Origin of the sequence: Paenarthrobacter sp. AR 02 (genome assembly GCF_021538675.1) — a bacterium.
GTDB lineage: Bacteria > Actinomycetota > Actinomycetes > Actinomycetales > Micrococcaceae > Arthrobacter.
This window is the reverse complement of the sequence record NZ_JAJUKH010000001.1, coordinates 339,812-455,154: the sequence shown is the minus strand read 5'-3', so window position 1 is coordinate 455,154 and position 115,343 is coordinate 339,812. Positions and strand designations below refer to the sequence as shown.

The 115,343-nt window shown below is 61.9% G+C and carries 93 protein-coding genes (2 of these 93 running past the window's edge); 57 read left to right on the top strand and 36 right to left on the bottom strand.

Features of this window, described 5'->3' with window-relative positions; translation table 11 throughout:
* Positions 1-1,137 carry the 3' portion of a dynamin family protein gene (locus LRQ04_RS02110; protein WP_235517346.1) on the top strand. It extends 729 nt beyond the left edge of the window, so only the last 1,137 of its 1,866 coding nucleotides appear in the window; its start codon lies beyond the left edge, outside the window; the stop codon is at positions 1,135-1,137.
* Positions 1,134-2,609 (top strand): dynamin family protein, encoded by a 1,476-nt coding sequence (locus LRQ04_RS02105; protein ID WP_235517345.1) that lies wholly within the window; start codon positions 1,134-1,136, stop codon positions 2,607-2,609. The genes LRQ04_RS02110 and LRQ04_RS02105 overlap by 4 nt, the downstream gene beginning before the upstream one ends.
* Here the strand turns inward: LRQ04_RS02105 and LRQ04_RS02100 are convergent.
* A complete protein-coding gene (locus LRQ04_RS02100; protein ID WP_235517344.1) occupies positions 2,590-3,192 on the bottom strand; it encodes a hypothetical protein in 603 nt (200 codons plus the stop codon). The two genes, LRQ04_RS02105 and LRQ04_RS02100, sit on opposite strands and share 20 nt — an antisense overlap.
* 6 nt (positions 3,193-3,198) lie before the next feature.
* On the bottom strand, positions 3,199-3,639 hold the full coding sequence (locus tag LRQ04_RS02095) for a PLD nuclease N-terminal domain-containing protein (RefSeq protein WP_235517343.1): 441 nt from the start codon (positions 3,637-3,639) through the stop codon (positions 3,199-3,201).
* 87 nt (positions 3,640-3,726) lie between these two features.
* Here LRQ04_RS02095 and LRQ04_RS02090 point away from each other — a divergent pair, with 87 nt between their 5' ends.
* Positions 3,727-4,038 (top strand): DUF4229 domain-containing protein, encoded by a 312-nt coding sequence (locus tag LRQ04_RS02090; protein ID WP_235517342.1) that lies wholly within the window; start codon positions 3,727-3,729, stop codon positions 4,036-4,038.
* 61 nt (positions 4,039-4,099) lie between these two features.
* Here the strand turns inward: LRQ04_RS02090 and LRQ04_RS02085 are convergent, their stop codons facing one another.
* The 5 genes from LRQ04_RS02085 to LRQ04_RS02065 all read right to left on the bottom strand — a co-directional run bounded on the left by LRQ04_RS02085 (position 4,100) and on the right by LRQ04_RS02065 (position 9,220).
* Positions 4,100-4,978, bottom strand: coding sequence for a 1,4-dihydroxy-2-naphthoate polyprenyltransferase (locus LRQ04_RS02085; protein WP_235517341.1), 879 nt, complete (start codon positions 4,976-4,978; stop codon positions 4,100-4,102).
* 61 nt (positions 4,979-5,039) lie between these two features.
* The gene (locus LRQ04_RS02080; RefSeq protein WP_235517340.1) at positions 5,040-6,179 is read right to left on the bottom strand and encodes an AMP-binding protein; all 1,140 of its coding nucleotides are present in this window, start codon (positions 6,177-6,179) and stop codon (positions 5,040-5,042) included.
* A gap of 9 nt (positions 6,180-6,188) precedes the next feature.
* A complete protein-coding gene (locus tag LRQ04_RS02075; protein ID WP_235517339.1) occupies positions 6,189-7,139 on the bottom strand; it encodes a 1,4-dihydroxy-2-naphthoyl-CoA synthase in 951 nt (316 codons plus the stop codon).
* Positions 7,140-7,184: 45 nt separating this feature from the next.
* Positions 7,185-7,913: a CPBP family intramembrane glutamic endopeptidase gene (locus LRQ04_RS02070; protein WP_235517338.1), complete on the bottom strand. Its 729-nt coding sequence runs from the start codon at positions 7,911-7,913 to the stop codon at positions 7,185-7,187.
* A gap of 56 nt (positions 7,914-7,969) precedes the next feature.
* Positions 7,970-9,220: an Nramp family divalent metal transporter gene (locus tag LRQ04_RS02065; protein ID WP_235517337.1), complete on the bottom strand. Its 1,251-nt coding sequence runs from the start codon at positions 9,218-9,220 to the stop codon at positions 7,970-7,972.
* A gap of 234 nt (positions 9,221-9,454) precedes the next feature.
* Between LRQ04_RS02065 and LRQ04_RS02060 the strand changes: the two genes are divergently transcribed.
* Both LRQ04_RS02060 and LRQ04_RS02055 read left to right on the top strand, forming a co-directional pair.
* Entirely contained in the window at positions 9,455-11,146 is a 1,692-nt protein-coding gene (locus tag LRQ04_RS02060) for an ABC-F family ATP-binding cassette domain-containing protein (protein ID WP_235517336.1), read from the top strand.
* Positions 11,147-11,349: 203 nt separating this feature from the next.
* On the top strand, positions 11,350-12,813 hold the full coding sequence (locus tag LRQ04_RS02055; RefSeq protein ID WP_235517335.1) for an amino acid permease: 1,464 nt from the start codon (positions 11,350-11,352) through the stop codon (positions 12,811-12,813).
* A 92-nt stretch (positions 12,814-12,905) separates the two neighbouring features.
* Here the strand turns inward: LRQ04_RS02055 and LRQ04_RS02050 are convergent, their stop codons facing one another.
* A complete protein-coding gene (locus LRQ04_RS02050) occupies positions 12,906-13,631 on the bottom strand; it encodes a dienelactone hydrolase family protein (RefSeq protein ID WP_235517334.1) in 726 nt (241 codons plus the stop codon).
* 220 nt (positions 13,632-13,851) lie between these two features.
* Here LRQ04_RS02050 and LRQ04_RS02045 point away from each other — a divergent pair, with 220 nt between their 5' ends.
* The 10 genes from LRQ04_RS02045 (at position 13,852) to paaZ (ending at position 25,714) form a co-directional block, all read left to right on the top strand.
* A complete protein-coding gene (locus tag LRQ04_RS02045) occupies positions 13,852-14,508 on the top strand; it encodes a pentapeptide repeat-containing protein (RefSeq protein WP_235517333.1) in 657 nt (218 codons plus the stop codon).
* A gap of 119 nt (positions 14,509-14,627) precedes the next feature.
* The gene (locus tag LRQ04_RS02040) at positions 14,628-15,854 is read left to right on the top strand and encodes an acetyl-CoA C-acyltransferase (protein ID WP_235517332.1); all 1,227 of its coding nucleotides are present in this window, start codon (positions 14,628-14,630) and stop codon (positions 15,852-15,854) included.
* Positions 15,854-16,657 carry an enoyl-CoA hydratase/isomerase family protein gene (locus LRQ04_RS02035; protein WP_235517331.1) on the top strand — a complete coding sequence of 268 codons (804 nt, stop codon included), beginning with the start codon at positions 15,854-15,856 and terminating at the stop codon, positions 16,655-16,657. Before LRQ04_RS02040 ends, LRQ04_RS02035 begins: the two co-directional genes overlap by 1 nt.
* Positions 16,654-17,517, top strand: coding sequence for a 3-hydroxyacyl-CoA dehydrogenase family protein (locus tag LRQ04_RS02030; RefSeq protein ID WP_235517330.1), 864 nt, complete (start codon positions 16,654-16,656; stop codon positions 17,515-17,517). The genes LRQ04_RS02035 and LRQ04_RS02030 overlap by 4 nt, the downstream gene beginning before the upstream one ends.
* Before the next feature lie 26 nt (positions 17,518-17,543).
* The gene (locus LRQ04_RS02025; protein WP_235517329.1) at positions 17,544-18,146 is read left to right on the top strand and encodes a GNAT family N-acetyltransferase; all 603 of its coding nucleotides are present in this window, start codon (positions 17,544-17,546) and stop codon (positions 18,144-18,146) included.
* Positions 18,147-18,305: 159 nt separating this feature from the next.
* Positions 18,306-19,223 carry an SGNH/GDSL hydrolase family protein gene (locus LRQ04_RS02020; RefSeq protein WP_235517328.1) on the top strand — a complete coding sequence of 306 codons (918 nt, stop codon included), beginning with the start codon at positions 18,306-18,308 and terminating at the stop codon, positions 19,221-19,223.
* A 55-nt stretch (positions 19,224-19,278) separates the two neighbouring features.
* A complete protein-coding gene (locus LRQ04_RS02015) occupies positions 19,279-20,004 on the top strand; it encodes a tyrosine-protein phosphatase (protein WP_235517327.1) in 726 nt (241 codons plus the stop codon).
* The gene (locus tag LRQ04_RS02010; RefSeq protein ID WP_235517326.1) at positions 20,001-21,014 is read left to right on the top strand and encodes a glycosyltransferase family 2 protein; all 1,014 of its coding nucleotides are present in this window, start codon (positions 20,001-20,003) and stop codon (positions 21,012-21,014) included. The genes LRQ04_RS02015 and LRQ04_RS02010 overlap by 4 nt, the downstream gene beginning before the upstream one ends.
* Positions 21,015-21,207: 193 nt before the next feature.
* Positions 21,208-23,406, top strand: coding sequence for an S-layer homology domain-containing protein (locus LRQ04_RS02005; RefSeq protein ID WP_235517325.1), 2,199 nt, complete (start codon positions 21,208-21,210; stop codon positions 23,404-23,406).
* Between the two features lie 208 nt (positions 23,407-23,614).
* Positions 23,615-25,714, top strand: a complete 2,100-nt coding sequence (paaZ, locus tag LRQ04_RS02000; protein ID WP_235517324.1) for a phenylacetic acid degradation bifunctional protein PaaZ — start codon at positions 23,615-23,617, stop codon at positions 25,712-25,714.
* 803 nt (positions 25,715-26,517) lie between these two features.
* On the opposite strand, the gene LRQ04_RS01995 is transcribed toward paaZ, so the two are convergent.
* From LRQ04_RS01995 to LRQ04_RS01985, 3 genes are read right to left on the bottom strand one after another with little or no spacing between them, the layout of a single operon-like run.
* Positions 26,518-27,120: a TetR/AcrR family transcriptional regulator gene (locus LRQ04_RS01995; RefSeq protein WP_235517323.1), complete on the bottom strand. Its 603-nt coding sequence runs from the start codon at positions 27,118-27,120 to the stop codon at positions 26,518-26,520.
* A 37-nt stretch (positions 27,121-27,157) separates the two neighbouring features.
* Positions 27,158-28,507 carry a phenylacetate--CoA ligase PaaK gene (paaK, locus tag LRQ04_RS01990; protein ID WP_235517322.1) on the bottom strand — a complete coding sequence of 450 codons (1,350 nt, stop codon included), beginning with the start codon at positions 28,505-28,507 and terminating at the stop codon, positions 27,158-27,160.
* 7 nt (positions 28,508-28,514) lie between these two features.
* The gene (locus LRQ04_RS01985; protein ID WP_235517321.1) at positions 28,515-28,991 is read right to left on the bottom strand and encodes a hotdog fold thioesterase; all 477 of its coding nucleotides are present in this window, start codon (positions 28,989-28,991) and stop codon (positions 28,515-28,517) included.
* A gap of 108 nt (positions 28,992-29,099) precedes the next feature.
* Between LRQ04_RS01985 and LRQ04_RS01980 the strand changes: the two genes are divergently transcribed.
* Entirely contained in the window at positions 29,100-29,696 is a 597-nt protein-coding gene (locus tag LRQ04_RS01980) for a GNAT family N-acetyltransferase (RefSeq protein WP_235517320.1), read from the top strand.
* Here LRQ04_RS01980 and LRQ04_RS01975 read toward each other — a convergent pair.
* Entirely contained in the window at positions 29,693-31,249 is a 1,557-nt protein-coding gene (locus tag LRQ04_RS01975) for a bifunctional diguanylate cyclase/phosphodiesterase (RefSeq protein WP_235517319.1), read from the bottom strand. The genes LRQ04_RS01980 and LRQ04_RS01975 overlap by 4 nt on opposite strands.
* Before the next feature lie 2 nt (positions 31,250-31,251).
* Positions 31,252-32,304 carry a CDC27 family protein gene (locus LRQ04_RS01970; RefSeq protein WP_235517318.1) on the bottom strand — a complete coding sequence of 351 codons (1,053 nt, stop codon included), beginning with the start codon at positions 32,302-32,304 and terminating at the stop codon, positions 31,252-31,254.
* A 107-nt stretch (positions 32,305-32,411) separates the two neighbouring features.
* Here LRQ04_RS01970 and LRQ04_RS01965 point away from each other — a divergent pair, with 107 nt between their 5' ends.
* Positions 32,412-32,582: a hypothetical protein gene (locus tag LRQ04_RS01965; protein WP_235517317.1), complete on the top strand. Its 171-nt coding sequence runs from the start codon at positions 32,412-32,414 to the stop codon at positions 32,580-32,582.
* 149 nt (positions 32,583-32,731) lie between these two features.
* Here LRQ04_RS01965 and LRQ04_RS01960 read toward each other — a convergent pair whose 3' ends face one another.
* The gene (locus LRQ04_RS01960; protein ID WP_235517316.1) at positions 32,732-34,372 is read right to left on the bottom strand and encodes an ATP-binding protein; all 1,641 of its coding nucleotides are present in this window, start codon (positions 34,370-34,372) and stop codon (positions 32,732-32,734) included.
* A gap of 218 nt (positions 34,373-34,590) precedes the next feature.
* Between LRQ04_RS01960 and LRQ04_RS01955 the strand changes: the two genes are divergently transcribed.
* Positions 34,591-34,974, top strand: a complete 384-nt coding sequence (locus LRQ04_RS01955) for an STAS/SEC14 domain-containing protein (protein ID WP_235517315.1) — start codon at positions 34,591-34,593, stop codon at positions 34,972-34,974.
* Between the two features lie 19 nt (positions 34,975-34,993).
* Entirely contained in the window at positions 34,994-35,803 is an 810-nt protein-coding gene (locus tag LRQ04_RS01950; RefSeq protein WP_235517314.1) for a class I SAM-dependent methyltransferase, read from the top strand.
* Between the two features lie 6 nt (positions 35,804-35,809).
* Here the strand turns inward: LRQ04_RS01950 and LRQ04_RS01945 are convergent, their stop codons facing one another.
* A complete protein-coding gene (locus tag LRQ04_RS01945) occupies positions 35,810-38,059 on the bottom strand; it encodes a S9 family peptidase (RefSeq protein ID WP_235517313.1) in 2,250 nt (749 codons plus the stop codon).
* A 299-nt stretch (positions 38,060-38,358) separates the two neighbouring features.
* On the opposite strand from LRQ04_RS01945, the gene LRQ04_RS01940 reads away from it, so the two are divergent.
* Genes LRQ04_RS01940 through LRQ04_RS01920 form a run of 5 tightly spaced genes read left to right on the top strand, consistent with a single transcriptional unit; the run spans position 38,359 to position 44,871 of the window.
* The gene (locus LRQ04_RS01940) at positions 38,359-39,066 is read left to right on the top strand and encodes a glycosyltransferase (RefSeq protein ID WP_235517312.1); all 708 of its coding nucleotides are present in this window, start codon (positions 38,359-38,361) and stop codon (positions 39,064-39,066) included.
* A complete protein-coding gene (locus LRQ04_RS01935) occupies positions 39,063-40,505 on the top strand; it encodes a glycosyltransferase family 4 protein (RefSeq protein ID WP_235517311.1) in 1,443 nt (480 codons plus the stop codon). Before LRQ04_RS01940 ends, LRQ04_RS01935 begins: the two co-directional genes overlap by 4 nt.
* Before the next feature lie 47 nt (positions 40,506-40,552).
* Complete coding sequence (locus tag LRQ04_RS01930; protein WP_235517310.1) at positions 40,553-42,916, top strand: lipopolysaccharide biosynthesis protein; 2,364 nt, start codon at positions 40,553-40,555, stop codon at positions 42,914-42,916.
* A complete protein-coding gene (locus LRQ04_RS01925; protein WP_235517309.1) occupies positions 42,913-44,061 on the top strand; it encodes a glycosyltransferase family 4 protein in 1,149 nt (382 codons plus the stop codon). Before LRQ04_RS01930 ends, LRQ04_RS01925 begins: the two co-directional genes overlap by 4 nt.
* Complete coding sequence (locus LRQ04_RS01920; protein WP_235517308.1) at positions 44,062-44,871, top strand: PIG-L deacetylase family protein; 810 nt, start codon at positions 44,062-44,064, stop codon at positions 44,869-44,871.
* On the opposite strand, the gene LRQ04_RS01915 is transcribed toward LRQ04_RS01920, so the two are convergent.
* From LRQ04_RS01915 to LRQ04_RS01905, 3 genes are all read right to left on the bottom strand, one after another.
* Positions 44,855-45,781, bottom strand: a complete 927-nt coding sequence (locus LRQ04_RS01915) for a diguanylate cyclase (protein WP_235517307.1) — start codon at positions 45,779-45,781, stop codon at positions 44,855-44,857. The two genes, LRQ04_RS01920 and LRQ04_RS01915, sit on opposite strands and share 17 nt — an antisense overlap.
* The gene (locus LRQ04_RS01910; protein ID WP_235517306.1) at positions 45,778-49,071 is read right to left on the bottom strand and encodes a response regulator; all 3,294 of its coding nucleotides are present in this window, start codon (positions 49,069-49,071) and stop codon (positions 45,778-45,780) included. Before LRQ04_RS01910 ends, LRQ04_RS01915 begins: the two co-directional genes overlap by 4 nt.
* Positions 49,072-49,320: 249 nt before the next feature.
* Positions 49,321-50,976 carry an alkaline phosphatase gene (locus LRQ04_RS01905; RefSeq protein WP_235517305.1) on the bottom strand — a complete coding sequence of 552 codons (1,656 nt, stop codon included), beginning with the start codon at positions 50,974-50,976 and terminating at the stop codon, positions 49,321-49,323.
* A gap of 114 nt (positions 50,977-51,090) precedes the next feature.
* Between LRQ04_RS01905 and paaA the strand changes: the two genes are divergently transcribed.
* The 6 genes from paaA to LRQ04_RS01875 are packed head-to-tail and all read left to right on the top strand — an operon-like array spanning position 51,091 to position 55,936.
* On the top strand, positions 51,091-52,086 hold the full coding sequence (gene paaA, locus LRQ04_RS01900) for a 1,2-phenylacetyl-CoA epoxidase subunit PaaA (RefSeq protein ID WP_235517304.1): 996 nt from the start codon (positions 51,091-51,093) through the stop codon (positions 52,084-52,086).
* Positions 52,086-52,463, top strand: coding sequence for a 1,2-phenylacetyl-CoA epoxidase subunit PaaB (gene paaB, locus LRQ04_RS01895; protein ID WP_235517303.1), 378 nt, complete (start codon positions 52,086-52,088; stop codon positions 52,461-52,463). The genes paaA and paaB overlap by 1 nt, the downstream gene beginning before the upstream one ends.
* Positions 52,460-53,380: a 1,2-phenylacetyl-CoA epoxidase subunit PaaC gene (gene paaC / locus LRQ04_RS01890; protein ID WP_235517302.1), complete on the top strand. Its 921-nt coding sequence runs from the start codon at positions 52,460-52,462 to the stop codon at positions 53,378-53,380. Before paaB ends, paaC begins: the two co-directional genes overlap by 4 nt.
* A 14-nt stretch (positions 53,381-53,394) precedes the next feature.
* Positions 53,395-53,931: a 1,2-phenylacetyl-CoA epoxidase subunit PaaD gene (paaD, locus tag LRQ04_RS01885; RefSeq protein ID WP_305082595.1), complete on the top strand. Its 537-nt coding sequence runs from the start codon at positions 53,395-53,397 to the stop codon at positions 53,929-53,931.
* Positions 53,932-53,941: 10 nt separating this feature from the next.
* Positions 53,942-55,147 (top strand): 1,2-phenylacetyl-CoA epoxidase subunit PaaE, encoded by a 1,206-nt coding sequence (gene paaE, locus LRQ04_RS01880; RefSeq protein ID WP_235517300.1) that lies wholly within the window; start codon positions 53,942-53,944, stop codon positions 55,145-55,147.
* A gap of 9 nt (positions 55,148-55,156) precedes the next feature.
* Entirely contained in the window at positions 55,157-55,936 is a 780-nt protein-coding gene (locus tag LRQ04_RS01875; RefSeq protein WP_235517299.1) for an enoyl-CoA hydratase/isomerase family protein, read from the top strand.
* On the opposite strand, the gene LRQ04_RS01870 is transcribed toward LRQ04_RS01875, so the two are convergent.
* On the bottom strand, positions 55,926-57,515 hold the full coding sequence (locus LRQ04_RS01870; RefSeq protein WP_235517298.1) for a PQQ-binding-like beta-propeller repeat protein: 1,590 nt from the start codon (positions 57,513-57,515) through the stop codon (positions 55,926-55,928). The genes LRQ04_RS01875 and LRQ04_RS01870 overlap by 11 nt on opposite strands.
* A gap of 127 nt (positions 57,516-57,642) precedes the next feature.
* On the opposite strand from LRQ04_RS01870, the gene LRQ04_RS01865 reads away from it, so the two are divergent.
* Positions 57,643-59,106, top strand: a complete 1,464-nt coding sequence (locus LRQ04_RS01865; protein WP_235517297.1) for a YdiU family protein — start codon at positions 57,643-57,645, stop codon at positions 59,104-59,106.
* Positions 59,107-59,158: 52 nt separating this feature from the next.
* Here the strand turns inward: LRQ04_RS01865 and LRQ04_RS01860 are convergent, their stop codons facing one another.
* The 5 genes from LRQ04_RS01860 to LRQ04_RS01840 all read right to left on the bottom strand — a co-directional run bounded on the left by LRQ04_RS01860 (position 59,159) and on the right by LRQ04_RS01840 (position 62,783).
* Entirely contained in the window at positions 59,159-59,338 is a 180-nt protein-coding gene (locus LRQ04_RS01860) for a hypothetical protein (RefSeq protein WP_235517296.1), read from the bottom strand.
* A 144-nt stretch (positions 59,339-59,482) separates the two neighbouring features.
* Complete coding sequence (locus LRQ04_RS01855; RefSeq protein ID WP_235517295.1) at positions 59,483-59,899, bottom strand: MarR family winged helix-turn-helix transcriptional regulator; 417 nt, start codon at positions 59,897-59,899, stop codon at positions 59,483-59,485.
* A 78-nt stretch (positions 59,900-59,977) separates the two neighbouring features.
* The gene (locus LRQ04_RS01850; protein WP_235517294.1) at positions 59,978-60,505 is read right to left on the bottom strand and encodes a hypothetical protein; all 528 of its coding nucleotides are present in this window, start codon (positions 60,503-60,505) and stop codon (positions 59,978-59,980) included.
* A gap of 94 nt (positions 60,506-60,599) precedes the next feature.
* Positions 60,600-61,181, bottom strand: coding sequence for a DUF1349 domain-containing protein (locus tag LRQ04_RS01845; RefSeq protein WP_235517293.1), 582 nt, complete (start codon positions 61,179-61,181; stop codon positions 60,600-60,602).
* 78 nt (positions 61,182-61,259) lie between these two features.
* On the bottom strand, positions 61,260-62,783 hold the full coding sequence (locus LRQ04_RS01840; RefSeq protein WP_235517292.1) for an S-layer homology domain-containing protein: 1,524 nt from the start codon (positions 62,781-62,783) through the stop codon (positions 61,260-61,262).
* Positions 62,784-62,920: 137 nt separating this feature from the next.
* Here LRQ04_RS01840 and LRQ04_RS01835 point away from each other — a divergent pair, with 137 nt between their 5' ends.
* Complete coding sequence (locus LRQ04_RS01835) at positions 62,921-63,721, top strand: alpha/beta fold hydrolase (RefSeq protein WP_235517291.1); 801 nt, start codon at positions 62,921-62,923, stop codon at positions 63,719-63,721.
* A gap of 86 nt (positions 63,722-63,807) precedes the next feature.
* Here the strand turns inward: LRQ04_RS01835 and LRQ04_RS01830 are convergent, their stop codons facing one another.
* Entirely contained in the window at positions 63,808-64,884 is a 1,077-nt protein-coding gene (locus LRQ04_RS01830; protein WP_235517290.1) for an LCP family protein, read from the bottom strand.
* 97 nt (positions 64,885-64,981) lie between these two features.
* Entirely contained in the window at positions 64,982-66,727 is a 1,746-nt protein-coding gene (locus tag LRQ04_RS01825; protein WP_235517289.1) for a hypothetical protein, read from the bottom strand.
* 619 nt (positions 66,728-67,346) lie between these two features.
* Between LRQ04_RS01825 and LRQ04_RS01820 the strand changes: the two genes are divergently transcribed.
* The 11 genes from LRQ04_RS01820 (at position 67,347) to LRQ04_RS01770 (ending at position 81,897) form a co-directional block, all read left to right on the top strand.
* Positions 67,347-67,646: a hypothetical protein gene (locus LRQ04_RS01820; protein WP_235517288.1), complete on the top strand. Its 300-nt coding sequence runs from the start codon at positions 67,347-67,349 to the stop codon at positions 67,644-67,646.
* A gap of 65 nt (positions 67,647-67,711) precedes the next feature.
* Positions 67,712-68,926, top strand: coding sequence for a glycosyltransferase family 4 protein (locus LRQ04_RS01815; protein ID WP_235517287.1), 1,215 nt, complete (start codon positions 67,712-67,714; stop codon positions 68,924-68,926).
* Complete coding sequence (locus tag LRQ04_RS01810; protein WP_235517286.1) at positions 68,923-70,674, top strand: glycosyltransferase family 4 protein; 1,752 nt, start codon at positions 68,923-68,925, stop codon at positions 70,672-70,674. The genes LRQ04_RS01815 and LRQ04_RS01810 overlap by 4 nt, the downstream gene beginning before the upstream one ends.
* A complete protein-coding gene (locus LRQ04_RS01805) occupies positions 70,674-71,561 on the top strand; it encodes an ABC transporter permease (protein WP_235517285.1) in 888 nt (295 codons plus the stop codon). The genes LRQ04_RS01810 and LRQ04_RS01805 overlap by 1 nt, the downstream gene beginning before the upstream one ends.
* Complete coding sequence (locus tag LRQ04_RS01800) at positions 71,548-72,438, top strand: ABC transporter ATP-binding protein (protein WP_235517284.1); 891 nt, start codon at positions 71,548-71,550, stop codon at positions 72,436-72,438. Before LRQ04_RS01805 ends, LRQ04_RS01800 begins: the two co-directional genes overlap by 14 nt.
* A gap of 128 nt (positions 72,439-72,566) precedes the next feature.
* Positions 72,567-74,333 carry a glycosyltransferase gene (locus LRQ04_RS01795; protein ID WP_235517283.1) on the top strand — a complete coding sequence of 589 codons (1,767 nt, stop codon included), beginning with the start codon at positions 72,567-72,569 and terminating at the stop codon, positions 74,331-74,333.
* Between the two features lie 36 nt (positions 74,334-74,369).
* Complete coding sequence (gene wecC / locus LRQ04_RS01790) at positions 74,370-75,650, top strand: UDP-N-acetyl-D-mannosamine dehydrogenase (RefSeq protein ID WP_235517282.1); 1,281 nt, start codon at positions 74,370-74,372, stop codon at positions 75,648-75,650.
* Positions 75,651-75,711: 61 nt separating this feature from the next.
* Positions 75,712-76,608, top strand: coding sequence for a hypothetical protein (locus tag LRQ04_RS01785; RefSeq protein ID WP_235517281.1), 897 nt, complete (start codon positions 75,712-75,714; stop codon positions 76,606-76,608).
* 706 nt (positions 76,609-77,314) lie between these two features.
* On the top strand, positions 77,315-77,680 hold the full coding sequence (locus tag LRQ04_RS01780) for a hypothetical protein (protein WP_235517280.1): 366 nt from the start codon (positions 77,315-77,317) through the stop codon (positions 77,678-77,680).
* Between the two features lie 5 nt (positions 77,681-77,685).
* Positions 77,686-79,338: a glycosyltransferase gene (locus LRQ04_RS01775; RefSeq protein WP_235518617.1), complete on the top strand. Its 1,653-nt coding sequence runs from the start codon at positions 77,686-77,688 to the stop codon at positions 79,336-79,338.
* A gap of 327 nt (positions 79,339-79,665) precedes the next feature.
* Entirely contained in the window at positions 79,666-81,897 is a 2,232-nt protein-coding gene (locus tag LRQ04_RS01770; protein ID WP_235517279.1) for a hypothetical protein, read from the top strand.
* Between the two features lie 49 nt (positions 81,898-81,946).
* Here LRQ04_RS01770 and LRQ04_RS01765 read toward each other — a convergent pair whose 3' ends face one another.
* The 5 genes from LRQ04_RS01765 to LRQ04_RS01745 all read right to left on the bottom strand — a co-directional run bounded on the left by LRQ04_RS01765 (position 81,947) and on the right by LRQ04_RS01745 (position 86,426).
* Entirely contained in the window at positions 81,947-83,596 is a 1,650-nt protein-coding gene (locus tag LRQ04_RS01765; protein WP_235517278.1) for a hypothetical protein, read from the bottom strand.
* A gap of 161 nt (positions 83,597-83,757) precedes the next feature.
* Positions 83,758-84,900, bottom strand: coding sequence for a non-hydrolyzing UDP-N-acetylglucosamine 2-epimerase (gene wecB, locus LRQ04_RS01760; protein ID WP_255773680.1), 1,143 nt, complete (start codon positions 84,898-84,900; stop codon positions 83,758-83,760).
* A gap of 116 nt (positions 84,901-85,016) precedes the next feature.
* Entirely contained in the window at positions 85,017-85,268 is a 252-nt protein-coding gene (locus tag LRQ04_RS01755) for a hypothetical protein (protein ID WP_235517277.1), read from the bottom strand.
* A 61-nt stretch (positions 85,269-85,329) separates the two neighbouring features.
* Entirely contained in the window at positions 85,330-85,902 is a 573-nt protein-coding gene (locus tag LRQ04_RS01750; protein ID WP_235517276.1) for a YdcF family protein, read from the bottom strand.
* 59 nt (positions 85,903-85,961) lie between these two features.
* Positions 85,962-86,426, bottom strand: a complete 465-nt coding sequence (locus LRQ04_RS01745; RefSeq protein WP_235517275.1) for an Lrp/AsnC family transcriptional regulator — start codon at positions 86,424-86,426, stop codon at positions 85,962-85,964.
* Positions 86,427-86,596: 170 nt separating this feature from the next.
* Between LRQ04_RS01745 and pdhA the strand changes: the two genes are divergently transcribed.
* From pdhA to LRQ04_RS01730, 3 genes are read left to right on the top strand one after another with little or no spacing between them, the layout of a single operon-like run.
* Positions 86,597-87,790 carry a pyruvate dehydrogenase (acetyl-transferring) E1 component subunit alpha gene (gene pdhA, locus LRQ04_RS01740; RefSeq protein WP_235517274.1) on the top strand — a complete coding sequence of 398 codons (1,194 nt, stop codon included), beginning with the start codon at positions 86,597-86,599 and terminating at the stop codon, positions 87,788-87,790.
* Complete coding sequence (locus LRQ04_RS01735) at positions 87,787-88,869, top strand: alpha-ketoacid dehydrogenase subunit beta (RefSeq protein WP_235517273.1); 1,083 nt, start codon at positions 87,787-87,789, stop codon at positions 88,867-88,869. The genes pdhA and LRQ04_RS01735 overlap by 4 nt, the downstream gene beginning before the upstream one ends.
* 2 nt (positions 88,870-88,871) lie before the next feature.
* On the top strand, positions 88,872-90,314 hold the full coding sequence (locus LRQ04_RS01730; protein ID WP_235517272.1) for a dihydrolipoamide acetyltransferase family protein: 1,443 nt from the start codon (positions 88,872-88,874) through the stop codon (positions 90,312-90,314).
* 47 nt (positions 90,315-90,361) lie between these two features.
* On the opposite strand, the gene LRQ04_RS01725 is transcribed toward LRQ04_RS01730, so the two are convergent.
* Positions 90,362-91,093 (bottom strand): DUF6270 domain-containing protein, encoded by a 732-nt coding sequence (locus tag LRQ04_RS01725; protein ID WP_255773679.1) that lies wholly within the window; start codon positions 91,091-91,093, stop codon positions 90,362-90,364.
* Between the two features lie 284 nt (positions 91,094-91,377).
* On the opposite strand from LRQ04_RS01725, the gene LRQ04_RS01720 reads away from it, so the two are divergent.
* The 4 genes from LRQ04_RS01720 (at position 91,378) to LRQ04_RS01705 (ending at position 98,233) form a co-directional block, all read left to right on the top strand.
* On the top strand, positions 91,378-92,214 hold the full coding sequence (locus LRQ04_RS01720; protein ID WP_235517270.1) for a hypothetical protein: 837 nt from the start codon (positions 91,378-91,380) through the stop codon (positions 92,212-92,214).
* Positions 92,215-92,579: 365 nt separating this feature from the next.
* Entirely contained in the window at positions 92,580-95,537 is a 2,958-nt protein-coding gene (locus tag LRQ04_RS01715; RefSeq protein WP_255773866.1) for an Ig domain-containing protein, read from the top strand.
* Between the two features lie 152 nt (positions 95,538-95,689).
* Positions 95,690-97,243: a polysaccharide pyruvyl transferase family protein gene (locus LRQ04_RS01710; RefSeq protein ID WP_235517268.1), complete on the top strand. Its 1,554-nt coding sequence runs from the start codon at positions 95,690-95,692 to the stop codon at positions 97,241-97,243.
* 117 nt (positions 97,244-97,360) lie between these two features.
* On the top strand, positions 97,361-98,233 hold the full coding sequence (locus tag LRQ04_RS01705) for an MBL fold metallo-hydrolase (RefSeq protein ID WP_235517267.1): 873 nt from the start codon (positions 97,361-97,363) through the stop codon (positions 98,231-98,233).
* 113 nt (positions 98,234-98,346) lie between these two features.
* Here LRQ04_RS01705 and LRQ04_RS01700 read toward each other — a convergent pair whose 3' ends face one another.
* A complete protein-coding gene (locus LRQ04_RS01700) occupies positions 98,347-99,609 on the bottom strand; it encodes a choice-of-anchor P family protein (RefSeq protein WP_235517266.1) in 1,263 nt (420 codons plus the stop codon).
* 1,434 nt (positions 99,610-101,043) lie between these two features.
* On the opposite strand from LRQ04_RS01700, the gene LRQ04_RS01695 reads away from it, so the two are divergent.
* The 3 genes from LRQ04_RS01695 to LRQ04_RS01685 all read left to right on the top strand — a co-directional run bounded on the left by LRQ04_RS01695 (position 101,044) and on the right by LRQ04_RS01685 (position 107,211).
* Positions 101,044-102,789 (top strand): cell wall anchor protein, encoded by a 1,746-nt coding sequence (locus LRQ04_RS01695; protein ID WP_235517265.1) that lies wholly within the window; start codon positions 101,044-101,046, stop codon positions 102,787-102,789.
* A gap of 154 nt (positions 102,790-102,943) precedes the next feature.
* Positions 102,944-104,161 carry an MFS transporter gene (locus LRQ04_RS01690; RefSeq protein WP_235517264.1) on the top strand — a complete coding sequence of 406 codons (1,218 nt, stop codon included), beginning with the start codon at positions 102,944-102,946 and terminating at the stop codon, positions 104,159-104,161.
* 284 nt (positions 104,162-104,445) lie between these two features.
* A complete protein-coding gene (locus LRQ04_RS01685) occupies positions 104,446-107,211 on the top strand; it encodes a S8 family serine peptidase (protein ID WP_235517263.1) in 2,766 nt (921 codons plus the stop codon).
* A gap of 80 nt (positions 107,212-107,291) precedes the next feature.
* Here the strand turns inward: LRQ04_RS01685 and LRQ04_RS01680 are convergent, their stop codons facing one another.
* Positions 107,292-108,641, bottom strand: coding sequence for an acyltransferase (locus LRQ04_RS01680; RefSeq protein WP_235517262.1), 1,350 nt, complete (start codon positions 108,639-108,641; stop codon positions 107,292-107,294).
* 116 nt (positions 108,642-108,757) lie between these two features.
* On the bottom strand, positions 108,758-109,669 hold the full coding sequence (locus LRQ04_RS01675; RefSeq protein WP_255773675.1) for a phosphatase PAP2 family protein: 912 nt from the start codon (positions 109,667-109,669) through the stop codon (positions 108,758-108,760).
* Between the two features lie 155 nt (positions 109,670-109,824).
* Here LRQ04_RS01675 and LRQ04_RS01670 point away from each other — a divergent pair, with 155 nt between their 5' ends.
* From LRQ04_RS01670 to LRQ04_RS01655, 4 genes are read left to right on the top strand one after another with little or no spacing between them, the layout of a single operon-like run.
* The gene (locus tag LRQ04_RS01670; RefSeq protein WP_235517260.1) at positions 109,825-111,243 is read left to right on the top strand and encodes a sugar ABC transporter substrate-binding protein; all 1,419 of its coding nucleotides are present in this window, start codon (positions 109,825-109,827) and stop codon (positions 111,241-111,243) included.
* Positions 111,240-112,202 (top strand): carbohydrate ABC transporter permease, encoded by a 963-nt coding sequence (locus tag LRQ04_RS01665; protein WP_235517259.1) that lies wholly within the window; start codon positions 111,240-111,242, stop codon positions 112,200-112,202. The genes LRQ04_RS01670 and LRQ04_RS01665 overlap by 4 nt, the downstream gene beginning before the upstream one ends.
* An 8-nt stretch (positions 112,203-112,210) precedes the next feature.
* A complete protein-coding gene (locus LRQ04_RS01660; RefSeq protein ID WP_235517258.1) occupies positions 112,211-113,083 on the top strand; it encodes a carbohydrate ABC transporter permease in 873 nt (290 codons plus the stop codon).
* A gap of 28 nt (positions 113,084-113,111) precedes the next feature.
* On the top strand, positions 113,112-114,494 hold the full coding sequence (locus tag LRQ04_RS01655; RefSeq protein WP_235517257.1) for a glycoside hydrolase family 32 protein: 1,383 nt from the start codon (positions 113,112-113,114) through the stop codon (positions 114,492-114,494).
* A gap of 100 nt (positions 114,495-114,594) precedes the next feature.
* Here the strand turns inward: LRQ04_RS01655 and LRQ04_RS01650 are convergent, their stop codons facing one another.
* Positions 114,595-115,343, bottom strand: the 3' portion of a protein-coding gene (locus tag LRQ04_RS01650) for a LacI family DNA-binding transcriptional regulator (RefSeq protein WP_235517256.1). Its footprint extends 304 nt past the window's final position; 749 of the gene's 1,053 nt are visible here — the last part of the coding sequence; the start codon falls outside the window, past its right edge — the gene reads right to left on this strand; it ends in the stop codon at positions 114,595-114,597.

The window sequence follows — 115,343 nt, the reverse complement described above, 5'->3', positions numbered from 1 at the left end:
GTCTCCTCCGAACTGCGGTTGCAGGCGGCCAGGCTCCAGGACACAGAACTCAACGACGAATCAGGGTTCCCGGCGCTGATCTCGCACCTTCGCACCAACATTGTGGGCGAGGCTGCCAGGCTGCAACGCCGATCCGTAGCACACGACGTCCTTTCCGTCACCGAACACCTGAGGCTTGCGCTGCAATCGGAGCTGGGTGCCCTGGAGAATCCCGAAGGCACACCGCACATGATTGCCGGTCTGAAGGCGGCGAAGGAGGACGCCGACGCCCTCCGTAAACGATCGGCCCGGTGGCAGATCACCCTCAACGACGGGATTGGAGACCTCATCGCGGACATGGAGTACGACCTGAAGGACAGACTCCGCCGGATCCAACGCGAAGCCGAAACCGCCATCGACCAAGGGGACCCCGGGCCGGCATGGGAGCAGTTCACCTCGTGGTTGGAACAAAGCACGGCCGCCGCAGTTTCGGACACCTTCGTGTGGACCAACGAAAGGGCACAATGGCTGGCTCGCCAGGTGGCCGTGCACTTCTCCGAAGACGAGGTGGCGCTGCCGACGTTGCAGGTTTCAGATACGGGAGGTGTGCTGGACCCGGTGGCGGACATCCAACAGATGGAAGACGGCCGCATGGGGGCGGTCCAGAAGATCCTGATCGGGATGCGGGGGTCCTATGGGGGAGTCCTGATGTTCGGGTTGCTGACAGGGCTGTTCGGCCTCGCGCTGATCAATCCGCTATCCGTGGGTGCGGGCCTCATGCTGGGCCGGAAGGCCTACCGCGAAGAACAGGAAGCCCGGCTGAAACGGCGCCAGGCCGAAGCCAAGATGCTTGTCCGCAAGCAGGTGGACGACGTCGTCTTCCAGGTAGGAAAGCAGCTGAAGGACAGGCTGCGGATGGTCCAGCGGGCCACCCGCGACCACTTCACTGACATCGCTGAAGAGCATCACCGTTCCCTCACTGAATCTGTTGCCGCCGCCCAAAAAGCTGCGGCCACCTACGCCGTGGAACGTGACATGCGGATCAAGGAGATCCGGAACCAACTCAGGGTGGTCGATGCCCTCAGCTCAGGCGCCCGGCAGTTGCTGGACAGAAGTCCGGATCCCCAGCCGACACCGTCCACGGTCCCCGCGGGATGATTCCGTCCGGTATTGCTGGAGCGACGGAGCTGCTGGGGCTGGCCCGTGGGGCTTTCCACGACGACGCCGATGCGCTCGCCGTGCTGGATGAGCTGGATGCCAGACTTGCCGGGCCACTTCGTATTGCCGTGGCCGGGATGGTCAAAGCCGGCAAATCAACCCTCCTCAACGCGATCATCGGCGAAGAAATAGCGCCCACCGATGCAGGGGAGTGCACCCGCATTGTCACGTGGTACCGCTTCGGACACACCCCACGGATCACCCTTTACCCCCTCACAGGTGAGCCCAAAGGACTCCCGGTCACACGGGTGGACGGTCGGCTGGTCTTTACCCTGGGTGAGGTCCGGCCCGAGGAAGTGGAACGGCTGGTGGTGGACTGGCCGGCAGCCAGCCTGCGTGATCTCACCCTGATAGATACGCCCGGGATTGCCTCCCTGTCCCAGGAGGTGTCCGCCCGGTCCACGGCGTTTCTGCTGCCCGAGGACTCGCCGGCGGCCGCTGACGCTGTCATCTACCTCATGCGGCACCTGCACGCCTCCGATGTGAGGTTCCTTGAGTCATTCAAAGACACTGCGGCCGGACAGTCGGGAACGGTCAACGCCTTGGCCGTGCTCTCCCGGGCCGATGAAATCGGTGCCGGGAGGATCGATTCGTTGATCTCCGCGGCCGTGATCGCCGAGAGGTACAGCAAGGACCAAAACCTCAGGCCCCTGGCTTTGGGAGTGGTCCCAGTGGCAGGCCTTCTGGCACAAAGCTCCAGGACCATGCGCCAATCAGATGTCGAGGCCCTGCAATTGTTGGCAAGCATGGACAGGAATTCAAGGGAAAGGCTCATGCTGTCCGTGGACCGTTTCATCCGCAGCGACGGCCCCGGGCAACTCGACCCGGAAACGAAGTCCTCCCTGGTGAGCAGGTTCGGCTTGTTCGGCATCCGGCTCGGTGTGGCCCTCATCCGTGGCGGGACCAACAACCCCACCGACCTTGCCCATGAATTGGCACGCCGCAGCGGCCTTGGCCAACTGCTCGACACCGTCGAGCACCTCTTCCAAACGCGGGCCGAGGCACTGAAGGCGCGTGCCGCCGTCGTGGGTGTGGAAGCCTTGGTAAGAGGGGCGCCGAAGGAACGCGCCGCACCAGTGGAAGCAGCGTTGGAGAGGCTTCAGGCCGGTGCCCACGAGTTCCGGGAGTTGAAGCTCCTGGCGGACTTGAGGACGGGCGGGGTGGGCCTGGGACCCTCAGCGTCGGCCGAAGCGGAACGGCTGGTGGGCGGGCGAGGCAGCAGCCCTGCGCTGCGGCTTGGCCTTGCCCGGGACGCGGATGACCGCCTTATCAGCGAAACTGCAAGGGACAGCCTTCAGCGCTGGCGGCTGGCTGCGGAGAACCCCTTGACCGAACCGCGCGCGGTGGAGGCTTGCCGCGTCGTGATGCGCAGCTGTGAGGGGATGATGGCTCCTACTGCCGCCGTTCGCTGAGCAGCCAGGATGTGGTGGACGGAAGGAACAGCAGGATCAGGCCCGCCGCCGCCAAGACAAACTGCGCAGCCAGCAGCAGTGTTGCCAGGACACCTTCAGAGCCTGGTGCCACCACGAAGTCCCGGGTGATGACTGTGACGATGGCGTGGAGGAGGACCACCGGAGCCAGTGCCCATCGCGCCCACAGCCGGCGTTTGAAGAGGACGGCCAAGAGTACTGCCTCCATGGCCATGACCAGCGCCAGCATGGCGAGGCTCCCAAGAAATACGACGGCGGTGGCACCGTCAACCGCTTTCGCGTCACCGTCAGGAACCATGGTCCCTATGACGCCCTTTAGGCGTTCAAAATGCGAATCCCGAGCCAGGAAGCCAGTCACCACAACACCAAGTCCGGCCAGGAAGCTTGCCACCCACAGCGAACGGGAGACCGTTGCAAACGTGGGTGGTTTGGTGGCTGAGGCTATCGGCGGCGCGCTGGACAGGGTGATCCCGGGGCGGGGTGGAGGCGCGGGTTCGGCTTTTGGCCCGCTGGCTGATGGTGTGGGGGAGGGTGACTGCCGTGAACCATCAGCTTGCTGGGCCATGTTCGCCTACTTCAGCTCGTCGGTATCATGCGGATCCGGCTCGCCGTGCTTGGCCTCGCCGGCGGTGAAACCTGGTTTCGCGCCCTTGTTCTTGCCGTCGGGGGGATTCTCTCCGGCTTTGCGCTCCCTGGCTTCCAGTTCAGCCTTGAGCTTTTTCAGTCGCTCATCTTCGGCTTGGTTCCGGCGGCGCGCTTCCAGGTTTCGAAGGAACTCGGGGTCGTCGTCAGGGGCAGTGGGCTGGCGGCGGACAGGCTGCGCGGCCTGCCTGCCGTAGGGGCGTCCGAAGATGAACCAGAGGATCGCGCCCAGCAATGGCAGGAGGATCATCACAATGATCCACGCGGTTTTGGAAATGCCGCGGGTCTGGTGGCGGTCCGTGCGGATGACATCCACCAGGGCATAGACGAAGATGACCAGGACTACGACGACACCTATAACGCGGGGCATGCATCAAGTCTAGTCTCCGCAAGGCATTCACCGGATGCCCACTTTTGGCCGTGATCAGAGTGCAACCATCCGGGCGGCTAAACTTGGATGGTGGCTTTCCTGAAGTATTCCCTCATCCGTCTGGCGCTGTTCGCGCCGTTGTTCGTGCTGTTCGTCTTTTTGGGGGTGGGCTGGTTCCTGGCGGTCATCTTTGCCGGACTGATTGCCTTCGCCATCAGCTACCTGTTCTTCCAGAAGCAGCGTGACGCTGCTACGGCGTCCATGCACGAACGTTTCTCCGGACGGGCCAAGCCCATCCGGACCGCCGGGGAGGTCGAAGATGCTGCGGCCGAGGACGGACTCGTGGAGCAGAACCCGGACATCGCCGTCAACAACGACAAGCGCCCCGGCACCAAATAGGCGTCTCTAAACAGCTAACGCCCCTAAAACCGCGTTTTAGGGGCGTTAGTTGTATGAAAACTCAGATGCGGGTCAGGATCAGGCCCAACGAGAAGAGCAGGCTGTAACCCAGGTTGATCAGGCCGGTCTGCTTGAGCACCGGGATGAGGCTCTTACGCTTCTTGCCGTTGATCATCAGCCAGGCCGGCATGAGGCAGGCGGGGATCAGCAACAACACGATCAGCATCCATGGCTTGGTGGGTGCGAGGACTACCACCAGGAGGATGGCGACACCCAGCATCAGGACGTAGCTCTCGCGTGCGTGCCTGTCTCCCAGCCGAACAGCCAGGGTTCTCTTGCCCGCTACCGTATCCGTGGGAATGTCCCTGACGTTGTTGGCCATCAGGAGGGCGCAGGCGATCAGGCCGGTCCCTATCGCGCCGATCACGGCAGCCAGGCTCACTTGCCCGGCCTGCGTGTACGTGGTGCCAAGGGTGGCAACCAGTCCGAAGAAGACGAACACGAACACGTCGCCCAGACCCATGTAGCCGTAGGGGTTCTTGCCGCCGGTGTAGCCCCACGCCGCCAGGACGCAGCCGATGCCTACCAGGATCAGCCACCAGGACTGCGTGATGATTACCAGGATCAGGCCACACACCATCGCCAAGCCGAAAAGGCCGAACGCGGCCCACTTCACTTGCTCGGGTTTGGCCGCGCCCGAACCAACCAGCCTCAGCGGGCCAACGCGGTCCTCGTCCGTGCCCCGGATGCCGTCGGAGTAGTCATTGGCGTAGTTGACGCCAACTTGAAGCAGCAGGGCAACGAGCGCCGCCAGGATCGCGTTCGGCAGCCGGAACGAATGGAGCTCGTACGCCGCTGCCGAACCGATGAGGACGGGCGCGATGGCCGCGGGCAGTGTGCGGAGCCGGGCTCCTTGAATCCATTGTGCAGCTGTCGCCACGTGTAGTACCTCGTGTATTTCGCGGTTGATCGTTCGTCAGGGGTGTGGGGTAAGAACGTGTCTATTGTCCCTGATGCAGGTTGGAAAGCAGTTCAATCATGGCCATGCGGTCCGGTTTTCCGTTCGGAAGCATGGGCAAATCCTTATCAGCAAACACTGTCTTGGGGGCCAGGACGCCCAGTGCTTCCTCGCGACGGGCGGTGAATCCCTTCACACCCTCGGGCGAAGGATCAGCCACGGCAACGTACGCCGCCACGGCTTGCCCCCACTCGCGCGAAGGGACGCCGGCCACAAAAGCCGCGTTCACGCCGTCGAGCGCTTCGAGCTTGCTTTGGATGTATGAAGCGGAGGCTTTGATCCCGCCGGTGATGATGACGTCGTCGGCGCGGCCCAGCACGGTGAGTTTGCCGTCGTCGGCCAGTTCTCCGAGATCGCCCGTGACGTACCAGCGGACCCCGTCCTCTTCGAAGAACGCTGCTTTGGAGGCGCGGGCGGCGTCCAGGTAGCCGGCCGCCACCGTGGCGCCACCGAGGAGGATGCGGCCTTCCAGCTCGCCCTCACCGATGCGGACCTCGACGCCGTCCAGCGGCTCGCCGTCGTAAACGCACCCGCCGCAGGTCTCGGCCGAGCCGTACGTGGTGACGACCGAGAGCCCCTTGTCCCGCGCAGCACAAAGCAGCTCAGCCGACGCCGGTGCACCGCCCAGGAGAATCGCGTTGAAGCGGCGCAGCACGGCCAGGGTCTCCGGCGCGGGGGAGTCCAGGAGCCGTTGCAGCTGGGTGGGCACCAAGGAGGTGAAGCGGATTTTGTCCGTGAGTTCCCCGGCTGCGGCAGTGAAGGCCTCGGGCGTGAAACCGTTCGACTGGTCCATCACCCACGGACGCGTCCCGGCATAGAGGGAACGCACCAGGACCTGGACGCCCGCCACGTACTGCAGGGGAAGGGCCAGCAGCCATTGACCTTCGCCGCGAAGCGCCATCGCCGTGGATACGGAGGAAGCTGCGAGGGCGTCAATCGTCAGGACCGTTGCCTTGGGCGCGCCGGTGGAACCGGAAGTCCGGACCACCACGGCTGCGTCCTCGATGCCGGTCTCAACCGGGACTGCGGCCAAGCCGCCGTCTTCCTGGGTGACGATTTCGACGGCGGGACCCTCACCGTGCAGGGCAGCGGCGAGTGCTTTGAGTACGGGATCGATGTCCACGGGCCGGTCCTAGAAGTAGTAGGGGAAGTTGGACCAGTCCGGGTCGCGTTTCTGGAGGAAAGCTTCCTTGCCCTCAACGGCCTCGTCCGTCATATAGGCGAGCCGGGTAGCCTCGCCGGCGAAGACCTGCTGCCCGGCAAGGCCATCGTCGGCCAGGTTGAACGCAAACTTGAGCATACGGATGGCCTGGGGGGACTGGCGCGCGATGTCGGCGGCGTATTCCAAGGCGACTTCTTCAAGCCTTTCGTGGTCCACGGCCTCGTTAACGGCGCCCATGCGGACCATGTCGTCCGCGGAATATTCGCGGGCCAGGAAGAAGATCTCCCTCGCAGCCTTCTGCCCGATCTGGCGCGCCAGCAACGCGGAGCCGTATCCGGCGTCGAAACTTCCCACCGTGGCGTCGGTCTGCTTGAATTTGCCGTGCTCTCGGGAGGCGATGGTGAGGTCGCTGACCACGTGCAGGGAGTGGCCGCCGCCGGCTGCCCAACCATTGACGACGGCGATAACCACCTTGGGCATGGTCCGCATCAGCCGCTGGACTTCGAGGATATGGAGCCGGCCGGCGCGGGCGGGGTCTATGGTTTCCTGCGTTTCACCGTCTGCGTACCGGTAGCCGTCGCGGCCCCGGATGCGCTGGTCGCCGCCGGAACAGAACGAGTGGCCGCCGTCCTTTTCGGAAGGCCCGTTGCCGGTGAGAAGGACCGTGGCCACGTCAGGTGTCATGCGGGCGTGGTCCATGGCCCGATAGAGCTCGTCCACGGTGCCGGGACGGAACGCATTGCGGACTTCGGGGCGGTTGAAGGCGATCCGGACCGTGGGGAGGTCCTTGGACGTGCCGTCCGTCGAACGCTCAACCTGCCGGTGGTAAGTCATGTCTTTGAAGTCATCGAAGCCGGATACTGTGCGCCAGCGTGAGGGGTCGAAGACGTCGGAAACCTTGGCAGGGAGTTGGTTGTTCACAGTCCGAGTCTAGTAATGGCGTCAGCTGATGCAGAACTCGTGGACTTATGTTGGGAGCAATTCGGGTGGGACGGCGTAGATAAGGACCACGGCCATGAGGTTCTTGGCTGCATGGACAAAGTAGGAAAACATCAGGTTCTTTCCGGTCCACACATAAACCGCCACCAGCACCACCGCCATGCCCAGGTAGGGAGCGAGCGCGGAAAGCACCAGTCCTTCCCTGCCAATCACGTGGATGGAAGCGAACACCAGCACGGAGATGATGCAACAGACCCAGATGTTCACGTACCCGGACAATTTGCCGATCAGCAGGTGCCTGAACAGGTATTCCTCAACAAAGGGGCCAAGCAACACCAGCAGCGGAACCATGAGCCATGCCGGCACATGCTGCAGCAGGCCCTGGATGCCCAGCTGGTTCTCCGAGGTTGCGGCGGTTCCAAACGCTGCGACCAGGATCGCTGTCAGGATGAGCATCACCACGATGGCCAGCGGGACCATCCCCAACGTGAACCACGGCCGGGTGCCAAGAATCCTGAGGTCGCGTCCGGCTACCCGCCAAGCGGACGCTATCGCGAATATTCCGACGCCGGCATAAAAGAGTGCGTTGACGGCGTAGGATGCGGTGGCCGGGTCGTGGAACAGCTGAAGCATCAGCCGTTCGACGGTCTCGCCGGAAACCGTGAAGTAGATGGTGAATCCCAGGTACGCGGCCACGGCCAAGGCATCGAGTGCGGTAAAGCGGTACAAACGTGCCTTGCTGGTGACGGTGCCCATAGGACCAGACTAGCTTTGCCGTTTGGCGATTTTCATCCCGCATGGCGGGTATGGCCTCAGGATTGGCCGCCAAGGGTCAGGGCGATAAGTACGCAGTTCAGCCCGACAATCAGGGTGGCACTGGTCCAGCCGGCAATTTTCAGGGGAAGGGTGTCCGCGTGGATTCCCATCACCTCACGCTTGCCGGTCAAACGGATCAAGGGGATCAGGGCGAAGGGTATTCCGAAGCTGAGCAGCACCTGGCTGAGGACCAATGCGAGTGTCGGTTCAACCCCGGCTCCCAGGATGACCAAGGCGGGAACCAGGGTAATGACCCGGCGGGTCAGCAGTGGGATCTTTACCTTCAGCAGCCCACCCATGATGGTTGCACCGGCATAGCAGCCCACGGATGTCGACGCCAGCCCCGAGGCCAGCAGCCCGATGGCGAACACGACTCCAATGGTGGGACCCAAGGCCGCTGTAACAGCGGCGTGGGCTCCGGCGATGGTGTCGGTTCCCTCGATCCCGCGAAGGCTGGAGGCCGCCAGCAGCAACATGGAGATGTTGACGATGCCGGCGAGCAGCAAAGCGCCAACGACGTCCACCCGGGTGGTCCGGATCAGCCGGGTCCGGACCAGGGGGTCTTTGGAGAAGCCATGCCGGTCCCGGGCAAGGGCGGAGTGAAGGTAGATCGCGTGGGGCATCACGGTGGCGCCCAACATGCTTGCAGCGAGGAGTACGGTGTCCGGGCCTTCGAACCGCGGAAGCAAGCCGCCCAACGCTTCGCCGGCATCGGGCGGATTCACGAACAACCCCGAGACGAATCCGACGGCAATGATTCCCAGGAGAACCAGGATGGCGTACTCAAAGGAGCGTTGTCCCCGCCTCGACTGCAGGGCCAGCAGCAGCATGGATGCGACGCCGACGATCACTCCGCCCGCCAGCAGGGGCAGCCCGAACAGCAGGTTGAGGGCCACGGCGCCGCCGATCACCTCGGCCATGTCGGTAGCTCCGGCAACGATCTCGGCCTGCGCCCAGTAAAGGCGCCGGCGTTTTGTGCCCAGCCGTTGTCCCAGGATTTCAGGAAGGCTCAGTCCCGTGGCCAGGCCGAGCTTGGCGGACTGGTATTGCACCAGGACGGCCATGGCGTTGGCGGCCACCAGGACCCAGACCAGCAAGTATCCGTACTTGGCGCCCGCAGTGAGGTTCGCGGCCACATTTCCTGGGTCCACGTAAGCGATGGCAGCCACGAAAGCGGGGCCCAGCAGCAGCAGGCGGGACCAGACCTTGGCAGGCGTGACGCGTGTTTGCAGGGTTGGTGCAGCCATGGTGGTCCTCATCGTTGGGGGTGCTCTGATAACGAGGATAACCGAAAGTTAGGCATACCGAAAAGTATTATTTAGGCCACCCGTTGACGCCTCTCGGGCCACCCGCGGCTTGACTCGACGCGGTACGCCCGGCAGGCTGGAGCGATGAAGTCTTGAGCGCAGCCCCCACTTTCGGCTGCATCCCAGTGCCCACATGGCTGTCTGCCAACCGCTGCGGACTTGCGAGGATCCCTCTTGACTGACCACCTTTACCTTTCCGGCGTTTCCCACAGCTATGGGGACCGCAAACTTTTCAACGATGCCCACCTCGTGATTCATCACGGAGAGCACGTCGCAATCGTGGGCGAGAACGGCGCAGGCAAGTCCACGCTCCTGCGCCTTCTCTCCGGCGTCGAGGCGCCCGACGACGGCTCTGCCGGTTTGGCAGGTGACTCCGGCTACCGCGTGGGTTACCTCGCGCAAACCCACGGCTTCCCCGAGTCCTTGACCGTGGGGGAGGTCATCGATGCTTCCCTTGGTGCCCTCCGCGACCTCGAAGATCGCATCGCGGAGCTTGAGCGCGACCTCGCCGACGCCGATCCCGATGCCTTGGAACTCTACGGAAGCCTGCAGACGGAGTACCAGCTCCGCGAAGGGTACGCGGCCGAGTCGCGGGTGGAAGCAGCGCTGGACAAGCTGGGGCTGGGAGGCTTGGCCCGCCGTCGAACGCTTGGATCGTTGTCAGGAGGCGAGCAGGAGCGGGTTGCCCTGGCCTGCCTCCTGGCCGATCCGGCCGAGGCCCTGCTGCTGGATGAACCCACCAACCACCTGGATGCCGAGGGAACCAGCTGGCTCGAATCGCGGCTGGCCGCACATCGCGGAACCGTGGTGGTGGTGTCCCACGACCGTGTCCTTCTGCGCAAAGTGGCCACCACCATTGTGGAAGTGGACGCTGAGCGCCGCTCTGTGAACCGCTACGGCAATGGGTACGACGGGTACCTCCGCGAAAAGGCGGCCGAACGCGCCCGTTGGGTTCAGCAGTATGAGGGCTGGCTCGACGCCATGGCAGCGGAGCGCCTTCAGGCTGCCACCGTGGCCGATGGCATGGGTTATGGCCGGAAGCGCGACAACGACAAGATGGCTTTCGGCTTCAAGACTGGAACCTGGCAGAGTGCTGCTGCCAGCAAGGTCCGAAACGCGCAGGAGCGGCTCCGCCGGCTGGAAGAGAATCCCGTGGACCGCCCGCCCGTGCCCCTGACCCTGGCGGCGCCCCTGATGACCTCCGGTCCAGCGGCCGTAGAGGCGTCCGAACCGGCCGTGAAAGCCAGCGGAGTCAGCGTCCCGGGGCGTCTGCAGCCCACTGATTTCTCCGTGGAGAAGGGCCAAAAGGTGTTGATCACCGGCCCTAACGGCGCCGGGAAATCCACCCTGCTCTCAGTCCTGGTGGGTGACCTGGAGCCGGCCACGGGTGCTGTGGCCATCAATGGCTCCGTGGGGTACCTGCAGCAGGAAATCCATGTGCCGGCGAGGCCCGGCTTGCGGCTGCTGCCTGCGTTCGCCGCTGGGTTGGGCGGAAACATCGACGAACATGCCGAGGGCCTCCTCCGGTTGGGCCTGTTCCGTCCCGCGGAGTTCCACGTGCCTGTCGGCAGTTTGTCCGCGGGGCAACAACGGCGGCTCGCCCTCGCCCGGCTCCTGCTGGGCGGCTACGGGACCATGATCGTGGACGAGCCCACCAACCACCTGGCACCAGCGCTCGTGGAGCAACTCGAGGCCGCGCTCGCTGCCTTCGCCGGTACTGTGCTGATCGTCAGCCATGACCGGGCGTTGGGGGAGTGGTTCGACGCCTCAGCCAGGGCCTCAGCAAGCGCCACAGCCGGAGCCTCCACTTCAGCCGGAGCCGGCAGCTGGGTGCGCCGCCGGATGGCGGACGGCGCACTGCACTAGCCATGCGTTGTTGCCTGCGTCACGGGCATTCCGGTTAATCCCGTAAGATAGACGGGTTGCGCGAAGCTTCGGCGTTCTGCGTTCTTTGTCACACTTCGGGATCCCTAAAGCGGGAAACCCCGAATTATGTGTGCCAAACCCGCCTGTGTTCCGGCACTGGGCGAAAACACCTACAGCAACACCCCGACCCACAAGGAACAGCTGTGCCGCAAAGTACTCCCACAGATCTCAAGAACTCCCCGGCCTCATCCGGTGCCACGGGTTCGACCCTCAGTGCTGAGGGTTACCAGAAGAGCCTGAGCCGCCGCCACGTCACCATGATCGCCATGGGTGGCGCCATCGGCGTCGGCCTCTTCATGGGCGCCGGTGGCCGCCTGGCCTCCACGGGCCCGGCCCTGATTTTCTCCTACGCCATTGCAGGCGTCATCGCTTACCTGCTGATGCGCGCCCTTGGCGAACTCATCATGTACCGCCAGACCTCGGGCTCCTTCGTGAGCTACGCCGGTGAGATGTTCGGCAAGAAGGGCGCCTACCTTTCCGGATGGATGTACTTCATCAACTGGGCCATGACCGGCATCGCCGAGCTCATCGCGATCGGCCTCTACTTCCAGTTCTTCTTCCCGAACGTACCCATCGAAATGTCCGCCATTGCAGCGCTGGTGCTGCTGGTGGCCGTGAACCTGTTCAGCGTCAAAGCCTTCGGTGAGTTCGAATTCTGGGCATCCTGCCTCAAGGTCGCGGCCATCGTGATCTTCCTGGCTGTGGGCACGTTCATGGTTGTCACCAACGCCAAGGTGGGCGAGGGGCACGCGTCTGTTGCAAACCTGTTCCATGCGGACGGCGGCATGTTCCCCAAGGGCGGCCTGGTGATGATCCTGGTCCTCAACGCCGTGATCTTCGCTTACAACGCCATCGAGCTGGTCGGCATTACCGCTGGCGAGATGGAAAACCCGGAACGCGAAGTCCCCAAGGCGATCCGCGCCGTCGTGATCCGCATTGTGGTCTTCTACGTCGGTTCGGTGACGCTGCTCGCGATGCTGCTCCCGTCCGACCAGTACGTGGCCGGCACCTCGCCGTTTGTTACCGTATTCGGGCAGATGGGCCTGGGCTGGATGGGCGATGTCATGAACATGATCGTCATCACCGCTGCCCTGTCGTCCTGCAATTCGGGCCTGTACTCGATCGGCCGAATTTTCCGCACCATGGCAAACAACGGCCACGCACCGCAGTGGCTCACCCGGATGTCCGCGCGCCACGTGCCGTACGCAGCCATCCTGGCCATCGGCGCCGTTTACCTCGTGGGCATTCTGCTCAACATCTGGCTGGGTGGCTCCCATGCATTCGACCTCGCCCTGAACACCGCATCCATCGGCGTGATCTTCACCTGGGGTTCAATCTTTGCCAGCCAGATCGCCCTGCGGAAGAAGCGCGGAAAGGTCTCCAGCCTGCCGATGCCCGGTTCGCCGTGGACCAGCTGGTTGGGCCTCGTGGCCCTGCTGGCCATTACCGTGCTGATCGGTTTTGACTCCATGACCAACAAGGAGACCGGCGAGGTCTTCCTGCTGGGCCTGTGGACCCTGGCAACCATTCCTTTCTTCGCCCTGATCCTTTGGCTGGGCTGGCAGAAGGTCAAGAACAACGAGCCCAAGAGCGAGCTCTTCAGCTAACGGTTCTACAGAACGCACGACGGCGGGTGCCGCCTTGGGTGACCAGTTCACCCCAGGCGGCGCCCGCCGTCGTTTTTGCTTCCGTTGCCGGTTCAGTCCGTCAGGTGCTTGGCGAAATGGTCCTCGATACGGCGCCACGCTTCCGGGGCGGAGGCAGGATCGGGTTTGATGCCCATGACCCGCATCAGTGGACGGAGCACTTTCGGGCCAATGGGGGCGTCGTTCATGAAGGCGTGGCCCGCCGTCGGAAATTCCTTGACGTCGTGCTCAATGCGCAGGCTGGTGAGGCCCGCCTCCAATTTCGCTGCCGCTCCGGGCAAGGTCCGGTCCTTGCCGCCGTAATTCGCGACCATCGGGCAGGAGCCTTCGAGGGCGCTGTGCAGGTCCCGGGGCAATTGGCCGTAGTTCACGGACGCGGCATTAAAACCGTCGTTGGCGGCCAGCAGCGCGAACGCACCGCCCATGCAGAAGCCAATGACGCCCACCTTCCCCGTGCACTTGCCGTCCGCCCGCAACCAGGCTTTGGCGGTGGAGATGTCGGTGAAGGCCCGGCCTTCGCCCGCGAGCATGGCGCGCATGGTGGCCACCAGGCAGCGCCGGGGGCCGCCGTCACTGTATAGGTCCACTGCCAACGTCAGGTAGCCCGCCTCTGCGAGCCGGTCTGCGTTGCGACGCATCACATCATCCAGTCCGAAGGCCTCGTGGATCATCACCACTCCCGGGAACGGTCCAACGCCGTCGGGCTCGGCCAAGTAGCCCTGCAACGCGGAGGAACCTCCGGACGCCTGGCTCGTTGCGCTCAAATCGATAGTGACCATGGGGGCCTTTCGCTGTGCGTGCAGCGCCATGGAGTGCGCCGACTCAAGTCAGTTTTCGCCATCGGAACCGTTCAGGCAAGGACCGGCCGTCGGTCTTTGTCGGCAGCCGGGGATAGGCTCGAGGCATGGAACTATCCACCACATTGACGCAGCACATCACCGCCGGACCAACGAGGGTTTGGCCCGAACTGTCCCTGATCACCACGCGGGAAACCCTCTGATGCCGGTGGCCAAGGTTGCAGCCCCCAAAATTTCCCCAGTGCGGTTGGACGAACTTCGTGATGACGACGCCCCGGACTTCCAGCGGGGTGAAAGGTACGACGGCGTCCGCCTCACCCGCGTATCTGCGGAGGGAGAGGAACTGAGCGGCGCAGATTTCATCGAGTGCGAGTTCAACAGCGTGTCCTTCAACGAGGCCCAACTGCGCGGCGCCACGTTCAGGGAGTGCGTCCTGGCCGAACCCTACGCACCGGTCTTCATGGCTGCCCGGACATCGTGGCAGGACGTGGAGATCAGCAACCCCCGGTGGGGATCAGCCGAACTTTACGAAGGCAACTGGCGTTCGGTCCGCATCGACGGCGGCAAGCTTGATTACGTGAACCTCCGGGGCTCCAAACTCATGGATGTTCAGATCTCCGACTGCATCATCAACGAGCTTGACCTCGGTGGATGCACCGGGACACGGCTGGCGTTGAAGAACTGCACCATCGGCACCTTGGATGTCACCGGTGCCAAGCTGAAGGACGTGGATCTGCGGACTTCCGAGTTCCGCGGAGTCAACGGCCTGGCCGGTCTGGCCGGCGTCGTGATTGATGACTACCAACTGAGCTTGCTGGCGCCGCTCTTGGCTGGGCACGTGGGGATCCGGGTGGTCTGAATCGGGGTTGGGCCGGTCTTCATCTGTTGACCGTCCAGCCGGTCCGTGTAATCTTTATAGAACGAACGGTCGGTAGATTATTCTCGACCGGTCCCTTTCACTTCGCGAAGGATGTTCTCATGGTCGAGGCTTTTCTTGTTGGTGGCGCCCGTACGCCTGTAGGTCGCTACGGTGGGGCGCTGTCCTCTGTCCGTCCCGACGACCTCGCAGCATTGGTGGTCCTGGAAGCAGTGGCGCGTGCCGGCGTCGATCCTGACACCATTGACGAGGTGATTCTCGGTAACGCCAACGGCGCCGGTGAAGAAAACCGCAACGTCGCACGCATGGCGACCATCCTGGCCGGACTTCCCCTCCACATCCCGGGCATCACAGTGAACCGGCTGTGCGCTTCCGGGCTGAGCGCCATCATCATGGCCGGCCAGATGATCAAATCCGGTGCCGCGGACATCGTGGTGGCCGGTGGCGTCGAGTCCATGAGCCGTGCGCCCTGGGTCCAGGAAAAGCCGACGACGGCTTTCGCCAAGCCGGGCCAGATCTTCGACACCTCGATCGGCTGGCGTTTCACCAACCCGCGCTTCACCAAGGGCGAGCTCTCCCGCGACGGCAAGATGACCTACTCCATGCCGGAAACGGCCGAGGAAGTGGCCCGTGTGGACAACATCTCCCGTGAGGACGCCGACGCTTTCGCGGTCCGCTCGCACGAACGGGCATTGGCCGCCATTGCCGGGGGCCGGTTCAAGGACGAAATCGTTCCGGTCACCGTCAAGACGCGGAAATCCGAGACAGTCGTGGATATGGACGAAGGCCCCCGGCTGGGCACCACCATGGATGTCCTTGCCGGGCTTCGTCCCGTGGTCCCCGGCGGCTCCGTGGTCACGGCCGGCAACTCCTCCACCCTGAACGACGGCGCCTCCGCCATCATCGTCGCCTCTGAAGAAGCCATCAAAAAGTTCGGCCTGACGCCGCGTGCCCGCATTGTGGATGACGCGTCAGCGGGCTGCGAACCGGAGATCATGGGAATCGGCCCGGTGCCGGCAACCCAAAAGATCCTGGCACGCACGGGCCTCACCGTGGACAAGCTCGGTGCCGTGGAACTCAACGAGGCTTTCGCTACGCAGTCCCTGGCCAGCATGCGCCGTCTCGGATTGAACCCGGATATCGTGAACAACGACGGCGGTGCCATCAGTTTGGGACACCCGCTGGGTTCCAGCGGCTCGCGGATTGCCATCACCCTGTTGGGCCGGATGGAGCGCGAACTCGCTTCCACAACCGGACCGAAGCTGGGCCTGGCGACCATGTGCATCGGCGTCGGGCAAGGAACTGCGATGCTGCTGGAAGGCGTGTAATGGCACTGAACCCGGAAGATTTCTCCACCCTCCTTATCGAGGAGCGCGAAGACCGGCTCACCGTCCTGTTGAACCGGCCCGAGGTCCGCAACGCCATCGACCAGCAGATGGTCGATGAGCTCCACCTCGTTTGCGCCGAGCTGGAACGGAGCCCGAAGGTCCTGATCATCGCCGGCACGGACGGCGTCTTCGCCTCGGGTGCTGACATCGGCCAGCTGCGCGAACGCCGCCGAGACGATGCCCTCCAAGGAATCAACTCCACGATTTTCGCCCGCATCGCCAAACTTCCCATGCCCGTCATCGCGGCATTGGACGGGTATTGCCTGGGCGGGGGCGCCGAACTCGCCTACGCCGCGGACTTCCGGATCGGCACTCCAAGCATCCGGATCGGAAACCCGGAGACGGGTCTGGGGATCCTGGCTGCGGCCGGCGCCACCTGGCGGCTCAAGGAACTCGTGGGTGAACCAAAGGCCAAAGAGATTCTCCTGGCCGGTGCGGTCCTGCGGGCAGAGGAAGCCCTGCGGATCAACCTCATCACCGCCATCGTCGAGGCACCTGAGCTCATGGACGCGGCCCACACCCTTGCTGACAAGATCGGTCGTCAGGACCCCTTGGCCGTGCGGATCACCAAGTCCGTATTCCATGCCCCGGCTGAAGCCCACCCGTTGATCGACACCCTCGCCCAGGGCATCCTCTTCGAGTCCCAGGCCAAGTTCGACCGGATGCAGGCGTTCCTCGACAAAAAATCGGCCAAAGCTTCGCAAGACACAGACGCTCCCACGCAGGACAGGACCCAGAAATGACCGACCTTACCGCCCTACCGCACGTTGTTGGAGTCCTGGGCGGCGGCCGCATGGGTGCCGGGATCGCACACGCCTTCCTGACCAAGGGCGCCACAGTGATCGTCGTTGAGCGTGACCATGAGGCTGCCGCCGGAGCCCAGGGCCGGGTGGCGGAGGCCGTGGCCAAGTCCGCCGCCCGCGGCACCCTGGAGGGGACGCCCGAGGAAGCATTGGCACGCTTCAGCACCTCCACTGACTACGCTTCCTTCGTCCACTGTGGGCTTGTGGTGGAAGCAGTCCCGGAGGACTACGAACTCAAGGTCGGCGCCCTTAAGGCTGTGGAGGAGCACTTGTCCGCGGACGCATTCCTGGCCTCCAACACTTCCTCGCTGTCCGTCTCCGGCCTCGCAAACGAGCTTCGTCGGCCCACCCATTTTGTGGGGCTCCACTTCTTCAATCCCGTGCCCGCATCAACCCTGATTGAAGTGGTGCTGGGCGAAAAGACGTCTCCCGAACTGGCTGTTGCGGCGAAAAGCTGGACCGAGGCACTCGGCAAGACCGCCGTCGTCGTCAATGACGCTCCAGGCTTCGCATCCTCCCGCTTGGGTGTGGCGATTGCGCTGGAGGCGATGCGCATGGTGGAGGAGGGCGTGGCGTCGGCGGAGGACATCGATGCCGCCATGGTTCTTGGCTACAAACACCCCACGGGACCGCTGAAGACCACTGACATTGTGGGGCTGGATGTCCGCCTGGGCATTGCCGAGTACTTGCATTCAACGCTGGGCGATCGCTTCGCGCCGCCGCAGATCCTCCGTGACAAGGTGGCGCGTGGCGAGCTGGGGCGCAAGTCAGGCAAGGGCTTCTTCGACTGGAAAGACTAGTGCGCAGGGCCGGTTAGGCTAGCCGGGTGACTTCAATTGAACCCATCACCCTGACCGGAAACTTCGTGACGCTGGAACCTCTGGGCCAGGAACACCATGACGGGCTGGTGGATGCTGCCCGCGACGGCGAACTGTGGAAGCTCTGGTACACCTCGGTTCCGGCTCCGGAGGGTATGGCCGCCGAGATTGATCGGCGCCTGGACCTGCAGGCAAAGGGTTCCATGCTGCCGTTCGCCACGCGCTCAAACGCCACGGGCAGGCTCATCGGCATGACCACGTACATGAACATCGACGCCGTGACACCCCGTGTCGAGATCGGCTCCACGTGGAACGCGGTGTCGGCGCACGGCACAGGAACCAATCCGGATTCCAAGCTGCTGCTCCTGCGGCACGCCTTCGAAACGCTGGGTTGCCCGGCCGTGGAGTTCCGCACGCACTGGCTGAACCAGCAATCCCGCGAGGCGATCGCCCGGCTCGGCGCAAAGCAGGACGGCGTGCTCCGGAACCACTCGCGCAGCGCAGATGGAGCGCTCCGCGACACCGTGGTGTTCTCCATCCTGGAGCACGAATGGCCCGCCGTGCGGAATGGTCTGGAGTTCCGCTTGGCCAAGTACCGCGCCGAGGGGTGAGCTTTCGGCACTATGCGCACGCAAGGTCTTTTCCCTCCGCAGCCGCAGGCGTAATCTAGCCAACACATTGCCCCGGTGCGCGGCCGACTGGTGGGCGAGCCGTGACTTCCGCGCATGCGGAACCGGAGCCCCAACGAGCGGTAAAAAAGGGGATTCACCATGGCAACTCATCAAGCACGACGGCGGCGCCCGGCTTTTGCGGGCGGTCTCGCCATCCTGGCTCTTTGTCTGGGTTTCACGGCCAGCCCGGCCACGGCGGCCGCGCCGCCGCTGCCCGACTATGTGGCACTCGGAGATTCGTACACGGCCGGAACGGGTGCGGGGGATTTATACGCGCCGACCCCGCCGGGGTGCTGGCAAAGCAAGGGCGGCTACGTCGATCTGGTTGCAGCCACCGGACAGGTAACCTTGCTGGCCAATCTTGCGTGCCATGGAGCTTTGCTTGTTCCGGGCGGCCCTTTCTATAACGGTGCCCCGTCGGTGGTTCAACAGATTCTCAGCAGGACCGGCAGATCTGCGCTGGCCAAGGCAGAATTGGTGAGCATCACTGCGGGTGCCATCGACGCCGGGAGCCTGCTCGCCCTGCGCGACTGCGCCAGCCCCGATACGGCCACATGTGCCGCCACTGTGGCGGGAATCCGCGCCAAGCTGCCGGCGATCACTCTTGGGCTCGCGGGAACATACGCGTTGCTCCGGGCTTCCGCGCCGCAGGCAGCCATTGCAGTCATGGGATATCCGAGGCTTTTCGATCCGACCCGAGGCCCCCTGGTTCTCCCTGGCGTCACTGTGGTCCCGGTGGAAAACCAGGTCCAGGTGAATTCCGCTGTTGATGCCCTGAATAAGGCGATCGCCGATGCCGTCAAGCTCAGCCGGACCAAGGCGGTTTTTGTTGATGTGACCCAGCGGTTCCTTGGTCACGCAGTGAATTCGCCGGAACCGTGGATCGTGCTGGCGCCCCCGGTGCCTCCGTCGACCCTGCTTCCGGATGCCAACTTCCACCCGAACGCTGCCGGACACCAGGCTTACGCCGCCGCCCTGCTCTCATCGGTGGTCCCGGCGCAGCCCGTCAATCCGTAGCCTTGGGCTCGCCGGGGGTAGCACCTCCGGCGAGCCAATGTGCTTAGCTGGCTCTATGGATTCAGCTCACGAAAGCGTGCACTGGGACGGAGTTGTCAACGCGTGGCGGATCGCCGGTGACGTTTACAGGATGGGCCGCCATGAGTGGGTCACCGAAGCAGGTTGGCAGCAGATGTTCGACGACGGCGTCCGCACCGTGATTGACCTGCGCGCCGATCGTGAACGGACCTCGCGCGACACCGATCCCCAGGTGCCCGAGGACGTGAAGGCGCGTATCGCCGTCGTCCATTGCCCCACGGAAGATCCGGACCATAGCCGCTTCAGCGAGCTGTTCGGCCCGTATCTCAAGGATCCCGAACAGTACGCCGACTACCTCCGGCTCTTCGCCGAAAAGGTGGCCGCGGTGTTCAAAGCCATCGCGGCGTCGCCTGGCAAAGTGGTGGTCCATTGCTCGGCGGGACGCGATCGCAGCGGCGTGATCGCCCTGATGCTGCAGCGACTGGCCGGCTACACCGACGAGGAAATCATCAGCGGTTATGAGCTCGCGGCCCGTGGTATCAACGAGCGTCATCGCACGCACGGGGCCCCACATGCGCACGACCCCTACCTCTCGGAGGCCGAACTCGAAGCGACGTTGACGCGTCGGCGGGCCAGCCTGAGGGCGTTCCTTAAGAGGCTCGATGCTCCCGGCTTCCTGGCAGCCAACGGCGTGTCCCCATCCGAACTGGCCACAGTACGGGCCAAGCTGGCAGCAACCGACGCTGCTACCATGCAGAGTTGACTGATCTCCCAACTGGATGGACCCGCATGACTACCGGCGCCCGCGTCACCATCGTGACGCGAACCAAGAACCGACCCACCTTCCTGGCACGCGCTTTGGACGACATCTTTGGCCAGACTTTCCGGGACTTCGAGCTGGTGATAGTCAACGACGGCGGCGACCCGGCCGACGTCGATCACCTCACCTCCCAGCGGAGCGAGGCTGAGCGGAACCGCATCACCACTTTGCACCACGCCGAATCCGTGGGCATGGAAGCGGCGTCGAACGCCGGCGTGAAAGCAGGCACGGGGGAGTTCGTGGTGATCCACGACGACGACGATTTCTGGGCGCCCGACTTCCTGGCCCGCACGGTGGCCTACCTCGATGATCCCGCGCACGCCGCCGAAAGCGGGGTTATGGTGCGGACGGAAATCGTCATCGAGGAGCTTGTGAACGGCAGGATTGAGCCCATCCGACGTGAGATTTTCTGGGCCAACATGCGCCAAATAACGCTCGCGGACATGCTCAAGATCAACCGCGCTGTCCCGATTTCGTTCCTGTACCGTCGCAGCCTGCACGACGCCGTGGGCTATTACAACGAAAACCTGCCGGTGGTGGGTGACTGGGAGTTCCACTTGCGCGTCCTGAGCCACTCGCGGGTGGGATTCCTCGACGGCGAACCCCTCGCCTTCTGGTCACAGCGCCCCGAGTCCGCGGGCCATGATGGGAACAGCATTTTCGCCAAAGCAGCGGAGCATGCCCGCTACGATGCCCTGGTACGTGACGAGCACCTTCGCGAAGAGGTCGCCCAAAACGGCCTTGGCACCATGCTCTATCTGACCCGGGTCCTTGCCGAGCAGGAGGAACTCATCGTTGCCCAGCAGCGGCGGCTGGATGAGACCACAGCCAAGCTGGATCACATCCTTGACCGCCTCGACGCCCTGAACCAGACGGTGGTGACACGGACAAGCGTGGGGGAGTTCCTGAAGAAGCCCATGCTGCTTGCCAAGAGGCTCGGCGGCCGGGCCTAAACGCTCTCTCACGTTCCGGCCGTTTCGGGCCGACGCTCTCTCACTTTCCGGCCGTTTCGGGCGGACGCTCTCTCACGTTCCGGCCGTCACATGTGCCCCCACTATCGACCCCTCCAGCGCAACCCCTTATGATCAGCGAAGGGCCGCTAATCGAAGCGGCCCTTCGCACGCTCAAAAGAATATTGGGGGACCCTTGAAGGGTAAATCGCGCGGCCGTTATCGGCTCGCTCTGACACTATTGGCGGCTCTGTTCCTCGGAGCCCTTCCTGCCGGACTCGCATCCCCGGCAGTTGCCGCAGCCACGGGAAGTATCTCGGGGACGGTCACGGTGCCCGCTGGGGTAGACGCGACCAAAATCATGGTCGCCACATTGGCCGGGCCCACCCAAAAGAACGTATGGGCCGATGCTGAGGGGAAGTTCCTGCTCCCCGCGCTGGAGGCAGGCCAGTACAACCTGCAATTTGTAGACACCGCCGCCCCGATGCAGTTGCTTCCCACTTTCTATGGGAACCGGGACAGAGAGCAGTCGACTGTCGTTACCGTGACCGCGGGTTCTGCTATCACCGGCATCAACCAGACGATGACCATGGGAGGAACGATAGCAGGGGAGGTGTCCGTCCCCGCCGGCGTAAACCCAGCGGGCGTCACCGTTATAGCTGAAGGGCCCGGCGGAACCAATTCAGGTGCCGTCAACAACGACGGAACATATGTGGTGAGGGGCCTGGGCACAGGCGGTCACAAGGTTTCCTTTTTCCACTACGGGCAGCCGTCACCTGTACTGAGCACCTACTACCCGGGTGCTTCACGCGACGGGGCCACCTTGGTTCCCGTTACCGAGGGTGCCGGCGTGACCGGCATCAACCAAGTAATGCAGCCAGCAGCCATGATTTCGGGGCAAGTCTCCGTTCCCATGGGGAGTTCCTATGACGGACAGGTCACGGTCGAAGCTGGTCCTGACTTCACCAAGAACAACTTTGTCAGCACAGCATTCATCGGTGCGGACGGAAGATATACCGTTGGCGGGCTTCCAGCTGGAAAGTACAAGCTCCATTTCCGCACCAACAACCAGAAATGGGCAAACATGTGGCACGGTGCGTTCGCCGTTGCCGACAAGTCTCCTTGGGTGTCGGTCGCGGCTGGGCAACAACTCACCGGCGTTACGGATTCCGCGGTCGCTGCTGCGAGCGTCTCAGGTTCCGTCTCGGGTCAGCCAGCTCCGGGACCGACCATGAGCGGCTCGGGCATGAGCATCACCGCAGTCATGCAGGACGGGACCGTGGCAGCGTCGACGGTGATGGAGACTTCCCAGACCACCTACTCCATTCGGAATCTGTTGCCGGGTTCATACAGGATCCAGTTCAACCGCGACCCTGACTTCGTTTCCTCATACGAGGCTCAGTCGTACAAGGACCTTCCTGAATCCAGCGGTACTGCGGGCGCTACATTGGTGACGGCGCAGGCCGGACAAGCCGTATCAAACATCAACGCGACGGTACGTGCGGGCGGCACATTCACAGGCAAGGTACTGGACTCCCAAGGCCGTCCCTTGGCGAACGCGCGGATCAACGTTTATACCAAGGATGGCTCGTTGGTCACTCGTTTTGACTACTCAATGGCTGATGGGACGTTCAAGGTTACGGGTCTGACGACGGGTCTGTATTTTGTCTCTGCTGAGGAGGGTGCGGAGTCGGGCCCGATTTTCTCTGGCAATGTGACCAATGCGGCTAACGCGCGTTCGATCTCTACTGTCGTCGGGCAGAACACCGATATTGGTACTTTGAGTTATGCCACGGCAACGGAAGGGAAGCAGGGTTTCGACGACGTTCCGCTGGGCGCGCAGTTCCAGGACGAGATTCAGTGGTTGGCTGATAAAGGTATTTCCACGGGTTGGCAGGCGGGCGATGGGTCCAGGACGTATCAGCCTCTGACCCCGGTGAACCGTGACGCGATGGCTGCGTTCATGTACCGCTTGTCGGGGAAGCCTGCTTTCACGGCGCCTGCTGTGTCGCCGTTCAAGGACCTGCCCGTGGGTGCGCAGTTCTTCAAGGAGATCACGTGGCTCGCGGACAAGGGCATCTCCACGGGTTGGGAAGAGGCTGACAAGTCGAAGACATACAGGCCCTTGCAGCCGGTGAACCGCGACGCGATGGCGGCGTTCATGTATCGGTTGGCCGGGGAGCCGGAGTTCACGGCACCCAAGGTTTCACCGTTCGTCGACCTGCCTACCACGGCCCAGTTTTACAAGGAGATCACGTGGCTTGCGGCGCAGGGAATTTCCACAGGCTGGGCTGAGGCGGGAAACACCAAGTCGTTCCGTCCGTTGCAGCCGGTGAACAGGGATGCGATGGCGGCATTCATGTTCCGCTACAACACCAAGTTCGGCTCCATCTAGCCGCATAGGCATGACCAAGGAGGGCCGGTTCCGCGAGCAGTGGAGCCGGCCCTTCGCCGTACCCAGGCGTCGCTGAAAGAAAATTCCTGCTGTACTCTGCCGGGCATTCATGTACCCTGTATATATTACCGAACGGCCGGTCAGTAATGTTGGCACCAGTCAGCAATGACCGTGCCGCTTTCATGTGCCTTGGAAGGACCCGTCGACGATGACCACTACAGCAGTCGCCCCGGAAACCACAGCCGTTGCAACCGTCCCCAGCTACGTCCAGGATGCCTGGTGGACCCCGGCGCCCGACGCGAAGAAAGTCCCCGTCCGCGATGCCAGCACAGGTGAAGTCCTGGCCAACGTGAGCACCGACGGGCTGGACCTGGCCGCCGTCGTACATTTCGGCCGAACCACTGGCCAAACTGAACTCGGGAAGCTGACTTTCCACCAGCGCGCGCTCAAGCTCAAAGAGCTTGCCATGTACCTCAACGGGCGCCGCGAGGAACTGTACGCCTCGTCGCTGCAGTCCGGCGCCACCAAGATCGACAACATGATCGACATCGACGGCGGCATTGGCGTCCTCTTCACGTTCGGTTCCAAGGGCCGGCGCGAGCTGCCCAACTCGCAGGTGATCGTGGACGGCCCCATGGAGACGCTCTCCAAGGACGGTTCGTTCGTGGCCGAGCACATCTACACACGCATTCCTGGCGTGGCCGTGCAGATCAACGCCTTCAACTTCCCGGTCTGGGGCATGTTGGAGAAGTTCGCGCCGTCGTTCCTGGCCGGTGTGCCCACCATCGTCAAGCCTGCGACTCCCACCGGGTATGTGGCTGAGGCTGCTGTACGGGCCATCATCGAATCCGGCATCCTGCCCGCCGGTGCGCTCCAGCTGATTTCAGGTTCGGCCCGCACGCTCCTGGACGAACTCGACTACCGCGACCTCGTCTCTTTCACGGGTTCTGCGTCCACGGCCAAGTCGCTAAAGTCCCACCCGAACGTGGTTCAGGGCGGCGTCCGTTTCACGTCCGAAACCGACTCGCTCAACGCTGCCATCCTCGGCCCTGACGCCGTGCCCGGAACTCCGGAATTTGAGGCTTTCATCAAAGCCGTCGTTACCGAGATGACCGTCAAGGCGGGTCAGAAGTGCACCGCGATCCGCCGCATCATCGTTCCGCAGGCCCTGACCGCTGACGTAGCTGCCGCCGTCGGCACCCGCATCAACGAACGCGTAGTGGTCGGCGACCCTCGCGCGGAAGGCGTCACCATGGGCGCGCTGGCGTCACTTGATCAGCTCGCCGATGTTCGCGCTGCTGTTCAGTCAATGCTCGACGCCGGTGGGGAACTCGCGTACGGATCTCTCGATTCGCCGTCGGTCACCTCGGTTGGGGGCGCCGTGGGAGTTGTGGAAGACGGCGCTTTCATGTCTCCGGTCCTCCTGAGATGGGCCGACGCGGAAGCTGAGGAAGTGCACTCGCTTGAAGCCTTCGGGCCGGTTTCATCGGTGATCGGCTACTCGGACCTGCCCGATGCGATCCGCCTGGCTGCCAAGGGATCGGGCTCGCTGGTGGCATCGGTATGCACCAACGATCCCGCTGTGGCGCAGGAGCTGGTGCTGGGAATTGCTGCCCACCACGGCCGCGTGCACATGCTCAACCGCGAAGACGCGCGCTCTTCCACAGGCCACGGTTCGCCCGTGCCGCACCTGGTTCACGGTGGACCGGGCCGCGCCGGCGGTGGCGAGGAACTGGGTGGCATCCGCTCGGTCCTGCACCACATGCAGCGCACTGCACTCCAGGGGTCGCCCAACATGCTCACGGCCGTTACGGGTGTGTGGCACACGGGGGCCGACCGCAACTTCACCGTGGAAACTGAAAGCGAGCACCCGTTCCGGAAGTCGTTGGCGTCCCTCCGCATTGGAGATGCGGTGCGCTCGGAGCTGCGCGAGGTCAAGCTGGAAGACATCACCGCTTTCGCGAACTCCACGGGCGACACCTTCTACGCCCACACAAACCAGGAAGCCGCCGAGGCGAACCCCTTCTTCCCGGGCATCGTGGCCCACGGCTACCTGCTGCTGAGCTGGGCTGCAGGGCTGTTCGTCGAGCCCGCGCCGGGTCCCGTCCTAGCCAACTACGGGCTGGAGAACCTGCGCTTCATCACGCCGGTTGCTGCCGGGGACTCGATCCGTGTGACCCTCACGGCCAAGAAGATCACCCCTCGCGAGACCGACGAGTACGGCGAGGTGGCCTGGGATGCCGTGCTGACCAACCAGAACGACGAAATAGTGGCGACCTACGACGTCCTCACCCTCGTGGAGAAGTAACCCTCCCTCACATCCCGGCGTGTTGAGGGCAAACGCTCCAGCACCTAACCAAAACGCTTCCACGCCTGAGTGCGCGGAAGCGTTTTGGTTTTAAAGCGGAAGGGCACGACGACGTCACTCGGCTACCGCCGTCGGGCGCTTGAAGGGGGTGGGATGTGAGTGAGGGTTGGCCGGAGGCCGTCCTGACCGCTGTGGAGAAGCAACGCTCTCTCACATTCCGCCGTGTTGAGGGCAAACGCTCCTGCACAACGACCGCAGCCAGCCGCCGTCGTCGGGCGCCGTGGGGGTGGGACGTGCGTGAGGGTTAGCCGGAGGCCGTCCTGACCGCTGAGGAGAAGCAACGCTCTCTCACATTCCGCCGTGTTGAGGGCAAACGCTCGTGCACGACGACGGCAGCCAGCCGCCATCGTCGGGCACCAAGGGGGTGGGACGTGCGTGAGGGTTGGCCGGAAGGGGGTGGGATGTGAGTGAGGGTTGGCCGGAAGGGGGTGGGATGTGAGTGAGGGTTGGCCGGAAGGGGGTGGGATGTGAGTGAGGGTTGGCCGGAGGCCGTCCTGACCGCTGTGGATAAGCAACGCTCTCTCACATTCCGCCGTGTTGAGGGCAAACGCTCCTGCACAACGACCGCAGCCAGCCGCCGTCGTCGGGCGCCGTGGGGGTGGGTTGTGAGTGAGGGTTGGCCGGACGGGGGTGGGTTGTGAGTGAGGGTTGGCCGGACGGGGGTGGGTTGTGAGTGAGGGTTGGCTGGAAGGGATGGGTTGTGAGCGAGGGTTGGCCGGAAGGGGGTGGGATGTGAGTGAGGGTCAGGAGGCCGTGTGGAGGCCCTCGAAGGCCATGGTGATCAGGTCGTCCGCGAGCTTCTCCGGGGACAGCGAGCCGCCGGGCTTGTACCACTCCACGATCGAGTTGATGGTGCCGAACAAGAGCCTGGTCACAGTGCGGGGATCGATGTCCTGCCGAAGCGAGCCGTCTTCGCGGGCAGCGGAGATCAGGGCAGCCACTTTGTGGTCGAAGGCACGCCGGCGTTCCAAAGCGTCCCGTTCGATCTCCGTGTTGCCCCGCAGGCGCAGCAGCAAGGTAACGAAGGGCAGCCGGTCCACCAGCACGGCGATGGTCTGCCGCAGCACAAACTCCAGCCGAGCGTCGGCAGGCCCTGACGTGGCAGAAGGCTCCTCAAGGATCGCCTCCAGCCCGCCCAGTGCGTGGTCCAGGGCGAGCTTCAGCAGATCGCCCTTGGACGGCACGTGGTGGTAGATGGCGGACTTCGATATCCCGAGGTTTTCAGCCAGGATGCCCATGGACGTTGCGTCGTAGCCGTGCCGGTTGAAGACGTCGACGGCGATGCGGAGCACCGACTGCTGGTCGTAGCCGGGCCGTCCGCGCTTGGTGGTGGTCTCAGTAGGCATGCTGGCATTTTCTCACGATCTCCGCCAACGAAGCGGATTAGCCCTTGGGACGCAGGTCGTAGATGCGGCGCAGCTTGCCGTTGGATCGCTCCAGGGAACCGGGCTCTACAACGTCCACCACGCAAGACGAGCCGATGTGGATCTTGATCTGCTCACGCAAGGTGCGGGCCGCCGTCGTACTGGCCTCGGCGGTGACGGACTCGCGGCGCTCAATGCGGACCGTGAGCGAGTCCATGCGCTTGCCTTCGGGCCGGGTGATTTCCAGCTGGAAGTGTGGGCTCAGCTCGGGGATGCGCAGGGCGATTTCCTCGATCTGCGACGGGAAGAGGTTCACGCCACGGAGGATGATCATGTCGTCGCTGCGGCCGGTGATGCGGCCCATGCGCCGGTGTGCGGGTCGGGCCGTGCCGGGGAGGAGGCGGGTGAGGTCCTTGGTGCGGTACCGGATGATCGGCAGGGCTTCCTTGGTGAGCGAGGTGAATACCAACTCGCCCGGTTCGCCATCCCCAAGCACGCGCGTGTGGTCGAACGGATCGATGATTTCGGGGCGGAAGTGGTCCTCCCAGATGTGGCAGCCGTCCTGTGTTTCGACGGCTTCGCCTGCGACGCCGGGGCCCATGACCTCGGAGAGGCCGTAGATGTCGGAGGCTTTGATGTTCATGGTGACTTCGAGCTCGTGCCGCATCTCTTCGGTCCACGGCTCGGCACCCAACACTGCGTACTTGAGCGAGGTGGAGGTGGGGTCGATGCCCTGGTGCGCCATGGCGTCGGCGATGGTCAGCAGGTAGGTGGGGGTGGCGAGGATCGCGTCCGGCTTGAAGTCCTGGATGAGCTGGATCTGGCGTTCGGTTTGGCCTCCGGACATGGGGATGACCGTGCAGCCGAGGGCTTCAGCGCCAGCGTGTGCGCCCAGGCCGCCGGTGAACAGGCCGTAGCCGTAGGCGTTGTGGACCTTCATGCCCGGGCGTACGCCGGAGGCGCGGAAGGACCGTGCCACCAAAGTTGCCCAGTTGGCGAGGTCGTTTTTGGTGTAACCGACCACTGTGGGGCGCCCGGTGGTACCGGAGCTGGCGTGGATACGTGCGATCTGGTCCTGGGGGACCGCGAACATCCCGAAGGGGTATTCCAGGCGCAGGTCTTCCTTGGTGGTGTAGGGGAACTTGCCCAGGTCGCTTAGCTCGCGGAGGTCCGAGGGGTGCACTCCGGCTTCGTCGAACTTGCGCTTGTACAGCGGCACGCGATCGTAGGCGTACGCCACGGTGTGCTGGAGGCGGGTGAGCTGGAGGGCTTCGAGTTCGTCGCGGGAGATGGTTTCTTCACGGTCCAGCACGGGGGCGCTGGCTTTGGAGGCGGGAACGTCTGGTGCTGCCACGGTGTTCTGCGTCATGGTTTTCCTACTTCTTGGAGATGGTGCGGCTGCGGCCACGGAACTCTGCAATGAGTTCACCGGGCTCGGAATCGGTGGCGGCGCCGGGCTCGGCGTCAGCGGAGGGGGCGGCCGCGTAGATCTGGATGTCGTACAGGCCGCTTCGGCCGGTACTCGCGCGGCGGTTTGCGACGGCGGTGATCACCTGGCCTTGGAACGCCGGCTTGATGAAGTTGATGTCGACGCCGGATGCCACCGTGATGGTGGCGGCTTCCTCGGGCGTGGGGTTGGCCGGGTTGCAGGCCAGTGCGAAGGCTGTGTCGCCGAAGGCGAAGATCATTCCGCCGTGGGCCATGCCGAAGCCGTTGAGCATTTCCTGGCGGAGGTGCATGCGGATGGTGGCGTGGCCGTCGTCGACCTTGAGCACCTCGATGCCCATCCACTCGGACGCGTAGTCGTTCGTCAGGATGTGGTGCGATGCACCGGAGAGGGTTGTTTCAACCATGCGTCATTGCCTCCAGCTTTATTTACCGAATGTTCATTAGGTAATCCCAGATCGCGCCGGGTGTCAAGACTGGACCACTATTCGCCCGCGACTAGTAGCCTCATGTTCATGCCCGATATTGAGCTCCCCATCGTCACCGACCGACTCATTCTGCGCCGCTTCGAGGCCGAGGACCTTGAGCGCTTCCACGGCTATCAGTCCCTTCCCGGGACGGCACGCTTCCTTCTGCGCAGCGAGTTGTCCAAAACACGGGCCATGGAGGTCTTGGGTCGCTATGCAAATTTCGAGTTCACTCAGGAAGGTGACTGGATTTGCCTGGCCATTGAGCGCAAAGACCAGCCCGGACTGATGGGCGAGGTAGTGCTGAAATGGCTTGAGGGCACCGGACAGGGTGAGCTGGGCTGGATCCTGCACCCGGAAGCCCGCGGCCAGGGAATCGCTACAGAAGCCGCCCGAGCCGTCATGGAACTTGCCTTCGAGCAGTTGTCCTTCCATCGCCTCGACGCCAAGCTGGATGCGCTCAACACCGGTTCCGCGGCTATCTGCAAACGCCTGGGCATGCGGCTCGAAGCGACCCTGGTGGACAACTGGCACTACAAGGGCCAATGGGCCACCGAGCAGATCTACGCGATCCTGGACACCGAGTGGCGGGACCGGAAGCGCCAGGTTACAGCGGGCGGTGAGGCGCCGACGTCGGGCGTTTAGTCAGCGGTGACGGGCCACGTCTTGTGGTGCTTCAGCTGCTCCGTCAGCTGCTCCCCGGGCAGCGGCCGGCTGAAGTAGTAACCCTGGCCGCTGGTGCATCCGATGCCCAGGAGGTACTGGGCCTGCTCGGCTGTCTCGATGCCTTCCCACACCGCGTTCAGCCCACAGGCACGGATGAGTTGCAGGACGGCAGCGAGCAGGGCCGGTTGCGAGGGGTCGCTGCCCAGGGCGGAGAGCAGGGTCCGGTCCACTTTGACGGTGTCGACGGGCAGCCGGCGCAGATAGCTGATGGACGAGTAGCCAGTGCCGAAGTCATCGATCTCCAGTCCAACGCCAAGGCGTCGCAGGCTGTTGAGCGTGTAGCGGTCCAGGTCGTTGCCCAGGATGACGGCGCTCTCGGTCAGTTCCAGGACCAGCAGCGATGGGTCCAGGTTCGCGGACGCCAGTGCTTCCCTGACATCCTCGACAAACTCGAGCCGCTGCAGGTCGGCGGCGGAAACGTTGATGCGCATGCTGAAGTCATGGCCCGACGTCAAGGGGTCGCTGCGCCACTGCTTTAACTGCTCGACGGCGGTGCGGAGCACCCAACCGCCCAAATCGGAGATCATGCCCGTTTCCTCGGCAATCGGAATGAACTCGTCCGGCATGATCAAACCGCGGGTGGGGTGATTCCAGCGGACCAAAGCTTCCACACCTTCGATTTCCCGGGTGTCCAAACGGATGATCGGCTGGTAGTAGAGCACCAGTTGCGAACCCGCGATGGCCTCTTTGAGCTCGCCCACCAGCTGGTTCCGCATTTGCCGGGAATGAAGCATGGCCGGTTCAAAGACCTTGAGCTTGCCGCGTCCGTCCGCCTTGGACTCGTACATGGCAATGTCCGCTTCCATCATCAGCTCTTCGGCGCCGTGGCCAGGGTCAGCCATCCGCAGGCCCATGCTGGCCCCACAGCGCAGATGCTGGCCTTCGATTTCCATGGCCCCCACAACGGACGCGAGGATGCGGTTGCCGATTGACGCCGCTTCGGCAGGGGTGACGTCCGGAAGCATGACGGCAAATTCGTCGCCGCCCATACGGGCCACCATGTCCTGCTCGCGGACCGCCCCGCTGATCCTGGCGGCTAAAGTTTCGAGGACTTTGTCCCCGATGGTGTGTCCCAAAGTGTCGTTGATCGACTTGAACCCGTCCATGTCCAGGAGGAGGATGGCTGGCCGCTTGCTGCCCTTCTGTCCGGCCGCCTGGGCCTCGGCCAGTGCGTTGGCAAAGGCTGAACGGTTATTCAGGCCCGTCAGGGGATCGGTCATGGCCATGTGGCGCATCGCCAGGTGTGCTTCGTTGAGCTGTTGCGTCCGGGCGTTGACCCGCTGCTCCAGTTCTTCGTAGATGATCTGGAGGTCCTCCGCCAGTAGGTTGGTGCCCATGATCACGGCATCGATCTCATCGCGGGCGTCGGAGACCTCGATCCTGGTGTTCAGGTCTCCAGCTGCCAACCGCACGATACCGTCCAGCAGCAATCCCAGGCGAGGATCCTCGGTGGAGAAATTTCCTTCGGACATGCTCACCCCTCGTGCGGCTGGCCTCGTTGCTCATCGTCATGCCGCAGATGTTCGCGGACGGCAGCACTCCGTTCGGGCAAGGCGGCGCGGTCGAACAGTGTGGCTGCTTCGTCAAAGTTAGCAAGCGCTTCATCCCGCCGGCCCAATTCGAGCAGCGCCCGCGCAAGGAGGAAGTGCGCTTCCGCTGACGTTTGGGTGGCCAGAATGGAAGACCGGGCGCATAGCGGTTCAAGGATGGCTGCGGCCTCCTGCATGTCCCCGCCCAGGAAATGCCAGTGGGCCCGGACCAGGGACATTTCCAAGTGGTCCCTTTCCGAGCCACCCACAATGTCAGTGGCGAGCTCGGCCCTCTCAATGCAGCGGAGGGTAGCGGCGTCGCTGAGTTTCGCTTGGAGTCGCATTTCGGCAGATGCCCTGTTGAAGCGTGCCCAGAGGTCAACATCCTTTGACGGCGACAGCAGCTCAGCCGCAAGGTCGTGGTAGCGGCCGCCGTCGCTGACGCGATCCGCAAGGAAGGCAACGTTGCCTATCACCCAGTAGCCCTTGCCCGCGGTGTCCTCGTCCACATCTTCCGTCAGCAGGGTTTCCATGGCCAAACACTCCCGCCAGGCGTCGTCAAGCAGGCGGCTTTCGGCCAAGGCAGCGATCAGGGCGCGTTGGGCAAGGATCTGGACGTAGAGCAGGTCGTTGTCCCGGGCGGCAAGTTTCGCTGCATCAGCGGCCATGGTGGCCGCCGCCGCCAACCGGCCCAGCCCTTGGAGGGCGACGGCAACCATGGTCCCGGCCTTCGCGCCAAGCTCTGCGGAAGTGGCAGTGAGGGGGTGGTCGTTGAGTTCGGAAGCCAGGGCAAGGAATTCCTGGATGCGGCCTTGGTCGCGGAGGCACTCGGCCTGCAGGTAGCGCATGTTCCACCATGCTTCTTCGTCGCCGGCCGCCGTGGCCAAGGTCGCGGCTTCACCCGCCAGGCGAGCGGCTTCGTCGAAGTCCCGTTCCTTCCATTTGTTGCGCGCTGAAAGCCCGGCTACGACGTGGACGGCGAGCTGCGGACTTTGCATAAGCCCATTATCCATGTCATTACAGGCGAAAAGCTCGTATAGTTTGCCCCGTGACTTTATTCAAGTCACACACGACAAATTCGCATCAGTACGAAAGGGCATAGCGGATGAAAAAATTTGCGGCAACCCTGCTCATGGCGGCGGTTCTGGCAGTAACGGGATTCGCTGCTCCAGCCAATGCCGACTCTTCGCAGGACAGCTCGGCGATCGGATGGTGGCCCAACAGCGTCACCAGCACCAAGACGAACACCACAAGCATCGGTTGGTGGCCAAACTAAACATTGGGGGAGCGCCTCTCAAGGCCATATGACATAAATTGATGCCCTGGGCCGCTGCCCGGGGCATCAGTTTTGTTTCGCCGGATGTCGAGCATTAGTGACGGCGGGACAAATCTCCGCAGGCCCGCATGACAGCGATGTCATACAGATTAAGGCCCTCCAACGGGCAGCTCCACGGACACCGTCGTTCCGGAGCCCAGCGTCGAATCCAACAGGAGCCGGCCCATGTGGCGGCTGATGATGTCGTGGGCAATGGCCAGTCCCAGGCCGCTGCCAGGGACTGCGGCGGAGGTGGCGTTGGACGCCCGATAGAAGCGCGTGAAGATGTGCGGGAGGTCGTGCTCGGGGATGCCCAGGCCGGTGTCGGCGATCCGCACAGTGGCCGCCCTCGCGCCGTTATCGGAGGCCGATACCGAGCTGGTGATGCCCACCCGGCCGCCCTCGGGGGTGAACTTGATGGCGTTGGCAACGATGTTCGTGAAGACCTGCTCCAGCTTTGCTTCGTCGGCCGTCACTTCAATGTCTTCCCCTGCCTCAGTGAATGAGAGGGAAACATGCCGGGACTCGGCAAGCGGCCGCAGCGTTGCCACCACAACTTGGAGCAGCTTGGCGATGTCCACAGGCTTGAGGTCCAGGTTGCTGCCGTCCTGCATGGACACGGTCAGCATGTCCTCGATAAGCCGGCGGAGGCGGTCAGAGTTCCGGCCAATGACGCCCAGCATCTTGGAAATGCCTTCCGGAACCGGGCCGCCGGAACCGTCCTGGATCATGTCCAGATACGCGGTGATGGAGGTCAACGGTGTCCGCAGCTCATGGTTCACCGTGGCCAGGAAATCTGTTTTGGCTTTGTCCAGTTGCCGGAGCTGGTGCAGCACGCGCTGCTGGGCACTGATGAGGTGGCCTTGGATGAGGCCATGTGCCACGTTCCCGGCCACGTGCTGCATCAGCGCGATCTCTGGACGGGTCCAGTCGTGTTCCTCCTGCACTGTGCACAGCAGGATGATTCCCAGGGCTGTTGCGCCTTCGCCAACAGGCAGAAGCACGGTGGAGATCGGGTGCAGCTCCCCGGACCATTCCCGCAAGGCCCCGGCGATTGCTGATTCGGGATCTTTCCTGTGGTCCGAGACCGCAAGGACGTCCGCTTCGGCCCACAGCTTGTTGGCTGCTTCGGCGATGGTTTCTTCGCTGTCTCCAAGCCTCGTGGGAAGGGGGGACACACCCGGACCGTTCCATTGTGCGCGGATGTTGGGGACGCGTTCGTCCCGGAACGTTGCGAACCAGACGTGGTCCACACCCAAGGCCTTGCCAAAGCCCTGGACCACGTGGTCGGCGATCAGTTGCGGATCGTTGGTTTCCCGTATCGCCGATGACACGTTCCGGAGGCTCTCGCGGAGCGCCTCGATCTCCCCGCGGGAGCGTTCGCGTTCCCGTGACCGGCTGATCAGGGTCCTGACGCGGTGTACCAGTTCCCCACCCCGCACCGGTGCCAGGACGTAGTCCGCCATCCGCAGGGACTCGAGGTTAGCGACGTCCAACGATTCGTTGGCGTTCAGGAGCAGCAGCACCGGTATCCCCGGATTGCGCAGGCCCCGGACCAAACCGCTCCCGGCCACGATCACGGAGGGGCTATGGCGTTGGAGCTCGAGGGACACGGCGGCGCTGTCCGAAGCAGTAATTACCTCGAAGCCGGCTGTGGCGAGCGCAGCCTGGGAGGCAGCCAGTCGGTCCCCATCCGTATCCGCCACCAAGGCGGACGGAGAATCCTGTACATCGGCAACGGTCTCGCCCACGGAGCCCCTTCCGTTCCAACGTTCTTCCCACGGTATTTCCCGATTTGGCAACACCCTACCAGCGGCATTGGGGCTCGCGGCTTCCCGGCGTGAAATGCTCCGGATGAGTCGTGGAAGACACTCTTTACATTGACCACGGGATTCGTCAGCCTTGAGGAAGCCAAACCGGGGTGACCATGTCAGTTCCGGCACGGGCGCCGGACCGCAAGAGGAGCACAGTGGATCAACACGCAACATCGAAAGACCACCAGCAGGTGTCGTTCAAACTTGAACTCGAAGAGCAGGGAATCCTGCGCCTCACCTGGCCCCGCGGTGCCAGGATCCAGGAATCGGATGCCCAGCGGGCCATGGACCGGGTCAATGAGTTGTGTGGCGAAGACCACCATCCCATGATTGTGGACATGGCGACAACGGACGACGTCAGCCGCGGCGCCAGATCGGTGTTCGCCAAGCCTTGCCAAGCCAACCGCATCGCTCTCTGGGGTGCGTCTCCGGTGGACAGGGTGATCGCCAATTTCTTTCTCGGCATCATGAAGCCTCCGTGCCCCACAAAGTTCTTTACCTCCGAAACAGAGGCCTTGGAGTGGCTGGTGGAGGCTTAGCGCCACCTATATTTGAAAGATGTTCTCGGCCCTAAGAAAGTACCTGCTCATTCCACGCCTCATCAGGCTCTCGTCCGGTGCCCCCAAGGACCCGCTGACGGCGTGGGACCGGTACTGGGGGGATATCCGCTCCACAGGTGCCACCGGTGACGTCCTGTGGGACTCGGGCAGCGACCACGAACTCAACGCCTACCTGCCCAAAGTGACACAGTTGGACCAGAACCTGCCTGTTGTGGACGTTGGGTGCGGCAACGGCAGTTTCACCCGTCTCCTTGCCCGCCACTTTCCCATCGCTGTTGGACTTGATTACTCCGCGAACGCCGTTGAGCGCGCACGGCAGGAATCGAAGGACATCACGACGGCGTCGTTCGCGGTCTGCGACGTGACGGCACCGGACGCTGCGGCTACTGTGGCGGCGGCCCTGTCCGAGGCAGGCTGGTCCGGCGATGCGAATGTGTTCATCCGCGGTGTCCTGCACGTGTTGGACAGCGACGGCCGTGCCGCCCTTGCAGCGAACCTGCTGCCCGTCGTCGGGACCCGGGGCGGGGTTTTCCTTGCCGAGACCAATTTTCCGGGGACTCCGGTGGACTATGTGAGCCACCTCGGAGCCACACGGAAATCCATCCCCGGACCGCTTGAGTGGGCGATTAGAGGTCTGCCGATGCCAGGTCGCTTCGGTGCAAGGCAACGCGCAAAAGCCTTCCCGACGGCGGACTGGAACCTGGTTGAAGAAGGCGCAGCGAATATCGAGACGCGCCCGCTCAGCAACCCCTCCGACCCCGACGTGATCCCGGGATACTTCGCACTGCTGCGGGCCCGCCTGGCATGAAAACATCTACTTGAGGCCGGCCCCCGGGAGAAGCTCCGTGGCACCCACCGAATCCGCGACGAACGCGTAGTCCCATGCCCGTTCGCGCCACTGCACGTACCGGCCGGATGCTCCGCCGTGGCCGCCGTCCATCTCGATCTTCATGACGATGGGCTCGGACCCGGTGGAAGCATGACGCAGTGCCTGCACCCACTTCGCTGGTTCGACGTAAAGCACCCGGGTGTCATTGAAGGACGTCACGGCAGCGATCTTGGGATAGGCAACGGCCCCCACATTCTCGTAGGGAGTGTAGGACTTCATATAGGCGTAGGCCTCGGGGTCCGTGATCGGGTTGCCCCATTCCTCCCATTCCAAGGCGGACAGCGGAAGCTCAGGGTCCAGGATGGTGGTCAGGGCGTCCACGAAGGGCACCTGGGCCACTACCGCTGCGTACTTTTCGGGGGCCATATTGGCGATGGCGCCCATGAGGAGGCCGCCGGCCGAGCCGCCCATGGCTGCTATGCGTGAGGGGTCAACCCAGCCTGACCCGGCAAGCCAATCAGTCGCGGCGATGAAGTCGGTGAACGTGTTCTTCTTGCTGAGCTTCTTGCCGTCCTCATACCAGAGGCGTCCCAGCTCGCCGCCGCCGCGGATGTGGGCGATGACCATGACGATGCCGCGATCCAGGAGTGACAAGCGGGCCACGCCGAAGCCAGGATCCATGCTCATCTCATAGGATCCGTAGCCGTACACCAGGCCGGCCGCCGTGCCGTCCTGCGGAACCGAAGCGTGACGCAGCACCGAGAGCGGGACCCGGGTGCCGTCGTCGGCCGTTGCCCATTCGCGGGTGGCGACGTAATCGGTGGACACATAGCCACCGAGGACCGGGCTTTCCTTGCGGAGCAGCAATTGACCGGCGGGCAATCCGGGCGTGGGCAGGACGAAGTCGTACACACGCGAGGGCGTGAAGTAGGAGGTGTAGCCCATGCGAATCACGGGGGCTTCGTAGTCCGAGCCGGAAACGCCCGCGGTGTACAGCTCCTCATCGAAAGCAGGCTCCACGGGGTCGCCCTGCGCCGGCGTACCGAGCCCTGCAAGCGGCAGCACCTGCACCCGTTCGATGGTGTCCTTGCGGATGGACAGCACCAGGTGCGTGGACGTTACGCCCGCGCCGTTGACGCGCACCTGCTCGGAATGCTCGACGACGGTCCGCCAGTCCTGCTGCTCAACTGGCTTGTCGAGCTCAGCAGGGTCCACCAGGCTCACCATGGAGTTGATGGCGTCCTTGTCGTGGGTTACCAGGAGGGTCTCGCGGCCATCGAGCAGGAATGGCTCTGCCTCGTAAAGAATATGTTCGTCACGGGAGATGACAGTGCTGAGGCCGGCCTCGTAGTCATCGAAGCGGAGCAGCCTTGTTTCGCTGAACTCGGAGCAGCCAATGCTGAGCACCAGGTGGCGACGGTCGGAGGCGAGGTCGAAACCGAGCCACATGGCGACGTCGTCCTCCTGGTAAAGCACCTCATCCTCGGCAACCGGAGTACCCAGGACGTGCGCTTTCACCTGGTACGGACGCCAGGCGTCATCCACCACTGTGTAGAACAGTCGGGTTCCGTCAGGGGAGAAAGCCACTCCGTAAAAGATGTTCTCGATGACGTCCGGAAGGAGCTCACCGGTGCGGAGATCCTTGATCCGAAGGGTGAAGCGTTCGTCACCGGCGTTGTCCACGGCATACGCGTAGAGATTTCCGTCCACGGTGACAGCGGCGCCACCGACGCTGAAGAACGGCTTGCCCTCGGCTTCAATGTTGCCGTCAAGGAGGATTTCCTCGCCCGGGAGCTCCACTCCGGCCTCCACTGCCGGGGGAGTCCAGTCCGCGATGGGGTCGCCCGAGTTGCTGGCCCGGACGCGACACTGGATGCTGTACTCCTTGCCCTCCACCGAGCGGCTGTAGTACCACCAGCCGTCTTTCCTGCTGGGCACTGACAGGTCTGTCTCCTGAGTGCGGCCCTTGATCTCACCAAACATGGCTTCGCGCAACGGTTCCTGGTGCGCAGTGACGGCTTCCTGGTAGGCGTTTTCAGCCTTGAGGTGTTCCACCACCTCTGCCGATTCCTTGTCCCTCAGCCACTCATAGTTGTCCACGAAGACATCGCCGTGATGCTCGCGGCGAGTGGGCACCCGCTTGGCGACAGGTGGCCCGAGAGGGGTTTCCGGGGCAGTAGTTTCCGGTGCGGAGTTTTCCGGGGCGGCCGAAGGAACGGGAGATGCGTGGCTCATGTGGCAACTCTATAGACGGCCTCCGACAACCAACCAGCAATTTCGCTCAGAGCGCCCGGATGCGTTCGAAGCGAGGTTGGATTCGCGGTAGGGGCGGGTCCACCACGTGGACGGCAAACCGGGATTGGCGTCATGACTTGCAGGGTTACGCCACTCCATATATTGCGGGCATGTTTTCGTACCCGCTACCTGGATATTTGGAGGCTCAGATGGTTCCGCTGCAATCCCACAGTATGCACATCGGAAGGAGAGGAGGTCTCCAAGCGCGTCGACATTCAGAGACTTGGCGGCGCTCCCGCGTGGATCTCGAGGTTATCATCCCGGCTTACAACGAGGCCGCCAGAATTCCAGGCACCCTCCGGCAGACGGCCGATTTCCTGGCTACCCAGCCCTGGTCATCACGCATCGTGGTGGTGGACAACGGCAGCGTTGATGAAACGGCTGCGGTTGTCCGCAGGATCTCCCGTGAGAAAGGGGGCATGGTACCCATCTCCGTGGTGGGTTGTTCGCGCCGCGGCAAGGGAGCGGCAGTCCGCCGCGGTCTCCTCAGCGGAACGTCCAGGTTCACAGGCTTCTTTGACGCCGATCTGGCCACTCCCCTGGAAACGCTCACTGAAACCATGTCCCATCTGTCCAACGGGGCAGCAGCCGTCATCGCATCCCGCCATGCTCCTGGCTCCACCTTTGTGCGTCCCCAGCACATCGGTCGCCGGATGGGCGGCACGGCATTCCGGGTCCTGACCCGGTCCAAGGTCAAGGGCATCCAGGACACCCAGTGCGGCTTCAAATTTTTTGAACGCGATGCCCTGACAGCTGCCATGGTGCAGTGCCGGAGCACCGGGTTCGCCTTTGATGTCGAGCTCCTTCTTCGGCTCCAGGACAACGACGCCAGCATTATCGAACTGCCGGTGGCGTGGACCGATGGTGCGGAGTCTACGTTCCGCCCTTTCCAGGACGGAGTTGCCAGCTTTGCCTCGGTGCTTCAACTCCAGAAAGCAACACCATGACCTTTGCTCTACCCGACCTGAACTCTCCTTCCCGGCTGGCGGGGAAGCATCTGCTTGTCCTCAACTGGCGCGACATCAAGCACTCACAGGCTGGTGGCGCGGAGCAATACATGCATGAAATCTCCAAGAGATGGGTGCAGCACGGAGTACAGGTCACCTGGTTCACGGGACGCGACGCCGGTCAGTCGGCGGAGGACCTCATTGACGGCATCCGCATTCTGCGCGGAGGCGGAACCCTCTCCATTTATGCGCATTCGGCAATGCGGCTTCTGCGGACCAGTGGGCAGTTTGATGCCGTAGTGGATTGCCAGAACGGAATTCCGTTCTTCTCGCCTTTGTTCCTGCGGCGGGATATTCCGATCATCCAGCTGATCCACCATGTCCATCAGGAACAGTTCCGGACCAAGTTCTCTCCACCCATGGCCGCGGTGGGCCGGTTCCTGGAAAGCTCAGGGGCCAAGTCCGTGTACGGGCAGCGCTCCATCGTGGCGGTCTCTGCCTCCACGCGGTTGGAACTTCGCAAGCTAGGGTTCACCGGACCGATCCACGTGGTGCCCAACGGCACCATTGATAGCCCGCACGAGGTTTCCGCCCGCGCGCTCAGGCCCACCATCGCCGTCGTCAGCCGCTTGGTTCCGCACAAACGGCTGGACCTGCTGCTGGGACAATTCGCAGTGGCCGCAAGGAGCATCCCCAAACTGCGGATGGACATCGTCGGCGACGGCCCGGAACGGGCACGCCTGCAGCAGTTGGCCATGGACCTGGGGCTGGACCATGCGGTGACGTTCCACGGGTACCAGCCCAACGACGTCCGTGACGAACTGCTGGGCAGGGCCTGGCTTACTGCCTCCACCTCGGCCTCGGAGGGCTGGGGATGCTCAGTCATCGAGGCCGCAGCGTGGGGCGTGCCCTGCCTGGGCTTGCGCGTACCCGGTATTAGGGACTCCGTGCTGGACGGCAGGACCGGATGGTTGGCCGATACCCCCAAAGAGTTTGGGGCGGCCTTGGTCGAGGCGTTGTCGGCCCTGGCCGAGCCTGACGCAGCCAGGGACGTTTCCGTGGAATGCAAGGAATGGGCGAGCTGCTTCACCTGGGACCGCAGCACCAGGCTCCTCACCGGTGTCCTGCTGGAGGAGGAAAAGGCACGACGCGAGGGCGGGGACCTGCGCTCCTCGCACTCGGATCTTTCCACGCTGGTTCGTTTCGAACTGCCGGAGGGGGCGGACCTCAGGGCTGTCCTAAGGGCAACAGACGAAGTAGCGCTGACGGACGACGGCCATATTTCGGTCATGATGAAAGGCCGTGACGAGTTCGAGGCCTTCGCTGCCCTGAAACAGATTGGCGTGGAGACCGTTGAACTCCGTCCGGCAGGACCCAACACCTTGCTTGCGGGTCCCGGGAGTTCCTTTGCTCCCGTCGATGCCGTAGATGGCCAGTAGCGGGCGGTCCCTACGTGGAGGTGTACCTGGAAAGACCAGTCACTGGCGTGCCCACCAGGCCAAGGGCCGAACGCCGGGACAAAGCGCCCGCTGAGGACGTAAAGATCGCGGAGAACAGCGGCTTCCTTGCGGTCTCGGCGGGGATCGTGGGGGTGGTGAGCTATGCCTGCACCCTTGTCATGGCGAACATGCTGGGGACGGCGGATTACACACTGTTCGCCGCGGCCGCGATGATTCTGGGTGTGGTGGGAATCGTCGCCAATGCGCTGGTCCCGCTGCCCTTGTCGCATGTGGTCGCGGTCCATCCCGAAGGTTCCCGGGAACGGCAGGACGGAGTAGCTTTCTCGGTCTTCGTCTCCTTCCTGGCAGGCCTGCTGGCGGCAATCGTCACCGGGACAGTGACCCTGGCGCTGGCAACGCCTGCGCTGGCGGCCGCAGTGGCTTTGGCTGCCTTGGCAATCTTCATTGTCAATGCGCCCGCCGGATGGTTGCAGGGCGAGCTCCGCTTCAGGTGGTACGCAGCGTCCACCATAGGTGAGGTAGTCCTCAGGCTGCTCTTCAGCCTTCTGGTGATCGTGATGGCGTGGGGTGCCGGGGGAGCAGTCCTGGGCTTCGTCGTGGCGTGTTTCGCGCCCTTGGTGGTGCCACGGTCGTTCTACCGGGACCTCCGTTGGAGGCCACGAGTGCTCCTCGACAAATGGAGATGGGCCGAAACCAGCGATATCGCTTCCGTACTGTGCGTCGTGTCGGTGCTGGTGGGAGTCGATGTCGTGGTGGTGGGGTTCCTGGACAACGGCTCTGCCGCGGCTGCGGGGTTTCAGGCGCTGGCCACCATCGCCAAGGGTCCTGTCTACGTGGCGGCTGGAACGGCTTTGGTGGCATTTCCCCTGTTGCGCACCCCCGGCGCCAGGACAGAGGAGGTGCTGCGTGCATCTTTTGCCTCCTTCGGGCAGCTCGTGGTTGTCGCTTTCGCCATCATCGCCACGGCACCGCCCGTCATGGCGGGCATCATAGTTCCACCGAAATACCACGGTTCCCTCCAGCTGCTGCCGTGGCTTGCCGCCTCGGGCCTTGGCTATGCAGTCCTGATGGTCCTGTCCACCATCCTCCTGGCCATGCGTGCCTATCGCCGTTGCCAGTTGGGATTGGCATGTTCGTGCCTCCTGGTGGTGGGCGGACTATGGGCCGGATGGCAGTTGGATGCAGTCACCGGCCTGGCCGTGGGCTCAGCGGTGGGGGCGGTCCTGTCAGGGGTGGTTTTGGTGGTTTTGGCGTGGCCCGTGCTGACGGAAGCCCGCCCCGCGAAGGGTGCCGGACAGTTCATACTGCTGGCGGCCGGCCTGATCGTCGTCCTGGCAGTTGCTTCCTGGCTGCAGCCCCTGCTGTGGCTCGTCCTGGCCGGAATCAGCGGGGTCGCGGTCCTGGCACACCAACGAAACCTTTTGCCCCACAAGAACGACTTCAGGGTGGCCCGGCGTCGTCCGGCCGGTGACCATACCGGTACCTCCGGTCGCCGCTCCACGGTGAAAACACGGCCCACGTGGGCTGCCCGGGCGCTCGCAGGCAACCTGACCGCATTTATCGTGGTGGTTGCCGCAGCGTTCGGGCTCACGTTCAGGTTTGGCGAGGGCATGGAAGCGGCGTTCCAATTTCGCTGGCTGGACGCTGTGATGGGCGCTGTGGGGGTGGGGCTGTGTTTCCTGGTAGCACGCAGGCTGTCGTCAACTGCTGCCGCGTGGCTGGCCGCCGTGGTGGTGATCGTCGAACCGTTGCTCTTGCGCATCGGAAACCCGACATTCCTTGAGGCGTCAGGGATGGTGGCGGCACTCGCGGCGCCTTTGCTCCTCACAGGTCCCGGGGCTGGTGTCCCGGCCGGGTGGCAGTCTTTCCTGAAGCCGGCGGGGGCCGGGGTCTTATTGGGCTATTGCGCCATCAGCCTGGACGTGTCCTTCATCTGGGTCGTGGCCCCCGTGATCGTAGCAACGGTGTGGAAGAGGACCCTTTCGTGGCGCCAGGCCGTGATGGTCACAGGTTTCGCGGTGGTGCTGTACGCGGATTACGTCATGGTGGCGGCCACCCACGGCTACGCCACAGGCCACGGGTTCCAAGGAGTGCCGCGGATTGCCAAAGCGGTGATCGGACTCAGCGGCACGGGGCACGCCCTGCTGGTGTGGTGCGCTTTGGCAGGCGTTGTTTTGTGTTTCAGCGGCCACGCTGGACGGCGTCTCCTCGGATTGGGTGGCCTGGCGTTGGGGGCATCGGGCGCCTGGTCCGCACTGCTGGGAACGCTCACTGAACAGTTCGTGTACGCAGTTGCGGTGGCTGGTGCAATCTGCGGGGCAGTGATGGTGGTGGAGCTTGCTGCGCGGTTCTCCACGGCCAGCAAGGTCTACAGAACGGAAAGGCAATGATGAGGGTTCTGCATCTGGGTTTTGAGGACCCGCAAATGCCCGGCGCGGGTGGGGGTTCCGTCCGTACCCACGAGATCAACCGCCGCCTTGCAGCGCAAGGTTTCCACGTCACGGTGGTGACCACCCGTTACCCGGGCTGGCAGGAACGGGTCCAGGACGGTGTGCACTATGTACCCATCGGGTTCGGTTCGGGAAGGAACAGGCTGAGCCGCGTGGTGGCGTACGTGGCGCGCTTGCCTTTCGAGGTTCGTCGGCGGCGTGAAATGGCGGATTTGGTGGTGGAAGATTTCTTCGCCCCGTTCTCCACCATGGCCGCGCCGTTGTGGACGGGCCGCCCTACCGTGGGTGTGGTGCAGTGGTTGCATGCCGAGGATAAGGCGCGGCAGTACAAACTGCCTCTGCATTGGATGGAACGCCTGGGTGTCCGGAAGCACCGACGCCTGATCTCCGTTTCGCAAGGAATAGCGGACCGCCTGACAGGAATAAACCCGGACGTCCAAGTGGACGTGATTGGTAACGGGGTTGACCCGGCCGCATGGATACCGGAGCCGCGCTTGGGCAAGGATGTCCTCTTCATCGGCCGCTTGGAGTATGGGCACAAGGGCCTGGACCTTCTCTTGGCAGCCTGGAGCCGGTGCTGCGACCGTGTTAATGGCGATTTGCTGATTGCGGGTTCAGGCCCGGACGAAGCACGGCTTCGGGAGGCCATCCGTGATGCGGGGCTCACCCACAGGGTAAGGATGCTCGGCTGGCTTAGCGGCGAGGAGAAGTTCCGGGCGCTCAGCAATGCCCGGCTGATGGTGGTGCCTTCACGCCATGAGACGTTCGGCCTGGTGGCTATCGATGCGTTGGCCACCGGCACCCCTGTGATCACTTTCAACATCCCTTGCCTCCGTGAAATCGTGCCGCCCGGCGCGGGGTGGCTCGTGGAAGCCTTCGATGTGGATGCCTTCGCGGAGGAAATCGCCATCAGATACGCCCAGCCGGGATTGGAACAGGCGGCCGCGCTCGGGCGGGAGTTTGCGACCGGCTACAACTGGGACGCCCTTGCCGCGAAGCAGGCCCAGTCCTACATCGACTCCTTGGCCGCGCTCAGTGACGCCCACACGGACCAGCGCAGACCCACTACCCATGAAAGGGCTTGAATGCCGTACCGGACCAGGATCGAACGTTCGCTGGAAGGCGACGCGCCATGGTTGTTCCTTTCACCCCACCTGGATGACGCGGTGTTGTCGTGCGGTGCGCTCATGGAGGCGCAAGCCCACGGCCGTCAGATCATCGTGGCAACGATTTTCACTGAGGCCGCGCATCAGCCCCATACCAGGGCAGCCCGTTCCTTCTTGCGCCAGTGCACCATCGGCGACGGCGCCCAGCTGTACGCGGCCCGGCAAGCGGAGGACAGGGCCGTCCTGGAAGGAATGGGCATCCAGTCCATCCATCTGGGGGAGGTCGACGCCCTCTTCCGGCGCCGCCGAAAGCCCGTACGGATGGGAAGCAGCGCCTGGGAAAGACTCCTCCCCGAGTTCACCCACCGCTACCCCACGTACCGGTTCGATATCGCCATGGGCCGGATAGCAAGGGGTGACAGCTCGCTCATCCGGAACCTTCGCACCGACGTCGCCGAGCTCCTGGCCCAAACAAAAGCCGAGCTGCTCTTTTGCCCTGCGGGAGTGGGCAAGCACGTGGACCACCTCATTACCCGTGAGCTCGGCGAAGGCCACCCGGACAACCTGGTCCTGTACTCGGATTTTCCTTACGACCTGACCCAGCAACCGGACGAACCCCATATGCAGGGCCTGGGCTTCGTGCCGTGGTCATGGGAGCAGGGGCTGTCCGCGAAGCCGCCTCGGATCAGGGAGTACGCCACGCAAGCTGACGCACTCTTCCCCGACGGCGAAATCCCCGTAAAACCGGAAACGTACTTTGTTCCCGGTGTGATCAACGCTCAGCGGTGAGGGCGCTCGCGAGCGTCACACGGTTCCGGCCGGACGCCTTGGCCGCATACAGGGCGAGGTCAGCCTCGCGCAGGAGCTGCTCAGCGCCGGCCCGATGCCCTTCGTCGAAGGCAGCCACTCCGGCGCTGATGGTCAGGACACCGTCGGGGTCGCCCGAGTGCTCGATCTGTAAACCGTGCACGGCGGATCGGACCCGTTCCAGGATCACGGCGGCGGTTTCCTCTGACTGTTCCCCCAGCACCAGCAGGAATTCTTCGCCGCCAAAGCGGTAGACGCCGTCGGTTTCCCGGACTTCGCGGGCCAAGGTGGCGGCGATGGCGACCAGGGCGGCATCGCCTGCCTGGTGCCCGTAGATGTCGTTGTAGCTCTTGAAGTTGTCCACGTCCACCATGGCGAGGCAGTAGTCCTTGGGCGTGTTGCCGGCCGGATTGTGCAGTTCGCCGAGGTCTTCGGTCAGCTTGAGCCTGTTGTGCAGCTTGGTCAGGGGATCAGTCCGGGCCTGGTTGCTCAGGGCGGTCCGATACTTGGCAAGGTCGGAGTGCAAGGACGTGATCCGCTGCGCAGCAAGGAGCCGGATGTGCAGGTTGAAGGGGTCCAGGGGCTTGGTGACGTAATCGTCCGCCCCGGCTTCCATTCCCGCGAGCACGTCCTTCCGTGATCCATGCGAGGTCACCAGGATCACGTAGGTGTAGTTGTCATCCTCGGAGGAACGGATCGCCCTGCACAGATCAAGCCCGTTCATGCCGGGCATCATCAGGTCGGTGACCACCGCCTCCGGTGCGTGCGCCAGGTACAGCTCCCAGGCTGAGTCACCGTCCACGGCCACGAGGCATTCGTGGCCCGACTGTTCGACGGCGGCCTTGGTGATCATCCGGGAGATCTGGTCGTCGTCGGCGATCAGTACTTTCATGGAGCTCCCAAGAGTGTGCGCCCAAGGGCATCATTGACCCGGGCGAGTTCCGCCCTGAGTTCGACCAGAAGCCCTGGTCCGGTAGCAGCGATGTCAGGGCCGGCATCCCGCCCGAGCCGCTCCAGGTTCCTGCAAAGATCCGCTGCGCCAACCGCACCAATGTTTGCTGCTGCACCGGCGAGTTTGTGGGCGGCTGCCTCCACGGCAGCGGCTTGTCCGGCGTCCAGGCCGGATTGGAGCTTTTCCAGGGCGCCTTGCGCGTCCTCCCTGAATGCCTTGATCGCGTCGGGCAGCAGGCCCAGACCATCTTCGGGTCCGAGTTCGCGGAGGATCTGCAGCCGTTGCTCATCCAGGACAACAGCGTTCGACGGCGGTGCTGCCGCCGCCTGCAGGTGTTCGGCGTCCGGCACCCAGCGGCCGAGGACTTCCCGCAAGGTGTCCAGGTCTACGGGTTTGCTGACGTAGTCGTCCATGCCGGCGGCGAAGCAGCGTTCGCGGTCCTCATTCAGTGCCCCGGCGGTCATGGCGATGATGGGGATCCGGGAATCGTGGCCCATGCGTAAACGGATGGCTTTGGTTGCGTCGAAGCCGTCCATGACGGGCATGTGGCAGTCCATGAGGACGGCGGCGTAGGCGCCGGTGAGCGCTGCTTCGACAGCTTGGGCGCCGTCTTCGACGATGTCAACGTCGTAGCCGAGCCTGTTGGCCATGCCGCGTGCCACGAGTTGGTTGACCTGGTTATCTTCTGCCACCAGGAGCCTGCCGGCCCGGTGCTCCTGGGACGGCGATGCCGCAGCTGCATTGGAGGGGGCGGCCGGGGAAGCTGCGCCCGTTGTCCTGGTGGACATGACCCGCAGGATCCGGTTGTAGAACTCGGAGCTGCGCACGGGCTTGGTGAGGTATTCCCGGATCCCGGCCGCGACGAGGTCTTGCCTGTCCACCATCATGGTGGAGGTCAGCAGGATGATGCCGGGACCGCCGGAACCATTGCTTTCATGGTTGATTTGTCGCGCGAGTTCCAGTCCATCGGTGTCCGGCATGCACATGTCTACCACGGCAATGTCGTAGGGTTCGGAGGCTGAGATGGCCGACCGGTATTCGCGGATGGCGCTGGCGGCGTCGGGCACGGCGACGGGCATCATTCCCCAACTGGCCAGCTGGGTTTCCAGCACGAGGCGGTTGGTGGCGTTGTCGTCGACCACCAGTACCTTGCGGCCTGAGAGGGAGGCGGGCAGGGCAGCGGTGTCCGACGCCGGGGGCCCGATGGGCAGGTCCAGCACGAACCAGAATTTGCTGCCGTTTCCGGGCTCGCTGTCGAGGCCGATTTCCCCGCCCATGACCTCCGTGAGCCGGCGTGAGATGGCCAGGCCCAGGCCGGTACCACCGTAGCGGCGCGTGGTTGAGGCGTCCGCTTGGGCGAAGGATTGGAACAGTTTGTGGTGGTCTTCGGCGCTGATGCCTATTCCTGTATCCCGGACTTCGAAGCGGAGTGAGGCTTTGTCCTTGTCTTCGCTGAGGACCGAGACCTGGATTTCCACTTCACCGGCCGGGGTGAACTTCACCGCGTTGGAGGCGAGGTTTACCAGGATTTGCCGGATGCGTCCGGCGTCGCCCATGAGCCGTTCCGGAACGGCAGGGTGGCAGTAGGAGATGAGTTCCAGGTTCTTGGCCTGGGCGGCTTCTGCGACTAGTCCGGCCACTTCGTCCACCAAGGCCCGGGGGTCGAACGCATTGACGTCCAGGTCCACCTTTCCTGCCTCCAGTTTGGAGAAGTCCAGGATGTCGTTGATGAGGGTCAGGAGGACCTCGCCGGCGCTCTTCACGCCCTGGGCGTACTGCCGTTGTCCCTCGCTGAGGGGAGTGTCCATCATGAGGGACGTCAGCCCGATCACGGCGTTGAGGGGCGTCCTGATTTCGTGGCTCATGGTGGCCAGGAACTCTGATTTGAGGCGGCTGGCTTCCAGGGCGGCTTCGCGCGCCGCGAGCAGTTCGGCTTCGGCGGCACGGCGTTCGGTGATGTCCCGTGAAATGGTTGCGACGCCCCGGATACCGGACTCGCTGCGGATGGGGGACAGGGTCACCGAGACGGGGATGGTGGTGCCGTCGCCGCGGAGGCGGAGGGATTCATAGTTGTGCACTTCGCCGCTTTGCGCGGTGTTTTCGAAGGTCATGCGCTCTGTGTCCACCAGGTGCCGTGGAACAAAGAAGTCGCCTTTCCGGCCCAGTGCTTCGGAGGCCGGGTAGCCGAAGATACGTTCGGCGCCGGGGTTCCAGCTGGTGATTACTCCGTCGGGGGTCTCGCCAATGATGGCATCGCCTGAGGAGTTGACGATCGCGCCGAGGCCTTCAAGTTCCGCCGTGCGCTGGGCTACCTTCGTTTCAAGGTCCCGGGTCAGGGTCACATTTTCGACGACGATCAGCACCTGCCGCACGATCACGAAGCCCACCACCACGAGGCCTGTGACCAACAGGATGGGGTCCTCGCCAATGGGGCGGCTGCGGGAGAAGAACACTGCGCTGAAGACGGGCAGGTAGGGGAGGAGTTCCAACGCCGCAGCGTAGATGCGGCCGTCCTTCCGCATGCTGGTGTTTTCGGGGAGCAGCGGGCTGAGTCCTACCAGAAGGAAGGCGAGCACCCACCCCAGGGCCAGGGGGGATCCGGTGACACCCGTGATGCCTTCCAGGGTGAAGCGCATGTATGCCAGGTCGGTAATGGCCAGGATCCAGAACCCGAGTCCCATGCTCAGCCAAGGCAGCCTGCGACCGCGGGCGGCCCTCATGGTCAGGACGATTACCACTGACACCATCAGGACGTCGGCAATAGGGTAGGCCATCTGAGTCGCGCGGGCGAAGGCATCCGGGTCTTTGTCGGCCGCCAAAGGCCCCAGAACAGAGCTCCATGCGATGAAGAAGGTGGAACTCGCTACGACGCCGGCGTCCAGAATGGTCCGGCGCAGGGGGAGCCGCAGCCCTTGGCTGCGGAGCAGCAGCACCAAGCCAACGGAAACAGGGAGCGCGTACCAAACAAAGCCGATGTCGGCGAGGGACGGGAAAGGGTAGTCGTGGTTGAGCGTGATGCCGTTGACGGTCCACACGGCCTGGCCGGCGGACCAGAGCGCCAGACCGGCCACCACGAGCCATTGGCCCAGGGTGTTGCCGCGCTTTTTGAGTACGGCGCGGGTGTGGGTGGTCAGCGCGGTGAGTACAGCGAGAAGGATGGCCAGATCGCCGGCGAGTTGCGCCGTCGTCGTGCCTGCTCCGCTGGCCAAACCGACAACCAGCAATGTCAAACACAAAGCGACGGGCACCAGAAAGAGTGGCCATCCCTGCCGCCCGAACGAGCGCTCCTGAAGAACCCCGTGCTTCACTCCTGCCACTGAACCCCTGCCTTCGAAAGTGGCCCCACCAAAAGCGAACAACGCGTCTTGCCTTTGCGCTGAGGAGAGCATACGCCGTACATGCCCAACCAGGCAGCAGGCGAGCGCATTTTGTACGCGCGGGCTGCTCCCTGGTTGGGCTGGCCGGCTCCTCGCAGGGAGTCAGCGCTGTGGCGTGAGGGCTTTCGAATACAGCACTGCGCCCAGGGCGTTGCGCAGGCTCACGGTGAAGACACCGTCGTTGGCGATTTCGACGTGTCCGAAGTACTGGTTCTCGCCATCGCGCGGTGACTCGCCGGGGAATCGCCCGGCTTTGGAGAACACCACTTCGGGCCCGAACGTTCCGTCCATGTCGTTGGGACCGAACGAACCCGCATTGATGGGGCCGGCAACGAACTCCCAGAAGGGGTCGAAGTCGGTGAAGGATGCGCGTTCGGGTGAGTAGTGGTGCGCGGCGCAGTAGTGGACGTCAGCGGTGAGCCACACTGTGTTCTTTACGCCATGTTTCTTGAAGGCGCTGAGCACGCCGGCGATCTCCAGCTCGCGGCCCAGCGGCGCCCCGTTGTCACGGTTGGACAGGCTTTCCTGGTTCACGGCGCCGTCAGGGACGATGATGCCCAGCGGCAGGTCGGCCGCGATGACTTTCCATGTTGCCTTGGACTTGCGGACCTCCTTGATCAGCCAGTCCACCTGCTCCTGGCCCAGGATGTTGGTGGTGTACGGTTCCTTGCCGTCGGTGTTGGGGGACTTGAAGGTGCGCATGTCCAGGCAGAAGATGTCCAGCTGGGGGCCGCGCGAAATCCTGCGGTAGATGCGCGCGGGCTGGTATTGGCCGGCGTCCACCTTCCCGGGACGCCAGAGTGCAGCGGCGTCGGCGATCGGCATGTTCTCCTGCCATGCTTGGCGGCCCCTGGCGGCAAGGGTGTTGACGTTCCGTTCTGTGTAGCGGGCGTCGTCCAGGATTTGTCCGGGGTACCAGTTGTTGTGGGTTTCGTGGTCGTCCCATTGCGCGATGACCGGGACGTCGGCGAACATGGCGCGCATGTTGGCGTCCAGTGAGTTGTAGCGGTGCCGGCCCCGGAATTCCTTGAGGGTTTCGGCCACTTTGGACACTTCTTCGGTGACGATGTTCCGCCACACCTGGCCGTCTTTTTCGGTGGCGGTGGCTGTGATGGGACCGTCGGCGTAGATGGTGTCGCCGGAGTGGATGAAGAAGTCCGGTTTGGTGGCGTGCATGGCTTTGTAGCCGCGCATGCCGCCGAGGTCTTCGTTGATGCCCCAGCCTTGGCCGGCGGTATCGCCGGTCCATACGAACGTTTGGGGGTACGACGACGGGCTGCCGCCTCCGCGGGCGGCTTCAGCGCCGCCGTCGTTCTTTCCGTTCGTTGCTCCGGGTGCCGTGCTGAACGTACCGCGGACCGCTTCGCCGGGCCCGTTCTCGTCTTCGAAAGTGAGTTCCACCGCGAACCGCGTACCCGCGGGAAGGTCGGTGGCTTGGATTTTGGCGGTGAAGTCGCTTGCGTCGGTGGCCAGCGGGCCCCTCAGGGTGCGGCTGAAGCCGTAGCGTCCGCGAAGTATTTCTCCTGCGCTGTCCACGGCCTTGAGGGTGGCTGTCATTCGGCCGGGGCCGGAGGCGCGGGACCAGAGGACGGCGGAGTCGGTGGTGACGTCGCCGGTGGCAATGCCGGTGGGGAGTGTGAGCCTTTTGCGGACCAGGGGGATGGCGGCGTAGGCCGGAGAGGTTCCGCTGGCGAGGCCCGCGAGCGTGAGGCCTGCGAGGGAGGTCTTGACCAGGGTGCGGCGTGTGAAGTCAGTCATTGTCCCACTGTGGCCAGTCCCAGTGAACGGCAGGTGAGTTGGAAGTGGACCTTGACTGAAAACACCCGCTCCGCATATTCTGAACGAACGGTCGGTAATTTATTAGGAGCAACCATGGCATCGCAGAATCTGCAGTCAGTGCCCGCTGAGCTGTCCCCGGAAGAGCAGGAGCGGGAGGCAGCCGGACAGGCGTATTTTGATCGCATCATTTCGGAGGACTCGCGCATCGAGCCGCGCGACTGGATGCCTGCGGCTTACCGCAAGACCCTGCTGCGCCAGATCTCGCAGCACGCACACTCGGAAATCATTGGCATGCAGCCCGAAGCCAACTGGATCACGCGGGCACCGAGCCTGAAGCGCAAGTCCATCCTCATGGCCAAAGTCCAGGACGAGGCGGGCCACGGCCTGTACCTTTACTCCGCCGCTGAGACCTTGGGCCAGTCCCGGGACCAGATGATGGAAGACCTCATCGCCGGGAAGGCCCGGTACTCGTCCATCTTCAACTACCCCACGATTTCCTGGGCCGACATGGGAGCCATCGGATGGCTTGTGGATGGTGCCGCCATCTGCAACCAGGTGCCCCTTTGCCGCGCCTCGTACGGTCCTTACGGTCGCGCAATGGTGCGCATCTGCAAGGAAGAGTCATTCCACCAGCGCCAGGGTTTCGAGATCCTGCTGGAACTCTCCAACGGCACGCCTGCGCAGAAGCAGATGGCCCAGGACGCAGTGAACCGCTGGTACGCGCCGTCGCTGATGATGTTCGGCCCGCCGGATGAGGATTCCCCCAACTCCAAGCAGTCAATGGCCTGGAACATCAAGCGCTTCAGCAATGACGAGCTGCGCAGCCGGTTCGTAGGCATGATGGTGGAACAGGTCCGGGTCCTCGGCCTGACGCTGCCTGACAAGGACATCCGTTTCAACGAAGAAACCAAGAAGTGGGAACACGGACCCCTGGACTGGAACGAGTTCAAGGAAGTCCTGGCCGGCCGCGGTCCCTGCAACTCGCAGCGCATCGAGCGCCGCCGTGAGGCACACGAAAACGGTGCCTGGGTTCGCGAAGCCGCTGTGGCGTACACCCGCAAGCAAGCACAGAAAGAGAACGCAGCATAATGGCTCCCCACGGAAACCCCGAAGCACCTGGCAGCGCCGCCAGCGACATCAACCGCGAGGCTCCCAAGGTCGCGGCCACCACGGAGCAGCACCAGGAATCGCCGTGGTCGCTCTGGGAGGTCTTTGTGCGCTCCAGCCGGGGCCTGTCCCACGTCCACGCCGGCTCCTTGCACGCCCCGGACGCGGCCATGGCCCTCCGGAACGCGCGTGATCTCTACACCCGCCGTAATGAAGGCGTTTCCATCTGGGTTGTCCCGGCCGAGGCGATCTCCTCCAGCGATCCCGACTCCAAGGGTTCCTTCTTCGAGTCACCGCAGGGCAAGGACTACCGCCATGCAACGTACTACACCAAGAGCGAAGGCGTGAAGCACCTGTGAGCACTCCAGAGACTACTGACTTCGTCATCGAGGGACATGGCGACATTTCCGTTGGTGTCCACGGAGCCGGCGCATCAGGTGACGGTTCGGCCAGCGCCACCCGCATTACCCCGGGCAACGCCCTGCGCCCCGAGGATATTGCCCTTGAGATCAAAAAGGGCCAGGTCAAGCCCAGCGAGGACGTCGCCCAGTACGCCCTCCGGATTGGCGACGACGGACTGATCCTCGCCCAGCGTCTGGGGCACTGGATTTCCCGTGCCCCAGAGCTCGAGGAAGACATTGCCCTGGGGAACATCGCCCTGGACCAGTTGGGACACGCCCGCTCGTTCCTGACCTACGCAGGTGCTGCCTGGGGTAAGTCCGAGGACGACCTCGCCTACTTCCGACGCGAGCACGAGTTCCGCTCGGCGCACCTTTTCGAGCAGCCCAACGGCGACTTCGCGGTCACCATCGCCCGCCAGTTCATCGTGAGCTACTACCAGTTTGAGCTCTACTCGGCGCTCGCCGCATCGACCGACCCCACCCTTGCCGCCATCTCCGCCAAGGCCGTTAAGGAAGTGGATTACCACCGCGACCACAGCGCCCAGTGGGTGCTGCGCCTGGCCGGTGGCACGGACGAGTCCCGGAAACGCATCATCCAGGGCTTCAAGCTGGTGTGGCCGTACGTGGACGAGATCTTCGAGGACGACGAGCTCACCACCCGTCTCGCCGAGGCCGGCGTCACTGTCCAGCCGTCCAGCCTCCGGGCAGAATTCGACCGCCTGACCGGCGAAATCATGGCCGAAGCTGAGCTCGAGATCCCCGGCGTCCCGCAGTCCCTGGGCGGCGGCCGCCGCGGCAAGCACTCCGAGTTCCTGGGTTACATCCTTGCCGAGATGCAGGTCCTGGCCCGCGAACACCCCGGCGCGAGCTGGTGACCACAATGTCAACGATGGTAAAGACTGAAGAGCAGCGCGCCTGGGACATCGCGTCCACAGTCTGCGATCCGGAGATCCCGGTCCTCACCATCGAGGACCTGGGCATCCTTCGCGGCGTTCAGGTCACCCCGGCTGCTGCGACGGGAACGCACGACGGCGGCCCGGCCAGTATCGCCGTCGAGGTCACCATCACGCCCACGTACTCCGGCTGCCCCGCCATGGACGCCATTGGTGACGACCTGCGGAAGGCTTTCGAACGGGAGGGTTACGCCAGCGTCCATGTGAACCTGGTGTTGTCCCCGGCATGGACCACTGACTGGATGACCGAGTCCGGCAAAGCCAAGCTGGAGGAATACGGGATCGCCCCGCCCAGCGGCATGGCTGCTGCCGGCGGCCACTCCGGTCCCGTGCGCCTGAGCCTGGCGGTCAAGTGCCCGCAGTGCAACTCGTTGAACACCAAGGAACTCACCCGTTTTGGTTCCACGTCCTGCAAGGCGCTGTTCGTCTGCCATGACTGCAAGGAACCGTTCGACTACTTCAAAGTCCTCTAAGGAAGCAGCCATGACCATCGAAACACAGACGGCCAGCCGCCGTCGTGCGTCTTTCCACAACCTGACCGTCGCGGAAGTCCGGCGCCTCACGGACGATGCCATTGAGGTCACGTTCGGTGTACCCGCTGAGCTGGCGGGCCAGTATGACTACCTTCCCGGCCAGTACGTCGCCCTGCGAACCACGCTGCCCGATGAAACCGGGGAGCCGCATGAGGTCCGCCGCAGCTACTCGATCTGCGCAGAGCCGCGCAGTTTCGCGGACGGCAGCAGCGAAATCCGGGTGGCCATCAAGAAGGACCTGGGTGGCATCTTCTCCACCTGGGCCAATGCCGAGCTGAAGGCAGGAGACGTCCTGGATGTCATGAGCCCGCAGGGTGCGTTCATTTCACGCCACGGGAAGGACGGTGCGGCCGTCCAGCACAACGTCATGAACTCCATGAACCACCCGGAGGAACTGGCGGGGGAGCCGGGGAACTTCGTGGCGATCGCCGCGGGCTCGGGCATTACCCCGGTGATCGCGATTGCACGGACATTGCTGGCCGCCAATCCGGAAACAACGTTCGATCTGGTTTATGCCAACAAGGCCGCCATGGACGTCATGTTCCTGGAAGAGCTGGCGGACCTGAAGGACAAGTACCCCTCGCGCCTGGCACTGCATCACGTCCTGTCCCGCGAGCAGCGCATCGCGCCGCTGATGACAGGCCGTATCGATTCCGAGAAGCTGCAGGCCCTCCTTTCGTCCGCGATCCGCTCCGAAGATGTTGACGAGTGGTTCCTGTGCGGGCCGTTCGAACTGGTCCAGCTGTGCCGTGACACCCTTGCCGCCCGCGGCGTTGAGCCAGAGCACATCCGCTTTGAGCTGTTCACCACCGGCCGTCCGGACCGCCCCGAAGGTAACGCCGGCCGACCGGTGGTAGCTGACGAATCTCAGGACACGTACAAGATCACCTTCAAGCTCGATGGCCTGACCGGAGACGTCGCCAGCCCCACGCACGCCCGCGAGTCCATCCTCAACGCTGCCCTGCGGGTCCGCCCGGACGTTCCGTTCGCGTGTGCGGGCGGCGTGTGCGGTACGTGCCGCGCCAAGGTGGTCTCCGGTTCGGTGACCATGGATGAGAATTACGCCCTTGAACAGGACGAGTTGGACAAGGGCTACGTCCTGACCTGCCAGTCCCACCCCACCAGCGAAGAAGTTACCGTCGACTTCGACGTCTAAGGAGTCCCCATGATCGAGCTCTCCATTGCCAACGGCATCGCCGAAATTGTCCTCAACATCCCGGAAAAGCTGAACTCGCTCAACGAGGACGCGCTTGCCGAACTGGATAAGGCGTACGACGACGCTGCTGCCGCCGCCTCCCGCGGTGAGGTGCGGGCGCTGCTGCTCCGCGGTGAGGGCCGGGCCTTCTGCGCCGGGCGCGACATCGCCGCAGTGACACCTGAATCCGATGACGCGCAAGCATACCTCGGTGGCCTGGTGGAGCCGCTGTTGAAGAAGATGGCTGCGTTTCCTGCTCCCACTTTCGCCGCAGCCCATGGGGCGTGTTTGGGTGTCGGGCTGGGGCTGCTCTTGGCCACCGACGTCGTATATGTGGCGGAGAACGCGAAGTTCGGTTCACCCTTTGCCAAGCTTGGCGCCACCCTGGATTCCGGTGGGCACTGGTACTTCACGGAGCGTTTGGGCATGCACCGCACACTGGACCTCATCTACACGGCTGACCTCATTTCAGGTGCCGAAGCCGTGGCACAAGGAATGTTCAGCCGGGCGATGCCCGCCGATGTCCTGCTTGAGGAGACGCGGGCGATTGTCTCCCGGGTGGCCTCGGGCGCGACACAGGCCTTCAACGCCTCCAAGGAACTCGTGGCCCACATCCGCGACCAACGCCTGGGCCTCTGGGCCTCCATGGCTGAGGAAAACACCGAGCAGGCCCGTCTCTGCAAGACCGACGACTACGCCGAGGGTTTCAAGGCGTTCCAGGAGAAGCGGGCACCGGTTTTCAAGGGGTAGTGCCGCGGTTCCGCGTTCCGGCGTCGATCCCAGCGGTCTGCTGCAGCCTGTAGCCCGAGATCTTGGTTTCGAGGGACACCACGGCCATCCCGTTGTCGGTGGTGTTGATGTCCTGGAGTGTTCCGATGGTCAGCGAGGGAGCGATTTTTCCAGTTCCGTTGCAGGGGAAGGACACCGTCGACCCCATGCCCGTGTCACCCCTCGGCATGTCTGCGTAAGGTCCGTTGGGCGGAAGGGCGTACTGGGTGTCTTTCAAGCAAAGGAAGACTTCCGAGGCGGCGACGTCTCGGGAGATTCCATTCCGGGTGTCCACAAGCTTGACGCCGCCGGGGGTTTCAGCCAGGACCGCATCCCCTCGGTTTGACGCTGGAACCAGAGGCTGGTTTTCGTACTCCACGTCGACTGCTTCGGTTTGCCATGCCGCCATCCCGGACAGCGGATCGTACCCCACCGCCTTGGCCTTGGCGTTGGCGAGTTTGCCCGAGGGGTACTCCATGGAACCCTGCGTGTATTCACACCGAACGGGAAGGCCGTCACCGCTGCCGTTCAGCTTGGAGCTGGCTGTGCCTACCAAGTTGGCGCACCAGACATGGGCTGACTTGGCCGTCCAAAGCACTTTGCCGGTGGAAGCTTGGAAGCCCACTGCCTGCTGGTCTGTGAGTTTTACGGAGAATTGCTTGTCCTTCAGCAGGTCGTAGTCATTCTCACCCGTGGGGTTAAGCCCGACCGATCCCACGTAGAGGTCCAGTTTCTCCGAGTACTGGAAATTCCAACCCAGGTTAGTGGTAGCTCCGCGGCCAAACACCTCTTGGATATCAGCGGACCAGACTTTTTTGCCCTCGTGGACCCTGGCAATGGATTCTATTCCGTTCTCCACCACGGAATAGAGGCTCTCGCCAACCAAACGGTAGTTGCCCGAGAGTGGATTGAGGGTGTCCCCGGAGTCGTCCTGGGCCGTGGCAAGACTGACGCGGTGCTGCCGGGAAAGCTGTGCTTTGGGGTCAAATGCCGTGAAGCACATGTCCTTCTTGTTCTCACACGCGGTAGGGCGGGTTTCGATTAGCTGGGAGTCGCCTCGGTAGACGACCCTTCCGGTTTTGAGTTCCACGGCAACAGGGGTGGTCCACCATGCCATGCCGAAGTTCTCCGCGGGAGTGCCGGCTGGCATCAGGAAGACAGCGGCGGCACTGCCGGAGTCCGTTGTAGTGAGGGCCGGCTCCAGCGGAATACCGGGAGCTCCCAAACCTGGATGAACGGGGTTCGTCCAGAGCTGCTTGCCGTCCGCTGCGGAAAAGGCGTAAGCGGTGATGCCACCCGACGTCTTGCCATAGACCACAGCCACGCCGTCGGCCACCACCGGTTGGCCGATGGGGTCCAAGGGTACTTCCCATGCCGCGACGGTGGCATTGTTGCTGCGTTTCAGGAGCTCGGCGCTGGGCGGTGCCTTCGGGGCTGATGTCATCTTGGGCAGGGGAATGAGAGTGCACGATGCCAGAAAGATGACCACTGCCACTGCTGTGACGGCTAGCCCAACCGACTTGATAAGGGCGAACGGCCGTGAGGTGAGCGAAGAAGTCATGGTTCCCCCAGAAACACGAATGGTTCAGCACCTTCAGGGGGTTCAAAACCAGAAAAGGGCCAGCAAGGCGTGGCTCAGATAGAGAATACAGGGCCAGGTGCCCGCCAGTGCCGATTATCCTTAATTGATGAGTGACATCGCGCATTCCACCATTGCCTTCGAAGGCCATTTCGCCCGCGACTTCCCGGAGCTGGCCATTCCGTGGCGGGCTGAGGAAGCCCCGGATCCTCAGCTGTTGGCGCTTAACGGGCCACTCGCCGTCGAGCTTGGTTTTGATCCGGACTTCCTGCGGAGCCCGGAGGGCGTGCGGCTGCTGCTCGGCAACGCCGTCCCGGAGGACGCGACGCCGGTGGCCCAGGGCTACTCTGGGCACCAGTTCGGCTTTTACTCCCCGCGGCTGGGAGACGGACGTGCCCTGCTGCTGGGCGAGGTGGTGGCCGCCGATGGGACGCTTCGCGACATCCATCTGAAGGGTTCGGGCCGGACGCCTTTCGCCCGCAATGGCGACGGCCGGGCCGTCATCGGACCCATGCTCCGCGAGTTCATCGTGAGCGAGTCGATGCATGCTTTGGGTATTCCCACCACCCGCTCCCTTGCCGTCGTCGCTACGGGCCGCCCGGTCCAGCGTGAGACGGTATTGCCCGGCGCGGTCCTGACCCGGGTGGCCAGCAGCCATCTGCGGGTGGGAAGTTTCCAGTACGCCCGGGCCTCCGATGACCTGGAGCTGCTGCGGCGGCTCGCCGACCATGCGATCGAACGGCACCACCCGGCGTCGTCCGAGGAGGACAACCGTTACCTTGGCCTCCTGAAAAACGTCATCTCCGTGCAAGCGGAATTGGTGGCCCAGTGGATGCTCGTGGGGTTCGTGCATGGGGTCATGAACACTGACAACATGACGATTTCCGGCGAAACCATTGACTACGGACCGTGTGCCTTCATGGATGGTTTCGATCCCGTGGCCGTGTACAGTTCCATCGATGAGATGGGCCGGTACGCCTACCGGAATCAGCCCGTGGTTGCGGAGTGGAACCTTGCACGTTTCGCCGAAGCAATTGCGCCGCTGATCCACGAGGACCAGGACCAAGCGGTAGCCATGGCCGTTGAGGCCCTGGGTGGGTTCCGGCAGCAGTACAGCGCGGCCTGGTTCAGCGGCATGAAGGCCAAGCTGGGGCTGCCTGAAGAGATTGACGACGGCGTTTCCTCGCCTTTGGTGGACGACGTGCTGAACCTGGTCCAGGAGGCGCGCGCGGATTACACGTCGTTCTTCCGCAGCCTGGGCAAGGCGGCCCGGGGGCAGGCGGAGCCAGCCAGGGGCATGGTGCTGGACTTGCCCGCCTTTGACGCGTGGCTGGTGCGTTGGCGGGCCCTTGCGCCTGATGCGGATGCCATGGACGCGGTTAACCCTGTGTACATTCCCCGCAACCACGTGGTGGAGGAGGCACTCGCGGCCGCAACAGCGGGAGACATCGGACCGACGGAGGACTTGCTCGAGGCTTTGGCTTCTCCGTATGAGGAACGTCCCGGCCTGGAAAAATACGCCGCTCCCGCGCCTGACAGTTTCGGGCCGTACCGGACTTTCTGCGGAACGTAGGGGGAAGCGGCGCAGACCCGCTCGCTTCCCCTCACCTGGCAGGGATTGCCTGCTAGCCCCAGATGGCTTTGACCACCATGCCCGGGCCTGCCGCCAAGTGGCTGCCGGTGTGCCCGTCATCCAGGATGCACATGTCTTCCGAGCCTGGGGGGCCCGTCGAGACCAAGCATTCTGTGGCCCTGAAACTCAGGAGGTCTACGGGAAGGTTGTCGCCGATGCGAAGTTCACTCATGATGCCCTTTTCGTTGTCCGGGCGCGGTGTGAGGCTCCGCCCGGTAGCTGGAAATATGGATTTCCCTTGTCGCCGGACTTCATCAGCGAATAACTCCATACTGCCTTGGTCTACCGGGTTCCTCCAAGTGGGCCTTGTGAACCCCTAGTTGATTTTTGTGTCCCGAACGATGGCAATGAGTTCAGCCCGAAGGCTTTCGGAGTCCAGATCGATGCTTTCGAGTACGGTGTTTTCCTGCCCGTGAGACTTGTTCAGCAAGTCCAGTCCCAACTCGGTGATGGACACGAGTTGGCCGCGCCGGTCGAAACGGTTTACCTCGCGATGGATTAAACCCCGGGATTCCAGCCTGGTCAGCAGCGGACCCATGGTTTGGGCTTGCACGCGGATGCTTTCGGCCAGCTTGCCCGGGGAGATGGGCCCAGAAGCCGCCAAGGCATCGAGCGTGAGCACCGTTGGATATGTCAGTCCCAAGGGGCGGAGCCGCTCGTTCCACCCAAGTTCCACGAGCCGCGCTGCGGTGGACAGCAACCGGCTTGTTGGCCAATAGTCCATGTCAGGCATTCGGGCCCCCAGCCTCATAAGAATAGTCAGCTTCCTTACTAAGACTACATCCCATGGGCTGGATGATGGATTGTGGGGTCAGGAGAGCTCGAATCCGGAGTGTCCCGTGGTGCGCTCAGCGCTGTGCACGTGCAGGGCGTGCCGCATCGCCTGGCGGTTTTCTTCGGCCGATTCAGGCTGGCCTGCGACGCGGTAGAGATCGGCGGCCCACTGGAATTCGTCGGCAGCGGAGCGGAAGCGGGCTTCATCAAAGAGCCTCCGACCGATGTGGTGGCGGACGTAGGCTTCCTCTTCCGGTGTCCGCGCTGTCCGGAGTGCCTTCTCATGGAGCACCGCGGCGTCGTGCCAGCGGTACTGGCGCTGCTTCACCTGGGCGAGGATCAGGAGGAGTTCCCGGCGGTCGGGTGAATCGGGGAGAAGCTTGAAGCCCTCGTCCAGGGCCTCGGTGTCCCGTCGGAGCAACGCCAGGTATCGAATGCGCTCCACTGGTGGACACTCGCCTGCCAGGGCCTCGTTCAGGGCGTCGCGGTTGATCACCACGTCGCGGAACGTCGCAGGGTCAGTTCGCCAAAGACTTGCAGTATCTTCCACCGTGATGCCCCCCATAGGACTGTAACGGAGCCAGCTCAGTTGCGGCCTGGGTCATCGGGCCGCAGAAGACTCCATAATCTCACGAACGGTCATGCCCGCAAGTTCCGGATCAGTGAAGTTGGCCGTCCGGGGGAGTGCTCCGCCATGTGTGGAACGGGACCGTCAGCCCGTCCCGCGTCGGTGAGCAGGCGAATGGTCCGGCCAGGGCAGTCAGTGTCGGCTCCAGCGGCACAACCCGCACCAATTGGAGTTCCCCGCCGTCAGCCGCGGCCCGGATGGTAAGGGCGTCGCCCGCGCGGCTGACACGTACGCGGATACGGCCCCCGTTCCACTCGGGAACGGGTGCCAAGGACCAGTCTGAGAAGCGGCTGGTGACAACCGCGCCCAGCTGCGCGGCGCCGTCGGCGTATTCCACGCCGGCCTTGATCCAGTGTTCCGGGCTGATCCGCACAAAGATGCCCGCTTGGTCGAACTGCTGGGAAAACGCGGCCGTGAATTCGACCTCCATGGCACTGTCCTGCGGCAAGGGTGCCAGGAGGGCGTGTTCGGTTTCGTGGATGAAGCCGTAGGACGTGACGCGCCAGGCGTCGCTGCCCTCAGCGGCGGTTACCAGGAGGTCGCCTTCCAGTTCGACGACGGCGGCCGGCTGGTTGGTCCACTCGCCGCGGCTCCATGGAATGTCGGTCATCATTGCTCTCCTCGCTACTGGTTTCGCGCAGCAACCGGCGGGCCCTGGCACTCAAGCCACGGCCCGCCGTCGCGCGTCTATTTATGGGTGACCGGGCAGGCTCTGGCAAGCGATGCCGTCGCCATCGCCGTCCAAGCGGGCGATATCACCGTAGTGCGGGTAGTAGTAGTTGAACCAGTCCTGGGCCTGGCGCCACGTGCTGAAGTCCTTGCAGTTCTTTGAGTCGCCAGGATTGGCGGGCTTCGTCGGCGTGACCGGCGGCGGGGGTGTCACCGGGGGCTTCGGCGCGGGCGGCGGCGTCACTACGGGCGGTGGGGGAGGCGAGCAGTTGCTGCCCGTGATCCCGCCAGTGCCGCCGTTGACGAACCGGTACATGAACGCGGCCATCGCATCACGCGCCACTGGCTGGACCGGGTTGTAGGCGCGGCAGCCGTAGCCGATGTCCCAACCGGTGGAGATGCCCTGGGCAGCCAGCCACGTGATCTGCTTGTAGAACTGGCTGCTGACGGGGACGTCCTGGAAAGGCGACGTTCCCGGTGCCGTGAAGGCCGGGTTGCCTCCATAGCGGTAGAGGAATGCGGCCATGGCGTCGCGGTTGACCGGGCTGAGCGGACGGAAGGTCTTGGTGCCGTTGGCTTCGGTCCAGCCCGTCGAGATGCCGCTGGCTGCCAGCCAGGTGATTTCCTTGTAGAACTGGCTCGACGGCGTGATGTCACTGAAAGGCGACGTCGCCGGGGGAGTGAAGGCAGGCTTCTTGGCCAGGCGGTAGAGGAAGGCGGCCATGGCGTCACGGTTGACGGCGTTCAGAGGCCGGTAGGTCCGGGTGCCGTTGGCTTCCACCCAGCCGGTTGAGATGCCCTGTGTCGCCAGCCAGGAGATTTCCACGTTGAACTGTGTGGAGGAATTGACGTCACTGAACGTGATCGGTTGCGTGGGGGCCGTGTCAATGGCGATTGCCGGTACGGTGACCTGCGTGGACCCGCACGAGCCCTGCAGGGTGTTCGAGACTGCCGCGGATTCGGCCGCGTCCATGGTCAGCTGCCAGCGGTATTTCACCAGCACCCAGTCCGTGGCGTACCTGCAGGCGGTTCCGGCCAGCGGCGGCATCCATTCTGCCGGATCACGGTCGCTCTTGGACTGGTTCACGTTGTCGGTCACGGCTTCCAGGCCGACGTCCAGTGTGAGGTCGTTGGCATAGTCACGGCGCTGTTCGGCCGTCCAGGCGCTTGCGCCGGAACCCCACGCTTCGGCGAGTGGGACCAGATGGTCTATGTCGACGTCGGACGCGTTGGTCCACGTCGCTCCGTCGTACCAGGAGTTCCATTGGCCAGTGGCCACTGTGCAGGTTCCGGGATTGAACGTCACCGGCGTGAGCGACTCCTGCTGGAGCACCTCTGACCGGGTGTCGCAGCCGTCGCTGTCAGCGTCCACCCAGTGCTGGAAGAGGTCGCGGTTGTACCCGGTGTTCGTTTCCTGGGTGACAGTCAGTGAAGAGAAAAGTGTGGCGACGCTTGCCGTGTTCGAGGCGGTCGCGGTTTGCGGCAAAAAGACAGCCGCCGACATGGTCAGCGATAGGATCGCCAACCACGAAAGTGCCTTAGGCATCTGGGTTCCCCATATTCGATTAGTGCGCTCTGAGCAGCGCATACATCGGATCGTACCGGCGTGGGCCGGCCAATCAGGAACCGCGCAGTGTGTGACGCTGGGGTGTGTCCTCCTGGTGGCCGGCGTACGCTGGGCCCATGAAGTCCCAGGTCAGGAGACTGGCTTTGAGCACGGGGATCAGCGTGCCGTGTTTCGTTCAGGGCCGCCTTGATGAAACGCACGACGACGGCGGCGCACCGTTGCTTTTATTGCACGCCTGGGGCGAATCCTGGCGCAGTTTTGAGCGGCTCATTGCCTCGCTCCCGGATTTACTGCTGGTAGCCCCCGACTTGCGCGGGCACGGCGGTGCTGACAAGCCTTTGGGCGGTTATTCGTTGGACGAGGTGGCACGTGATGCTGTGGCGGTGCTCGATGCACTGGGCATTGGACGGGCGCACCTAGTTGGGTCCTCCAGTGGGGGATACGTGGCACAGCAACTGGCCGTGATGTACCCGGATCGGGTTTCGTCGCTGGTGTTGGTTGGAGCGCCCTTGAGACTGCACAGTAGGCCCGCCTTCGCTGACGAAGTAGAGGCTTTGACTGATCCCGTACCGGAATCCTGGGTTCGGGAATCGCTGTCCTGGTACCGACTGCTGCACACTGTGCCGTCTGCCTACATCGAGGATCGGGTCCAGGATGGCCTGGCCCTGCCTGCGGCTGTGTGGAAGGCGTCGCTGCGCGGGCTGTATCAGGTCGTTCCGCCGACGGAAACGGGCCATATTTCGGCGCGCACCCTCATTCTGTGGGGCGCCCATGATCACCTGGTGCCGCGGCATCACCAGGAGACCTTGGCTGCCCGGATCCCTGGCTCCCTGCTGAAGATCTACGAGGAGACCGGGCATTTGGTGTTGTGGGAATGCCCGGAGCGGGTGGGGGCGGATGTGCGGGTGTTTCTCTGAGTCCTTGGATTCCGGGGTGCAGTGAAAAAGCAAACCCCACGAACGGAAGACCGTTCGCGAGGTTTGGTTGGTTTGAAGGCTGTTTGTTAGTTGCCCTTTTCGAGGGCGTGCGCGGTGACGTAAGCCCCCAGTTGGTCCTTGGAGAGCGCTCCTGCAATATCCGTAATTGCAGTGGTATCCGCTACGACAATTGACTGCCCATCAGCGGAAGTACCTGTACCGAGGGTGGGCAGCGTGAACATGACGGTGTCATTGGCCCGCAGGTCCTTCATGCCCAGAGCAAGACTGCCGATTGCGGCGGCGTCGAAGCCCTTATCGACGCTGATGAACGGTGACACAGCGCTGACCATGCTGTTCACGGTCACAGGGTTGGTGAGCGTTTCACGGGCGATGGTCTTGCTGATGATGGCTTTCATGTACGCCTGCTGGTTGCGCACACGCTGGTAGTCGCCATCGCTGAACGATTTGCGTTCGCGGACGAAGGCGAGTGCTTCGTCGCCGTTCAGTGTCTGCTTGCCAGCTTGGTAGAAATGACCCTTCATGGGTCCGGATGCCGGTGCGAACGGGATCTTGACGTCGACTTCCACGCCACCAACAGCATCAGTCAGACCCTTGAATCCTTCGAAGTCCACCATTGCTACGTGGTCGATCCGCTGCTGGAACAAAGACTCAACCGTCTGAACCATGAGCGGCACGCCGCCCAGGGCGAGGGCAGCATTGATTTTCGATTCGCCGTGACCCGGAATGTCGACCCAGAGGTCACGCATGAGGGAAACCGCGTAGACGTTCTTACGATCGGCGGGAATGTGGACCAGCATGAGCGTGTCAGCCCGCTGGTCGGTAGCCGTCTGCGTATCAACATCCAACTCGGCAGTGCCGCGGGTATCGCTACCCATGACCAGCACGTTCATCGCCGCAGTGCCGTTGACAGGCTCAGCCTTCTGAGGACGCGTGGATTCTTCCGGGAAAGCGGAGTCGATTTTTGTGGTTCCGGAGTTGAACGTTTGCGCCAGGTTGAAGATGTAGGCGCCCCCAATCAGCCCAGCCACCAGGACCGCTGCCGCGAAACCGAGGAGCACGTTCCGGGCGGTTTTCTTCCCGCTCTTCTGACGTCGGGGACGGGACTCTGCAGAGGGAGTTTCAGTATCTGTCGGGAGCGTCATGTGTTCCTTGGTGTCGGCATCAGCAGAGTCGATTCTATCAAGGGTGCGATTGAAGTTGGCTCAGGGACTTCGCGCGTGAAGCCGCTGGCCTTGTAGTTCAGGAGAGCAATGAATTGAATTCCGTAGCTTTGGCGCCCCAGCTGTTCGTGACTTTTACGGAGAATATTTTGGTCTTTCCTACGCTTGTGGGGCCGACGTTGACGGTGATCATTTCGAGTTGGGGGTTCATTCCCTTCTTGACGCCGTACTTGGAATCCAGAGCCGTCGACTTCACCGACTTTTCGACTTTCTGTCCCTTGTCACCAGACCATTTCACAGTGGCAGTACTTCCTTCGAGGTTGAACCCCACAACCTGAACTTTGCCTGTCGCGGGACTGAAAGTTGCGTCCGTAATGATGGGTGTTGTGAGTCCCGCCTGAAGCTGGTTCTTCAAGGGAACGCCGGCACCCTTGCAGGTGAAGTACGAATCCCACATAAAGGAAATGACCTTGCGGGCGTTGGCCACTTGTTGAAGCTGGCGATCAACCCTTGACTTGGTGGTCTGTCCTCGAAGGTTGTCCCCGCAGGCATTTAGTTTCGTTGCTGGTGCCATGCCTTCCACGTTTGCCCAGAGCACGGCACCCGTACCGGCAAGTCCAGCTGCGGCTGCTTCGAAATAGTCCTTATTCGGAGCGAGGTACTTACTGCCCCACGCCCCATTGCCAACAATGCTTGCAGCATATGGATCCACCGCCGAGTCAGCATCGCTCGCGGAGAAGGCGCCGCCCTTGCCAGTGCCCATTCCGTCCTGAATGGCGATGTTGAGTTTGACGCCGTCGGCGGTCTGGGCAATCTTTCTGATTCCTCGGCGGGCTTCGTCTACGCTGATCCCTGATTTATCGACACGTGCGTCTATATACGGGCTGACTATGGCCTCGCGTGTGGGAAGGGCGCGATGTATGGCCCCATTCTGGCTCGCGTACAGTGCCAGCACCGAGTCGAACGTGGCGCTGTCCGTGAGAGGCATCTCCGTGTGGTGGTAGAAGCCGGCCAAGCCGGGCACGTCGTTGGCTGAAGCTTGGTACTGCAGAAACCTCTCAGTGAACAGTTCAAGAGTGCCCTGATACGAGACGTCAGGAAGGTATGCTGCATCAGGTCTCTTGGCCGGAGCCGGCAATCCTGCAAAGTATTTCATGCCAAGTTTCGTGGCGGCGGACGCAACGGATTTTGACGGATCGATGGCAGATGCACTGCTTCCACCTGCCACAACGACGTTGTAGACACCATCAGGGGATGTACATCCACTACCTGTATTCGGCAGGACCAGAACAGTGAAGGACTGACCGCGGCTGTCCACTTCGCGATCGTCGGGACACTTAAGCGCCTGGCGGCCCCAATTGCTTCCATCCAAGAACGTGAAGTATCGATTAATACTGCGGGAGCCCGCAGCAACTCTGGCGCAGTTCTTTCCATCGATAAGGCAACTGGCAGGAATAGTTTCGAGAGATGCCGGGAGTAAGGAGACTCCAAATGTGATGACAGTGTCGCCGCCGAGTGCCTTAATCTCCGAAAGCTTGTTGGAATTGGTATCGTCGCGCGAACTTGCGGAGATGAAGTATCCGGTAATCGGGTAGCTGGCCGGGGCGACCTTCGGGCCGGGCTTGCTTGCAACCTCAGGAGGGTCGGTTACGGTTACGGTGCTGCCGGGGTTAGTCGCGAAGACCACGCTGACTCCGGCGGCACCCAGCATCAATACGAAAGCAGCCAAGAGTACGGTCAACGTTCGCTTGGTCAGCCGGGGCAGTTGGCTCCGGGACAGCTTTCCTCCGGGCGATTCGTTCTCTTGCAACTTCCGGGACGTCATGAATTCCTTGGGCTCGGCGTTGGCAGATACGACTCTAACAAGGACGAGGCAGCTTCCAGCACAGCAGCGGTGGAAACTCGCACTGATGTCCTGCCCGTTGGACATCCCGTGGACATTGCTCCTAATCCATACGATAAACTAATCCGGGTCGCCCTCCGATGGTGGACGTCCGTGCGCCGCCAAGTCTCAGGCGGTGGAGCATGATTGGGATGCGAAATCGTCCTGACGATCAAACAACGGGGGAAAGATGGGAATGGCAATCAGACGCGTTCAAGCTGCATGCGCAACCCTGATGCTGGCCACTCTTGGGTTTTTTGGGGCACAGCCTGCCATGGCTACGGAGATCAACCCCGGACCCAGCACTGAACAGCCAGGGGAAACGCCCAGCCCGGATCCCAATCCGATCGACCCGCTGCCAGTGGACCCAATTCCCGGAAACCCCGTAACAACTCCTCCTGTGATTCCCACGGATCCCGCGCCCGCTCCGGTAGACCCAACTCCAACTCCGGTTCCGCCCCCAGTAATTGCGCCGGTCGTCCCGATTGCCCCTCCCTCAATGGCTCCTGTTCTACCCCCTGTGGCTCCGAGCCCGGTCGCAGATCCAGCTACTTCCACTCCGGTGCCTGAAGAAAGCTTCGCCATCCTCGAACCGGTAATTCCGATCGATACTGAAGCTCCTGCGGCAACGGATGCAACGCCGACGCCGACACCGACACCCACGCCTATCACCACCAAGAAGGCGGCTCCAGTGGTCAGCGCGGATATCACGGGTCCACTCAAAGTTGCATTGGCTCCCGTCGCTGAGAACAACCCCGTGGTCCAAGGCCTCACTGTCCTTGTGTTGATCCTGCTGGGCGTCGCCTACTTCCGTGCTCTGCGCTCCAAGGGAGCCCCCCGGCCCCGCCTCAACGGCAAGTAGGTCCTATGGTTGACTCCCTGCCCAGGGACAAGGCTGCGAATAATCCTGCATCGCCCATGCGCCTCATGCTGCTCACCCACTCCTACTGGCCGGAGCACAGTCCTCCTCAACGCAGGTGGCTTTCCCTGACCCGCGAATTTATCCGCGCTGGATGGGAAATTGACGTCATCGCCCCCGTCGCGCACTACCCCAACGGCCGCCGGAATCTTCCTCGTCGCAAGGCTGGATTTGCTTTCGCGCGCCAAGAGGGACCCAACGGAGAGACTATCCGGCGGGTCCCTTACCTGCGGCATCTGGGAACATCCTCGCTGGCACGCTTCGTGGATCAAGTGTTTTCTGCTGTGATGTCAGTTCCTATGGGCCTCGCTGGCGGCAAGCCCGATGCCATCCTGGCAACGGCACCAAGCTTGCCAACGTTGGCGACTGGCTACGTGCTTTCCAGAATTCGTAAAGTGCCTCTGATCATAGAGATGCGGGATGCCTGGCCCGACCTCGCACGGGATGCCCGAATGGTTCAGGGCAGCGTCAAAAGCGTCGTCGAACGAGTAGTCGAGTTCCTGCAACAGCGAGCAGATTTGGTCGTCACGGTCACGGAGGGCTTCGCGCAGACTCTGCGTGACCGTGGTCTCCAGAACGTAGTCACGGTCAGCAACGGGCTTGATCTGAACTCCATACCACTACTTGACCCGCCGGTATTGGAGCGGGACGTTTTCAGGGCTTTGTACCTGGGGAACCACGGCAAAAGTCAACGGCTGGACATCCTCATTCGAGCCACCGCACTCCTGGGTGATTCATTTCATCTGACACTCGTTGGTCAAGGTACGAGCCGCCCGAACTTGGTTAAGCTGGCACGCGAACTCAATGCACCGGTGAGTTTCTTTCCGTCGCTTCAGGGTCCGGAAGTCGTGGAAAAATATCGCGAGGCAGACACATGCATTGTTTCGTTGCGAGATGACTGGAAGTCCTTCGAGACCACAGTTCCATCAAAGACCTACGAAGTTCTTGCCATCGGCAGGCACGTCACTGCCATCGTGCGGGGTGAAGCTGAGCGCATCATCCTTGAGGCAGGGGGCGGAGACATCGTCGCAGCGAATCCAGAGGCTGTCGCCCAACTGTGGCGCGAACTCGCGGCTGACCGCAGCCGACTGGCGTCAGGCGTCAGCGGGCGGGAATGGGTAAAGGCCAACGCAGACTATTCGCAGTTGGCAGTCCGGTACATGGATTCCATTTCCGCGCTCGTACGCTCGAATTCTTGGCGACGCCAGGAGGACGCTGCATGATGCAAATATTCCGAAATATGCGCCTGGCGGTTGGCACGGTCAAGGAGCACCTTTACGAGGCTCCATTTGTGTTGGTTCTGCAGGTCATTCGAAAAGTCCCTTCAGGTCTTATGCGCCCGATAGCCCGGGTCGTCTCTGGCTTGTCCGCCAAGTCCGCCGGTCCAACATTTTTAATAGCAAGCCACGCAGCTGGGGACATTCCCGGCTTGATCCGCCGGTTCGAGGCGCTTTTGGACGCCGGAGCCGAAGGAGAGCGAGCCCGCAAAGCTGCCGAGGTAGCGATCGCTGCAGGACAACACGAATGGGCGGATGTCTTTCTGCCGTTGGCCGCCAAGGCTGCGCGGACGCCAGAAACTGAAGCAAGGCGCAAGTGGTACGACGGCGATATGACTGGGGCTGTTGGGGTCATAGAGGGGGAGCTGGGCGCCATGGCAAAGCAGCGGATGCGCCTCGAATCCGAACTCCGTGTCTACAAGGGTTGGCGGCCCTCGGTGTCTGGGGTGAAAGTGACGCCCGAGCGCCGTCGGGTCATGCACCTTCTGACAAACTCGTTGCCACACACAGGTAGCGGTTATGCCCAGCGCACTCATTCAATTCTGGCTGCCCAGCAGGAGGCCGGCTGGGAAGTTCTGGCGGCGACCCGCCTGGGGTACCCGGTACAAATCGGCGCGCTCACTGCGCGTGAGTTCGATGTTGTTGACGGCATCAGGTACGAGCGGATACTCCCTGCTCACATGGAACCAACCATGGAGGGGCGGCTGCAGCAGCAGACGTCGGAGGTACTCAGCAAGGCAAAGCTCTTCAAACCATCGGTAATCCACACAACCACGCACTTCGTCAACGGCCTCGTGGCGCGGGAAGTTGCTGCTGCACTGGACATCCCTTGGGTTTATGAGGTCCGTGGCCAGTTGGCGGACACATGGGCGTCCAGCCGTGGGCCCGCAGCTCGAACGAGTGAACGGTATGAGCTGTTCACGGCCCGCGAAGCTGAAACAATGCACGCTGCCGACCTGGTCGTGACGCTGGGCGAATCCATGAAACGCAACATCGCGGCGACTGGTGTCCCTGAGGACAGGATATTGATCAGTCCCAACGCAGTTGGTGGCCCATATCTTTCCGATCCGCCGAAACCCACTGAGGCAAGACGGGCCTTGGGCTTGTCCCTCGAAGGCTTGTATGTGGGTACTGTAAGCAGCCTTGTTAGCTATGAAGGGCTGGACGACCTCGTCACATCATTTGCGCTGCTTGCACCGCGGCTGCCACAGTTGAACCTGATCTTGGTGGGAGATGGCGCAGCCGCCCCGGGGTTGCGTGACCAGGTTCGGCGCTTGGGACTGGGAGACCGGACCATTTTTACCGGACGCGTTCCGCCAGAACAGGCACGGCTCTACCACTCGGCGCTGGATGTTTTTGTCGTACCCCGCAAGGACCTCCCGGTAACGCAGGCTGTCACTCCCCTAAAGCCCGTTGAGGCGCTTGCCTCGGGCGTACCCGTGGTGGCGAGTGATCTGAGTGCCTTGCGGGAAATCGTCCATGACGGCGTCAACGGGCGTTTGACCAAAGCCGAGGATCCGGGGGACTTGGCGGAGGTGTTGTTTGAATTGCTTGAAGATGAAGGACTGCGTCGGCGGCTAGGAGCTGCTGGCCGGGAGAACGTACTCGCCACAAGGACTTGGCGGGCCAACGCACGTGCGTATGGCCAGGCCTATGAGTCCTTGGCGTCTAACTATAGGAGGAGGGTCAGCTGATGTCGGCGAAAAAGGCACTTTTGCCAGAGCCAGCAGTGGTGCAACCGCTGGCCGTGGATATGCGCCGTTTGACGCGAGTCGGTGCGCGCCCAGGCTTTTTGGACTACTTGGTGCAGCTCTGGGACTTCCGTGAGTTCATCTATTATGACGCCCGGGCACGTGTTCAAAGCGGCACTCGCCGTGACCGTTTGGGAAGCGCATGGCTGTTACTCAACCCAATTTTCAACGGGCTGACCTACTACGTCATTTTCGGCATACTGCTGCAAACGAGCGGTGGTATCGAGAACTACGTGGGCTACTTGGTCATCGGCATCTTCATCTTCCAGGGAACCTCCGGCGCCATCACCAGCGGCGCTCGCTCGATCCACAGCAACAAGTCGGTCGTTCAGGCATTCAATTTCCCCCGGGCAACGCTGCCTATTGGTATGAACATCCGCGAGATGATGGCGAATGTGCCATTGATCTTGGCAATGCTGCTGATCATCGTCCTGATTCCTCCAGTCGAAAAAATCACATGGCTATGGTTGTTGATCGTGCCTGCCTTGCTGCTCCAAGCACTTTTCAACCTGGGCGTGGGTTTGATCTTGGCCCGCATCATTTCACGTGTCCACGATGCGACTCACCTCCTCCCGTTCTTCATGAGGGCCTGGATGTACGGGTCCGCCATCTTCTATTCATACGAACGCTTTGTCACTCACCCTGAACTGCTGGCCGTATTAAAGATGAACCCGCTGTTCAATGTCATCGATATCATTCGCAACTGCGTTCTGTATGCTCAGGCTCCCACCTGGCAGTCGTGGGCAACTCTCGCAGTTTGGGCACTTGGCGCGCTGGTGGTTGGCCTTGTCTTCTTCTGGCAGGGGGAGGAATCTTATGGTCGCGGCTGAGCAGGTTCTGGACGTTGAAGGGCATCCCTGCGTAGTAGTTGATCGCGCCGCCATGGAGTATCGCGTCGTGACTACAGACTCAGAGGCGGTCGCGCAGGAACGTCGCGATACAAGCTTCCTCAGTAGACTGGGGCGCCGCCCCAACACTGTGACCGTGCGTGCCCTCTACGAGCTGTCTCTGGTAGTTGAACGAGGCGAATCTGTCGGAATCATCGGCCGTAACGGTTCGGGTAAAAGCACGTTGATGAAGCTCATCAGCGGTCAGGTGAAACCCACGTCGGGAGCAGTTTTCGCGTCGAGCACCCCCATCATGCTAGGTGTGAACGCAGCCTTGATGCCCGACTTGTCCGGGCACCAAAACGTTGTGCTGGGTTGCCTGGCGATGGGTATGAGCAGGCGGGAAATCGATGAGAAGTTTGCGAGCATCGTGGAACTCTGCGGACTGGAGGATTCCATCTACCTGCCGATGAAGTCATACTCATCTGGCATGGCCTCGCGGCTCAGATTCGCTATCGCGGCAAGCATCGATCCCGAAGTCCTCCTTGTAGATGAAGCCTTGAACACTGGCGATGCTCAATTCGGTGACCGTAGCAAGCGCCGTATGGACCAGCTTCGGGAACAGGCTGGCTGCGTTTTCTTGGTGAGCCACTCACTCGAAACCATCACCAAAATGTGCAGCCGGGTGATTTGGTTGGACAAGGGGCATCTCATCATGGATGGCGACCCAGATGAGACTGTAAAGGCCTATCAGGACTTCACCGGCCACTTGGCTAAGGGCAACAACTTGTCCGCGGCAAGGATCAGGGATGAAGCCCGCGCAAACCTTCAGATGACCGAGGTCCTGGCCCGCAGTAAGATGCGACGGAGCAAAGCCTGATGCGGCTAACCACGGAGATAAGGACAGCGGCCTGGCACTTGCGGCAGGGTGGGCTGCCACAACTGCAAGAGTGGCACAAACGTCGAAAAGCATCGTCCAAGGGTTCCGTTGGAACTGCTCGCGGGACGATGGCCCGCCGCAAAGATGGCCGGTCGCTCGCGTTCGAGCCTTTTGAATACCCTGAAGTAAATGCCCGACGCGACGACTTGACTGTCGGGGTTGTCCTCGATGATTTTTCCGCCCGGGCCTTTGCCTACGAATGGAATGTCGTAGTCCTAAGTAAGGAAGCGTGGCTCCGCGAACTGCAGGAGCAGCGAATAGACTTCCTCTTCGTAGAGTCGGCGTGGGCAGGCAACGGCGGGTCCTGGAAGTATCAGCTTGCTGGCAGCAGCGGGCCCAAGGCTGAGTTCCTCAGCATGGTCCGCTGGTGCAGGGATCAGGGAATACCCACGGTTTTCTGGAACAAGGAAGATCCGCCCCATTACGAGGACTTCCTACCCGCAGCGAGGGAATTTGATGTCGTCTTCACGTCGGATGAGAACAAGATCCCTGACTATCGACATGCGCTTGGGCATGATCGGGTGGCTGTGCTGCCGTTTGCAGCGCAGCCCGCGATCCACAACCCGGTGAGGCCCTTTGAAGGGCGGCATGCCCGGGACGTAGCTTTTGCGGGTATGTATTTCGCCCACAAGTATCCGGAACGCCGCGAACAGATGCGATTGCTCCTTGACGGTGCAATCTCGGGCTCCGAGAAGTCGGATAAGGGCCTTGAAATCTTTTCCCGTCAGTTGGGAGGAGGCCCGGAATACCAGTTTCCCGTGCCTTACGACGCCCACGTCGTTGGTTCCCTGCCTTACGATCAGATGTTGACGGCATACAGGGCATACAAAGTTTTCCTGAACGTCAATTCCGTAGTCACCTCTCCCAGCATGTGCGCCAGACGCATTTTCGAAATTACCGCCTCTGGAACTCCGGTGGTGACTACCGAGAGTCCGGCCCTTCCAAGGTTCTTTCCGGAAGGCGAGATACATAGTGTGACGACTTCCGAGCAGACGGCCAACGTGGTCAAGTCTCTGCTGAGGAGTGCGGAGCTGAACGACCGGTCGGTGCATTTGGGACAGCGGCGCATCTGGGCAGAGCACACCTACGCCCACCGCGCCGAAGAGGTGGTCGGGTCTGTTCTGCCGGAGCGGAAGCGAGTTGTTGGACCTGCTTCAGTGAGTGCCCTGGTTTCGACTTTCAGACCGCACCAGCTCGAGCACATATTCCGGACAGTCGGTTCGCAACTTGATGTGGAAGTTGAGTTGGTGCTGCTCACTCACGGTTTCAGTCCAAACATCAAGGACGTCCAACAGCTTCAAGAGCAGTTCGGGGTTGCCCAGTTGAAGCTGCTTGAGCAGCCGGAATCGTCCAGTCTGGGAGCGTGCCTGAACCTCTGCGTAGCGGCGGCAACCCATCCGGTCTTGACCAAGATGGACGACGATGACTACTACGGACCGCATTACCTACGCGACCAGCTGAACGCACTCGACTATTCCGGTGCAGACGTAGTTGGAAAGCTTGCTCATTTCATGTACATCGCAAGCCGTAACGCTTCGTTGTATAGGTTCGGGCACATGGAGCACCGTTTCGGTCACATGGTGATGGGACCGACCATTATGGCTAAGCGGGAAGTCTTCGAGCAGCATCCTTTTGAGGAAATGGACCGCGGCGAAGACACAGCGTTCCTGAGGGCCGTCGCCCAGGGCGGCGGGAAAATCTATTCCTCTGACAGATATAACTACTACCAATTCCGGAGCGGCTCGGGGCATACCTGGACAGCATCCGACGACGAACTCCTCGCCTCCGGGGAGATTCAGTTCTGGGGGAACCCCACAGAACACGTCACTCTCTAGAATCTAAAAACAAACAAAAATGTGGGGAGCATTGCGTTGAACACTATTAATCGAGTAGCAGTCATTGGATTGGGCTACATTGGCCTGCCAACCGCCGCCATCTTGGCAACGAACGGCGTCGAGGTCGTTGGCGTCGATGTCAATCAGCGGACCGTAGATGCAGTAAATGCAGGACAAGTTCCATTCGTTGAGCCCGACTTGGGCGTGCATGTAGCGGGAGCCGTTAGCCAAGGGCACCTGAGCGCCAGCACCTCTACGCCTCAGGCGGAGGCATACATTGTGGCAGTACCCACGCCTTTCAAAGAGGACCGCTCAGCTGACCTCAGCTACATCGAAGCAGCCGCACGGGGAATCGCTCCCCAGCTCCAGGGCGGTGAACTTCTGATCCTTGAATCCACGTCTCCTCCAGGTGCCACTGAGCACATGGCCAATTACATTCTCGATCTGCGCCCTGACCTTAGCGTGGACGGCGCTGACTCCAAACCAGCAATTCTGGTTGCGCACTGCCCCGAACGCGTGCTGCCGGGCCGGGTGATGATTGAATTGGTCACCAACGACAGGATCGTTGGAGGAATGACGCCGGAGGCGGCGGAAAAGGCCAAACACCTCTACGCAGTCTTTTGCCAAGGTGAAATTCTGACGACTGACGCAGTTACTGCGGAGATGGCAAAGCTTGTCGAGAACTCCTACCGCGACGTCAACATCGCGTTCGCCAACGAACTCTCAGTCATCAGCGACAAGCTGGGCATCGACGTGTGGGAACTCATTCGTTTGGCCAATCACCACCCGCGCGTCAACATCCTGCAGCCGGGCCCCGGCGTGGGTGGACACTGCATCGCGGTTGATCCTTGGTTCATCGTCGCAGCTGCACCGGAAGAATCCCGACTCATCCGAACTGCTCGCGAAGTGAACGATGCGAAGCCGGAATGGGTGTTCCAGCAGGTTGTTTCCGCCCTTGAAGCATTGCCCAGCACCGCGGAAGTATCGGTCCTGGGGCTTGCGTTCAAAGCCAACATTGACGACCTCCGGGAATCGCCGGCTATCGAGATCGCGGCACACCTTTCCGACGTCTTGTCTGACCGTCGGATTAACGTCGCTGAACCGCATGTGGATGCTCTCCCCCAGCAACTCGCCGGTCGAAGCAACGTTGAGCTCGTGTCCATCGAAGACTCCGTCAAGCGTTCAGACGTCGTGGTGGTTCTGGTCGACCACGACGACGTAAAGGCGTTGCCGGCCGAGCTCTTTGCCGGTAAGACGATTATCGATACCCGCGGAGCTCTGAACCTTGAGGCCCCTCAAGCAGCCCTAACCGTTTAAATTACCCGAGGCAGTTTGGGCTGCTACCCATATGCAGCCGGTGACGACGTGAGAGTAGAGAATGACCCGCGCCAGAAATATTGATCCAAAAGTTCATGCGATTACCGGCTATCCATCGATCGGTGCGTTCCTTGCAGCTCGAAACATTGGTGGCGGATACCACGTCATCGACCACGGAGGGATGCCCATCGATGTGTTGGTGCAGAACCGCGGTCACAAAACCACGGCAGTCTTTCTCCATGGTGCGGTGCGCCCTGAGTACAGACTTCCAATGATTGCCGGCCTGGGTGTTTCCCGAGAAGTGGACGTGAACAGAATATTCATCTCTGATCCCAGTCTGCTAATAAGCCCCACGATGAATCTCGCGTGGTATGCGGGCAATTCCAAGCAACGGTTGCAGCAAATACTCCAGGATATTATCGCCAAAGTAGTCTCTGCATTTGGCAGTGAGAAGCTGGTCTTCTTCGGTACTTCCGGGGGAGGGTTTGCATCACTGTATTACTCTTCGCAGTTTCCCGGATCACTGGCGATAGTCGCCAATCCTCAAACAAATATTGCTCGCTACGAGCCGGAACCCGTCGCAAAGTTTGCCGAGACTTGCTTTGAGGTTAGTGGACCTGATGCTATGGAGCGACTGCCCCATAGTGTTACGACAGATCTCGTCAAGGTGTACAGCAAGCCCGTGGATAATACAGTTGCTTACATGCAGAACAGCACGGATGCCTTCCACATACAGGGACACCGCGATCCATTCGTCGAGAATTTGCACTACAGCAACTCAGTATTTGAACTGATGGGGGATGATTGGGGAGCGGGTCATGCCGCGCCCCCGAAGGCTCTGATTACTGATGTACTCAACGTTGCAGCTGCTGATGACTGGGTAGGCGGATTGAAGGGACTCGGCTTCTCTCCATTGAATGTGATGGAAGCAGAGACTGCTGCCGCTAATAACCATTAACCCGGGCGGGCGCCCTGCCCTTTATTCCCGCGTGAGCTCGGCCCTTGCCAAGGGCCGCAATAGAAACTTCCCAGAACAGTTCGATGCACGAAACGACTTCACGGAGCATTGCTAAATGTCAAGACCCAAGACCGAATCACCACTAACTAGATTTATGCGGACCCCCAGGGGCGTTCTGGGTCTGGTACTCGGTGCCATAATTTTCGTGGGAGGCTTGGTTTATTTTCTTGAGACCGGGCACCTGGGAATTTTGATGGTTATCACGGGCATTGCCCTGGCTGTCCCCGTCCTTTTTGAGGGGACATTCACAGTCCGACGATCGTTGGCAGCCATCCGACAGGGCACCCAGAAGACCACTGAGCAAACACGAAGCATAGCCAGTATCGCGAAGTCGGCCGATTCGATCGATAAACGGGTTCGTCTTAACGAAGCAGACATAAGCAAACTGGCTACTGCTTCCGCTCAGCCTAGGCAAATAGTGGCCGCCGAGTCACATCTTCCCGTGGATCAAATTCATGATTGGATCGGGATGACTCGCCACGTGGGCGGTCGTAATATTTCCATTTCAGCCGCGACGGGCATATTCGAAGCAATCAGTAACCACCTACCGACTACGACAGTGCACCTGGGATCGGGCATTTCGACTGCTTGGGTTGGAACCTGTCTGGCCCACCTTCAGCCGCGCCCTTCGCGTACCGCCGGTCTGGTGGACTCTGAAGCAGAGATCGCTGCTTTTCAATCTGTATCCGGTGCCAGCCGCACCGAGGAACAGGCAAGTTGTCAGCTTCTGCCCTCGAATCCCGTACCTGCGGCTTCCCTGGGCGGCGTCACTGCACATTCGGCTGACATGGTTGTTATCGACTACGGCGGGCTCACGTCCCAGGAGTCGCTGGCCAACAATATCCCGGGGCTCTTCTTTACGTGGCTTCGGCCTAAAACGCCAGTGATAATCGTCGATTCGACCGCAATCGACGTACGTCCCGCCGTACAGGCCTTCCTCCAGGCGCACCCTCGTTTCTACGTCAAGAACGTGTCGAAGTCGTACAACCACGCAGAATTGATTGGAACGTGAAAGTGATGAACTCCAGCGACGTACACCTGGGACTCTTTAACCTGGTCAATAGCTCCTTCGGTCTCGAGATTTCTTACGCTCTTCCCGACTCGACCCGCCACCTTCCCTCGGTCGGCGTGGTGCTGGATGAGTTCTCCACGCAGTGTTTTACACCCGAAGCACGCCTGTGGCCGATCTCCACAAGGGACTATGTTGAGGCCTTGAAGCGGCTCCGTCCGGAAATAATGCTCATCGAGTCTGCTTGGAATGGGAACGACGGCGATTGGGCCTTCCACATTACTGGACCAACTGGGCCGAAGGCAGGATTCTACGGGCTGATCGAAGCATGCCGTCAGCAGGGAATTCCCACCGTCTTTTGGAACAAGGAGGACCCACCCCACTTTGATGAATTCTTGCCAGCAGCCAGGGAGTTCGACGTCATCCTCACATCGGAGGAGTCGCTGATCGGGGAGTATGCTGCAGCGGCAGGGCATCAGAATGTGGCTACGCTGCCTTTTGCCGCCCAACCGCGCATCCACAAGCCGCGGCGAGATGCTCAATCCGATGTCGGAAACGTCGCATTCGCCGGCCAGTACTTTGCACACAAGTTTCCCGAACGTCGTGAGCAAATGAATCTGTTGTTCCCGCCGTCGGCCGAGCTGGGGCTGTCGATCTATTCGCGGGCTTTGGGTGGTGACCCCAACTATGCGTTCCCGGAACCATATGCCCAGTTCGTTGTGGGTTCCCTGCCTTATGAAGCTATGGTTCGTGCCTATGGCCACCATAAGGTCTTCCTCAACGTCAATTCGGTTCCACAATCGAAGAGTATGTGTGCACGGCGGATCTTTGAGCTCAGCAGCAGCAAAACCGCTGTCGTCAGTGTTGAGTCTGATGCCATTTCCGGTGCGTACGCAGCCGATGAAGTGTTTACCGTGAAGACTCAGCCCGAAGCGCGTGAAGTGCTGGGGCGTCTCGTCAGTGATCATTCGTTCCGTGAGCGGGCGACACACAAAGCGTGGCGTCGCACCCTGCAGCAGCACACTTATGCGCACAGGATGCAGCAGATCTATTCGATGGCGGGCCTGGCATGGAAGCTCCCGCAGGAGACCGTCACCGCGGTCCTGGTTGCGTCGTCAATATCTTCGCTTGACCGCCTGATCGGCCAAGCAAGAGAACAATCAGTCGAGCTTGAGAGCGTCGTCGTTGTTGGCAGGGCGGGACTTGAGGACAGCCAGATCAGGGCCATTTTGGCCCGCCGTGGCCTTTCCGCGGACAGCGTGGTTGTCCGGACTCCAGAAGAGATAGAGCACTACAGGCTGCCTTCAACCTATGTGGTTGTTTTTTCAGAAGCATATGATTATGCGCCGAATTACGTCAGCGATCTGAGGCTCTACACTCGTCATGATGATCAGCCTCGGATAACAGGCAAAGGCGTGACGGGGAGCTCCAAAAAGTCGGATGACGCCTACATCGGCGATGCCTGGCCCGAGGACGTAGAGAGCTTCAACGTGCTTTCGGGAGCCTGGATTGCTCCGGCGACTGCGGCTTGGAAGCCGCTGCTGTTACAGGAGACGTTAGCTCCCGGCTCCACATATGAATCTTCGGAACTGGTGGCTATCGCCGACCGGTTCAATGTCCGTGAGGCATCTGCCAGTTCAGATCCGTCCTGGACGGTTTAGGGAATCATCATGAAAATAGCTTTGTTTGACGGCATCGTCGAAACACATGTTGCAAGCTCACTTGAGCGGGCGTTGGTTGCCGCGGGCCACACGGTCTTGAATACAGGGAAGGTTGGCCACGGCTACAAGTTCGCAACCGGCCCTGGCCAACTGCACGTTCTTAACACAACCCTGGACAGGGTCGTTGACTTTCAACCTGATGTAATTTTTGTCTTCCGTCCGGCCAATCTTCCCATGCCGCTGCTGGAGCGCGCAAAGCGTACTGGTGCGCGCTTGGTTGCATGGCTTTCCGATGACCCCGTTCTTTGGGACCTTTCCTATGGTCCCGTGGTTGAGAGCTACGACGTGGTCCTGCATTGTGGAACAGCCAGAGTGCTGGACTTTTACGAGTCCATGTTCGGGCGACCCACTGGAATTAACTTCCCATTCTGGACAGACCAAAAGGCATTTCCCTATGTCTTCGGTTCTCAGCCCCGAGAATCTGACGCCATGTTCTTGGGAAATGTCCATGATGAAGTGCGACGTACACGGTACTTCGATTTGGGCTCTCTGTCGTCCAGTATTCGCATTCACGGAAACGTTGGGCGTGACTACTACCGTATCGGCGGGGGTTTCCTCGATAGCGATGAGGAAGTGGTGGAGGCCGGGGCCCGAACGGGCCTCGCCGTCAACATACCTCAGTATTTCCGTGACCACCAGGGCCTTGAAACGTGGTTTGACGGCTTGGATAAGCTTGGATTCTTCCAGTATCCAAGTCGCGTGATCCAGTACGCCGCCATGGGAATTCCGATTGTCTCCGTAGTACCTGATGCCGAGGACTTGGCCTCATTCCCGGAGATCGTTTGCGTGGAGTCAATTGACAAACTGGATGCCGCAATCCAGTCACTGCTTGCTTCATCCTCCCTCGAGGATTTGAGCCACGCGACGCATGATCGTTTCCTTCGGAACTATTCCGCTGCTGCGCGCGTAATGGCTTTGGAATCCGTTCTTGAGGACGATTCCTGGCAACAGCTCGATGCAACAGAACGTAGCCTGTGGTTCACACAATTCGATGCTGTGGAGGCTGGCCGCGAAGAGGCAGCACCGTTGCGACCCACGGAAGTTGTAGTCGAACGTGAACAGATTGAGATTAGTGAGCCTTCTACGGTGCGTTCAATTGGGGTTCTGGGCGTAGGCTTCCGCCGGGTAACCTCAACATCCTCGGTTGCAATGCGGGCGTTCCAGACGCTGGGGCATAACGTCGAGGCGCTGGATCTGGCCCAATACAAGAGCGTTTTGGTGCCTGATCCCAACCGCGAGTTCAAGTTCGTCATTAACGCTGCCAAGTTCATGCAGAGCGTTAAAAATCTTCCTGAGCTGCTGGTCATATCGGGGCTGGATTGTGGCGTCACGCAGGCCGGCCGGGACCAGCTACTCGCCGCAGGCGTTCGGCTCGCAGTGGTTGGAGCTGAGTATGCCAACACGGGTGAGAAGGTCAAGCGCTTGGCATCCCGGGTGGACTACCTCGGCGTCCTTAACGAAACCGTAGCCGCGGGCTTGGTGGGCGATGGTTTCGAATCTGTCGAGCACTTGCCAAGCCTTGTCGACCGTTCGTTCCGCACAGCAGTGGAGAGGGTGCGTGAACGGCATCAGCGGGTAGTCGTCGCCGGCAAGCGCAGACTTCACTTCAACAAGCAGGCCGCTGCCTTCCGTGATTTGGCAGACTGGCCTTCACTGGAGCTCTTCATTGAAGAATCACCGGAGGAGTTCAACAACGTGGAGGCATTGGCCGCCGCGCTTAAATCCACGGTTGTCGTTGCCCCGTTTGACGCAAGCATTCCAGGCCCGTTGCCTTCCGAAGCGTTGCCTTTTGCAATGGCCTCCGGATCGATGGTGGTAGTTCCTCGTGGGGTTGGAACAATGAACATATGCCCTGCGGGAATTGCATCCGTGTCCGTCAGGGAGCGGGGCGAGCTGGCCATGAAGCTATCGAGGCTTGCATCATCCAAGGCGAGCACGGATAGGATCCTCTCAGCCGCTCGGGCCACGGTCCTCGGGCCCCTCAACGCCGAAAAGAGGTTTGAAGGTCTGCTGGCAAGGGTTTTCGGCCCTCAGGCGACCACGATCGACGGACCCACCGTGATGACCGATATGGACAAGACCGTCGGGGACGTGAATCTGACTCTTACGTATGATCAAAAGTCCGTAGCTGTAACGCATGAGCGAATCAATGGCAGGGGCACGGATCTGTTGGCGACTGTGGCTCATGGCGTCAGCGAGGAGTCCGCCGGGCTCTACAAGCTAGTCGTGAGCGTTGGCGGCTCCGTTGCTTACTCCGAAATACTTCGGCAAACGCCGGCGAGCCGGAGCTTGCGGGTACACGTGCCGAAGAACCAGGAGACACCGGCAGTATCGTTTGCCATTCTCCCGGCCTCCAAGTCGTTGAAGGTCCGCCCGGCGGCATTTCCGTCGGCGGAGATCTCCAAGCTGGAGTGGGTGAGTGCACGGGAGAACGTTAATTCCTTGGTCACTGTGTCCACATCACCCTGGGGCTTGGGCAGCGGTACGTTTACACACTGATCGCAAAGCGACGCCTTCTACCCGCACCGGGTAGAAGGCGTCGCGGCTTTTAACCTCGGTCAGAGTAGAACGCCAGGTTTTTAACGCCGGCTCCATTGGTGACATTGATCATGTAGTACTTCCCCGACCCTAGAGAGGCATCACCTATGTTGGCGGTAACGGACTCAAGCCGTGGGTTCATCCCCATTTCCTTGCCGTAGTTGGGGTTGTAGTTCGTCGCGCTTACGGTCTTTTCGTAGTTGCGGCCATATCCGTCTGTCCACTTCACATTCACCGTTCCACCACTCAGGTTTTGCCCGGTGACCACGACGCCCCCGTCACCATAGAAGATGGAGTCCGTGATGATTGGGGTATTGTTCGCCGCCTTCAGCCGGTCTGCCAAGGGCCCCCAAACACCTTGACAGGTGTAGAAGCCGTCCCACATATAGGAGATGACTTTCATTGGGGCATTACCCAATTGTTGAAGTTGTCGGTCTACGCGTGACTTGGTCGTCTGACCCCGCGAGTTGTCGTCACAGGGGTTCTGACTGGTTGCAGGAGCCATACCTTCCAGGTTGGCCCAGAGCTCTGCGCCCGTACCATCGACGCCCTCCGCTGCTGCAGCGAAGTAGTCACGTATCGGGGCTTGGTACTTACTTCCCCAGGAGCCGTTTCCTACGATCGACGCGGCATAAGGATCAACGGGATTGTCGGCCTCGTTTCCAAAGAAGGCCCCGGATTTGCCCGTTCCCATGCCATCTTGGATGGCAATCACGAGATGGTTGTTGCCGGACGTCAAGCCTATTTTTTCAGCCCCATCACGGACTTGGGTGACAGTAAGGCCTCCCGTTTTCCGTCCGTCCAAGTACGGGCTGACGAGGCCTCCACGATCGGGGTGTATTCGCGCAATAGCCTGATTCTGAATCTTGTACAGATTCAGGATGGGGTCGAACGTGGTACCGCTGGTGACAGGCATTTCATAGGACAAATAGAAGCCTCCCAGGCCAGACACATTGATGACGTTCTTCTGGTAGCGAAGGAACCGGTCTGTGAACTGCGTGAAGGCAGGCAGGTAGCTTACGTCCGGCAGGTACCCGTAATCAGTGCGTGCAATCGGAATGGGCAATCCGGCGTAGTACTTCATTCCGAGGGTTGTGGCTGTCTTGGCCAACGAGACGTTAACTCCGGCAGTGCCCGCGGCCGTAGCGCCACTAACGACGACGACATCGTACAAACCATTCGATGACGTGCAGTTGCTGCCCTGGTTAGGCAGCACGAAAACTGTGAAAGGTTTGCCGTTACCTGTGAGGGAGACATCCCGTGGGCAGGCGAGGGATGGGGCGCCCCATAAGGCGTTGTCCGAATACGTAAAGTATCGGTTGACCTTTACTCCTGATGCAGCAGCTTGGGCACAGTTGGCGCCATTAATCTTGCAGTCCGCGGGGATATCGCTCAGCACCGCGGGCTTGATGCGTGAGCCGAACGTGATCACGGTATCGCCGCCCAAAGCCTTGATACTGGACAGCTTCTGTGAGTTCACAGCATCGCTGCTACTCCCGAAAATGAAGTAGCCGCTGATGGGATAAACGGGTGTCGGGGCGGCTTGTGCATTCGTTCCATGCAAGCAGCCAATTACCAAGACAAATGCCGCCAAAAGGCAGGCTGCGAGGTGCCGGGCTGTAGTGCGGAAAGTAGGCGTTTCAGATCTGAACTTGGCCACAGCGGATCCTTGGGCTCGTAGGGTGAGACCTTGGACCTATGGCAAAAGAATGGCGGGCGGAGGCGCGAAACTCAATAACTTGACAGAAAGCTTCAAGCAACAAAAAGGGCCGTCAATGCGCGGTCAAGCGTATGACGGCCCTAATGGCAGTGTTGAAAAGACTAAACGGCAGGTGTCATGCCAAACTCTTCAATTCGGTGCCCAACGCCCAGCAGTTCGGCGATGGCTGCGACGGTTCGCTCGGACGCGCGCCCGTCTCCATATGGGTTGACGGCGTTGGCCATGGTGTCGAAGTGGTTGGCGTCGTTGAGAAGTCGGTCCACCTCGAAGACAATCTTTTCCTCATCGGTACCGATAAGGGTAACTGTGCCAGCCACAACGGCTTCGGGCCGCTCGGTGTTTTCACGCATCACCAGAACGGGCTTGCCGAGGCTGGGTGCTTCTTCCTGGACTCCACCAGAGTCCGTAAGGACGATGTGTGCCATGGAGAGCATGCGTGTGAATTCGCCGTAAGCGAGGGGTTCAGTTACTACGACATTGGGCTTTCCGGCAAGAGCAGGAAGCACAGCCTCGCGAACCACGGGATTCTTATGGGCTGGCAACACAATGGTCAGATCCGGCTCGGCGTCAGCGATACGGGCCAGTGCTCGGCCGACTCCACGCATGGCGTCACCTTGATTCTCACGTCGGTGCGTAGTGACAAGGAGTATTTTCCGTCCACTGGCAGCGAGATCTTCAAGCTGCGGATCGGTGAATGGAATCTGCTTATCAACCGTGGTGAACAAGGCATCAATGACGGAGTTACCAGTCACTACGATGTCGTCGGCGGACACGCCTTCTGCCAGCAAGTTAGCTCGGCTGGTTGACGTGGGGGCCAGGTGCAATGCCGTGATTTGGCTGGTGATCTTGCGGTTGGCTTCTTCAGGGAAGGGCGAGTAAAGGTTGCCACTTCGGAGCCCGGCTTCGACGTGAACCACTGGAATTCCGTGGTAGAACGCTGCAATGGCGCCAGCGGTCGAAGTGGTGGTGTCACCCTGAACGATGACGGCATCGGGCTTGTTAGCGGCGAAAAGCTTGTCCAAGCCAGAAATTGTGCGGGTCATAATGTCCGAGAGTGACTGCCCCGGCTGAAGAATATCAAGATCGTGGTCTGGTGTAATTCCGAACAATTCGTTCACCTGATCCAACATTTCACGGTGCTGGCCTGTGACGGTAACGATGCAATCGAACTCTTCGGACTCGTGCAGGGCATGGACGATGGGAGCCATTTTGATGGCCTCCGGACGGGTACCAAAAATAGGCATGATGCTGGGCACGTTTTCCCCCAAAAGAGCGATTCTACGACAGACAGAGACCTCCACATCATATCGGAGGCCAGTGCCCAGTCAGAAACCGCATGGAATCATTGCGTCCCGGGACGTTATCCAGCCAACAGCAGCGCGGTCAGCAAAGCCGGTATGGCGAGGACTGCCAGAATGACAAGTACCAAGGCCACCCGCCGTTTGAACTGTTGATCGGGTTCCTTGGCGGAACCTGCGACGACGGCACCCGAAGGGCGCTGAATCGGGCCGGCCGGGGCGCGCCGTGGCGCGGACGCGGGGATATGCAGGTTGAACCGGCGTCGCTTGAAATGGCGCCCGGCAGGAAGGGGTCTTGCTGAGTTTTCGCTCACCGTTAGCACCTTCCTGCATGGCCGCATTCGGGCGGCTTCTCGAACTGTTCTTCTCACTACCTTAGTGAGAAGAACACTCCGGCTGCATCCACACGTCGATCAAGCCACCCGTTTCGACCACGAACCGGTCCAGCCAGGCGCCCGCGGAAAGATCGGGACGGGACCCCACCATCTGTATCTCCGCAGGCGTGCATTGCTCGATCAATGTGCCCGCGCGCATGAGATGGTATTCGGACGTCACCACCGTCACGGACTTCCAGCCGTGCTCCGCAATTAATGAGCGAAGGGCTTCCGCTTCGCCCCTTGTGTTGAGAGGAGACGGGCGGAAGCACACCAAGTCCGGATCACCGGACTCCTCATCACAAAGCGCATCGCCCTCCACGTTCCCAGCGAGTCCCGTCGTTGACACCACAAGGACGGGTATATCCAAATCCTTCTGCAGTTTTTCGGCCACCGGCAGTCTCTCCTTGCTCATCCCACCCAGGACGACAATCGCGTCGGTGTGGCGGGGATTCGCCTGGGGAGGATCGTAGAAGAACTGGAAGGCGGCAATCAGCCAGAGGAGTGCCGCCAAAAAGCAGACCGCCACGAAAATGCCAATGACACGCGTGGCGGAGGCGGTTTTGAGGGGCACGGGGACAGTCTAAGGTCAGGAAATGAGCGCTTCCTCCCAGCTGAGGACCACGGCATCGGTTACCTCGTATCAACATCCTCAAAAACAAGGAAAGTCTGCGTATCCAGCACGCCGTCCATGGATTGCAACTGGTCGAAGATCACACGCCGGAGGTGGATGTTGTCGGTTGCCCGGACCAGCAGGATGACGTCGAAGTCTCCACCTACAAGGGCAATGTGGTGAACTTCCGGAATGGCGCGGAGCTCTTCCTTAAGTTCGCGCCATGAGTGTTGCTGAACCTTGAGAGTCACGTAAGCGGAGGAGCGCAATCCTGCCTTGATGGGATCCACCAGGGCAGTGAACTTTGTGAGAACCCCTTCGCCAGTAAGCCGTGCGATGCGCGAGTAGGCGTGGGCCCGGCTGATGTGCACGTTCTCTGCTACCTGCGTGATGGACATGCGGCCGTCCGTGGTGAGTTCGCGGATGATGTCCCGGTCCACCGCATCCAACGGCACTGCGGCCTGCTCTGCCTCGGTCTCGCTCATGGCACTCCAAATCGTCTACAGCACAGGCGCGTTACCCAGCTCACAATTACATTCCGTCTTTCAGAATAGCCACTTTAGACAAGCTCTTCCATGATTTTGGCAAAAGCTGGATACGAAACTTCACTCGGGAACATACTGGAAGCACATAGTGGCTAGAGAAGGACGGACCAATGACGATCCACGCAGACCATTCTGCGCCGGAAACGGCTGTAGAGGACCACGCTGCTGACGTTCGGACAAAATTCGGCATCAGCGTTGAGGACTACATGCTCCCCGCCCGGCACCAGATCCAGATGGTGAACCCCGACGGCACCCTCCGTTCCCATGACGAGCAAGGCACCGAACCCGGCCACGAGTACCCCACGCCCAGCGACGCTGAACTTATGGCCGCCTACGAGCAACTCGTCGTCGGACGTCGCGTCAACGATCAAAACTCCGCGCTCGTCCGGCAAGGCCGTATGGCCGTCTACCCTTCAAGCCACGGTCAGGAAGCCTGCCAGGTAGCGGCAGCCATGTGCCTCAAGGAGGGTGACTGGCTGTTCCCGACCTACCGGGACGCCGTCGCCGTCATGACCCGCGGGGTGGATCCTGTTGAGGTCATGACCATCTTCCGTGGCGACTGGCACGGCGGGTACGACCCCAAAGAGCATAAAGTGGGCATCCAGTGCACGCCGCTGACCACGCAACTGCTGCACGCTGTCGGCGTCGCGCATGCCGCCAAGCTGCGCGGTGAAGAGACTGTGGTGATGGCCATGTGTGGCGATGGCGCCACCAGCGAAGGCGATTTCCACGAGGCCCTGAACTTCGCCGCTGTCTTTCACCTGCCCGTGATCTTTTTCGTGCAGAACAACAAGTACGCCATTTCGGTCCCGCTGAGCCACCAGTCCGTAGCGCCGTCGTTGGCGCACAAGGCTGTTGGCTACGGCATGGCAGGTGAGCGTGTCGACGGCAACGACCTCGTGGCACTGCTGGCGGTCATGGACCGTGCAGTGAAGCTGGCCCGCGAAGGCTCCGGGCCGCTGCTGATCGAGGCGCACACCTACCGCATGCAGGCGCACACCAACGCCGACGATGCCACGCGTTACCGACCGGACAGCGAGGTCGCCGAATGGCAGGCCAAGGATCCGCTGACCCGCATGAAGTCGTACCTCACAGATAAAGGACTGCTGGATGATGCCGCGAACCACAGAATCGCCGAGCACGCCGAAGCGGTAGCCACCCAGCTCCGGGAAGGCCTGGGGGAGGATGTCCCGGTCCAACCGCTGGACCTCTTCAAGTACGTCTTCTCCAAGCCCACCCCACAGCTGAAGGAGCAGTCCGAACTGCTCGCCGGCGAACTCGCCCGTGAGGAGAGCGCAAAATGACAGTGACCACCAACGCCAACGTCAGCGCCGCAACCGCGAACGCTGCTGCTTCAGCAGCCGCCACCGCCGAGGCAAGCGGCCCGCAGAGCCTCACCATGGCCAAGGCCCTGAACACAGCCATGGCCGACGCCATGCGCGCTGACCCATCCGTCCTGGTTTTCGGCGAGGACGTAGGAATGCTCGGCGGAGTCTTCCGCATCACGGACGGGCTCATGGCCGAGTTCGGTGAGCAGCGCTGCTTCGACACCCCGCTCGCCGAGTCGGGCATTGTTGGCATGGCTGTCGGAATGGCCATCAACGGAATGCGTCCCGTCATCGAGATGCAGTTCGACGCCTTCGCCTACCCCGCGTTCGAGCAGATCGTCAGCCACGTGGCCAAAATGCACAACCGCACCAAGGGCAAGCTCAAGATGCCTATGGTCATCCGCGTGCCTTACGCCGGCGGCATCGGGGGAGTGGAGCACCACTGCGACTCCTCCGAGTCCTACTACGCCCACACAGCCGGCCTCAAGGTCTACACGCCGGCCACCGTGGCTGACGGCTACCGCATGCTCCGCGAAGCCATCGATTCCGATGACCCGGTCATGTTCATGGAACCCAAGAAGCTCTACTGGTCCAAGGACCAGGTAGACCTGGGTGCGTTGCGCGCAGAGCACGACGCCGGTACCTCCACCGAGGGCCGCGCGGCTGTGGCTCGTCCAGGCACTGATGCGACGCTCATTGCCTATGGACCGTCCGTCCCCACCGCGCTAGCAGCTGCCGCCGCGGCCGCCGAAGAAGGCCGCTCGCTCGAGGTGATCGACGTACGGACCCTGGTTCCTTTCGATGACGAGACCGTCTGTGCGTCCGTGCGCAAGACGGGACGCGCCGTCGTCATCGCCGAAGCGCACGGCTTCGCCTCTGTGTCCTCCGAGATCGTGGCCCGCGTCCAGGAACGCGCGTTCCACTTCCTGGCCGCGCCGATCCTCCGCGTGACCGGTTTCGACGTCCCGTTCCCGTCTCCCAAGCTGGAGCACTATTACCTGCCGAGTGTCGATCGCATCCTCGACGCCGTCGACGACCTTCAATGGGAGGACTAACCATGAGCTCAGAAATGCAGGTATTCCGTCTGCCGGACCTGGGGGAGGGCCTCACGGAGGCTGAACTGGTCAACTGGCTTGTGGCCGTGGGAGATGAGGTCCGCGTTGACCAGCCCATCGCCGAGGTCGAAACCGCCAAGTCCATGGTGGAGGTGCCCTCGCCGTATGCGGGCACCGTCGCCGAACTTCACGGAGAGGCCGGTGAGACGCTCGACGTCGGCAAGCCGTTGATCTCGATCGCTCGCGCCGGTGCCGCTCCAGCGGCGCCGGAAGCTCCATCAGCCACCGACGATGCTGTATCAACTGGTGTTGCGACATCGCCTGAGGTTGAGGCGGCCGCCGAGACCTACCGGACCGAGGAGAAGGCCGGCTCCGGCAATGTGCTGATTGGATACGGCACTCCTGGCGGGGCTACCGGAGGCCGCACCCGTCCGCGGAAGGCGAGCGTCGCCGTGGTCGAGCCTGTCACGGAGGCTCCGGCTCCGTCTCTGGAGGCTGCCCTTGCAGCAACCCGGATTCCTGGGAAGCTGAGCGCGGTCATTTCCCCCCTGGTGCGGAAGATGGCGCGCGACCACGGCGTCTCACTCGACGCCATTGAAGGTTCAGGTGCCAGCGGACTGATTATGCGAAGGGACGTCGAAGCCGCCATTTCGGCGCCGGCAGCTCCGGCCGCGCCTGCTTCGCCAGTTACCGTTGGTGCCGGTGCCGCGGCGGGTTCTGTCGATGGCCGGACCGGCCTCGGTGTTTCGGCCAGGACTCCCGTTCGTGGCGTCCGGAAGGCCGTCGCCGCCAACATGACCCGCAGCCGCTCAGAGATTCCTGAGGCCACCGTGTGGGTGGATGTCGACGCAACCGCGCTGCTGGAGATGCGGGCCGAACTGAAGAAGCGTGCGCCGCATGACACCCCCGGCCTGCTGGCTTTCATTGCCCGTTTTGTCACGGCTGGGTTAAAAAGGTATCCGGCGCTGAACACGCGCTTTGAGACCGCAGCCGACGGGTCCCAGGAGATCGTGGGCTTCGAAGGAATCAACCTTGGCTTCGCAGCGCAAACGGACAGGGGTCTGGTAGTTCCATCGGTGCGCAATGCGCATGAGTTGAGTGCCCGTGAACTCGACGCGGAGATCCGACGCCTGACCGCCGTCGCGCGTGAAGGTAAGGCCACGCCCACTGAACTGGGCTCCGGTACCTTCACGCTCAATAACTACGGCGTCTTCGGGGTTGACGGCTCTGCTGCGATTATCAACTACCCCGAAGTTGCAATGCTCGGGGTGGGTCGCATCATCGACAAGCCGTGGGTGGTAAACGGCGACTTGGCTGTCCGCAAGGTCACCGAGCTGACCTTGGCCTTCGACCACCGGGTATGCGATGGCGAAACCGCTGCCGGTTTCCTTCGGTACGTCGCGGATGCCATTGAGAACCCTGGTGGGACTCTCGCGGATATGTAAACGAATGAGGCCGGCGCCACTGTGCGCCGGCCTCATTTTGCACGCCGTTAGCTTACTGCGGCCGTGATCGCGTTTCGCATGACGTGGTAGACCTCATCCACGTAGTGGTACGGCGCAAGTCCCCACTGGTGACCTGCTGCTGCCTTGACCGTGTCCTGACCTACGGAAAGGACATTGCAGCCCTCGTTCCGGAGGTGGTCGAAATAGCGCTGATACACCTTGTTGTATGTGGCGGCGTATAGGCCGCGGTAGATAAGTCCGGACTGCCCGTTATCCGACTCCTCCGCCCACTCAGGGGCGAGGACCAGAATGGGGCGCCCAGTGGACTTGATCTTGCGGATTACCACGCTGGCCGCCTTTGACCATAGCTTGAAGTGCTCCTCAGATCCGAAGGCTATAAGCCGGGGCTCGCTCTCCTGCTGCTGCAGAAGCTTGCTTTCCCCCAACTCCCAGCTCTGTGTGATGTAAGAGCCGCTTCCGAGTTCAAAAACGCCAAGTCGTTCGTCTACAAGGTCCAAGACAAAAAGATCTGTCTCGCTGGCCGACTTGTCAATCGTGGCGAACAAGGACGAGCGGATGTCATTTCGGACGCACTGATTCTGGAACTTGGAAGTAAGTGCGCTCTCTCCACGCAGAACGCCTCTTGGAGATGCGGCACTGATCATCCCTTGACGGGCGACGTACTCGACTATGGTCCAGTCTTTGTCGAGGAAGGGGTATGTGTCGCGCGACACGCAACTGCCGTAGATAAACAAGCCGGGCAAAATGGACTCCCACATGGTCGGAAGAGAATTCCCCCAGCGTAGCAAGAGGGTTGGGGCACCGATGACACGCCGCCTCGGGGCGCCGGTCACACGGGGCGGGTTCGTCGCCGGGAGAGGCGTTCCGGTATCTTATCTTGGTGGGGAATATAGAACACATCGCTGATCGTCGTACGTATGCGTTCGATATGGGCTTTGGATTTTGCGACCTGTGCGGCCAAGCCTATTTCCTGACAGGCCAAAATGAGGGGCCAGAGCATCCTTGTCCCACGCGACCCAGGGTGATCGACCCTGCGAAGCACATGGTCACGAACTATAAGGGTGTGGATTCATTCCTCCGGGCATCGGTGATACCGCCGGGATACCAGGTCATTGTCGAAAACGGCATTCCGATCGACATCAACGTACAAAACCGGGGGTACGACACCACCGTCGTCTTTTTCCAAGGAGCCATCGACCCGCGGTGGACGCTGCCGGCCTTTGCTGGGATGGGAGTCTCCTCCGACACGCACGTGAACCGGATTTTCATCTCGGATCCCAGCCTGGTTCTCACTGATCGACTTAACCTTGGATGGTTCGTCGGCAACTCCAGGATGAACATCCAAAAGAACCTCCTGGACATCATTAGTCACATTACGGACACCTGGGGCGAGCAACGCCTTGTGTTCTATGGAGCATCCGGCGGCGGCTTCGCCTCACTCTTTTTCTCCGCCCACTTTCCCGGCTCCCTGGCAATCGTCTCGAATCCGCAGACGAACGTAGCCAAATATGAGCCGGCGGCAGTGGAGCGCTTTGCTGAAGTTTGCTATGGCGTGCGTGGGAAAGAACCCATGAGCCAGCTTCCAGACGACGTAACAACTGACCTCCTTGAGCTTTACCGGGAGCCGCGTGGCAACGTGGTGGCCTACATGCAGAACAGCACGGATGTTTCGCATGTTGAGAACCACATGAACCCGCTGTTGGCGGCGGCCCACCCGGACAATGAGATCCACGTTCTGCTAGGCGAGTGGGGGGAAGGGCATGTCGCCCCACCCAAGCCGATACATGTTCAGGTCTTGGATATTTCATCCAGCCAAGACTGGCGAAGCGGCTTAACTGCTATGGGATTCGAGAGAGTTAGCCTGCCGCTTCACGTTTAGACGCTGGCGCTCGGTGGCGTCTCCAGCTCATCTTCTAAATTCCAACCTCCGTGCCGCGGTGGAGACCGTGTCCCAGGAAGCCATAAAGAATTACCCTGCGAAGTCTCCCATTCTTATGTACTTATGGCACATCCCGAAGAGGGGTGGCCTCCCCGTCCGTCATCTTACGGCTTTGTTCCTTCATAATTCCCTAGTTGAAAGGTCCCTTACAAAGCTGATGTAGTGTGTCGCTTGGTTACTGTTCGGTAGCTATCAAATGGGGGCGGGTTTCCGCCATTTAGCGCGGAAAGCAGACTTTAGTGCGCCATAAAAACCGTAGAAACAGACTTTTTGCTGCCGGGGTGAGCCTTGCCCTTTCGGCGCTCATGCTGGTGGGCCTTGTACCGGCCCAAGCATCGCCAGCCACAACCCAAACATCGCCTGGTACGGCACCGGCAACGGTAGCTATCCAACCGGCAAACACTGTCATCCAGGACACGTCTCAGGATTTCAAGCCACCAGTGACGTCGCCGTTTGCGGATATCGCCACGTCGCAGCAGTTCTATAAGGAAATGGCATGGTTGGCCTCTGCGCGAGTCAGTACTGGTTGGACCGAAGCGAAGGGGACAAAAACCTACCGCGCACTCTTGCCCGTTAATCGCGATGCGATGGCTGCGTTCATGTACCGCCTTTCAGGTAGCCCCGGATTTGTTCCCCCAAAGGTCTCGCCTTTTGCTGACGTGAGCACCTCACAGCAGTTTTACAAAGAAATGGCCTGGCTTGCATCAACCGGCATCAGTACAGGTTGGACGGAAGCAAATGGAACCAAAACGTACCGGGCAACCCAGCCAGTCAACCGGGATGCCATGGCAGCATTCCTCTACCGGCTAGCTGGTAACCCGGACTACACCGCACCAGCAACAACGCCGTTTGCTGACATCACCAAGTCGCAGCAGTTCTACAAAGAAATGACGTGGTTGTCCCAAAGGGGAATCAGCACGGGTTGGAATGAGTCCAATGGCACCAAATCCTACCGTGCGCTGCAGTCGGTGAACCGCGATGCAATGGCGGCATTCATGTACAGATTCCAGCAATTCAAGAGCCCGTTGACCATCACGAATGAACAACTGATGGAGGGCATTGCCGGTGTCAAGTACCTCGACCAACTCAAGGGAGCCGGAGGATTCGGAGAGCTTGCGTGGAAAGCGCAAGGTCTGCCACAGGGACTTAGCATCGCACCCAATGGGGCAATATCCGGGTTGCCTACCGTCACGGGTCCCAGCTCGGTCACCGTAACGGCGACGGACACATCCGGCATGACCGTATCGCGTACGCTGACCCTCGACGTACCGCAGTCGGCTCCGCAGGAATGCGTCGGAAAGCCATGTGAAGTCGTAGTTCCAAAGCAGGACACCATCCACGTCCCGGGCAACAACATCGTTGCCATTACAAGGGAGCCCGCCACCAAGAAGATCACATCAATCGAGCTGACAGACATCGTTGTGGCTCAGGGGCAGGTCCTGACGCTGGCCCCCTGGGCCAACGTCGAGTCCGGAGCAGTCCTTATTGCAGATGACGTGAGCGTTACGACTGCCGGCACCAAGCTAATCAAGACCTCACCCGGCAATCTTTCCTCGGCCTATTCCGAAGGAACTGTTCACTTCACCACAACGGGCGCGTCTGCCCAGCAGGCTGAGACGCCGCCGGTTCTGGCTACGCCTCAGGAATCTCTGAACGCGGTCAAACCGAAAATGGAATGTGATCGCGGAGCCACCGCAGACCTGAAGGGATTGTCCGTTACGCCCGATCTGGAGCCTTCTGTCTACGCTGAGTGGGGTTGGTTTGGTCTTCACCTCATGCAGGCGAACATTGACGGATCAATAACCGTCAACATGGGCGCAGCAGTTTCAGGCGAAGGCAAATGCACTATGACGGTGCCTGAAGTGAAGGTAACTGTCCCCTCAGGTGCAGGCGCGATTGTCATGGCCGCCCAGCCGAGCATCACGTTCGAAGTAACCGGCAAGTTGGATATCAGCGCCTCTGTTGTACTGAAATGTGGCACCTCGTACCAGTGGAGGGACCAGCAGGAAAGCCGCTCAGCGTCATGCAGCACCGAACATGAACCTCTTGCGCTCTCCAGTGATTCAGGCATCGATGCGACCCTCACGGGCGCCTTGGATACCCGCATCACATGGATGGACATCGTTGGAATCACAGGCAAGATCGAAGCTTCCTTGGAGGCCGGCTTCCACCCCACCGAGGATCCGATGGCTGAGCTCAAAGCGTCAGCCGGCGTTGAACTGGGTGCTTGTGCGTTCTGCTTCTGGGAGGATTCACCGGCGAAATTGACGGTGTACTCCGGCACCATATTCGAGAAGACCATCGCAACGTGGTCCGCGAAGCCGCAGCCGCCTGGCGCTCCGGAGCCTGAAGTAGCTCCGAAGATTGAGCCGCTGAAGATCCTTACCACGAGCCTGCCCGGAGCTGTCCTCGGCAAGCAGTACAAGATTGGGATTGGAGCCATTGGAGGCGTAGCACCGTACGCGTGGAAGATATCCAAGGGAAGCCTGCCCGCGGGCCTTTCGTTGAACGCCGTAACTGGCGTCGTCAGCGGAACTCCTCTGGCTGCGGGCACAACAGCCATTACTTTCAGTGCGACCGACAGTCGAGGCGCATCCGCTGCTGCTGCATTGTCCGTGGTGGTGACTCCTAAGCCCGTTCGGGGCAACAAGGTTCTTGTTTACGGATCTACCGACGAAGGTTTCGGCGTGGCCAACGTGGCCCAAACCCTCCGCGCGGCAGGAGCGGAAGTTGTAGTTTCCAAGACGCTTCCCGCGGAATTGGGCACTTACAAATCCATCTGGAACCCCTCGTACAACGGATGGACTGCGGCTGAGGAACAGCAGGTTGCCGGCTATATTATCGACGGCGGCGCCGCATACCTCACGGGCGAACGGCCCTGTTGCGAGGAAGTGAACGACACAGTGCAACGTGTCTTGCGGCAGGTCCTCGTGGATCAGGATGTTGTGGTGGGTCGGCAAGGTGACGTTGACGGACCATACACGTTCAACCCGGCAGCAACCAACCAAATTTCGAAAGCACCCAATCTTCTTTCTGCTTTTGAACCCCTTGCCCCCGGAGCAATCAGCGGGCTTGGGGGAGTCGATGCGCGGAACGTCTTCGCCCGGAGCGATAGCACCGTTGTTGGCGGAGTCTGGTCGGAGGCGGATATGAAGTCCAAGCGAGGCCGAGTGGTGGTTCTCATGGATATCAACTACCTCGAGTACGACACAAGGGCGCCGATTCTGCAGAACGTGCAGAACTTCCTTTCCAAGACGCCTTAATGGCTATTCGCTGGTAGTTTCAGCGCCCTGAGAAGGCATGACCTCGCCAGTTGCGGGGTCATGCCTTCTTTTGTTGGCTGGTGCGTTTCTGCTGACCGTGGGCTGACCCGGTAGGCTGGAATCTGTTTTTTGTGATCTAACACCGGGGAATCGTGCGAGTTGTAGTTCTGGGAGATATTGGCCAATCCGTCTATCACGTGGGCGATGAGGCGATGGCCCACGCGGTGGTGGATGAACTGCAGGCCCGGGGAGTTTCGGACATCGTCCTGCTTTCCCGCAACCCTGAACAGAGCGCACGCCTCTATGACACATCTGCGGTGAAGACCCTGGAGTTTCCTTGGCCTCCACACCGGCGCGAGACATACCTAAAGGAAATCCGCGCCGTTTTGGCTGGCGACTTGGACGCTCTTCCGGTAGGCGACCAAGTGCATGCGCTTATCAAGACCGTTGGCGAGTCCGACGGCGTGGTCATTGCCGGCGGCGGCAACATGAATTCCCCCTACGGTTGGTTGCTCTATGAGCGTGCTGCACTCGGCGCCATAGCAGAGTCGTTGGGAAAGCCTCTCGTTATCTCCGGGCAAACAGTCGGCCCCGTTCTTACCGGTCCGGACTACGACACGGCTATTGAACTCTTCCGGTCCGCCGCGCTGGCAAGCGTGCGTGAGAGCACGTCGCTGGAAATGCTGAATGAAGCCGGCCTCCAGACCGGCTTGACCTTGGACGATGCAAGCTTCCTCAAAGCGAGCCCCGAGGGCGAGGGCTACCTATCGGCGGAACCGTCGTACCAGCCGAAGCCCGGACGTCCCTATCTGGTCGCCACCTTTGCGCCAGGGACCGGCGCCATGGACAGAAATGATTTCAACCAACGGGTTGCCGACATTCTGGACAGGATTGCGGGACCGGGCAGCCTTGATGTTGTCATGATTCCGCACATGTCCCGTCCGGGGAACCGCGACATCGACATCGAGATTCACGTGGACATCCAGCGCAGGATGCGGGCTAAGAACGTCACCGTGTGTGGACAGTTCACTGCCGAGGAAGCGGCCACCCTGACAACACAGGCGGAATTCGTCGTCGCAAGCCGCTACCACCCCATCGTTTTTGCGCTCGGAGCGGGCGTGCCCTGCCTGGCTCTGGCCGTGGATTATTACGGAGAGGTTCGCCTCGGCGGCGCCTTGGCGAACTGGGGCCTGGGGCACACGATGCGGTCACTCCGGCACGTAGTTACTCCTGAATTCAATGATTTCGTGGACGAGCTTTGGGGTCGCCGCCGTGACATCAGGGATTACCTGAACACCATTAGCCCATCACAAGCCGACTTCCAAAGTGCTTGGTGGGACACCGTCGTCGAAACCTTGAAGGGAGCGACACAGGTCGCTCCGATTCTTGACATCCCCGAACCGATTTTCCCGGAGCTTCACTCTGGTGAACACCCCGAAGCAGCGAAGCTCACGGCCAACAACGAGGCACATATCGGGCACCAGTCCGTGGAGCTCTACCGACTGACGCACGCTCTGGAGGACACCACGGGAACCCTGGCCGCGGCTGAGGCCGAGCGTGAGAGGTTACGGGTGGCCCTGGAGGCAATGTCGGGGGAGATAACCGCCGTCGAGTCCGAGGTGAGCCGATTGGAACAGCAGTTCAGCGCACTCGAGTCGTCCAAGGTGGTTCGACTGGCACGGCGCCTGAGGCTTCTCCGCTCCTAGACGGAACCACAGGCCGTTTTCCACGGTGTGCCGCCAGCCTTTCCAGCTTCCCCCCGGTTTCCGTGGGTAGAGTAGAGGCCTGAACATCGCCGGATTGCATTGGATACGGAGAACGCATTGTCAGCTTGGCTAGAACTCGGACCGGACAACTACGTCTTGAAAACTGAGGGTTCGTTACTCAATACCGGGCTCGTGGTGGGCTCCGAGCTCGCCATGGTCATCGACACCGGCTGCGGCCCGCGCCAAGGCCGCGAGATCCTTAATGCAGTGCGGGAAAAGACCCAGCTGCCGCTGGTGGTAGTGAACACCCACGCCCACTACGACCACTTCTTTGGGAATGCCGTTTTTGCGGACGACGGCGTCACGGAGTTTTGGGCCCACGCCAACTCCGCGGCGGCCATTGAAAAAGACGCCGACAATCAGCGCCGCTTCGTCGCCACGAACGAACCGGAGATGGCAGCAGGGGAGGGCGACGCCGTCGAGGTCGTTGTCCCAAACGCGCTTGTTCATGACCAGCCCGTGCTGGTTGACCTCGGTGGGGTCACTGCGACGCTCTTCTACTTGGGCAGGGCCCACACGGATGGTGATTTGCTGGTAGGCACCAGCTCGACGTTGTATGTTGGCGACGTTGTGGAACAAGGCGCCCACCCGTCCTTCGAGGATTCATACCCGGAAGAGTGGGCGGACGCCTTGCGTCACATCTCTGCGCTGCGGCACCGTTACGAACACCTGGTTCCGGGCCACGGCGAGCCCGCGAGCGACCAGTTCGTCAAAACCATGGCCAACACCATGAGCACCGCCGTACGGCAGGCCACCCAGTCGATTCGTGACATGCCCTCGGACGCAACCAAAGCCATCCCCGTCCTGCCGTATGGTCCAGAACAATCCCGCTGGTTCATCAAGCGGCTGCAGGAGACCAATGCTGCGGGTCGTACTACTCTGGGTACCCCTGACTTCGGACCGGGAAAAACAGGTTCATATCCTTCCTGAGTAAGCGCGTGGCCAATCAACGAAATAAAGGAACGGTCCGTCACCTTGATTGGTGACGGACCGTTCCTCGTTTTCGCCCCAGTAGCTATGGGTCCTTTGGCGACTACTAACTTCTAGAGTGCAACTCCCGTGCTCGAATAGCCGATCTGCAGACGTGACCCTGTCGGCAATGCACCGATGGGCTGGCTAAGGACAACGTCGATCATCGTGACAATGATGGCACTCGATGACTTGCTGACCTTGTGGAGGGTAACCTGCCCCAGCCCGGCGACTTGGACCACCGTGTTCGGAGCGACCGATGCATTGATGGCGGGCAGCCCGGCAATCCTTAGGTTGGTGAATGTCGACGTATCCGTCAGAGTTGCAGTAGTTGCGCCCGCAGTCCGGGTTGCGCTCGTTTCAGCCTTGATGCCATCCGCCTGAATCAGTCCGTTGAGGACGTTGAGTCCTGCAATGGTGTTCGTCACGGTGCTCTTCGGCTGCGGGCTTAGGACACCACTGGTCTTCGTTGAGGTTGCTCCGACTGTTGCCAGCCCCGGAACGGTGGCCCCTGCCAGATTCGCTGATCCGGCCCCACCGCTGCACCCGACGTAGGCCAGCGCAGTGGGACTTGAATTAATCAGCCCCGAAGCAAGCAAGGCCCTGGTGCTGAAACCGGTGCCGGAAAGGTAGCCCGACTGTGGAGCCGTAAGGTTCGCAGAGCTGACCCCAAGACGGATATCCGTTCCGACCTTGAGCCCAGGGAGCCCGGTCTTCAGGACTTCGACACGGAGGGCCGTGGTCGACACCTGATAGGCGCCGTTGACCAGGCGCTTTTCCTGCCCGTTCAGCGTGATCTTGCCGACTGAGCCCACCAACGGTACTGAGAGATCCAGCACCGTATTGGCCCCAGGGTTGGCCCCAACCGCGACACCCAGAACCTTCAAATCAGCGATGGTGGTCTTGTTCGTTCCGGCAAACGCGCCTGCTGTATTTTTGTCCGCCGAACTCTCCGACGTGATGGCACCGGCGGTGATCAGCCCACCCAGGAGGTTGGCTCCGTTAATCGTTGATTTGCTTTCGATCCGTTTCCCTGTGGCGGTAAGCAGGGATTTGACACTGGTTGATGCAGAGCCGACATTTCCGACGGCTGGGACAGTAAGTGCCGCTGCGGTGTTCGATGACGTCTTTCCGGTGGCGCCAGTGCAACTGATGCTTGAACTAGCAGTCGGTCCTGAAGTCAGGGTCTTATCCGCATTGAAAATGTAGGAACCATATGCGGTGCCGGAGAATCCGGTAGCTACTTGAGCTGGTGTAGTAGCAGCGAGAGCCGGTGAGACCGGTCCGGCCAGACTGAGTGCTAGAGCCCCCAATAATGCAACATGCGAACGCTTCATGTAGTTATCTCCCCAGAATGTTTTACACGATCTCGTAAGTTGCTTACGATGGCGCTCACGGTACAGCCCCGAAATAGGCTAAAACAATAGGTCCGTCGAATTCAGTAAAGAGTTTACGAGCGCGTGGTGCCGGGCCCGCGAGCATGAGCGCGACCCGCCACAAACATTCACGAATTTCTTTACTCCCAGCCATGGACTAATTGGTTGGGTCCGTCCTACGATGAAGAAGACCATTGGCTCGCGACTACCTGGGGGTGTCGAGATGAAGGGTTCACGCGTTTTTCCGCGTGCGGCCAGCATTCTCCGCTCTGTCATGGTCGCTGGAGCTGGCACGGCAATCTGGATGGCTCTCTCGGCAACGTCAGCAAATGCCGACTCTGGCCCACAAAATAGCCACTCACTCCTGGGTGAAGTCAGTTCAACCGTGGCCTCAGTAACTTCGACCGTGAAAAGCGCGCCCACACCGCCACTTAGTGTTCCGGTGCCGAATGTGCCGGTGCCGGTGCCAGCGCCGGTCAAAGCCGTGATACCCGCGAAACCTATTGCAGTTCCCGTGCCCGCTCTCACGCCAATCGTTCAACAAACGGGCGCATCTGTTGACACCGTCGTTGGTTCGGTCCCGGTGGTCAGCCATATCCTCCCTGCCGATACGACCGACGACGCCGTGCGCACCGTGATTACGCCGGTTACTGATGTCGTTGACGATTCAGTTGGTGCAGTTGCTACCCCTGTCAACGATGCAATCGCACCGGTGCGACTGGAGCCTGTCACCGATGTGACCACACCCATTCTTGAACCGATCGTTGGGGTGGTGGACACCGTTCTGCCGCCGGTGGGAACGGTCCTTGAACCATCTGCACCTGCGTTACCTCCACTCTCCGGAGCGGACTCATCCGTTCCGCCAGTGCTGGACGGAACCGCGCCGCCTGCGCCGGAAATCCTGACCGAAAGCGTCTCTGCAGCCGCGGACGCTTTGCCGGGGCCCGACGTCGTGCTTACAAAGGCCGAGTCCGCAGCTTCGGCACCCACAATCGCTACGACGGTGTCCATATCCCACGTACTCAGCTCACGGGGCAGCATCCCGGTCACTAAAGTCCAGCCGTCGGCGGTGCTTCCAGGTCTACCCGCTGACCCGCGTCTTGCCCTCGAAGCGGTACCCGCCGGGGTGGCTGGGGCCGGATCCAATAGTTCCCAAAATGGCCCACCAAGCCCCGCTGCTGCTTTCTTGCACGAGGCAATGATTGTCCCCGTCGACTCACTACCGGGTTGTTCCGCGGTCGGCGAAAAGCAGAGTCCCGAACCCGTTTGTTTTGACCCTGGCTCCTCTCCTGACTGATTCCCTGGCCATGCCGCGCGACTCTTCGCGGCAGACAGCTGTAAGGACGTTCGTCAACGGACGTCTCTGGGAACAAGATCTTTCAGGAGAAGACCACAATGAACACGACCATACGCAAGTGCCTCATCGGCACATGCTTTGCCGGAGGCATGATTGTCCTCAGCGCTACCGCGGCGAACGCCGCGGACACCACCAGCGGCAACGACGGGAAGCTTTCCGGAACGCAGGTGATAGCGCCAGTCACAGCTCCAATCAATCTCGGCGCGACGTCGCTGGGCCTGCTGGGAAACTCAGCAGCCAGCACGTCGGCGCCGGCACACGCTGCATTTTCAGGCGCAACACCCGCCGCCAGTACCAGCGGCTCCAACAGCATCGGTTCCGGGACCCAAGTGGTCGCTCCGGTCACGGTGCCCATAAACCTGGGCTCGTCGTCAGTGGGTCTGCTGGGGGGTTCCACTGCGACGAGCTCAGCTACACCTGCCGCTCCAGCAGCGGCAGCGAGCCCGACGCCGGCAGCCGGCACCGGCGGCGCCGGCGCGATTGGGTCCGGCACCCAGGTGGTTGCACCGGTAACGGTTCCCATCACCGTGGGGTCGACGTCGGCCGGTGTCCTGGGGGACTCAACCGCCACCTCATCATCAGCTCCTGCCCCGGCAGCTTCGGCGCCAGCGCAGGCAACTACGTCGGGGGGAGAGAGTCTTGCGTCCGGCGCTCAGGTAGTGGCTCCGATATCGGTCCCTGTTAACGTCGGAGCCACTGCTGTGGGTGTCGGCGGTGATTCTTCCGCCGTTTCGGGTTCCCCAGCCGGATCTGCCGCTTCCGGTGGTTCTACTTCGGGTGCTTCGACGAATGGTTCGAATGGTATTGGTTCGGGGACTCAGGTTGTTGCTCCGGTGACGGTTCCGGTGGGCCTGGGTTCCACGGCGGCTGGTGTGTTGGGTGATTCCTCCGCCACGTCCGGTTCCGCTGCCGGGCCTGCCGCTTCCGGTGGTTCTACTTCGGGTGCTTCGACGAGTGGTTCGAATGGTATTGGTTCGGGGACTCAGGTTGTTGCTCCGGTGACGGTTCCGGTGGGCCTGGGTTCGACGGCGGTTGGTGTGTTGGGTGATTCTTCCGCCACGAATATGGGCACCACAGGTGGGACGGCTCCGGGCACGACGACCGGCGGTACCACGAGTGGTTCTGGCGGCATCGGTTCGGGGACTCAGGTTGTTGCTCCGATTACGGCTCCGGTGAGCCTGGGTTCGACGGCGGTTGGTGTGCTGGGTGATTCTTCAGCCACAGGTACTGGCACTACGGGCGGAACGGTTCCGGGTACTACTACCGGCGGTACCACTAATGGTTCTGGCGGCATTGGATCGGGCACTCAGCTGATCATCCCCATCACGGTTCCCATCAGCACTGGTTCCACCTCGGTGGGCGTCGGGGGCGGTTCGGTAGGCACGATCACCCCTCCTGTTGTGACTCCGCCTGTTGTCACCCCTCCGGTTGTAACCCCGCCGGTAGTCACTCCTCCGGTTGTGAACCCGCCGGCTGTTACCCCGCCGACGTCCGGTGGCCCCGATAACGGTGGAGAGAACACCACGGGCACTCCGACAACCGGTATCAACACCGCCGGTCTCATCACCACCGGCGGCGCTGGCACCCCAGCCGGCAAGGTCGTAGCCGCTGGTGTAACAGAGGGTGCGACAACCACCGCGGTTCCGACCGCCGTCGGAGGCCCCAGCGTTCTGGCTACGACGGGCCTGAACGAAACCTTCGTTCTCTGGTCGGGAGCCATGCTCCTGATGGGCCTGTTCCTGACAGCGGCCGGCCGTCGGAAGGCAGCCGCCAGCCGCCGGTAGTCTCGGACGATCCCGCTTCGCATGTGGGTGTTGCGGTTCCGGAGCCCGGAACCGCAACACCTGCGCGGTGGTCAGTGTGCAATCGCATTGGTGCGTCCATTGCGAAACGTCATGCTGACCCTGCTTGCGCCACCGCAGTCCTAGGATGAAAGGGATGACCGAGACCCAGACAAACCAAGCTTTCAGCCTGCGCAGCATCGCACTCCCGGCCTTCGGGCCCGCGCTGTTGTTTTGTATTGGCGAAGGTGCGGTCCTCCCGGTCATTGCTCTTTCTGCCCGCGACCTCGGCGCCTCCGTTGCGGTGTCGGCGTTGGTCGTAACGCTCATTGGCATAGGCTCCTGGCTTTTCAACATTCCGGCGTCGATCATCACGGAGAAGTTCGGCGAACGATGGTCCATAGTCGGCGCCGGCGCTTTGGGTGCCCTTGCCTTGGGCGTATCAGCCTTCGCACCGCAGGTGGACAACGGGCTGGGGTTGTTGGCAGTGTCCATGACCTTGGTGGGTATGTCGGCCAGCGTCTTCAACCTCGCTCGGCAAAAGTTCCTCACCGAAGCCGTCCCGGTCATCTTCCGGGCACGCGCCCTCTCCACCTTGGGCGGCGTGACCAGGATCGGCATCTTCATTGGGCCCTTCGTCGGTGCCGGCGTGATGCAGTTTGCCGGCATCAGCGGGGCCTACTGGGTGGGCTTCGCGGGCATGATGGCGGCTGCAGCCTTGTCGCTCACCATCCCGGACCTGGTGGCCCCTGAAACGTCCGACGGCGGTCCCCGCCCTCCGGCGTCGACGTTGCGGAGCGTCGCGGTTTCGCACGCGGGAGTGTTCCTGACTGTCGGATTCGGGATCCTCCTGCTGAGCGCGCTGAGGGCGTCGCGACAAGTGGTTATCCCCCTGTGGGCGGATCACCTGGGGCTCGACGCCACACACGCGTCGCTGCTGTTCGGGCTCTCCGGGGCGATCGACATGCTGGTGTTCTACCCGGCGGGGAAGCTCATGGACAGGAAGGGGAGGCAGTGGGTAGCTGTCCCGTCCACGCTGATCATGGGAACAGCACTGATATTGATCCCCTTCACGGGCGGGTTCGTCTCCTTGCTGCTGGCAGCCTTGCTGATCGGATTTGGCAACGGCATCAGCTCGGGGCTGATCATGACGTTGGGTGCCGACTTCTCCCCGGATAACGGCCGCAGTCATTTTCTTGGCATTTGGAGGTTCATCGCAGATTCGGGGGCAACTGGGGGACCGGTGCTGCTGTCCGGGTTGACGGCCGCGGTCTCCTTGTCCGTGGGCGTCTGGGCCACCGGGATACTGGGGTTCGCAGCGGCGGCGGTATTCGCCGTCGCGATTCCGAGGCTGAAGCATCGCAGGAACTACTAGTCCGGCCCCCGCACCTTCATAAGGCGTGAGGTAGCCGTTCAAGCTCAACCTGGGCCGATTGCAGGAATTCCTCCATCCGGCCCTTGGTGTTCACCGACGCGGAGACATGTCCCACAGGAGATTCGCAGGAATCTCAAATTCTTGGCTAAACTCATTTTTGGCTGCGCTCGCGGCCATTTTTCAGCGCTCTTTGGGGGGCGTTTTGAGCAAAAGGGCGACTGTATATGCGTAACCAGCGGAAAGCCGTGGTTAGTTCTCGTTTAATCCTTCTTAGTGTCGTGGCCATGGTGGGCGCAGCCCTGCCTGCACTCCCGGCCGCAGCTGTCGACACGCCTGCGCCGCCGCTTCCCAGCGCGGCGCCTCTGCCGTCGACATCAACTATTCCGGCAACTCCGACAGACCAGTTCATTGTGAAGTTCAAGGAGCGCGCGGGGATCCAGTCCGTGAACCCGGAGAAGTCCTTCACTGATGCCGCACACGCTGTGGGCGTACCCGTCAAGAGCCTGCGGACCACCTCTGCCGGGGAGGAAGTGGTCAAAACCGACCGTAAACTCGCCGCTCAGGAGGCAAGCGCGTTGGTGGCCACACTGGCCGCAGACCCAGCCGTGGAGTACGCAGAACCAGATGCCATCATGCAGAACCTGGCCACGGCGCCGAACGATACCTATTACAACCTCCAGTGGGGCCTCGGCGCGGGAACAGGGGGCATTAATGCTTTGGGGGCGTGGGATGTCAGCCGGGGCGAGGGCAGCACAGTCGCCGTCATTGACACCGGTATCCTGGATCACAGCGACCTGAACGCAAACGTCCTGCCCGGGTATGACATGATTTCGGGCGCTGGAACGGCTCGGGATGGCGATGGCCGCGACCCGAATCCCCGGGACGAAGGTGACGCAACCTCGGACAACCAGTGTGCAGCTGGACGCGCAGGTGCCCGGTCGTCCTGGCATGGCACCCACGTCGCCGGCATCATCGCCGCAGTTGCCGGTAACAACAAGGGTGTAGCCGGCGTTGCTCCGAAGGCCAAGATCGTGCCCATCCGAGCCATTGGAACCTGCGGCGGTTACACGTCAGACATCGCAGACGGAATCAGGTGGGCGGCCGGTGGTGCGGTGCCCAGCGTCCCCGCAAACGCCAACCCCGCCCGTGTGATCAACCTCAGCGTGGGCGGCCGGGGAACCTGCTCCGCCACTTACCAGAATGCCTTGGACTTCGCCCGGAGCCAGGGTGCAGCCGTTGTGGTTGCGGCTGGCAACGAGAACGTTGACGCGTCCCTTGTTAGCCCGGCCAACTGCAACAACGTCATCACGGTTGGAGCAAGCACCCGCACCGCTGAGAAGGCCTACTACTCCAACTTTGGCGCGAACGTGGACGTCATGGCTCCCGGCGGAGACATGACGAAAGACGCACTGAACGGGATCGTGTCCACGCTCAATCAGGGTGCTGATACAGCCACCATCGAGGATTACTACCTGAAATCCGGTACTTCCATGGCGGCCCCCCATGTCGCAGCTGTTGCCGCGATGATGCTGGCCACGCTTCCCGCACTCACCCCTGCAGACGTCGAACAGCGCCTGAAGGCCAATGCCCGTCCGGTAGCAGGTTGCACAGGGTGCGGTTCGGGTCTGGTAGACGCCAACGCCACGGTGAAGCAGGTGGCCGCGGACGCAGCACCGATCGTTGCAGGAACCCCCACCATTGCCGGCGAGGCCGCAGTGGGCAAGACCCTGACCGCCGACCGCGGCACGTGGTCAAATGTGGACTCAGCGGAATGGACGTACCAGTGGAACCGATGGGGCGCACCCATTGCCGGTGCCACTGACCCCACCTACACTTTGGTGGCAGACGACCACCAAGCTGCGATAACTGTGACGGTTACTGCCACTAAGTCCTATGTTCCGGCTGTGTCAGCTACTTCCGAACCCACAGCGCAGGTCACTCCAGGTACTTTGAGTGGCGTGGTTCCCCTCATTGATGGCAGTGCCTATGTCGGGGGCACCCTGACCGTCGATGCCGGAACCTGGGAACCAGCGCCCGTGGAATTGCGTTACAACTGGACGCGCCATAAGGCGGGTACCACGGGCGACAACGTTTCCAGCCTGCCGGAATACACACTCACAGGCGAGGACGTTGGTTCCACGCTGACGGTGGAAGTAACGGGCGTAAAGACGCCGTACTGGTTGCTGCAAATGACCAGCAAGCCCACGTCCACCGTTGTCGCCGCAGACAAGGCGGTGACCCCCGCACCTGTCGTCTTCAACGAAGAGCCATACATGGCCAATGACAGCTACACCATCCCGGAGTCGGAGTCAGTGAATTACCTGGTGGACGGTAAAACTGTCGTTGCCGGTACCCGCACTGCCCGCGGCCAGGTGAAGGTCACTGCCCAGCCGAAGGAAGGCTGGGCGCTGCTTAACGGCGCCACCTCCGAATGGAAGGCCTACTTCAGCAGCAAGGGCCCGGACTTCACTGCACCGGCCGTTTCGCCATTCAAGGATGTCCTGACCACCCAGCAGTTCTATAAAGAAATGTCCTGGTTGGCGGATCGCAAAAGCTCCACGGGCTGGGTTGAAGCGGACCAGTCGGTCACTTACAGGCCGGTAACACCCATCAACCGCGATGCCATGGCTGCGTTCCTGTACCGGATGGCTGGATCTCCCGATTACACGCCGCCCGCGCAGTCGCCGTTCAAGGATGTCCTGACCACCCAGCAGTTCTACAAGGAAATGTCCTGGCTGGCAGATAGTGGCATTTCGTCGGGTTGGACCGAATCGGACGGATCTCGGACGTACCGGCCGTTGAACCCCATCAACCGCGATGCGATGGCTGCCTTCCTTTACCGTTTGGCCAACAAACCGGATTACGAAGCTCCCACGACTCCGCCTTTCAGCGACCTTGACCCGAACCAGCAGTTCTACAAAGAGATGGTTTGGATGAAGGTCACCGGCATTTCGACAGGTTGGCAGATCGGCGAGGGCAACTACGTCTATAAGGCTCTCGAGCCCATCAACCGCGACGCCATGGCAGCCTTCCTTTACCGCATGCCATAGCAAGTAGTCCTGACCACAGAGAAACGGCCGCAGAGCACCCCAATCAGGTTGCTCTGCGGCCGTTTGGCTTTCAAAGAGGCTCAGGAGACCATCGCGACCCGACGGGGCGACTTCCAGGCCCGCTCAGGAACGTTGCCTGTCACCAAAGCCACAGCAACTACAAGCAACACCAGTCCCCACGTCGCGTTGACTGTATCCAACGCTGTCCGCATCACCACGAAGGGCGGGATCATCGCCAATACGGTCCCCGTCAGGATGCGCCACATCGCGGGCCGGGCCGCACCGTGGGTGAGCGCGGTGCTGGCAAGCTCCAGCGGGACCAGTGGTGTGGACACCAGAAGCACCAGCGCCCATGCCGCCACGTAGAACAGGGGACGGCTCAACCACCACTCGGCACTGGCCGGCTCGGGGAACGGAAGCCGGAGGAGCAGCGCGATGCCAAACATCGCGATGATCAGCGGGAGGTGCCAAAGATAGATGGTCATGGCCCTGCTGCCGACCACGAACATGGTCTTCTGCACCCAGCCGACCCTCACGAACCCCTGCAAAATGGGGTACACGGCCTTGACCAGGAGGACATGGGCCAGCCCTACAAGGATCAGCGGGAACATCGGCGGGTTTTGGTTGGTCAGCATGTCCACCGGGTATGGTGCTGCGTGGGTCAGTGGAATCAGCGCAACGTAACAAACCACAGCTCCCAGAAGCAGCTGCCAGCGCGCAAACCGATCAAAGAATCCGTCCGCATAGAAGAACCCAAGTTGTTGCAGCAACCCCCAAACGAACACCATGTTCAGCAGCCCGATCGGGTTTGAGTCGAAGCCCCAGGGATTGTGCTCCAAGCCCAGGCGAAAAACATCGACGACGACGGCGCCCGCGGCCAGCGCCGCAATGGTCCGGTAGGGTGCCACGCTGTGGAGTTTGGCCATGGTGGGCACCATGGCTTGGCAGATGAGGTATGCGGCCAGGAACCACAACTGAACTCCGGCGCCCGCAGCGATAACCGTGAGTAGATCGCCGGGGACGCCGGCCGCCGTCGCACTCCACAACGCAACGGCGAGGAACGCGTACAAGGCAACCGTGGGGCGGACCAGGCGCAGCACCCGGTTGCGGAGGTAGTCGCCGGCGTCACCGCCGCGGCGCTGCAGGCTTCGCCACGAAGTCAGTGACGCGAAGCCGCCCACCACGAAGAAGAGTGGCATGACCTGGCCGAACCACGTCCCTTGGGCGAACCAGCTCAGGGATGTCAACGGATTTTTGACGCCAATCCCGGACCCGTCCACGCTGATGCCCATCATGAGCAAGTGGACAGCAACGACGGCGAACATGCACGCGACCCGGATGAGGTCGACAACCAGGTCCCGGGAAGCGGGGACCGCGTTCGGCTCGGCGGAGGGTTGAGTCCGCGGCTTGGCGATGGGGGTGGAAGACATGAAGGCTCCTCGGATCTTGCACTGTTATTCCAACGATTGGATTAATAGTAATGCAAGGAATCCGGGGATGCCATGGGTAGATCTATCGACTTGGAGAAGTGGCTGCGGGTGGGCCTTTAGCTTTTGCGTGCCGCCAGGCCGAAGAGCCAAGTGCCGCCCAGGGCTGAGAGGTAACCGGCGATCACGATGAACGCTGTTCCTGCCCAGAAGTAGTCGATGGTACTGTCGGCGCTCAAGCCAGGCATGACCTGCAGCAAGGAATAGCCGGCCACGGCGATGGCGATCAGCAGGGCGGCGACCGTGAGCCATACCCATATCCGGGACGCTGCCCAGTGTTCGCCGTATCCCTTCCACACGTTCCAGCTGCTGCCGGTCCGCAGGATGAGCCAACCCGCTGGGAGCATCACAGCGCCCACCACCAGGAAGGCCGCAACGACGTCGGCGGGGCGATGCCATTGGTTGATGAGTGTCGAGACTCCGGTGGCTACTGCGAAGGTGCTGCCCAGGAAGCCGGCCAACGGGCGCCAGCGGGGTGACACCATGAGGAAGACGGCGGCAGCCGCAGAAGCGGCAAGGGTGGTGTGGCCAGAAGGGAGCGAGTTGAGTTCCAGTGTCTGGACACCGCGGTCGGGCCTGTCTGGAATGAGGAACTTGAGGATCTGGGTGGCCACGTTGGCTCCGATGCAGGCTACTACGGCGATTCCCGCAGCAGTCCACCGCCGCCGGGCCACCGTGACGAAAATGACCATGAGGGTGGCAATGGCCAGGGAGAGCATGGGGAGCATATCCAGCAGGCTGGTGGATGCGCGCCCCGCGGTTCCACCCAGCTCGGTTGCTTCGACCAGTGCGGACTCATCAATGAACTGGCCCATGGTGGTGCGCACGAAGAAGTAGTAGGTCGCAGCAAGGCCTACGACGCTGGCGATGGTGGCCAGGATGAAAAGGAAACCTGTGCCGGCGCCGGCGTCGCGTGCTTGGATCGGCCGTTTGCTTGACCTCCCGCTGGTGCGGAATTGCTGGGAACTCATTCTCTCAAGACTGCCACAATTCACTGGACGCCTCATGTGAAGTGTGCTCCGGCGCGGCGGGCCGAGGTGAGGCCTGTGCAACATTCCTGTGACGCTTGACACGTGTTAGGTACCGAGCATAGTGTTCCTAACACGTGTTAGGAAAGGGAATCTACATGTCGGGAACCAATGGGGCTTTGCGTCAATTCACACGCAGAAGTGCCCTCACAGCCCTCGGCGCCGGGATTGTTGGAGTAACTGCGGCGTCGTGGCCGCGACTCACAGGAGCAGACATTCCGGGCAGGGGAGACAACAGCCTCAGTATCGCCATCATGGGCACGGCCGCAGACGCCGCAGCCCGCCAGAAGGTCATCGACGCCTTCGCCAAAGTGCACCCCGAAATCAAGGTCAAGGTCCAAGCCATCCAGGCCGTGGACTGGAAGGACTTCTTCACCAAGATCCTCACCATGGTGGCGGCGGGAACCCCGCCGGACGTGGTCTACGTGGCCACCGAAGGCGCCCAGCTGTTCGCGGAAAAACTGGCCCACCCGCTGGACGAGTACTTGCGCCGCGACGCAGCGGACATGAAGGAATACTTTGCGGACGTCCACCCCAGCCTGGTGGAAGCGTTCATGTACAAGGGCAGCCTGTTCCAGCTCCCCATCGACTGGAACGCCGCCAACATGTACTACAACACCACGGCGCTCACTAAAGCCGGACTCGAGCGGCCCGCCGACAATTGGACGCACACCGACTTCCGGAGCACCCTGGCCGCCATGAAGAAGGCCAACCCCAAGGACTTCACTCCTTACTACTGGACCAACCGTCTCTTCGGCGGAGTGGTGCCGTGGCTCTACGCCAACGACACCAGCTTCCTCAAAGAGACCAAGTCACCGGGCGGGGAGTGGTTCTGGGACGGCTTCTACGCCAACGACCCCACCCGAAGCCTCCGCTCCGGCGGCTACCAATGGCTCGAACCAAACGCCGACGATCCCCGGGTTTTCGAATCCTTCGACTACCTCCGCGGACTGGTCAAGGACGGACTCGGTGTTCGGCCCGAAGAAGGCGGCGGCAGTTCGCTCATCGGCCTGTTCGCCTCCAACAGGATAGGTACGACGCCGGCAGGCGGCTATTGGGTGCAAGGCCTCCACGAAGCGGGGATGACAGAGAACGACTTCGACGTCCAGTTCTTCCCGAAGTGGCGGTCCCAGCGGCACCAGTTCGGTACGGCCGGGTACGCGATCATGAAGACCGCCAAGGATAAGGACGCCGCCTGGGAATGGGTGAAGTTCAGCTCCAGCCTCGAAGCCATGCAGATCGTGTTCCCCACGCCCAACACCACTCCGGCCCGGCGCTCGATGGTCAACGAGCAGCTCTACTCGGGAACCGGGCCCCGGAACTGGAAGGTCTTCTACGACACCCTGGACCGTTTCCCCACCACAGGTCCCATTCCAGCGCCACCCCAGCAGGCCGCCGTCGAGACCGCCCTGATGAAAAACGTCAGCCTTGCCGTCAGCGGCGACGAGCGCCAACTCAAAGACGCCCTCAGCTCCATGCAACGCGACCTTGAACTTGCCTTGAGGAGGCAGCCATGAGCACCGCAACCAGCACGCCCACTGGGACGGGACGCGAACCGGGACGCAAAACAACCCACAAGCACAGCCAGCCGTCCAAGCGCGGCCGCGTGCAACAGCGATGGCTCCCATGGGCCTTCCTTGCGCCAACGATCGTGGGCATGGGCATCTTCACCCTGCTGCCGATCATTGCTTCCATTGCGCTGGCGTTCTTCCGCTGGGACATCATCTCGGCACCGACGTTCGTGGGATTCGACAACTTTGCCGAAGTAGTCCAAGACCCCACCGTCCGCGTCTCATTCGTGAACACCATCGTGTTTGTGGTGGTGGCCGTGGCGCTGCAGCTGGGTTTGGCCCTTGGGCTTGCAATCATGGTGCAGGAGAAACTCCCGGCCTGGCTCAGGGTGTTCTTCCGGTCCGCCTTCTTCTTCCCGCTGATCCTGTCCGCGGCGTCGGTCTCGATTTTCATGCGATACCTCTTCAACGAGCAGTTCGGCGTCGTGAACTGGCTGCTCTCCTTGATTGGAATCCCCGCAGTCCCGTGGCTGACGACGCCAGGCGGGTCAGCCGCCGTCGTGATTCTTGTCTACGTGTGGCAGAACTTCGGGTTCTCGTTCCTGCTGTTCATCGGCGGCCTGGCGTCCATTCCGGTGGAGACGTACGAGGCCGCGTCGATCGACGGTGCTACCGGATGGCGCAAGCACTTCTACGTCACGCTTCCGCTCCTGAGTCCCACCACACTGGTGGCCTCGGTCATGGCCATCATCAACGCACTCCAAGTGTTCGACCAGCCCTACGTCCTCACCCGCGGCGGTCCCGGCGACTCGACGCGGACAGCGGTGATGGTGATCTTCGAGTCCGCGTTCCAGCGGCTCGAGTTCGGCCAGGCTTCAGCGATCGGCGTGATCCTGACGCTCATCATCATGGCCATCACCGCCGCGCAGTTCCGGCTCAGCAAACGATTCGTCTTCTACCAGTGAGGCCCGCCATGACCACCATTCAAGAACGTGTCACCACCACGGCGCCCGTAGTCACCCGGAAGAAGCGGGACTGGTCAGTGGCCGTCCGCATCATCGTCCTGCTGATAGCGTCCGTCTTTGTCCTTGGTCCGGTGTTGTGGACGCTGTCCACCTCGCTGCGGCCGCCGTCGGAATCCTTCAAACTTCCGCCCGCGTTCCTGCCGCTGAACCCGGACCTCACCTCCTACACGCAGGTCTTCAAGCAGCTCAACGTCGTGCTGCTGGTGGTGAACAGTGCCCTGGTGACGGGGCTGATCGCCGTCGGACAAATGGTGACGGCGGCGCTGGCCGGCTACGCCTTCGCGCACCTTCGCTTCAAGGGGCGGGGTGCCCTGTTCTCAATTGTGCTGGCCACCATGATGGTGCCCGCGCAGGTGACGATCGTGCCGGTGTTCATGCTCATCCGCGGCGTGGGGCTTTCCGACACACTGCTCGCGCTGATCATTCCGGCCATCCCGACGGCGTTCGGTACCTTCCTGATGCGCCAGTACTTCATGGGGTTGCCGGGTGAGCTCGCTGAAGCGGCTGCGATCGACGGCGCATCGCCGTGGCGGACCTTCCGCTCCGTGTACGCGCCGCTGGCCATGCCGGGCTTGGCGATCGTGGGCATCCTGGCGTTCAACTTCCACTGGAACGAGTTCTTCCGGCCACTGATCATGACCATCTCGGAACAGAACTTCACCCTGCCACTGGGCCTTGTCTCGCTCCAGGGCAACCTCGGCACGGGAAGCATCTCCGTGGTGCTCGCCGGTGTTGTCCTGTCCATGATTCCCGCGCTGGTGGTGTTCATGTTCGGCCAGCGCGCGCTGCAGGATGGACTCACCGCAGGCACGGGCAAGTAATCTTCTCTTCACTCTGAAAGGGCTTCCATTGACGGACCTTGCTGTTATCTCCTCCCTTGCGCTTGCCGCGACCCATCCGGATTCCGCGTTTCCGCGCTTCCACCCGCGTCCGGCGCAAGGATGGATCAACGACCCCAACGGGGTCAGCTATATCGACGGCCGGTACCACGTGTTTTTCCAGTACAACCCCTTGTCCGCGCGGCATTCCCAGATCTGCTGGGGCCACGTGAGCTCCCCGGACCTGGTCCGCTGGGAAGAACACCCGTTGGCGCTGTCACCACAGCCGGGCGGGCCGGACTCAGCGGGCTGCTGGACAGGTGTGGTCACCTCCGACGACGGCGTGCCGACCGCTGCTTACTCCGGAGTCAAGGATCACGGCGGGCATTCGCAGGTGGTCATTGCCCGGGGTTCCTCGGACTTGGTGACCTGGTCCCAGGACGGGCATATTGCCGCCTCCATGCCGGCCGATCCTCTTGTCACCGCCGTTCGCGACCCCTTCATCTTTCGCTTCAACGGCGCCCGATACGCCATGCAGGGGGCGGGACTTGCTGACGGTCGAGCTGCCCTGCTGCTGTACACGGTGGATACCCTCGATGACTGGAAGTACCAGGGAATCTGGCTGACCACGGCTGATCCTGTCGCTGGGGAGCACACTCCGGCCGAAATCTGGGAGTGCCCGCAACTGGTCCAGGTGCCGACGGGGGAATGGGTCATGATGTTCTCGCTGTGGCTCTCCGGGGACGACCATGAGCACGCCAACGGGGTAGGCCACCTGATCGGCTCGCTCACCCCGGATCCCGAGACCGGGCTGCCGGTGTTCACTCCCGTTACTGGAGGAAAGTCCGATCTCGGACGGGACTTCTATGCGCCGCAGATCCTGCAGCTTTCCACCGGTTCTGTTGATTGCGCGCCTGCGGCGCTGCTGTGGGGCTGGGCCAACGAGGGGCCCGGGCGCGACGGTCGGCGGGGCCGCACCCAAGAGGAAATTGACGACGCCGGATGGTCGGGTGTGCTGACACATCCTCGCGTCTTGTCCGTGGTTGATGGTTCCTTGGTTGTCGCCCCTGCGCCTGAGGTCCTCGCATACCGTGGTGCTGCACTGGAGATGGGTGCTGCAGGATCGGTTGCCGTGCCCGGGTTTGCCGAGGTACTGGTGCGGGGTTCGGGTTCACCGGCCGGTTCCATCGACCTGGTGCTTGGCTCAGGGCCCGCGGCACAGGTGGTTTACTCAGGTTCCCTGGCTGAAGGGGAGGAGCTGAGGATCTTCCTCGACGCCTCCCTCGTGGAGGTATATCGCACCGATTGCGTGGCTACGACGGTCCGCGCCTACCCCGCTCCCGGGGAGTCGTGGAAGCTCACCCTGCCCCCGGGCGCGACTGCCGACGTGTGGGAGTTGGCGCTGCCGCGCTAAGGCGGCAGGCCGGCGTCGTTCGCTGACCTGCGTTGTGAGGCCCGCTCTACAGGGTATTTCGACCTTTTGGGGTGCAGAGCAGGCCTCACAACGTGGCAGGTCAGCGGGTTGGCGCCGGGCCAGTGGATTCGCGGATGACAAGACGGCAGGGAACCATGGTTTCCTTCGTGGTTTCCTCCGCCGCGCCTTCGGTACGTTCCAGGGCGTCCAACAACGTGGTCATCGCCGCGCGCCCTACCTCCCGCAACGGCAGGGCCATGGTGGTGAGGGCGGGGACCATGGTGTCGGCGATCCGGGTCTCGTCGTCGTAGCCCATGATGGACAGGTCCGCAGGAACGTTCAATCCAAGGCGTGCGGCGGCGAGGGCTACCCCGATGGCCAGGCGGTCGTTCGCGCACATGATGGCGGTGGGCCGGTCAGTCGGGGACACGCCGTCGAGCAGTTTCATGGCCCCGTGGAAACCGGCATCGATATCCCAGCCCGCCATGTGGATCCGCCCCTCGTTCGCTGCGAGTCCCGCAGTGGCGAAGGCGTCCCGGTAACCCTGCACGCGCAGGGGAGCCGCGGGAGAGTCCAAGGAACCGGCAAGCAGGGCAATATCCGTGTGGCCCAGTTGCAGGAGATGCTCCGTTGCCTCCCTGCCGCCGGTGACCTCGTCCGGGATGACATGGTGGAGCTGCGGCTCAGGGTGGGCGTCATAACAATTTGCCAGGACCGACGGGACACGAAGCATCCCTTGCGGCACCTCGATCGGCTTCAATCCCACCGTCACGTACATGAGCCCGTCTACTTGGCGATCCAACAGTGTCTCGATGGCGCTCGCATCCCGGGCAGTATCGCTCTCGGTGT

What these genes read in the sequence shown, in the direction of transcription:
- LRQ04_RS02105 (WP_235517345.1), top strand. Translation starts at nt 1,134, where the DNA reads ATGATTCCGTCCGGTATTGCTGGAGCGACGGAGCTGCTGGGGCTGGCC.
- LRQ04_RS02100 (WP_235517344.1), bottom strand. Translation starts at nt 3,192, where the DNA reads ATGGCCCAGCAAGCTGATGGTTCACGGCAGTCACCCTCCCCCACACCA.
- LRQ04_RS02095 (WP_235517343.1), bottom strand. Translation starts at nt 3,639, where the DNA reads ATGCCCCGCGTTATAGGTGTCGTCGTAGTCCTGGTCATCTTCGTCTAT.
- LRQ04_RS02090 (WP_235517342.1), top strand. Translation starts at nt 3,727, where the DNA reads ATGGTGGCTTTCCTGAAGTATTCCCTCATCCGTCTGGCGCTGTTCGCG.
- LRQ04_RS02070 (WP_235517338.1), bottom strand. Translation starts at nt 7,913, where the DNA reads ATGGGCACCGTCACCAGCAAGGCACGTTTGTACCGCTTTACCGCACTC.
- LRQ04_RS02065 (WP_235517337.1), bottom strand. Translation starts at nt 9,220, where the DNA reads ATGGCTGCACCAACCCTGCAAACACGCGTCACGCCTGCCAAGGTCTGG.
- LRQ04_RS02050 (WP_235517334.1), bottom strand. Translation starts at nt 13,631, where the DNA reads ATGGTCACTATCGATTTGAGCGCAACGAGCCAGGCGTCCGGAGGTTCC.
- LRQ04_RS02045 (WP_235517333.1), top strand. Translation starts at nt 13,852, where the DNA reads ATGCCGGTGGCCAAGGTTGCAGCCCCCAAAATTTCCCCAGTGCGGTTG.
- LRQ04_RS02040 (WP_235517332.1), top strand. Translation starts at nt 14,628, where the DNA reads ATGGTCGAGGCTTTTCTTGTTGGTGGCGCCCGTACGCCTGTAGGTCGC.
- LRQ04_RS02035 (WP_235517331.1), top strand. Translation starts at nt 15,854, where the DNA reads ATGGCACTGAACCCGGAAGATTTCTCCACCCTCCTTATCGAGGAGCGC.
- LRQ04_RS02030 (WP_235517330.1), top strand. Translation starts at nt 16,654, where the DNA reads ATGACCGACCTTACCGCCCTACCGCACGTTGTTGGAGTCCTGGGCGGC.
- LRQ04_RS02020 (WP_235517328.1), top strand. Translation starts at nt 18,306, where the DNA reads ATGGCAACTCATCAAGCACGACGGCGGCGCCCGGCTTTTGCGGGCGGT.
- LRQ04_RS02015 (WP_235517327.1), top strand. Translation starts at nt 19,279, where the DNA reads ATGGATTCAGCTCACGAAAGCGTGCACTGGGACGGAGTTGTCAACGCG.
- paaZ (WP_235517324.1), top strand. Translation starts at nt 23,615, where the DNA reads ATGACCACTACAGCAGTCGCCCCGGAAACCACAGCCGTTGCAACCGTC.
- LRQ04_RS01995 (WP_235517323.1), bottom strand. Translation starts at nt 27,120, where the DNA reads ATGCCTACTGAGACCACCACCAAGCGCGGACGGCCCGGCTACGACCAG.
- paaK (WP_235517322.1), bottom strand. Translation starts at nt 28,507, where the DNA reads ATGACGCAGAACACCGTGGCAGCACCAGACGTTCCCGCCTCCAAAGCC.
- LRQ04_RS01985 (WP_235517321.1), bottom strand. Translation starts at nt 28,991, where the DNA reads ATGGTTGAAACAACCCTCTCCGGTGCATCGCACCACATCCTGACGAAC.
- LRQ04_RS01980 (WP_235517320.1), top strand. Translation starts at nt 29,100, where the DNA reads ATGCCCGATATTGAGCTCCCCATCGTCACCGACCGACTCATTCTGCGC.
- LRQ04_RS01975 (WP_235517319.1), bottom strand. Translation starts at nt 31,249, where the DNA reads ATGTCCGAAGGAAATTTCTCCACCGAGGATCCTCGCCTGGGATTGCTG.
- LRQ04_RS01970 (WP_235517318.1), bottom strand. Translation starts at nt 32,304, where the DNA reads ATGCAAAGTCCGCAGCTCGCCGTCCACGTCGTAGCCGGGCTTTCAGCG.
- LRQ04_RS01965 (WP_235517317.1), top strand. Translation starts at nt 32,412, where the DNA reads ATGAAAAAATTTGCGGCAACCCTGCTCATGGCGGCGGTTCTGGCAGTA.
- LRQ04_RS01950 (WP_235517314.1), top strand. Translation starts at nt 34,994, where the DNA reads ATGTTCTCGGCCCTAAGAAAGTACCTGCTCATTCCACGCCTCATCAGG.
- LRQ04_RS01945 (WP_235517313.1), bottom strand. Translation starts at nt 38,059, where the DNA reads ATGAGCCACGCATCTCCCGTTCCTTCGGCCGCCCCGGAAAACTCCGCA.
- LRQ04_RS01935 (WP_235517311.1), top strand. Translation starts at nt 39,063, where the DNA reads ATGACCTTTGCTCTACCCGACCTGAACTCTCCTTCCCGGCTGGCGGGG.
- LRQ04_RS01925 (WP_235517309.1), top strand. Translation starts at nt 42,913, where the DNA reads ATGATGAGGGTTCTGCATCTGGGTTTTGAGGACCCGCAAATGCCCGGC.
- LRQ04_RS01920 (WP_235517308.1), top strand. Translation starts at nt 44,062, where the DNA reads ATGCCGTACCGGACCAGGATCGAACGTTCGCTGGAAGGCGACGCGCCA.
- LRQ04_RS01915 (WP_235517307.1), bottom strand. Translation starts at nt 45,781, where the DNA reads ATGAAAGTACTGATCGCCGACGACGACCAGATCTCCCGGATGATCACC.
- LRQ04_RS01905 (WP_235517305.1), bottom strand. Translation starts at nt 50,976, where the DNA reads ATGACTGACTTCACACGCCGCACCCTGGTCAAGACCTCCCTCGCAGGC.
- paaA (WP_235517304.1), top strand. Translation starts at nt 51,091, where the DNA reads ATGGCATCGCAGAATCTGCAGTCAGTGCCCGCTGAGCTGTCCCCGGAA.
- paaB (WP_235517303.1), top strand. Translation starts at nt 52,086, where the DNA reads ATGGCTCCCCACGGAAACCCCGAAGCACCTGGCAGCGCCGCCAGCGAC.
- paaD (WP_305082595.1), top strand. Translation starts at nt 53,395, where the DNA reads ATGGTAAAGACTGAAGAGCAGCGCGCCTGGGACATCGCGTCCACAGTC.
- paaE (WP_235517300.1), top strand. Translation starts at nt 53,942, where the DNA reads ATGACCATCGAAACACAGACGGCCAGCCGCCGTCGTGCGTCTTTCCAC.
- LRQ04_RS01875 (WP_235517299.1), top strand. Translation starts at nt 55,157, where the DNA reads ATGATCGAGCTCTCCATTGCCAACGGCATCGCCGAAATTGTCCTCAAC.
- LRQ04_RS01870 (WP_235517298.1), bottom strand. Translation starts at nt 57,515, where the DNA reads ATGACTTCTTCGCTCACCTCACGGCCGTTCGCCCTTATCAAGTCGGTT.
- LRQ04_RS01865 (WP_235517297.1), top strand. Translation starts at nt 57,643, where the DNA reads ATGAGTGACATCGCGCATTCCACCATTGCCTTCGAAGGCCATTTCGCC.
- LRQ04_RS01860 (WP_235517296.1), bottom strand. Translation starts at nt 59,338, where the DNA reads ATGAGTGAACTTCGCATCGGCGACAACCTTCCCGTAGACCTCCTGAGT.
- LRQ04_RS01855 (WP_235517295.1), bottom strand. Translation starts at nt 59,899, where the DNA reads ATGCCTGACATGGACTATTGGCCAACAAGCCGGTTGCTGTCCACCGCA.
- LRQ04_RS01850 (WP_235517294.1), bottom strand. Translation starts at nt 60,505, where the DNA reads ATGGGGGGCATCACGGTGGAAGATACTGCAAGTCTTTGGCGAACTGAC.
- LRQ04_RS01845 (WP_235517293.1), bottom strand. Translation starts at nt 61,181, where the DNA reads ATGATGACCGACATTCCATGGAGCCGCGGCGAGTGGACCAACCAGCCG.
- LRQ04_RS01840 (WP_235517292.1), bottom strand. Translation starts at nt 62,783, where the DNA reads ATGCCTAAGGCACTTTCGTGGTTGGCGATCCTATCGCTGACCATGTCG.
- LRQ04_RS01835 (WP_235517291.1), top strand. Translation starts at nt 62,921, where the DNA reads ATGAAGTCCCAGGTCAGGAGACTGGCTTTGAGCACGGGGATCAGCGTG.
- LRQ04_RS01830 (WP_235517290.1), bottom strand. Translation starts at nt 64,884, where the DNA reads ATGACGCTCCCGACAGATACTGAAACTCCCTCTGCAGAGTCCCGTCCC.
- LRQ04_RS01825 (WP_235517289.1), bottom strand. Translation starts at nt 66,727, where the DNA reads ATGACGTCCCGGAAGTTGCAAGAGAACGAATCGCCCGGAGGAAAGCTG.
- LRQ04_RS01815 (WP_235517287.1), top strand. Translation starts at nt 67,712, where the DNA reads ATGCTGCTCACCCACTCCTACTGGCCGGAGCACAGTCCTCCTCAACGC.
- LRQ04_RS01810 (WP_235517286.1), top strand. Translation starts at nt 68,923, where the DNA reads ATGATGCAAATATTCCGAAATATGCGCCTGGCGGTTGGCACGGTCAAG.
- LRQ04_RS01805 (WP_235517285.1), top strand. Translation starts at nt 70,674, where the DNA reads ATGTCGGCGAAAAAGGCACTTTTGCCAGAGCCAGCAGTGGTGCAACCG.
- LRQ04_RS01800 (WP_235517284.1), top strand. Translation starts at nt 71,548, where the DNA reads ATGGTCGCGGCTGAGCAGGTTCTGGACGTTGAAGGGCATCCCTGCGTA.
- LRQ04_RS01795 (WP_235517283.1), top strand. Translation starts at nt 72,567, where the DNA reads ATGGCCCGCCGCAAAGATGGCCGGTCGCTCGCGTTCGAGCCTTTTGAA.
- LRQ04_RS01785 (WP_235517281.1), top strand. Translation starts at nt 75,712, where the DNA reads ATGACCCGCGCCAGAAATATTGATCCAAAAGTTCATGCGATTACCGGC.
- LRQ04_RS01775 (WP_235518617.1), top strand. Translation starts at nt 77,686, where the DNA reads ATGAACTCCAGCGACGTACACCTGGGACTCTTTAACCTGGTCAATAGC.
- wecB (WP_255773680.1), bottom strand. Translation starts at nt 84,900, where the DNA reads ATGCCTATTTTTGGTACCCGTCCGGAGGCCATCAAAATGGCTCCCATC.
- LRQ04_RS01745 (WP_235517275.1), bottom strand. Translation starts at nt 86,426, where the DNA reads ATGAGCGAGACCGAGGCAGAGCAGGCCGCAGTGCCGTTGGATGCGGTG.
- pdhA (WP_235517274.1), top strand. Translation starts at nt 86,597, where the DNA reads ATGACGATCCACGCAGACCATTCTGCGCCGGAAACGGCTGTAGAGGAC.
- LRQ04_RS01735 (WP_235517273.1), top strand. Translation starts at nt 87,787, where the DNA reads ATGACAGTGACCACCAACGCCAACGTCAGCGCCGCAACCGCGAACGCT.
- LRQ04_RS01730 (WP_235517272.1), top strand. Translation starts at nt 88,872, where the DNA reads ATGAGCTCAGAAATGCAGGTATTCCGTCTGCCGGACCTGGGGGAGGGC.
- LRQ04_RS01725 (WP_255773679.1), bottom strand. Translation starts at nt 91,093, where the DNA reads ATGTGGGAGTCCATTTTGCCCGGCTTGTTTATCTACGGCAGTTGCGTG.
- LRQ04_RS01720 (WP_235517270.1), top strand. Translation starts at nt 91,378, where the DNA reads ATGGTCACGAACTATAAGGGTGTGGATTCATTCCTCCGGGCATCGGTG.
- LRQ04_RS01715 (WP_255773866.1), top strand. Translation starts at nt 92,580, where the DNA reads ATGCTGGTGGGCCTTGTACCGGCCCAAGCATCGCCAGCCACAACCCAA.
- LRQ04_RS01700 (WP_235517266.1), bottom strand. Translation starts at nt 99,609, where the DNA reads ATGAAGCGTTCGCATGTTGCATTATTGGGGGCTCTAGCACTCAGTCTG.
- LRQ04_RS01695 (WP_235517265.1), top strand. Translation starts at nt 101,044, where the DNA reads ATGAACACGACCATACGCAAGTGCCTCATCGGCACATGCTTTGCCGGA.
- LRQ04_RS01690 (WP_235517264.1), top strand. Translation starts at nt 102,944, where the DNA reads ATGACCGAGACCCAGACAAACCAAGCTTTCAGCCTGCGCAGCATCGCA.
- LRQ04_RS01685 (WP_235517263.1), top strand. Translation starts at nt 104,446, where the DNA reads ATGGTGGGCGCAGCCCTGCCTGCACTCCCGGCCGCAGCTGTCGACACG.
- LRQ04_RS01680 (WP_235517262.1), bottom strand. Translation starts at nt 108,641, where the DNA reads ATGTCTTCCACCCCCATCGCCAAGCCGCGGACTCAACCCTCCGCCGAG.
- LRQ04_RS01675 (WP_255773675.1), bottom strand. Translation starts at nt 109,669, where the DNA reads ATGAGTTCCCAGCAATTCCGCACCAGCGGGAGGTCAAGCAAACGGCCG.
- LRQ04_RS01670 (WP_235517260.1), top strand. Translation starts at nt 109,825, where the DNA reads ATGTCGGGAACCAATGGGGCTTTGCGTCAATTCACACGCAGAAGTGCC.
- LRQ04_RS01665 (WP_235517259.1), top strand. Translation starts at nt 111,240, where the DNA reads ATGAGCACCGCAACCAGCACGCCCACTGGGACGGGACGCGAACCGGGA.
- LRQ04_RS01660 (WP_235517258.1), top strand. Translation starts at nt 112,211, where the DNA reads ATGACCACCATTCAAGAACGTGTCACCACCACGGCGCCCGTAGTCACC.